The following is a 112,430-nucleotide window of genomic DNA, read 5'->3' on the forward strand; positions in this document are numbered from 1 at the left end:
GGATGAACATCTCGAACGGGTTTTGGGGGTCAGACATCGTCGGCCCCCCTGCCCTTCGTATGTTCAGCAAAGCGGATCATCGGTAGGGTGCATCCAGTTCCAGGTTGCGGGCGATCTCGGCTTCCCAGCGGGCGCCGTTATCCAGAAGCTTCTCCTTGTCGTAGAAGAGCTCTTCCCGCGTCTCGGTGGCGAACTCGAAGTTCGGGCCCTCGACGATGGCATCCACCGGGCAGGCTTCCTGGCAGAAACCGCAGTAGATGCACTTCGTCATGTCGATGTCGTAGCGCGTGGTCCGGCGCGAGCCGTCCTCGCGCGGTTCCGCGTCGATGGTGATGGCCTGAGCCGGGCAGATCGCCTCGCAGAGCTTGCAGGCAATGCAGCGCTCTTCCCCGTTGGGGTAGCGACGCAGCGCGTGCTCACCGCGGAAACGGGGCGACAGCGGCCCCTTTTCATGCGGGTAGTTCAGCGTGGCCTTGGGCTTCAGCAGGTATTTGAACCCCATCCTGAAGCCCTTCAGGATGTCCATCAGCAGGAAGTACTTGGCGGCGCGGGTGTAGTCGACGCTTGCCATATCAGCCTCCAATCATCCAGCGGGCGTAGGCGCCGCCGAAAAGCTCGAATTTCGCAAGGAATGCCACCAGCACGACCCAGAAGAGCGACAGCGGCAGGAAGACCTTCCAGCCGATACGCATCAGCTGGTCGTAGCGGTAGCGCGGCACCACGGACTTGGTCATGGCGAAGACGAAGAACACCAGGACACACTTGCCGAAGAACCACAGGAAGCCGTCGGGCAGGCCGGGGATGGGCGACAGCCAGCCGCCGAAGAACAACGTCGTGGTCAGGGCGCACATCAGCACGATGGCCACGTATTCACCGATCATGAACAGCAGGAACGGGGTCGAGCTGTATTCCACCTGGTAGCCGGCAACCAGTTCCGATTCCGCTTCGGGAAGGTCGAAGGGCGGGCGGTTGGTCTCGGCGTGGGCCGAGATCAGGAAGAGGAAGAGCATCGGGAAGTGCGGCAGCCAGTACCAGCTGAAGATGCCGTAGCCGGTATCCTGCGCCGCGACGATATCGCCGAAGTTCATCGAGCCGGTCGAAATCACGATGCCGATGATGATCAGGCCCAGCGACACCTCGTAGGAGATCATCTGCGCCGCAGACCGGAGCGAGCCCAGGAAGGGATACTTCGAGTTCGACGCCCAGCCCCCCATGATCACGCCGTAGACCTCAAGCGAGGAGACCGCGAAGACGTAGAGGATGGCGACGTTGATGTCCGAGAGGACCCAGCCGTCGTTGAAGGGGATCACCGCCCAGGCGATCATCGCCAGCACGAAGCTGAGGATCGGCGCCAGGAAGAAGACGAACTTGTCGGCGCCCGCGGGCACCACCACTTCCTTGGTGATGTATTTCGCGAAGTCCGCGAAACTCTGCAGCAGGCCGAAGACGCCCACCACGTTGGGGCCGCGACGCAGCTGCACGGCGGCCCAGATCTTGCGGTCTGCGTAAAGCAGGAAGGCGAGGCACACCAGAAGGGGCACCACGATCAGAAGGACCTGGCCGATTATCAGCAGCAGGACGCCTAGCGGGTTGGAGGTGAAAAACTCAGCCATATGTCCTCACACCGTGGGTATTCCGTTTTCGGCGCAATGCGCCGTGACGACTTCTGCGTCAATCGTCCGCTTGCCGTCCGGCAGGGCCGGCGAGACGGTATAAACCGCATCTGCCTCCCAGAGACCAGAGACCTGGGCGACATTTGTCCGCAGATGTCTTGCAAATCCGTAGCCGCGGATCAGCGCATATTGCGCCGCCGCACATTCCGCGTAGTCCGAGAGATCCTCGGGCCCGCGCGCGCCCCGCATGGAGACATGGAAATTCACCAGGTCACCATCCAGAAGACGCGTTTCGATCCCCTCATAGACCCGCCCGGCCGGGGCCAGCGCGGCACGGGTGGCGGGCTGCGCTGCGCAGTCCGTTCCCGTACCGGCGCAGGGGGTCCCGCAGCCGAGCAGCAGCGCCGAGGCGCCGGAGCCTATGATCAGGGCTAGCTTCATTCGGCCGCCATCGGCGCGGAAGCGCGCTCTGCGGCCAGTTTCGACAGTTCCGCCATGACCTCGGACGCACGTGCGATCGGGTTGGTCAGGTAGAAGTCGTTGATCGGCAGGCGGAAGCTGGCCTCACCCAGGCTCGCTGCGGGCAGCGGGGTCCAGGTGTTTTCCGGCACCTCGTCGATCTGGGCCAGGTGCGGCACATCGGCGATCAGCGCCTGGCGCAGCTGCGCGAGGCTGTCGAAGGGCAGCGTGGCACCCAGCTCGGCCGAGAGGGCGCGCAGGATGGCCCAGTTCTCTTTCGCCTCGCCGGGGGCGAAACCGGCGCGCAGCGCCAGCTGCGGACGGCCCTCGGTGTTGACGAAGAGACCGTTCTCTTCCGTGTAGGCAGCGCCCGGCAGGATCACGTCGGCGCGCATCGCGCCACGGTCGCCATGGCTGCCCTGGTAGATCACGAAGGGACCATCGCCGATCTCGACCTCGTCAGCGCCGAGGTTGAAGATCACGTCCGCATCGTCCAGCGCATCGAGGCCACGCTCGGTCACCGCGCCCACGTCCAGCGCGCCGACGCGCGAGGCGGCGGTGTGCAGGACCAGCATGCGACCGGAAAGGGACTGAGCGGCGGCCAGGACGGCAGCGCCGTCGGCCTCGTTCACGGCGCCCTGGCCAACGATCACGATGGCGTCCTCGCCGACCTTCAGATCGGCCAGCGCCGCGCGGCCGGTGCCGGCATGGGTGTGCTCATAGGTCAGATCGGCGGCAGCGCCGACCAGGGTGACATTGGCACCCTGCAGCCAGGCCTTGCGGATACGGGCATTCAGCACCGGCGCCTCGACGGCGGGGTTGGTGCCGATCAGCACGATCTCTTTCGCCGCGTCGATATCCTCGATCGCCACGTTGCCCACGTAGGCCGAGCGGTTGTCGGCGGGCAGCTTGGCACGGTCGGTACGGCATTCGACGACACCGCCCTGCCCTTCGACCAGCGCCTTCAGCGCATAGACGGCCTCGACCGGGGCCAGATCACCGACCAGGGCGGCCAGGTTCTTGGCCCCCTTCATCGCGGCGACGGTGGCCGACAGGGCCTCGGGCCAGGTGGCGGGCTTCAGCTTGCCATCCACGCGGATATAGGGGCGGTCCAGACGCTGACGGCGCAGACCATCCCAGATGAAGCGCGTCTTGTCCGAGATCCATTCCTCGTTCACGCCGTCATGGTTGCGCGGCAGCACGCGCATGACTTCGCGGCCCTTGGTGTCGACCCGGATGCTGGAGCCGAGCGCGTCCATCACGTCGATGGTCTCGGTCTTGGTCAGCTCCCAGGGGCGGGCGGTGAAGCTGTAGGGCTTCGAGACCAGGGCCCCGACCGGGCAGAGGTCGATGATGTTGCCCTGCAGGTTCGAGTTCAGCGTCTCGTTGAGATAGCTGGTGATCTCGGCATCCTCGCCGCGACCCGTCTGGCCCATCTGGGTGATGCCCGCCACCTCGGTGGTGAAGCGGACGCAACGGGTGCAGGAGATGCAGCGCGTCATGTGGGTCTCGACCAGCGGACCCAGGTCCAAGTCCTGGGTGGCCCGCTTGGGCTCGCGGTAGCGCGAGAAGTCGACACCATAGGCCATGGCCTGGTCCTGCAGGTCGCATTCGCCGCCCTGGTCGCAGATCGGGCAATCCAGCGGGTGGTTGATGAGCAGGAACTCCATCACCCCCTCGCGGGCCTTCTTGACCATGGGCGACTTGGTCTTGATCACCGGCGGCGCGCCTTCCGGCCCCGGACGCAGGTCCTTGACCTGCATCGCGCAGGAGGCGGCGGGCTTGGGCGGGCCGCCCACGACTTCCACCAGGCACATGCGGCAGTTGCCCGCGATGGACAGACGCTCGTGGTAGCAGAAACGCGGCACCTCGATGCCCGCCTGCTCGCAGGCCTGGATCAGGGTCAGGGCCGGCTCGACCTCGATCTCCTGGTCGTCGATGATGATCTTGCGAAGGTCAGACATGGGTGCTCACTTTTCTTTCAAGAGGGCGCCGATCGGGCTGTTCCGGGCGATCTCGGTGCGGCCGAGAGTACACAGATCCGCCGTCTTCTCGGGGTCCAGTCCTTTGGATTTCACGTAGGTTTCGCCAAGCGCGCGCATCCGCTCCTTTTCATCGGCGGAGTTCACGTAGGCGTCGATCTCTTCCTTGCTGTAGCCAAGGTCGCGGGCGCGGCCATTGAGCTTGTTCAGCAGCAGGAGACCTTTCAGGTTGCGGGGCGCGATGGAGGCGCATTGGTCACTGATCTCGATGGCCAGCGCGACCGAGAGCATCGGCCCGTCGATCTCTTCCACCTGGCTCAGCGGCGGGCGGGGATTGGTGCTGGCCAGGGAGGCCGTGGCAAGGGTCAGGGCCGAGGCGAGGGCCAGGGCGGCGAAACGAAGGGTGGAGAGACGCATGGCATGTCCTTTCTGCGCGGGTGTATCCCCTCGCAGAGCCACGCCAGAGCGCTTGCTATTCAATAGCAACGCCGCGCCACCGCGCCGGATGAGTGCCAGGCCGCTCATGCCGCCGCCCCGCCGCAGGCGTGTTTCTGCCAAAGCCCCTGCTCGCGCAGCCAGGCCCAGCCGAAGGCGTGATCCGAGGCGCCGTTCTCGCGCAGGTGCTCCAGCCGCTCCATCGCCTCGTCCAGGGTGGGCTGATGCCCCTCGGGCACCCACCACATGACGAAATGCATCTCGCCCAGGACCTCGAACCACTCGGCGCGGCGTTCGTAGAACTGCCGGTGCACGGTGTTCCAGACGAAGTGCTCGAGGCTGGGCAGGTCTTCCCAGACGGTGAGATTGGCGACGAAGCGGGGATCGTCCCCGATGGCGTTCTCGGTATTGCCGGTGCCGGGCTCGCCCGAGCCCTCCATCATCCAGACGAAGCCGGGCATGCGCTTGCCCAGACCGTTCACACGGTCGAGCGCGCCCATGAACTCGGCCACGCGCGGGTCATCCGTCTCGGCGACGAGACGGCCCACGTTGAGCTCCGCCAGGTGATATCCGGGCCGGTTCACCATCCGCGGCACACCCCGCTGAGGATCAGGTCGGAGCCCTGGAACTGCAGGGCTTCGTCGGGCGCATCGGGGCCGTTGATCCAGTCGATGCGCGACGAGCCGAAGTACTCGATGCAATGGTTGACGGCTTCATAGCGGCCCGCGTCACGGGCCCCCGCAAGGCTCTTGCCCGCATCCTTCACCGCGACGGTGAAATTGGCCGGGGCGTCCTTTTCGGCGGCCAGTCTCATGCGGAAGAGCTGGCCGTCGAAGACCGGGCGCTTGTTCTTGCTCAGCGCCTGGCTGCGGCTGCAGGCCGACAGCGCCAGGGCCGCGCAAAGCGCCAGGCCAAGAAGGCGAAGGGGGGTATGACGCGCGTCGGTCATGATCATTCCGCCGCCGTCAGGATGGTGGCCGAGCGGCCGGTCTTCTGGCGCTTGATGCGGTCCTCGATCTCGTCACGGAAGTGACGGATCAGGCCCTGGATCGGCCAGGCGGCCGCATCGCCCAGAGCGCAGATGGTGTGGCCTTCGACCTGCTTGGTCACGTCCAGCAGCATGTCGATTTCCTCGACCTCGGCCTGACCTGTGACGAGACGGTCCATGACGCGCATCATCCAGCCCGTGCCTTCGCGGCAGGGCGTGCACTGGCCGCAGCTCTCGTGCTTGAAGAACTTCGACAGGCGCCAGACGGCTTTCACGATGTCGACGGAGTTATCCATGACGATCATGCAGCCGGTGCCGAAGGAGCTCTGGTTCTGGCGCATCCAGTCGAAGTCGAAGATCGCGTCTTCCAGCTTCTCCTTGGGCAGCACCGGGCAGGAGGCACCGCCGGGGATGATGGCCTTCAGGTTGTCCCAGCCGCCGCGGATGCCGCCGCCGTGATGCTCGATGATCTCGCGCACCGACAGGGACATCTGCTCTTCAAAGACGCAGGGGTTGTTCACGTGGCCGGTCAGCGCCATCAGCTTGGTGCCGGCGTTGTTCGGACGCCCGAAAGAGCTGAACCACTCGGGGCCGCGGCGCAGGATGGTCGGCACGACGGCGATGGATTCGACGTTGTTCACCGTGGTCGGGCAGCCATAGAGACCGGCACCGGCGGGGAACGGAGGCTTCATCCGGGGCATGCCCTTCTTGCCTTCCAGGCTTTCGATCAGCGCCGTTTCCTCGCCGCAGATATAGGCCCCTGCCCCGTGGTGCAGGAAGACGTCGAAGGAATAGCCGGACTTGCAGGCGTCCTTGCCGATGAGACCCGCGTCATAGGCCTCGTCGATGGCGGCCTGCAGGGCCTCCTTCTCGCGGATGTATTCGCCGCGGATGTAGATGTAGGCCGCAACCGCGTTCATGGCGAAACCGGCGATCAGGGCACCTTCGATCAGCGTATGCGGATCGTGGCGCATGATCTCGCGGTCCTTGCAGGTCGCGGGTTCGGATTCGTCGGCGTTGATCACCAGGTAGGACGGGCGACCGTCGCTTTCCTTCGGCATGAAGGACCACTTGAGGCCGGTCGGGAAACCCGCACCGCCACGGCCGCGAAGGCCTGAGTCCTTCACCTGGTTGATGATCCAGTCGCGCCCGTTGGCAAGGATGCCTGCGGTGCCATCCCAATGGCCACGAGCCTGCGCGCCTTTCAGCGTGCGGTCGTTCATGCCGTAGAGATTGGTAAAGATGCGGTCCTGATCCTTGAGCATGTCTTACCCTTTGTCATTCCGGCGCGCGCGCCAGATCTGCGCCACCACCACCAGCGCCCAGACGAAGGCGGCAATGGCGGCAAAATCGAAGAGGAAAACAAAACGCTCCGGCAGGCCAAGCTGGCCGCCGACGAACTGCAGACCCATCCAGAGCAGCATGGTCACGGCGATCACGATCGCCACCATGCGCCCCTTGCGGGCCAGTTCCAGTTCCTTGGCTCTGTCTTCCACCATCTCCATTCCTCAATCCGCCGCTTCGGTTGCGGCGGTCAGGGCCTGCGCCTGGGCGATCCAGCCATCCCGGCCGATGCGCCCGCGGGCCCCTTTCACGTTCTCTTCGACCCAGGCCACATCGGCCTCGGTCCAGCTGGCGATCTGGGCAAAGCTCAGCACGCCTGCGTCATTCAGCGCCTGCGCCAGCTTGGGGCCGACGCCCTTCAGCTGCTGCAGGTCATCCTTCGTCACCGTCTCGGTCGCGGGGGCCTCGACCACCGGGGGTTCGACCTCGGCCAGCTCGGGCTTCGCAACCGACGCCGCCTTCGGGGCGACCTCGGGCGCCGGGATGGCGCCGGGCTGCATCTCGCCCGCGGGCGCGGCCACGGCCTCACGCGCTTCGGCGACGGAGGCCTGCACCGGCCCCTGCCCCGCCGAAGAGGCGCAGAGGAAACGGTTGAACCCCGTCAGCACCGCCGCGGCGGCAATCAGCGCCAGCAGCAGGGCCGGAAGCAGACCGAGGGGCTGGGAAAGAGACAGGAGCAGCACAAGCGCCAGGGCGGCGCCAAGCGCCATCCCCACCGTCCTGCACATGTCCTTGCTCATCCCGGTCATGCCCCTGGTCCCTTACTCGCCCTTGGCCAGCTTGCGCGCCTGGCCAACCCAGTCGTCGCGGCTGACACGGCCCTTGAAGCCGACCAGGTTCTGATCGGCCCAGGCCACCTGCGCGGCATCCCAGGCAGCAATCTGGTCGAAGTGGAAGATGCCGATCTCGTTCAGCACGCCTTCCAGCTTCGGACCGACGCCGGAGATCTTCTTCAGGTCATCTGCCTTGCCGTCACGGGCCGCATCCAGGGCCTCGGGCTTCGCACCCTCGCCGGCGGCCTCGACATCGGCGGCGGCCACGGCGGGCTCGGCGCTGGCGGGCTTGCCCTTGGCGGTCGCATTGGCTTCCTGCTTGGTCGCGCCGGCCTTCGAGACCGGCTTGTCGGCCGCGGGCTTGGGTTCTTTCTCGACCTTGGGCTTGCCGGCCGGGCCTTCGGGCTTCTGGTCACGCCAGGGCGTCAGCAGCGGCACTTCGGTGCCGTCGATGCGCTTGATGCCGTCGCCCACCTCGACCGCGCGGGCCACGGAGGCGTTGTATTGGGTACGGCCGCTTTCCCATTCGGTCAGCGCCACCAGCCCGGCTTCGGGCTCGGAGGAGAAACGGCCGTTCTGCGGACCCGGCACCGGCACTTCGCCGGCGGCCAGCTTGTCCAGCAGCTCTGCCAGCTTCTCGGCGGTCAGGTCCTCGTAGTAATCCTTGCCGATCTGGGCCATGGGCGCATTGGCGCAGGCGCCAAGGCACTCGACCTCTTCCCACGAGAACTTGCCATCGGCGGAAAGCTCATGCGGCTTGGCGTTGATCTTGTCCTTGCAGACCGAGATCAGGTCCTCGGAGCCGCAGATCATGCAGGTGGTGGTGCCGCAGATCTGGATATGGGCCACCGAGCCCGTGGGCTGCAGCTGGAACATGAAGTAGAAGGTCGCCACTTCGAGGACACGGATATCGGCCATGTCCAGCATCTTGGCGACATATTCGATGGCGGGCTTGCTCAGCCAGCCTTCCTGTTCCTGGGCACGCCACAGGAGCGGGATCACCGCCGAGGCCTGGCGGCCCTCGGGGTACTTGGAAATCTGGCCTTCGGCCCACTTCAGGTTCGCCTCGGTGAAGGCGAAGCTTTCGGGCTGGTCTTGGTGCAGGCGTCTCAGCATCGGCTCAGGTCCCGTCCTTTACTCTCTGTTCCGCGAGGTCGTCCCCGCTGCGGCCCCTCGGGCCATTCATCCGTGGCAGGGCGCATGCGTCCCGCCCGCCGCCTCAGGCGGCACATTCCCCCACCACGAGCTGCACCGCGCCGTCCGGCAGGGATACCGCATCGCCCGTGGCGATCTTGTATTGCGCCATCTCGATGGCCTGCTCGCGGGTCAGACCCGTCTGCAGCTCCACCGGCAGGTAATCGCGTTCGGTCCTCAGCACGCAGCCGACCGAGGCCACCGCGTCGTTGAAGCCCTCGGCCGCGCCGGCGGGCAGGTCTTCGGGCAGGCCCGCGGTGCAGGCGGCAAGCGCCAGGGCCGCGAGAGGTGCCGTCAGGCGAAGAAGCTGTGCGGTGACCATCAGAAGTACCCCCGTGCGATATCCATCAGCACGGCGGCCGCCGCCCCGATCACCGCGCCCACGACCAGACGCGAGCTGCCCCGCGCGCCGAGCACGGCCAACACGCCGCAAACGGCCCCCACGAGGAGCTGCCAGAGGGAAATGGTCACCGATCCCATCAGCGGTCGACCTCGCCGAAGACGATGTCCATGGTACCGATGATCGCCGCCACATCCGCCAGCTGGTGCCCCGAGGCCACGTGGTCCATCGCCTGCAGGTGCAGGAAGCCCGGCGCGCGCAGTTTGGCGCGGTAGGGCTTGTTGGAGCCATCGGCCACCAGGTAGACGCCGAATTCGCCCTTCGGCGCTTCGACGGCGGCATAGACCTCGCCCGCGGGGACGTGGAAGCCCTCGGTATAAAGCTTGAAGTGGTGGATGAGCGCCTCCATCGAGGTCTTCATCTCACCGCGCTTCGGCGGGGTCAGCTTGCCACGGGTCAGCACGTCGCCGGGCGTTTCGCGCAGCTTGACGATGGCCTGGCGCATGATCTTCACGCTCTCGCGCATCTCGGCCATGCGGCAGAGGTAGCGGTCGTAGCAATCGCCGTTCTTGCCGACGGGAATCTGGAAGTCGAACTCGTCGTAGCATTCGTAGGGCTGCGCGCGACGCAGGTCCCAGGGCAGGCCCGAGCCCCGCACCATGACGCCCGAGAAGCCCCATTGCTGGATTTCTTCCTCGGTCACCACGCCGATGTCGACGTTACGCTGCTTGAAGATCCGGTTCTCGGTCAGCAGGCTGTCGATGTCGTCGAGCTTGGCGGGGAATTCGATCGCCCATTCCTCGATATCGTCGATCAGCTGGTCGCTGAGATCCTGGTGCACACCGCCGGGACGGAAATAGGCGGCGTGGAAACGCGCGCCAGAGGCCCGTTCGTAGAAGATGCACAGGTCTTCACGCGGCTCGAAGCCCCAGAGCGGCGGCGTCAGCGCGCCCACGTCCATGGCCTGGGTGGTCACGTTCAGCAGGTGGTTCAGGATACGGCCGATCTCGCAGAAGAGCACGCGGATCAGCGAGGCCCGCCGCGGGATCTCGGTGCCGGTCAGCTTCTCGATGGCCAGGCACCAGGCATGTTCCTGGTTCATCGGCGCCACGTAATCCAGCCGGTCCATGTAGGGCAGGTTCTGGAGGTAAGTGCGGCTTTCCATCAGCTTCTCGGTGCCGCGGTGAAGCAGGCCGATGTGGGGATCGCAACGCTCGACGATCTCGCCGTCAAGCTCGAGCACGAGGCGCAGCACGCCGTGTGCCGCCGGGTGCTGCGGCCCGAAGTTGATGTTGAAGTTGCGGATCTGCTGTTCGCCCGTCTGGGCGTCGTCAAAACCTTTGGAGCCGTCCATCACTTCGCCTCCTCTTTCTTCTCGTCACCGGGAAGAATGTACTCGGCCCCCTCCCAGGGGGACATGAAATCGAACTGGCGGTATTCCTGGACCAGCTTGACCGGCTCGTAGACGACGCGCTTCTGCACTTCGTCGTAACGCACTTCGGTGTAGCCGGTGGTCGGGAAGTCCTTGCGCAGCGGGTGGCCGCGGAAACCGTAGTCGGTCAGGATGCGGCGCAGGTCCGGGTGGCCCGAGAAGACGATGCCGAACATGTCGAAGACTTCGCGCTCGAACCAGTTGGCCGAGGGGTGGACGCTGACGATCGAGGGGACCATCTCGTCCTCGCGCACGGCGACGCGCAGGCGAACGCGCTGGTTCGTGTACATCGACAGGAAGTGGTAGACCACGTCGAAGCGCTTGGCGCGCTCGGGGTAGTCCACCGCGGTGATGTCCACCAGCGACGAGAACTTGCACGAGTTGTCCGTGCGCAGGAACTCGACGAAGCCCACGATGTTCGAGGGCGTGACGTCGATGTTCAGCTCGCCGAAGGCGACCTCCCAGCCTGCCACGCAATCGGGACGCCGCACTTCGATGTGGGCACCCAGTTCCTTCAGAGCTTCGCTCATGATTTCCCCCTGCCCTTAGCGTACCAGAGTGCCGGTGCGGCGGATCTTCCGCGCCAGCTGAAGAATGCCGTAGACCAGCGCTTCTGCGGTCGGAGGGCAGCCGGGGACATAGATGTCCACGGGCACGATCCGGTCACAGCCGCGTACCACGGAATAAGAGTAGTGATAGTAGCCACCGCCATTGGCGCAGGAGCCCATCGAGATCACGTAGCGCGGCTCGGGCATCTGGTCATAGACCTTGCGCAGCGCGGGGGCCATCTTGTTGGTCAGCGTGCCGGCGACGATCATCACGTCGGACTGGCGCGGCGAGGCGCGCGGCGCGGTGCCGAAACGCTCAATGTCGTAGCGCGGCATCGAGGTGTGCATCATCTCGACGGCGCAGCACGCCAGACCGAAGGTCATCCAGTGCAGAGAGCCGGTCCGCGCCCAGGTGATCAGGTCCTCGGCCGAGGTCAGCAGGAAGCCCTTGTCCTGAAGTTCCCGGTTCAGCGCCTGGGTGGCGACTTCCTTGTCGGCACCAGCGGTGTTGGCAGAGGTCATCACTCCCATTCCAGGGCTCCCTTCTTCCATTCGTAGGCGAAGCCGATGGTCAGGACGAACAGGAAGACCATCATCGACCAGAACCCGACCATCGAGATGTCCTTGAAGGCCACGGCCCAGGGGAAGAGCATCGCGATTTCGAGGTCGAAGATGATGAACAGGATCGAGACCAGGTAGAACCGGACGTCGAATTTCATCCGCGCATCATCGAAGGCGTTGAACCCGCATTCGTAGGCGCTGACTTTTTCCGGATCGGGGTTACGGACAGCGATGATCAGGGCGGCGAGGATCAGGACCAGGCCAAGGACGATCGCGACCGCGAGAAAGATGAGGATGGGAAGATATTCCCGCAGCATCTCTTCCACGAATGGCTCCTTTCATGGGCGGCGGGGGTCCGCTCGGGGACCCTCAAGGCTAGGTCGGGTTTTACGCCCGCCCCCCGGCAGGGTCAACCGAAGGAGAGCGTTTTAGACGGTTAGCATGCGGGATGAAGAACCTTCGTAAACAATTGAATACCATGGATTTGATCTTGGCGCGCAGAGTTAACGCCGCATTGCCGCAATGGCGGGGAAACCCAACGGAATCACTCGGGTATACTTGACGGAATCAATCGGATTTCCCGACGGCACCGCCGGGAGCGGAAAAACTGACCCAAGGTCAATGACATGGCAGGCGCGAGCCGGGACAATGTTCTGCAACCGGGCGCAGAGAGCAGACCGTGTTCAGCCCTGCCAGCGCGGCTTGCGGCGCTCGAAGAAGGCGGCGATCCCCTCCTGCGCTTCCTCGCCCTCCCAGCAGGCGACAAGTTCCTCGATGCTATGATCAATTTCCTCGGCAGAGGGCGGATTGCCCAAGCGGCGGGCAAGCGCCTTGGCCCGCGCCACCGCCTGCGGGGCGGTTTCGAGGATCGGCGCGATGGCGGCCTTGACGGCCTGGTCCAGCGCTTCGGGCGTCACGACCTCGGCGAAGAGCTCCAGCCGAAGCGCCGCCTCGGCGTCGAAACGGGCCCCCTGGAAGAAGATGCGCCGCCCCCCGGCGGGGCCGGTGCGGGCCAGGACATAGGGGCCGATGGTGGCGGGGATCAGGCCCAGCCGGGTCTCGGTCAGCGCCAGTTGCACCCGGTCCGAGGCAATGGCCTGGTCGCAGCAGGCCACCAGCCCGACGCCGCCGCCGAAACAATTGCCGTGGATGCGCCCGATGAGCGGCTTGGGCAACGCGTCGAGCGCGCCCAGCATGTCCGCCAGCGCCCGCGCCTCGCGGCGGCGCGTCGCCGCGTCGGCCTGCATCTGGTCCTGCATCCAGCCCAGGTCGGCCCCGGCGCAGAAGCTGCGCCCCTCCCCCGCCAGCACCACCACCCGCACCGTATCATCCGCGCCCAGGTCCCGCGCGGCCCCGGTCAGCTCGGCGATCATCTGCGCCGACATGGCGTTGTGCTTCTCGCCCCGCGCGAGCCAGAGCCAGGCCACGCCGCGCCCTGTGCGCTCGATGCGGATCGTCTGATAGCTCATGACCTCATCTCCCTTGCCAGTGCCCCGGCCTCGGCCAGCACCTCCATGTCCAGCCCGGTCTCATGGCCCAGCCCTGCCAGATGCGCCGCCAGCGCCCCGGTGGCCACGTTGCCCGCCGCTCCCGGCGCATAGGGGCAGCCGCCGAGGCCGCCCACCGAAGCATCGAAGATCCGCAGACCATGGGACAGCGCGCGCTCGACATTGGCCAGCGCCCGGCCGCCGGTGTCGTGAAAATGGCCTGCCACATGTTCCACAGGGATCTCGTGCAGCACCGCGTCCAGCATCGCGCCGACCTCCTCGGGCTGCGCCCGCCCAAGGGTCTCGCCCAACGAGATCTCGGTGCAGCCCATGTCGAAGAGCTCGGCCGCGACGCGGGCCACGGCGGCGGGCGCGACCGGCCCGTCATAGGGGCAATGGGTCACGCAGGAGACATAGCCCCGCACCCCCAGCCCCGCCGTGCGGGCGGTCTCGACCACCGGGCGGAACCGCGCGAGGCTCTCGTCGATCGAGGCGTTGATATTGGCGCGGCTGAAGCCTTCCGAGGCGGCGCCGAAGACCGCCACCTCGTCGGCCCCTGCCACCAGCGCATCCTCGAGACCGCGCAGGTTAGGCGTCAGCGCGGTATAAAGGACCCCCGGCGCGCGGGTGATCCCGGCCAGCACCTGGGCCGAGCCCGCCATCTGGGGCACCCACTTCGGGCTGACAAAGCTGGCGCATTCGATCCGGCGGAACCCGGCGCGGGACAGGCAATCGACCAGCGCCACCTTCTCTGACACCGGAATCGCGCGCGCCTCGTTCTGCAGCCCGTCGCGCGGGCCGACCTCGACGATCTCCACTGTCTCGGCCATCTTCCCTCCTCCAAGGATCAGAGCCTGCCCGTTTTTCCGGCCCTCGCCAGCCTTCTAGCCGACGGGCCTTCTAGCCGACGGGCGGCGCCTCTGCGGGCTGCGCATAGAATTCCCGCGCGAAGACCCCGGTGCCCGGTTCGGGCAGGGCATCACGGAAACCGGGCCGCTCGGTGATCCGCTCGTACCAGGCGGCGGTCTCGGGGAAGCCTTCCAGATCGGTGTAATGCAGCGCCATCCAGATCGCCTGGCCGACGGCGATATCGGCCGCCGAGAAGCCCGAGGTCAGCAGGTAGTCGCGGTTTTCAAGCGGGGTGGAAAGGCGGCCCTCGATGGCGGCGAAGCACTTCTTCAGCCGGGCCACCTCGATCTTCATCACGGTGGGCGATCGCTGCCAGTCCTCGAAGAGCACGATATGCTGCTGGGTCAGCGCCGCGCAGTGCTGCGAGATGGTCTCGGCGAAATGCAGCCAGACCAGCCAGTCGGGCCGGTCCAGGTCCCCCGGCAGCCGCCCCAGGCCACGGGCCGGGAAGCGTTCGCAGAGGATCTCCATGATCGCGAGGCTCTCGAAGTAGGTCTCGCCTTCCAGCTCCAGCGCGGGCACGCGGCCCGCGGGCGAGGCGACAAGGTAGTCGGGCTGGCGCAGCGAGGCGTCGAAGGGGCGGATCGAGATATCGAAGGGCTCGCCCAGCTCGTTCAGAAGCCAGAGCACCCGCATCGAACGGGAGCCTGCGCAGTGGTGCAGGGTAATCATGACTGGCCCTCCTCTTCGGGGGTCAGGCGGATGAGAGCGGCCCCGGCGTCGACCTGGGCGCCCTCGGGCTGAAGGATTTCGGCGATGACACCGTCTCGCGGGGCGCTGAGCGCATGTTCCATCTTCATGGCCTCAAGGATAGCCAGTGGCTGCCCGGCTGCAACCCGGTCGCCCGCATTTGCCCGCAGCGCGCGCAAGAGCCCCGGCATCGGCGCCAGGATCACGTCGCCGCCCTGCGCCTCTGCGGCCTCGGCTCCGGGACGCAGGATTTCGATCCGACGGGGCGCGCCGCCGAAGAGCGTGACCTGATCGCCCTCGCGGTGCCAGGCGGGGGCGCGCTTGGCCCCGGTCCACCAGGCCCCGGCGCGCCAGTCCAGGGCGATGACCTCGCCGCCCACATGCGCCTCGTGGCGGCCATCGCCAAGGCAGAGGCGCACCTCGTGCTCCTCTCCCTCGACCGCCAGCCGCACCAGGTGGCAGAGCGGCGCCCAGAGCGTGAAGCCCCGCCGCGGCGCGGGAGGACCGGAGAGGTCGAGCGCCACCATGGCCGCCCAGGCAAGCGCGGCGGGCGCGAGCGCGGGCAGTTGGCAGAGCGCCTCGGCCCGGCGTTCGATCAGCCCGGTATCCAGCGCAGCCGCGCGCACCTGCGGATCAGAGCAGAGCGCCTGCAGGAAGCCCAGGTTCGTCACCGTCCCGGCCAGCTCCACGTCCCGCAGCCCCGCATGCAGCCGCTGGAAGGCGGCTTCGCGGCTGGGTCCATGGGCGATGAGTTTGGCAATCATCGGGTCGTAATGCGGAGAGATCTCGTCGCCCTCGCGGACGCCGGTATCCACCCGCAGCCCCTCGGGGAAGGCCAGCCGGGCCAGACGTCCGGTGGCGGGCAGGAAGCCTGCGGCGGGGTCCTCGGCATAGAGCCGGGCCTCGACCGCGTGACCATCCAGCTGGATCTGCTCCTGCTCCAGCGGCAACCCCGCCCCCGCCGCCACCAGGATCTGCCATTCCACCAGATCGATGCCGGTGACGGCCTCGGTCACCGGGTGCTCCACCTGCAGGCGGGTGTTCATCTCCATGAACCAGAAGCCGTCGGGGCGCAGCCCGTCAGAGCCATCGGCGATGAATTCCACCGTGCCCGCGCCGCGATAGCCGATGGCCTCGGCAGCGCGAACGGCGGCCTCGGTCATGGCGGCGCGGGTCTCGGGCGAGATCCCCGGCGCGGGGGCCTCTTCGATCACTTTCTGGTGACGGCGCTGCAAGGAGCAATCGCGCTCATAGAGATGCAGCGCGCGGCGGCCGTCGCCAAAGATCTGCACTTCGACATGGCGCGGATCGCGGATGTATTTCTCGACCAACATGTCGGGATTGCCGAAGGCGGCGCTGGCCTCGGCACGGGCAGAGGCCAGCGCCTGCGCGAACCCCTCGGGGCCATCGACCCGCCGCATGCCCTTGCCGCCGCCGCCCGCCACGGCCTTCAGCAGCACCGGATAGCCGATGCGCCGTGCCTCGGCGGCCAGATGCTCGGGCTCCTGGTTGGTGCCGTGATAGCCGGGCACCACCGGGACCCCTGCCTCTTCCATCAACGCCTTGGCCGCGCCCTTCAGGCCCATGGCGCGGATGGCCTCGGCCGAGGGGCCGATGAAGGTGATCCCCGCCGCCTCCAGCGCCTCGACGAAGGCGGGGTTCTCGGACAGGAAGCCGTAGCCCGGATGCACCGCCTCGGCGCCGGTGGCCTGCGCCGCCTCGACGATACGGTCGATGCGCAGGTAGCTCTCGGCAGGGGCCGCACCGCCGATGCAGACCGCCTCGTCCGCCAGGCGCACATGCAGCGCATCGGCATCGGCCTCGGAATGCACCGCAACCGAGGCGATGCCCAGCCGGCGCGCCGAGGCGATCACCCGGCAGGCGATCTCGCCCCGGTTGGCCACGAGGATCTTTGCAAAGAGCCGTTCCGCCATATGCTTTCTCCCTCAGTTGCGCTGCCAGCCACCGCCCAGAAGGGCAGCGGCCTCGGCGATCATGGTCTCGAGGATGGTGGCGGCGGGCCGGATCTGCCGCAGCAGGCCGATGGCCTCGCCGACGATGGGGCCCGCGATCTGCGCATCGCCCCTGGCGGCGGCGTCGAGCCATTCGGCGCGCGCCGTCTCGTCTGCGGCCAGGGCCTCCAGCCGCCCCTCGTAGCCATCCTGGAAATCGGTGCGCATGCCGCGCAGGTTCCACTGGTCGGGCCAATCGATGCCCCGCGCCACGTCCCAAAGCGACGAACGGCAGGTGGCGTCGCCCGAAGCCGCCATGGCCGCGCGGCGCTGGCCCTCGGGCACAAGGGCCTCTTCGGCGGCCCAGAAGGCCGTGCCGCAGAGCACCCCGTCGGCGCCCAGCATCAGCGATGCGGCAAGGCCCCTGCCGTCGGCGATGCCCCCGGCGGCCAGCAAAAGAACCTCGGGCGCCTCGCGGGCCAGCATGTCGGCCACCTCGGGCACCAAGGGCAGGGTCGCGCGGCTGGCGCCGTGGCCCCCGGCCTCGGTGCCCTGCGCCACCAGCGCGATGGCCCCCGCCTGCACCGCCGCCCGCGCCTGGGCCAGGTCCTGCACCTGTGCCATCACCGGCACGCCCGCCGCCTGGGCCATCCGGGCAAAGCGCCCGAGCTCTCCGAACGACAGGAAAAGCAGTGCCGGGTCCCGCGACAGGACCTCCTCCAGCAGGGCCTCACCCTGGGCACCGGCCTCCGCCAGTTTCCAGCTGATGAACCCCGTGCCGACCCGCGCATTGCCGGCCTGGGCCAGCTCATGGCGGAGCCAGTCGGGATCGCCATAGCCGCCACCGATCAGCCCCAGCCCGCCCGCACCCGAAACCGCCGCCGCAAGCCTGCCGCCCGCGACCCGCGCCATGGGCGCCGAGACCACCGGATGGGCGAGCCCCAGACGGTCTGTCAGCCGGGTGCGGATCATCGGGCCGCCCCGTGGATATGAGCGGGGATCGGAGCGTAAGTGGTGGCCCCTGCCCCGGAGCTACATGCGGAATACGCCAAAGCGGCTCTCCCCGATGGGTGCATTCATCGCCGCCGAGAGGCTCAGCGCCAGGACGTCGCGGCTCTTGCGCGGGTCGATCACCCCGTCATCCCAGAGCCGGGCCGAGGCATAGAGCGGATGGCTCTGGCGGGCGAATTGCTCCTGCATGGGGCGCTTGAAGTCGGCCTCCTCCTCGGCGGTCCAGTCGACGCCCTTGCGCTCGAGCGCCTGCCGGCGCACCTGCGCCAGCACCCTCGCCGCCTGATCGCCGCCCATGACGGCGATGCGTGAATTGGGCCAGGACCACATGAAGCGCGGCCCATAGGCGCGCCCCGCCATGCCGTAGTTCCCCGCCCCGTAGGAGCCGCCCACCACCATGGTCAGCTTCGGCACCGCCGTGCAGGAAACCGCCGTCACCAGCTTGGCACCGTGGCGGGCAATGCCCTCGGCCTCGTATTTGCGCCCCACCATGAAGCCGGTGATGTTCTGCAGGAACAGGAGCGGGATCTTACGCTGCGAGCAGAGCTCGACGAAATGCGCACCCTTCACGGCGCTCTCCGAGAAGAGCACGCCATTGTTGGCGATGATGCCGACGGGCCAGCCGTCGAGATGGGCGAAGCCACAGACAAGCGTCTCGCCGAAGCGCGGCTTGAACTCCTCGAAGCGGGAGCCATCGACCAGCCGGGCGATGACCTCGCGGATGTCATAGGGCTGCCGCGGGTCGGCGGGCACCACGCCCAGGAGCTCTTCGGGATCGAGCGCCGGGGCCTCGGGCGTCTGGCGCGCCACCTGCGGGCGGCTGCGGTTCAGAGCCGCCACCTGGGCACGGGCCAGCGCCAGCGCATGGGCGTCATCCTCGGCCAGCAGATCGGCCACGCCGGACAGCCGGGTATGAAGATCGCCACCGCCCAGGTCCTCGGCGGAGACCACCTCGCCCGTTGCGGCCTTCACCAGCGGCGGCCCGGCCAGGAAGATCGTCCCCTGGTCGCGCACGATGATCGTCACGTCCGACATGGCGGGCACATAGGCGCCGCCGGCGGTGCAGGAGCCCATGACCACGGCGATCTGCGCGATCCCCTTGGCCGACATCCGCGCCTGGTTGTAGAAGATCCGCCCGAAATGGTCTCGATCCGGGAAGACCTCGTCCTGGTTGGGAAGATTGGCCCCGCCGCTGTCGACCAGGTAGATGCAGGGCAGATGGTTCTCTTCCGCGATCTCCTGCGCCCGCAGGTGCTTCTTGACCGAGATTGGGTAGTAGGTTCCGCCCTTCACCGTCGCGTCGTTGCAAAGCACCATGACCTCCTGCCCCGCGACAAGGCCGACGCCCGCGATGATGCCGCCGCCCGGACAGGCACCATCGTAAAGCCCGTGCCCCGCCGTCGCCCCGACCTCCAGGAAGGCCGAGCCCGGATCGAGCAGCCCCGCCACCCGGTCCCGCGGCAACATCTTGCCACGCGCCACGTGGCGCTCGCGCGGGACCGCGCCGCCGCCCTCGGCCGCCGCCATGGCCGCCGCGCGGATCTCTTCCAGCGCGGCCTCCTGGGCCGCAAGATTGGCGCGAAACTCTTCCGAGCCGGTCAGGATCTGCGAGGCCAGCTTCATCTCCGCTCAGTCCTCCGACCAGGCCGTATCGAGATAGAGGGCCTGTTCCCCCGTCATCCGCATCAGGCAGGACAGCGCGGCCGGTCCGGCCCCGGTGCCGCCACCCCATTGGCTGGCCTCGAAGGCACAGGTTGCGTCGCGGAAGTCGATCCAGGCGCGCTGCATGTCACGCAGGGCGGTTTCCGTGCCGCCGGGCCCGCCGGCTGCATCGAAGTCCGCGGCGCGCGCGCGCATGTCGCCGTAGCGCGCGTTCAGGACCCCGTCCCAATACGCCCGCTCACGGTCGAGGCAGCCCCCCATGCCGACGGTCGAATAGCCCCCCTCGCTGGTCTCCATGCAGAGGTCGGCGGAGCGCCCGATGCAGCTGCGCGGGTCATCGCCCTCGTCCACCTGCGCCAGGCAGGCCTCGGTCGCCTCGTCCGAGTAGTTCAGCCCCTGTGCCATCGCGGGGCTGGCGGGCACGGCAAGCGCCGTCAGCAGGATCATCCATGTCTTCATCGTCTCTTTTCCATTTCCTTGCTCGGGACATCACGCTCCGGGTTCCGGAGGTGCCCCAACCCATCGCCGGGGCCTGCCTGATTGTTCCCTCCCGCAGTGCGCCGAGGCCGGGGGCGGATCGTCACGGCGCGACCACATCCAGAGAGGCCAATGGCGCCGCCATGGGTCATGCCATCGCCGCCATCAGCTCTCGCCCGATCAGCATGCGGCGGATCTCGGAGGTGCCGGCGCCGATCTCCATCAGCTTGGCATCGCGGAAGAGCCGCGCCACCGGCGCATCGGCCAGGAAACCCGCGCCGCCAAGCGCCTGCACCGCCTGATGCGCCACCACCATCGCCTCTTCGCTGGCATAAAGCACACAGCCCGCCGCATCGGCGCGGGTCACCGTGCCCCGGTCACAGGCGCGCGCCACCTCGTAGACATAGGCGCGGGCGGAGTTCAGCTTCACATACATGTCCGCCAGCTTGCCCTGCATCAGTTGGAAGTTCCCCACCGGCTGGCCGAACTGCCTGCGCTCGGAGACATAGGGCATGACCTCGTCGAGGCAGGCCGCCATGATCCCGGTGCCGATGCCCGAGAGCACCACGCGCTCGTAGTCGAGGCCCGACATCAGCACCGCCACGCCCCGTCCCTCTTCGCCCAGCACGTTCTCGAAGGGCACTTCCACGTCGTCGAAGATCAGCTCTGCGGTGTTGGAGCCCCGCATCCCCAGCTTGTCGAAATGCGGCGAGGTGCTGAAGCCCTTCATGCTCTTCTCGATCAGGAAGGCGGTGATCCCGCGCGAGCCCGCCTCGGGGTCGGTCTTGGCATAGACCACCAGCGTATCGGCATCCGGGCCATTGGTGATCCAGTACTTGTTGCCGTTCAGAACGTAGCCGTCGTTCTTCTTCTCGGCGCGCAGCTTCATCGAAACCACGTCGGAGCCCGCCCCCACCTCGGACATCGCCAGCGCGCCCACGTGCTCGCCCGACACCAGCCCCGGCAGGTACTTGCGCTTCTGCGCCTCGCTGCCATTGAGCCGGATCTGGTTCACGCAGAGATTGGAATGCGCCCCGTAGCTGAGAGAGACCGAGGCCGAGGCCCGCGCGATCTCTTCCACCGCGATCACATGGGCCAGGTAGCCAAGGCCCGTGCCGCCGTAATCCTCTTCCACGGTCAGGCCAAGAAGCCCCATCTCGCCCATCTCGCGCCAGAGCGCGGCGGGAAAGTCGTTGCTCTGGTCGATCTCTGCGGCCAGCGGCTTGATCCGCCCCTGCGCCCAGCCGTGAACGGCCACGCGCAGCGCGTTGATATCTTCGCCCAGGTCGATCTGCATCGATGCCGTGAACATCGGGCTCCTCCTTCCCATATGAACACTTGTTCACCAGTCTAGAAGCGCCCTCCCCGCCGCGTCAAGCGGCGCGGTTCGGCAGGCGAAAGCCCGCCCGTGGCCGGGCGCGGCCAGGGCGATATCTCAGGGATGAGATCGAAAGGGGGCAAGGGCCGCTGGCGTTCCTTCGGAGAACCCGGCTGCGGGATCAGACCTGGGACTGGTAGACCGCAGAGACCTCGGCTCGGATGATCCGCGCCAGCTGGGCGCAATCCTCAAGGCTGAAGGTCAGCGGCAACCGCATGTCCATCAGCCCCGCCAGCACCCGGTCGGTCTGCGGCATCGGCGGCGCATCGGCGTAGCGCCAGCTGTCGTAGCGCGAGGTGAAGCCCACGGGCTCGGCATCGCCGAACCACTTCAGCTCGACCCCGCGCGCGGCGCAGCGGGACAGCACCTCGCGCACCGCCGTCTCGGACCAGCCCGGCAGCAGGAACTGGATCGACGAGCCCACGTAGCTCTCGGCCTCGGGCCGCTCGACGATCTTCAGGCCGGGCGTGGCGCGCAGCCCCTCTTCGACCACCCGGTAGCGGGCGTTCCAGTTCTCGCACTGCCGGCGCAGCGTCTTCAGCTGCGGCCGCAGCACCGCCGCCCGCAGGTTGTCCATCCGCCCCGATACATTGGGCGTGTCGTATTTCACCCGCTCGAAGGCCTCCGGCCCCGGTGCCGCCAGGTGGCGGCCATACAGCATGTAGCTGCCCGACAGGATGATCGCCCGCGCCGCGACGTCTTCGTCGTCGGTGACCAGGAAACCGCCCTCGCCCGAGTTCATGTGCTTGTAGGTCTGCGTCGAGTAGCACCCCACGAGGCCCTGCCGCCCCGAGGCCTGTCCGTTCCAGGCCGCCCCCATGGTATGGGCGCAATCCTCGACCACCTTCACGCCGGCGGCGTCGCAGATCTGCATCAGCCGGTCCATGTCACAGAGATGACCGCGCATATGCGACAGCAGCAAGACCTTCGCCGCGCCGATCTTGGCCTCGAGATCGTCGAGGTCGATGACCAGATCCTCGGTCACCTCGACATAGACGGGCCGGCCCCCGACGGCGGCAATGGCGCCGGGCACGGGTGCCAGGGTGAAGGCATTGGTCAGCACCGGCTCACCGGCGGCGACACCGACCGCGCGCAGCGCAGTGGTGATGGCGATCCCACCCGAGCCCGTGGCCAGCGCAAAGCGGGCCCCCATCAGCTCGGCGAATTCCCTCTCGAGCAGCGCCACCTCGCTCTCTTCCCCCGGAGCGGTGTTGTAACGGTGCAGGCGGCCCGACCGCATGACGCGCACGGCGGCTTCGATCGCCTCATCGGGGATCGGCTCCTGCTGGGTGAAACTGCCGGTGAAACGCTCGCTCATGGGATGCCTTTCAGAGGTTCAGACCGGCGACCACGCCGGGCAAATCGTCGAAATGGGCCAGCAGCACCTCGGGCTCCAGCGCCGCCATCAGCGCGGCGGCGGGGCCGAACTCCACCAGGATGGAGGGCACGCCGGCGGCCCGCGCCGTCTCGCGGTCGGTGACGGTATCACCGACGAGGCAACAGCGCGCCGGATCGCCCCCCGCCCGCCGCGCGGCCTCGCGCAGGGGCTCGGGGTCGGGCTTGCGCACGGGCAGCGTATCGGCGCCGATCAGCGCGCCGAAGGCCTCGAGCACGCCGAGGTCGCGCAGCAGCTGCCGGGCCAGGGCCTCGGGCTTGTTGGTGCAAACCGCCACCGCGAAACCGTCCAGCTTCAGCCGCTCCACCGCCTCCATGGCACCGGGGAAGAAGTGGGTGTGGGTCGAGAGATCCTCGGCATAGGCCGCCAGCAAATGCAGATAGAGACGCGATATCTCGTCCTCGTCCGGGGCCATGCCCAGCTTGGAGAAGCCCTCCCGCAGCATGGCGCGGCCGCCGCGCAGGGCGGTGGCGGCATCCTCGGGACCCAGCAGATCGCCCAGGCCCTCGGCCCGGAAGCAGGCATTGGCGGCGGCCATCATGTCGCCACTGGTATCGGCCAGGGTTCCGTCCAGATCGAAGACCACCGCGCGCATTGCGTCCCTTCCGCTCCATCCCTTGCGCCGGGCCTCGCCCGGCCGGGTTCCGCCGCCTATGTTGCGAACCGAAACCCAAGTTGATCGCGCCCGGACCCGGCTGGCCTTGCGCCCTTTGGGTTCTCGGATAAAACGGGCGCCGAGAAAGAACAATGGCCGATGGCGGCGCGGACCCACCTGCGCGGAGCCTCGGCAACAGGCAAGCTGACCCGGTGAATGATCGGGCAAGGGGGCAAGATGAGCACGGCACTGGTGATCCTGGCCGCGGGCAAGGGGACGAGGATGAACTCGGACCTGCCCAAGGTCCTGCATGAAATCGCGGGCGCGCCGATGTTGGCCCATGCCATCACCTCAGGGCTGACGCTGGACCCGTCGCGGCTGGTCGTCGTCGCCGGCCATGGCGCCGAGGCGGTGACCAAGGCTGCCGAAGAGACCTGCCCGCTGGCGCAGATCGTGCTGCAGGAAGAGCAGAAGGGCACTGCCCATGCGGTCGAGCAGGCGCGCTCGGTGCTGGAGGGGTTCGACGGCGATGTCATCGTCCTCTACGGCGACACCCCCTTCATCCGCCCCGAGACACTGGAGGCCATGCGCGAGGCCCGCGCCCGCCACGACGTGGTGGTGCTGGGCTTCGAGGCTGCCGATCCGGCGCGCTACGGGCGTCTGGTCATGGACGGCGACCGGCTTGACCGCATCGTCGAATTCAAGGACGCCTCGGATGAAGAGCGATCCATAACCCTTTGCAACTCAGGCCTTCTCTGCGCCCCCGGCCCGATGCTCTTCGAGCTGCTGAGCGCGGTTGGCAACGACAATGCCGCCGGAGAATACTACCTGCCCGACGTGGTGGCCCTGGCCAATGCGCGGGGCCTCAGCTCGGGCGTCGTGACCTGCGACGAGGCCGAGACCCTGGGGGTGAACTCCCGCGCCGAACTGGCCCGCGCCGAGGCGCTCTTCCAGGCCCGCGCCCGCGCCGACGCGATGGAGAACGGCGTCACCCTGCTGGCCCCCGAGACGGTCTACTTCGCCTTCGACACCTTCATCGGCGGCGATACGGTGATCGAGCCCAACGTGGTCTTCGGCCCCGGCGTCACGGTCGAGAACGGCGCCCGCATCCGTGCCTTCAGCCACCTGGAGGGCTGCCATGTCAGCCGTGGCGGCGTCATCGGCCCCTACGCCCGCCTGCGCCCCGGCGCCGAGCTGGCCGAGGATGTGAAGATCGGCAATTTCGTCGAGGTGAAGGAAGCGCGGCTGGATCGCGGCGCCAAGGTCAACCACCTCTCCTACATCGGAGACGCGGTGATCGGCGAGGCGACGAACATCGGCGCCGGCACCATCACCTGCAACTACGATGGCGTCTTCAAGCACCAGACCCGTATCGGCGCGCGGGCCTTCATCGGCTCGAACACAATGCTGGTGGCGCCGGTCTCGGTGGGCGATGATGCGATGACGGGCTCGGGCTCGGTGATCACCTCGGACGTGGAACCGGGCGCGCTGGCCATCGGCCGCGCCAAGCAGGTTAACAAGCCGGGCTTTGCGCGCAAACTGTTCGAGATGCTGAAATCCAAGAAGGCCCGGCAGGCCAAAGAGGCGGAATAATGTGCGGAATTATCGGGTATCTGGGTAAACACGAGGCCGCGCCCTTCCTCGTCGAGGCGCTGAAGCGGCTGGAATATCGCGGCTACGACAGCGCCGGCATCGCCACGGTGAACGCCGGCAAGCTGGAACGCCGCCGCGCGGTCGGCAAGCTCGTCAACCTCTCGGACGCGCTGGTCCATGCGCCGCTGGCGGGCAAGTCGGGCATCGGCCACACCCGCTGGGCCACCCATGGCAGCCCGACCGAGGTCAACGCCCACCCCCATCGTCACGGCCAGGTCGCCGTGGTCCACAACGGCATCATCGAGAACTTCCGCGAGCTGCGCGCCGAGCTGGCCGAGGCGGGCCTGGTGCCCGAGACCGAGACGGATACCGAAACCGTCGCCATGCTGACCGCGCAATACCTTTCCCAGGGCCTCTCGCCCCGCGAGGCGGTGGCGCGCACCCTGCCCCGGCTGGAAGGCGCCTTCGCGCTGCTCTTCCTCTTCGACGGTGAAGAGGACCTGATGATCGCGGCCCGCAAGGGCTCTCCGCTGGCCGTGGGGCACGGGACGGGCGAGAACTTCGTGGGCTCGGACGCCATCGCGCTGGCACCGCTCACCGACCGGCTGACCTACCTCGAAGAGGGCGACTGGGCCGTCATCACCCGCGATCACGTCGAAATCCGCGATGCCGCCGGTACGCTGGTCAACCGCCCCGTAAAGCAGGTGCAGCTGGACAACGCCCGCGTCGACAAGGCGGGCTACAAGCACTTCATGGCCAAGGAGATCGCCGAGCAGCCGCAGGTGCTGGGCGATGCGCTGAACTTCTACCTCGACGCCGAGGGCAAGATCGCGCTGCCCGGCGCAGGCATCGACTTTGCCGGCATCGAGCGGCTGACCCTCGTCGCCTGCGGCACCGCCTACTACGCCTGCCTGACGGCGAAATACTGGTTCGAGCAGCTGGCCCGCATCCCTGTCGAGGTCGATGTGGCCTCGGAATTCCGCTACCGCGAGCCGCCCATCACCCAAGGCACCGCCGCGCTCTTCGTCAGCCAGTCGGGCGAGACCGCCGACACCCTGGCCGCGCTGCGCTACTGCGCGGGCAAGGCCGAGCGTATCCTGTCGGTGGTCAACGTGGCCGAAAGCTCGATCGCGCGGGAAAGCGACCTGGCGCTGCCGATCCTGGCCGGCACCGAGATCGGCGTGGCCTCGACCAAGGCCTTCTCGTGCCAGCTGACGGTGCTCTTGCTGCTGGCCCTGGAAGCGGCGCGGCAGAAGGGGCAGATCGGGGCCGAACGGCTTGCCGAGCTGACAACGGCGCTGCGCGGCCTGCCCGCCGTGATCAGCCGTGCGCTGGATGACGGCGCCCATGCCGAGGCGATCTCGCAGCAGCTGGCAGAGACCACCGACGTGCTCTTCCTGGGGCGCGGGCTGATGTATCCCCTGGCGCTGGAAGGCGCCCTGAAGATGAAGGAAATCAGCTATATCCACGCCGAAGCCTATGCATCCGGAGAGCTGAAACACGGGCCGATCGCGCTGATCGACAAACACGTGCCCGTGGTGGTCATGGCACCGCGTGACGGGCTCTTCGACAAGACCGTGTCGAACATGCAGGAGGTGCTGGCGCGGGGCGGCAAGGTGCTGCTGATCTCGGACAAGGCCGGGATCGAGGCGGCGCAGGACGGTATCTGGCAAAGCATCGAGCTGCCGCAGGTGGACCCGGTGCTTGCCCCGATCCTCTACGCGGTGCCGGCGCAGCTGATCGCCTATCACACCGCCGTCGCCAAGGGCACCGACGTGGACCAGCCGCGCAACCTGGCCAAGTCGGTGACGGTCGAATGACCGAAACCGCAGAGGTCCCGAAGACCCTCGACGCCGCGCTGGAGGTGCTGAACGCCCATGCCGAGCCCGAGAAGGCCGATGGCATGGCCGCCTATCACAAGGTCGAGCGTCCCTACCTGGGCGTCGCCAACCCGGTGCTCAACGACCTGGCGCAGGACTGGCGCCGGGCGCTGACGCTGGATGAACGCCTGCAGCTGGCCTCTGCCCTCTGGCAGAGCAATATCCACGAGGCGCGTGTGGTGGCGGCGAAGCTGCTGACCCAGGCAAGGATCAAGCCCTCCGACGCCGAGGCCTGGTGGCTGATCTGTTCCTGGGTGCCCGAGTTCGACGCCTGGGCGATTGCCGATCACGTCTGCATGGCGGGGCAGCGGCGGGTGATGGCGGATCTGTCGCGCCTCGACGAGATCGCCGCCTGGACCACCCACGAGCACCTCTGGACCAAGCGCGCGGCGCTGGTGATCACCCTTGGCCTGACCCGGCTGAACCATCCCGATGCGGCACAGCAGGCGGCGCGCGAAAGGGTGCTGGGATGGGCGGCAGATTACCTCTCGGATGAGCGCTGGTTCATCCAGAAGGCCGTGGCCTGGTGGCTGCGCGATCTCTCCAAGCATGACCCCGAGCGTGCGCGCGCCTTCCTCGCGGAACACGGGGAAAAGATGCGCAACTTCGCCCGCAAGGAAGCCGGTAAGTACCTGAAGTAGGGCTCAGCCGCCGTAGATCTCGATCTCGGGCAGCGCGGTCAGCGACAGCCCGAGGTTCAGCATCGCCTGCAGCGAGAGCCGCGCGCCCTGCCCTGCAACGCCCTCCATGGGGCGCAGCTCCAGCACGACCTCGCGGCCCGTGGCAGGCACCCGCACCCGACCGGGACGCACCGTGCCGACCAGCGGCGTCTTGACCCAGAGACCGGGCTCGGAGGCCGCGCCGAGCGAGGCCACCGAAACGCCCAGAAGCCCCGCGCCCCCCGTCATGCCACCCGAAGTCGCTTCCTGCGCGGTGCCCTGCGGCGCATCGGCCCCGTCGCGGGCGCGCGGGCGCAGCACCCAGGGCTCTCCGGTCGAGGAATAGGGCGCAGCGGTCTCGCCACTCTGCGGGCCAGCCCCGGAGGCCGCATCGGAGCGGCTGCCCTCCAGAGAGGCAAAGAGCGTGGAACCCTGGCAGCCGGCCAGGGCGGGAATCATCATCAGCGGAAGAAGAGCTTTCATCCGGGCAGCCTATCCCAGGTACGCGCCGGTGCAATCGCGGAAAGATCACTTGTCGGCAGGTCCCCGCGCGCCTAGTTTCCCAACATGACACAGCCTCTCGTCGATCCCTTCCAGCGCGCCATCACCTACCTGCGCGTCTCGGTCACCGACCGCTGCGATTTTCGCTGCGTCTATTGCATGGCCGAGAACATGACCTTCCTGCCCAAGAAGGAGCTTCTGACGCTGGAAGAGCTGGACCGCATGTGTTCGACCTTCGTGCGCCTCGGGGTGCGGAAGCTGCGCATCACCGGCGGCGAGCCGCTGGTGCGGCGCGATATCATGACCTTCTTCCGCTCGATGTCCCGGCACCTGGACAGCGGCGCGCTTGAGGAGCTGACGCTGACCACCAATGGCAGCCAGCTGGAACGCTTCGCCGCTGATCTCTACGCCGCCGGCGTGCGGCGGGTGAACGTGTCGCTCGACACCCTCGACGAAGAGAAATTCGCCCGCGTCACCCGCTGGGGGCGCCTGCCCCAGGTGCTGCGTGGCCTCGATGCGGCGCAGGCGGCGGGGCTGAAGGTGAAGCTGAACGCGGTGGCGTTGAAGGGGTTCAACGAGGACGAGGTCGAGACCCTGACCCGTTTCTGCGCGACGCGCGGCATGGACCTGACCTGGATCGAGGTCATGCCCATGGGCGACCTCGGCAACGAGGACCGGGTGGGCCAGTACTGGTCGATGAAGGACCTGCGCGCCCGCCTGTCGGAAAGCTATACCCTGACCGATCTGCCCGAGAGCACCGGCGGCCCGGCCCGCTACGTGCGGCTGGAAGAGACCGGCCAGAAGATCGGGTTCATCACCCCGCTCAGCCATAATTTCTGCGAAAGCTGCAACCGGGTGCGGATGACCTGCACCGGAGAGCTTTACATGTGCCTCGGACAAGAGGACATGATGGACCTACGCCCGGCCCTGCGCAATCATCCGGGCAATGACGCCCCGCTGGAACAGGCCATCCGCCAGGCCATCGGGCTGAAACCCGAGGGCCATGATTTCGACTATTCGCGCCAGCGTGCCGACGGGCAGGTCTCGCGCCACATGAGCCATACGGGCGGCTAGGCAAATGACAAATCGACGTGGCTCCACGCCCTTCTACAGGCTCTACTGCGGTCTGGCTGCTGCGGCGTCGCCACTGGCCTGGCGCCGTGTGCGCGCCAAGCTCCAGGCCGAGGGGATCGCGCCCGACCGCATGGCGGAACGCATGGGCCGGGCCACCCTGGCCCGCCCCGAGGGGCAGCTTTTCTGGTTCCATGCCGCAAGCGTCGGTGAAAGCGTCTCGGCGCTGGCCTTGATCGAGAAGGTGCTCGAGCTCAACCCCGGCGCTCATGCGCTGGTGACCACCGGCACCGCCGGCTCGGCCCAGGTGCTGGCAAAGCGCCTGCCCGAGCGCGCCCTTCATCAGTTCGCGCCGCTGGATACCGCCCGCGCCCTGCGGCGGTTCTTCCGCCACTGGCGCCCCGACGCGGGGATCTTCGTGGAAAGCGAGCTTTGGCCGCAGATGATCGTGCGCGCGCGCGCCACCGGCATGAGGCTGGCGCTGGTCAATGCGCGGCTGTCGAAGAGCTCTCTCAGGAACTGGCGGCGTTTCGGGACAACCTTCCGCTTCCTGCTCGACCAGTTCTGCCTGATCCGCACCCAGGACGAGGCGACGCTGGAGGCCCTGCTGGAGCTCGGCGCCGACCGCAGCCGCGTGGCGCGCGGGCCCAACCTGAAGTCGATGATCTCGCCGCCCCCGGCCCCCGCCCAGGTGCTGGCCGAGCTGGCCCCGCAGTTCAACAAGCTGTTCTGGGCCGCCGCCGCTACCCACCCGGGCGAAGAGGACGCTGTGATCGAGGCCCATCTCGCGGCCCGCGAGGCCCTGGGCCGGCCCGATCTGCAACTGCTGCTGATCCCGCGCCACCCGCATCGCGCCGCCGAGATCGCGGCGATGATCCGGGACCGTGGCCTCAGCGTCTCGCAGCGCTCGCGCGGGCAGGCACCGGGGGGCGATGTCTACCTGGCCGATACGCTGGGCGAGATGGGACTCTGGTACAGCCTGTCTCCGCTGGCCTTCCTGGGCGGTTCGCTGGTGCCGGTCGGCGGCCATACCCCCTATGAGCCCGCCTGTTTCGGCACCCCGATCCTGCATGGCCCGCATTACGAGAATTTCGCCGAGGTCTACGCCGCCTTCGACCAGAGCGGCGCCGCCCGCCAGATCGAGGATGCCGCCGAGCTGGGCCGCGAGGTCGCCAGGCTGCTGGCCGATGGCACCGAGCTTGCCCGAATGTCCGAAATCGCCCGCGGTCTGGCCGACGGACGCGGCGCGCGCATCACCCATGTGGCAGAAGAGCTTTTGCAGGCGCTCTCGTCCACCGCACCGGCCGCCGATGCCGGGCCCTTGCGGTAAACTGCGCCGGAGCCGCGCCAGATGGCAGCCGCCAAAGGAGAGGTTGAGATGAACCAACCCCGCATCGCCCAGATCGACGTCATCGCGCCGAACTTCAAGAAACGCATGTCCGGGGTGACCTCGACCGTCTACCGGCTGGTGCCGCTGCAGGCGCGCAGCATGGCCATTGCCTCTGCCGGACCCTCAGTGCCCGCAGAGGTGCCCTCGGTCTCGCTCTCCGCGCTGCTGAGCATGTCGCGCAAGGGCCCCTCCGGGGCGCGGGTCTGGCATGCGCGGCGCAACAACGAGATGTTGGTGGGCATCGCCCTGAAGCGCCTGCTGCGCAAGCGGCTGAAGCTGGTGTTCACCTCTGCCGCGCAGCGCCATCACAAGCCCGCCACCAAGTGGATGCTGCGCCAGATGGATGCCGTGGTGGCCACCTCGCAGCGCTCGCAGAGCTTCCTGGAGGTGCCCTCGATCGTGCAGCACCACGGCATCGACGCCGAGCTTTTCCACCCCGCCGAAAGCCCCGAGGCCAAGGCCGCCCTGCGCCGGAAGCTGGGGCTGCCCGAGACCCAGGTGCTGGTCGGCTGCTTCGGCCGTATCCGGCCGCAGAAGGGCAATGACATCTTCATCGAGGCCATGCTGCGCCTGCTGCCCGAGCGCCCCGGCGTGACGGCGGTGATGATGGGCGGGGTCACCGACCAGTTCCGCGACTTCCACGCGGGCCTCAAGCAGCGCGTCGCGGAAGCTGGCCTCGACAAGCAGGTGCTCTTCCTGCCCGAGGACCCGAACTGGGATATCTCGCCCTGGTTCCGCGCCCTCGATCTCTATGTCGCGCCGCAACGCTGGGAGGGCTTCGGCCTCACCCCGATGGAGGCCATGTCCTGTGGCGTGCCCGTGGTCGCCACCCGCGCCGGTGCCTTCGAGGACTTCATCCCCGATGGCAAGGCCGGGCTGATCGTCGACATCGAGGAGACCGAAGCGCTGACCCAGGCCACGGCCACGCTGCTGGATGACCCCGACAAGCGCGCCGCCTTCGCCCGCGACGCCCGCGCGCATGTGCTGCAGAGCTGCCGGATCGAGCAGGAGGCCGAGGCGCTGAACGCGCTCTACCGGCGCCTGCTGGACGCGGGCTGACGCTAGGGTATTCTCCTATCGGGAGGCCCCATGCTGAAACATTTCCACCATGTCGCGGTGATCTGCGGCGATTACGCCCGCTCGAAGGCCTTCTACACCGAGGTGCTGGGCCTGAAGATCATCGCCGAGAACCACCGCCCCGAGCGTGACAGCTGGAAGCTGGACCTCGCCCTGCCCGGCGGCGGCCAGATCGAGCTCTTCTCCTTCCCCGAGGCCCCGCCCCGCCCGACGCGCCCCGAAGCTCAGGGCCTGCGCCACCTCTGCTTCTCGGTCGGGGATCTCGACCGCGCGGTCGCGGAGCTCGAGGCCAAGGGCATCGCGGTCGAGCCGATCCGCGTCGATCCCCACACCGGGGCCCGCTTCACCTTCTTCGCCGACCCCGACGGGCTGCCGCTGGAGCTCTACGAGGACCGCCCGCCGCCCTCACCCGCCGGGAAGGACGAGGGGCGCCCGAAAGCCGGACGCCCCATATCATCACCAGGCTGAAAATACTCCCGCCGGAGGCCTCCCCGGCAGCAGCTCTTAGGCCGGCATGCGCTTCTCGACGATCTCGGCCCACCAGGAACAGCCCGCGGGGATCGCCTCGTCGTTGAAGTTGTACTCGGGGTTGTGGACATCGGCGCTGTCGCCGTTGCCGACCAGGATATAGGCACCGGGGCGCTCTTCCAGCATGTAGGCGAAATCTTCGCCGCCCATGGTGATCGCCGCCTCGACGCAATCGCCCGAGACCGACTTGGCCACTTCGGCGGCGAACTCGGTCTGCTCGGGGGTGTTGACCATGGCCGGGTAGCCCGGCAGCCATTCGATTTCGGCCTTGGCGCCGAAGGCCGCGGCGGCGGAGGGCACGATGGCCTTCAGGCGCTCTTCGGCCAGCGCACGGCTTTCCTTCGACATGGTGCGGATGGTGCCGCGCAGGGTGACATGGGCCGGGATCACGTTGAAGGCGGTCGAGGAGCTCTCGAAGCTGGTCACCGAGACCACCACCTGCTCGACCGGATCGGCGTTGCGGCTGGCGATGGACTGCAGCGCGGTGACCACCTGCGAGGCGGCGACGATCGGGTCGATGGTCTGCTGCGGCTTGGCGGCGTGACCGCCACGGCCGACGACCTTGATCTCGAACTGGTCGGTGGCGGCGAAGAAGGCGCCCGAGCGGATGCCGAAGCTGCCCACGGGCATGCCAGGCCAGTTGTGCATGCCATAGACTTCCTGGATGCCGAAGCGCTCCATCATGCCGTCGTCGCACATCTCCTTGCCGCCGCCGCCGCCTTCTTCGGCGGGCTGGAAGATGACCACGGCGGTGCCGTCGAAGTTGCGCGTCTCGGCCAGGTACTTGGCGGCGCCCAGAAGCATCGCCGTATGGCCGTCATGGCCGCAGGCATGCATGGCGCCCGGCGTCTTCGAGGCATAGTCGAGGCCCGTCGCCTCGAGGATCGGCAGCGCATCCATGTCGGCGCGTAGACCCAGCACCTTGCCCGAGGTATTGGTCTTGCCCTTGATCACGCCGACGACGCCGGTGCGGCCCAGGCCGGTGACGATCTCGTCGCAGCCAAACTCCTTCAGCTTCTCGGCCACCAGGGCAGAGGTCCGGTGGGTCTCGAAGAGGATCTCGGGGTTCTCGTGCAGATCGCGGCGCCAGGCGGTGATCTCTTCCTGCATCTCGGCAAGGCGGTTCTTGATAGGCATGGTGGCTCCTTGTTTGACGATCAGCGGGGCAGCGGCAGGCGGGCCTCGGCCAGCTCTGCGATCCAGCTTACCCCGTAGGGGATGACCGCGTCGTTGAATTCATACTCGGGGTGGTGCAACCCGGCGCTGTCGCCGTTGCCGACCAGGATATAGGCGCCGGGACGACGCCGCAGCATCTCGGCGAAATCATCCGCGCCCATGACGGGCGGAAAATCGGTGGTGGCTGAAGAGACCCTGTTGCCGGCCTCGGCCGCGTATTCGACGTTCTCGGCGTGGTTGATCAGCACCGGCGGCCCCGGCAGGAAGGTGATCTCTGCCGTGACGCCATAGGCGGCAGCGGTGGCCGTCGTGACCTCTTCGATGCGGGTGCGGACCTGGTTCTGCACCTCGTCGTCATGCACCCGGTAGGTGCCCTTCAGGGTCACCACCTCGGGGATCACGTTGTAGGTGTTGGTCTCGGTCTGGAATCCGCAGATCGAGACCACGGCATTCTGGGTCGGGTCCACGTTGCGGCTGACGATGCTTTGCAGCGCGGTGACCACCTGGGCGGCGGCAAGGGTGGTGTCGATGTTGAGATTGGGCATGGCCGCATGGCCGCCCCGCCCCGTCAGCACCACGTCGAAGCGTTCCGGGGCGGCGAACTGGGGACCGGCGCGCAGGGTGAAATCCCCCAGCGGCTTGCCGGGCCAATTGTGCATCCCGTAGACCTCGTCGATGCCGAAACGCTCGATCAGACCGTCCTCGATCATCGCCTTCGCCCCGCCGCCGCCCTCTTCGGCGGGCTGGAAGATGAAGACGACGGAGCCGGCGAAATTGCGGGTCTCGGCCAGGTATTGCGCCGCACCGAGCAGCATCGAGGTATGGCCGTCGTGGCCGCAGGCATGCATCTTGCCGGGTACGGTCGAGGCATGCTCCAGCCCCGTGGCCTCGAGAATCGGCAGGGCGTCCATGTCGGCGCGGAAGCCGACGGCCCCGCCCTCGGCCCGGCCCTTGACCACGGCGACGACGCCGGTCTGGCCGACGCCCTCGACCACCTCGTCACAGCCGAAAGCCCGCAGCTTTTCGGCCACGAAGGCGGCAGTCTCGTGCTCCTCGAAGCGCAGCTCGGGGTGGGCATGCAGATGTCGGCGCCAGGAGGCGACCTCGGGGGCCATTTCGGCGATACGGTTGCGCAGCGGCATGGTTCAGGCCTCCAGGTGGTCGAGCAGGCGGCGCATGTAGGCCTCGCCGTTCTCGAATTGCTCGAGGGTGATGAACTCGTCAGGCTGATGCGCCTGGGCGATATCGCCCGGCCCGCAGACCACCGCCGACAGCCCCTCGGCCTGGAAATAGCCCGCCTCGGTGCCATAGCTCACCACATGAGAGCCATTGTCGCCGGTCAGCTGCCGCGCCAGTTGCTCGGCCGCACCGTCCTTTTCGGGGGCCAGGCCCTTGGCGTCGAAGAGACGGGTCAGGGTGATCGAGGTCTCGGGACGGATCGCCTGCATCTCGGCCTCGACCCGGCGCACCTCTGCCTCGTAGGCCCTGGCGTAGCTCTCGGGGTCTTCGCCGGGCACGCAGCGGAAGGACATCAGGAAGTTGCAGGTCCTGGCGGTGATGTTATGCGCCGTCCCGCCCGAGATCATGCCCACATGGGCGTTGGTCCAGGGCGGATCGAAGAGCGCGTCCGAGCCCTGCGGCTCCTTCGCGGCATTGGCCGCGTTGACCGCATTGCCCCATTCCACCAGCTTGGCGGCCTCCATGATCGCCGAGACGCCCTTGTAGGCGATGGAGCTATGCACCTCGAAGCCGTTGACCTGGGTATCGAAGGCGATGCCTGCCTTGTGGCCAGAGACCACCTGCAGCATCGTCGGCTCTCCGATCAGGGCCACAGCGGGCTTCGGCACATGGGGCAGCGCATCGGCGAGCAGCGGGGCCGCGCCCAGCAGGCCGATCTCCTCGTCGTAGGTGAAGGCCAGGTGCAGCGGCTTCGAGAGCTTGCGGCGGCTGGCCTCGACCAGCGCCCAGACCGCCAGCGCGTCGAAGCCCTTCATGTCGGCGCAGCCACGGCCATAGAGCTTGCCGTCGCGCTCGGTCACCGTGAAGGGGTCCGAGGACCAGTCCTGGCCATCGATCGGCACCACGTCGGTATGGCCCGAGAGCACCACGCCCCCCTCTTCCTCCGGTCCGGTCCAGGCCCAGAGCCCCGCCTTCGGCTGATCGGGGTGGTGATGACGGTAGCAGGTCACGCCGTGGCTTTCGAGGTAGCCCTGCACCCAGTCGATCAGTGGCAGGTTGGTATCGCGGCTGACGGTGGGGAAGGAAACCAGCGTTTCCAGGATCTGGCGCGGAGAAAGGATCTCGGGGGCAGCAGACGAACGGGGCGTCATAGGGGGGTCTTTCCTGCCGCGCGAAGCGTCGCGCGGATCGAGTTGCAAGGGATGGGGCGGCGCGGCAGAGTCGCGCGCGCCCATGGGTCGCTTGATTGATCAGTAGCCGCTGTCGGTGGTCAGCACAAAGTGATCCTCGCCCACCTTCTCGTAGACCGAGGGCTCGGGCTGGTAGTCCAGGTCATGGATCGGCGAGGGGATCGGCTTGAAGTTCAGCTCGTGCTCGGACTTGCGCCGGGTCGGGTCGGCAATCGGCACGGCCTTCATCAGCGCCTTGGTATAGGGGTGCTGGGGGTTCTCGAAGACCGCCTGACGGCTGCCGATCTCGACGATACGGCCCAGGTACATGACGCCGACGCGGTGGCTGACGCGTTCGACGACGGCCATGTCGTGGCTGATGAAGAGGAACGACAGGCCCAGGTCGGCCTGCAGCTCCATCATCAGGTTCACCACCTGCGCCTGCACCGAGACATCCAGCGCCGACACGGCTTCATCCGCGACGATCAGCTTGGGGTTCAGCGCCAGGGCACGGGCGATGGCCACGCGCTGGCGCTGGCCGCCGGACAGCTCGTGCGGGTAGCGGCGCATGAAGCTGCGCGGCAGTTCGACCCGATCGAAGAGCATCTCGACACGCTCCTGCATCGCCCTGCCCTTCAGCGTGCCGAAGTTGCGCATCGGCTCGGCCACCTGGTCCGAAAGCTGCATCTGCGGGTTCAGCGAGGCGAAGGGATCCTGGAAGATCATCTGCATGTCGAGCCGCGCGCGGCGCAGGTCGCGGTCGTTCAGCGCCATGATGTCCTTGTTGTCCAGAAGGATCGCGCCCTCCTGCGGCTCGACCAGGCGCAGCACCGAGCGGCCCGTGGTCGACTTGCCGCAACCGGATTCGCCCACCAGGGACAGGGTCTGGCCCTTGAAGATGTCGAAGGAGACATCCTCGACCGCATGGACATTGGCCACGGTGCGGCGCATCACGCCGCCCTTCACCGGGAAGCGCGTGGTCAGGTTCTTGACCGAGAGCAGCACCTCGTCGGTGCCGGGGATCGGCTCGATCTTCTGGCCGTCGACCCCGAAGAGCTTCATCGGCTCGGGCAGCGGCTTGCCGGTCATCTCGCCCAGCTTGGGCACGGCCGCCAGCAGGGCCTTTGTGTAATCGTGTTGCGGGGCGGTGAAGATCTGCTCGACCGGGCCCTCTTCCACCTTGTTGCCGCGGAACATGACCACCACGCGGTCGGCCATCTGGGCGACCACGGCCATGTCGTGGGTGATGAACATCACCGCGGTGCCGGTCTCGCGCTTCAGACGGTCCATCAGGGCCAGGATCTCGGCCTGGATGGTCACGTCGAGCGCGGTGGTGGGTTCATCGGCGATCAGCAGGCGCGGCTCGCAGGCCAGGGCCATGGCGATCACGACGCGCTGGCGCATGCCGCCGGACAGCTCGTGCGGGTATTGCTTGATGCGGCGCTCGGGTTCGGGGATTCGCACTTCGCGCAGCAGCTCGACCGCGCGAGCCATGGCCTGCTTGCGGCTCATCCCCTTGTGCAGCACCAACCCTTCCGAGAGCTGGCGGCCGATGGTGAAGACCGGATTGAGCGCCGTCATCGGCTCCTGGAAGATCATTCCGATCTCGTTTCCGCGGATGGTGCGCATCAGCCCCTGCTCCGCCGTGGCGAGGTCCAGCTCTTTTCCGTCCTTTCGATCAAAAATTAGGCGGCCGCCGGCGATTTTTCCGCCGCCGAATTCCACCAGGCGCATCAGCGAGAGGGAAGAAACCGACTTGCCGGAGCCGGATTCGCCCACCACGCAGACCGTCTCGCCCGGGTTGATCTGGAACGAGACATCCTCGACCCCGATGACCGGACCGTCCTTAGTCTCGAAGGAAACACGCAGATTCTCGATGCGTGCAATGGGTGCGGCGGAACCGTCGGTATCAAGCATGGGAAGCCCTGTGAGAGGAGTGACCCCGGAACGCTACAGAGCGACGGCGAAGCTTGTCAAACCGCGTCTCGACCTCCCCCTGCGTCAGCTGCCTTCCCCTACGGCCACCATGTGGAGAGGGTTGCTTTTTGATCGAATCCGATTTTCGATACCCTCATCCTCGGGTGGGTGCTCAGCGCCCGGCAGCTTTTCGAGCCGCCGGGCGCTCTGAGTATCCCTCGGGTCAACGATCGGATCTGCAAGATCCGGCACTGTTCAACTGGGAGATACCAATGAACCTCAGATCAGCTCTGCTGGGTGCAGCCGCCTTTGCGGCCTTGGCACCGGCAGCCATGGCCGAGCGCGGCAGCGACGGCCATGTCAACATCATCTATTGGCAGGCGCCCTCGATCCTGAACCCGTACCTCTCGGGCGGCACCAAGGACATCGAATCGTCCTCGATGATCATCGAACCCCTCGGTCGCTTCGACCAGGACGGCGCGTTGGTGCCCTTCCTGGCCTCCGAGATCCCCACCGTCGAGAACGGCGGCGTCTCCGAAGACCTGACCACCATCACCTGGACCCTCAAGGAAGGTCTGCTGTGGTCGGACGGCACCCCGCTGACCTCCGAGGACGTGGTCTTCACCGCCGAGTACTGCATGCATCCCGAAGGCGGCTGTGCGCAGCTGTCGAAGTTCGATGCGGTGGAAAGCGTGGAAGCCATTGACGACCTGACCATCCAGGTCAACTTCAAGGCCCCGCAGCCGAACCCCTACCTGCCCTTCATGGGTGGCCAGTCGCCGATCCTGCAGAAGGCGCAGTTCGCCGAGTGCCTCGGCGCCGCGGCCTCGACCTGCACCGAGCAGAACTTCAACCCGATCGGCACCGGCCCCTTCGTGGTCGACGAATTCAAGCCGAACGACGTGATCTCCATGTCGGCCAACCCCAACTATCGGGACCCTGCGAAGCCCGCCTTCGCCACCGTCACCTTCAAGGGCGGCGGCGACGCGGCCTCTGCCGGCCGTGCCGTGCTGGAAACCGGCGAGTTCGATTACGCCTGGAACCTGCAGCTGGCCCCCGAAGTCATCGAAGAGATGGAAAAGGGCGGCAAGGGTCAGACCGTTGCAGCCTTCGGCACCCTGGTCGAGCGTCTGGAAATGAACCTGACCGATCCGTCCTCGGATCTGCCGGCCGACATCCGCGCCACCCGCGAAGCGCCGCACCCCATCCTGTCGGATGTTCGCGTCCGCAAGGCCCTGTCCATGGCCATCGACCGCGAGCTGCTGGTTGAAATCGGCTACGGCCAGGCGGGTCGCCCGACCTGTAACCTGGTGCCGGCGCCCGCGCGCTACGCATCGCCCAACACCGATTGCATCGGCCAGGACCTGGAAGGTGCCATGGCGCTGCTGGAAGAAGCCGGCTGGACCGACACCGATGGTGACGGCATCCGCGACAAGGACGGCATGAAGCTGTCCCTGCTCTACCAGACCTCGACCAACGCCGTGCGTCAGAACTTCCAGGATGCCATCAAGGCATGGTGGGGCATGATCGGTGTCGAAACCGAGCTGCGCAACATCTCCGGCTCGGTGTTCTTCGGCGGTGACGCGGGTTCGCCCGACACCTTCCAGAAGTTCTACGCGGACGTCGAAATGTACGCCAACAACTTCGATGGCACCGACCCGCAGGCCTACCTGTCCATGTACCGCTGCGGCAACGAGCCGAAGCCGTCCAGCCAGTGGCAGGGTGAGAACATCAACCGCTTCTGCGATCCGGAATATGACGCCCTGCTCGACGAGCTGGCCAAGACCGGTGAGCTGGAGAAGCGCGGTGAGATCGCCATCCGCCTGAACGAGATGCTGACCAAGGACACCTACACCATCGTTCCCCTCGTGGACCGTGGCCGTGTCTCGGCACACTCCAACACCCTCGGCGGCGTTGTCCTGAACACCTGGGACTCCGAGCTGTGGAACGTGGCCGACTGGTACCGTATCGAGGAGTAATCCTTACAGGGGGGCTCCGGCATCTGCCGGGGCCCCCTCCCCCCGCGCCTGACCGCGCCGGTCCCGAACCAGCCAGACCACCGGGGTAGGACCGCCGGATGATCTTGCACCGGGACGGCAGGGAAAGCGCCTCAGACGCTCGGACCCTCCATGCTGACTTTTACCCTTCGACGATTGCTGATCGCGATCCCGACCCTGCTTGCCAGTGCAATCGTGATCTTCGCGCTGCTGCAGCTCGCCCCCGGTGACCCGATGGCCAACGTGCCACTGACGGTTCCGCCCGAGGTGAAGCAGAAGATGCGCGAGGCCCTGGGCCTTGGCGAGCCCGTCCACATCCAGTTCTGGAAATGGCTGGTCCAGTTCTTCTGGATCGAACCTCAGGTCCTGATCGACAATATCTTCGGCACCTCCTTCGCGGAAGGAAAGCTGCGCGTGCTCTCCTGGCAGACCCGGTCGCCGGTGATGGACATCGTGATGCAGCGGATGCCGCAGACCCTGTGGGTCGTGGGCACCTCCTACCTGGTGGGCATCATCATCGCCCTGCCGATCGGCATCTACTCGGCCTACCGGCAGTATTCGGTCTTCGACCAGGCCGGTACCTTCATCTCGATGGTCGGCTACTCGGTCCCCACCTTCTTCACCGGCGTGCTGCTGATCGTGATCTTCTCGGTCAACATGCCGCGCGAGAGCTTCTTCTGGTTCCCCTCGATCTACGACACCACCCACCAGGTCGACAGTTGGTCCGCCTTCGGCTTCCAGGTGCGGCAGATGTTCCTGCCGGTGATGGTGCTGGCGCTCTACAACGCCGCCCAGATCTCGCGCTTCATGCGGGCCTCGATGCTGGACAACCTGAATCAGGATTACGTCCGCACCGCCCGCGCCAAGGGCCTGGGCGAGAGCATCGTGGTCATGGTCCATGTGCTCAGGAACTCGCTGATCCCCGTCGTCACCGTGATCGCGCTCGGCGTGCCGCAGGTCTTCGGCGGTGCCATCATCACCGAGCAGGTCTTCAAGGTGAACGGCCTTGGCCACCTGCTGATCGGCGCCATCGAGGCCAACGACCTGCCCATGGTGCAGACGCTGACCTTCATCTTTGCCGTGCTCATCGTGCTCTTCAACCTGATTGCCGACGTGCTCTACGGCATCCTCGACCCGCGGATTCGCTATGACTGATGACCTGAACGAAACCGTCCCCGCAACCGGAGGCGCCACCCAGGCCGGAGGCGTCCTCGCGGCGCCCCTGCCCTCGACGCCGCCGCGCAGCCAGTGGCACGAAGTCTGGACCCAGTTCCGCCAGCACAAAGGCGCCATGATGGGAGGCATCGTCTTCCTGGTGATCGTGCTGGGCGTGGTGCTGGGCCCCTGGCTCTGGCCGCTCGACCCTGCCGGCATCGACTTCCGGGCCCGCAACGACGGCCCCTCGCTGGCCCATCCCTTCGGCACCGACCAGCTGGGTCGGGACATGCTGGCGCGGATGATCGACGGCGGGCGGGTCTCGCTGTCGGTGGGCATCACCGCGATGCTGCTGGCGCTGGTGCTCGGAACCCTGGTCGGCGTGCTGGCAGGCTACTTCAAGCGGCTGGACAATGCGCTGATGCGCCTGACCGACCTCTTCCTGGCCCTGCCCCTGCTGCCGCTGCTGCTGGTCATGGTGCTGCTCTTCCGCGAGCCGCTGGCCAAGGCCTTCGGCATCGAGACCGGGATCTTCATCCTGATGGTCACCGCCATCGGCATCACCTCGTGGATGCCGACGGCGCGGATCGTGCGCGGCGACGTGCTGGCCCTGAAGGAGCGCGAGTTCGTCCTGGCCGCTCGCTCCATCGGCACCACCAACACGCTGATGATCGCCCGGCACATCCTGCCCAACGTGATCTCGCCTATCGTGGTCTCGGCCACCCTCGGCATCGCCAATGCGATCATCACCGAGTCGGCGCTGTCCTTCCTGGGCCTGGGCTTCCCGCCGGACTTCCCCACCTGGGGCCGGCTGCTCTTCGACGCGGTGGACTACATGCAGCAGAACCCCGAGCGCGTGGTCATGCCCGGTATCGCCATCTCGCTGACCGTGCTCTCGGTCAACTACCTGGGCGACGGCCTGCGCGATGCGCTCGACCCGCGCATCCGCGGCCGCTGAGCCCGGCTCCTGACGCAAAGCAGAACGCCCCGGCCTCACCGCCGGGGCGTCTTGCTTTCAGCCCTTGCGCTGCGGCCGCTTCGCTATCGTCCCCTGGGCGGCGGCGACGATCTTCTCCTCGCCGTCCTTCACCGCGAAGATATCGCAACGACAGACCGCCTGTGTCGCGCCATGGGACATCACCTGCCCCCGCGCCACCAGCCGCTCGCCGATCCCGGGGCGCAGGAAGTTGATCTTCCACTCCAGCGTCAGCACATCCTGCAGCACCGAGCCCCCGGCAAAGGTCAGCGCCATGTCCGCCAGGGTCGAGGTCACGCCCCCATGCACGAAGCCATTGTGCTGCTTGTGACGCTCCTCGATCTCGAGCACCAGTTCGCAGAAGCCAGCCTCGAACCGGGCGATCTCGACGCCCACGAGCTTCGAGAATGGCTGCCCATCCAGGATGGACTGCCCGAAGGGTTTCAGATCCATGTCGTTCCTCCCAGTGATCCTTGCCCCACCCTGCCCCTGCGCGCGCCCCTGTCCACCGGAACGCCACGTCCCGAAGCCTGCGCATCTTGCGGGTCGTGGGAGCCTCCGGCGGCAGTATTTTGGGCCATCGGATGGATGCAGCGTGCCCTTGTCCCATCCGATGGCTGAAAATACTGCGGGGGGAGCGCGGCACGCGCGGGGGGCAGCGCCCCCCTCCCCCCTCTACGTCCCAGCAAAAAGGGCGGCGCCCAAGCACCGCCCTTTCCAATCGTCCAGTCCCGCGAAGATCAGATCTTGGCCAGGAGATCCCCGATGCTCTGCTTGGCATCGCCGTAGTACATGCGGGTGTTGTCCTTGTAGAACAGCGGGTTCTCGATACCCGAGTAGCCCGTGCCCTGGCCGCGCTTCGACACGAAGACCTGCTTGGCTTTCCAGACCTCCAGCACCGGCATGCCGGCGATCGGAGAGTTCGGGTCTTCCTGCGCCGCCGGGTTCACGATGTCGTTCGAGCCGATGACGATCACGACGTCCGTTTCCGGGAAGTCGTCGTTGATCTCGTCCATCTCGAGCACGATGTCGTAGGGCACCTTGGCCTCGGCCAGCAGCACGTTCATGTGACCCGGCAGGCGGCCCGCGACGGGGTGGATGGCGAAACGCACTTCCTTGCCCTTCTCGCGCAGCTTGCGGGTCAGCTCGGCCACGTTCTGCTGGGCCTGCGCCACGGCCATGCCGTAGCCCGGCACGATGACGACGCTGTCCGCGTCCTCGAGCGCCTGGGCCACGCCGTCGACGTCGATGGGCTTCTGCTCGCCCTCGACTTCCATCGCCGGGCCCGTGGTGCCGCCGAAGCCGCCCAGGATCACCGAGACGAAGGAACGGTTCATCGCCTTGCACATGATGTAGCTGAGGATCGCCCCCGAGGAGCCGACCAGGGCACCTACGACGATCAGCAGATCGTTCGACAGCGAGAAGCCGATGGCCGCAGCTGCCCAGCCCGAATAGGAGTTCAGCATCGAGACCACCACGGGCATGTCGGCGCCGCCGATGCCCATGATCAGGTGGTAGCCGATGAAGAGCGCCGCCAGCGTCATCAGCAGCAGCGGGAAGGTGCCGCCGGTGCTCATGTACCACACCAGGCAGATGACCGAGATCCCCGCCGCGGTGATGTTCAGCACATGGCCGCCGGGCAGTTTCTCTGCCTTCGAGGTCAGCTTGCCGGCGAGCTTGCCGTAGGCCACCACCGAGCCGGTGAAGGTCACCGCACCGATGAAGACGCCGAGGAACAGCTCGACCGAGAGGATGCCCAGCTCGACCGCGTCCTTGTGCGCCACGAGGTCGGCGAAGACGCCCTTGGGTTCGGCACCGCCCGCCAGCACCGCCATGGTGATATGGGCGTTGTAGCCGACGAAGACCGCCGCCAGGCCGACGAGGCTGTGCATGGCTGCCACCAGCTGCGGCATCTCGGTCATCTCGACCTTCTTGGCCACGTACCAGCCGATGATGCCGCCGCCCGCGATCAGGATCGCCGACAGAAGCCAGAAGCCCGAACCAGGCCCGATGAGCGTGGCAAGGACCGCGAGGCCCATGCCGACAATGCCGTACCAGACCGCCCGCTTGGCGCTTTCCTGACCGGAAAGCCCGCCGAGCGAGAGGATGAAGAGAACAGCCGCGACCACATAGGCCGCCGTGGTAAATCCGAAGTCCATCTCTGCGCTCTCCTTAGGATTTCTGGAACATGGCGAGCATGCGCCGGGTCACGAGGAAGCCGCCGAAGATGTTGATCCCGGCCATGAAGACCGAAAGCGCGGCGAGCAGGATCACCAAGAAGGAGCCCGAGCCGATCTGCATCAGGGCGCCGAGGATGATGATCGACGAGATTGCATTGGTCACCGCCATCAGCGGCGTGTGCAGCGAATGCGCCACGCCCCAGATCACCTGGAAGCCGACGAAGACCGACAGGACGAAGACGATGAAGTGCTGCATGAAGCTCGAGGGCGCGATCAGGCCCACGCCGAGGATCAGCGCGGCCATCACGGCCAGCAGGGTCACCTGGTTGCGGGTCTGCTTCTTGAAGGCGGCCACTTCCTGGGCGCGCTTCTCTTCCGGCGTCAGCTCGGGCGCCTTCGGCTTGGGCTTCTGCGCCGCGATGGCCTGGACCTTCAGCGGCGGCGGCGGGAAGGTGATCTCACCGGCACGGGTCACCGTGGCCGAGCGGATCACGTCGTCTTCCATGTCGTGGTTGACCACGCCGTCCTTCTCGGGCGTCAGATCCGCCATCAGGTGACGGATGTTGGTCGCATAGAGCGAGGAGGCCTGGGTGGCCATGCGCGAGGGGAAGTCGGTGTAGCCGACGATGGTCACGCCATTCTCGGTCACGACCTTTTCATCCGCCACGGTGCCCTCGGCGTTGCCGCCCTTCTCTGCCGCCAGGTCGACGATGACCGAACCCGGCTTCATCGAGGCGATCATGTCTTTCAGCCAGAGCTTCGGGGCCTCGCGGTTGGGGATCAGCGCCGTGGTGATGACGATGTCGATATCCGGGGCGATCTCGCGGAACTTGGCCAGTTGCGCCTCGCGGAACTCGGGGCTGGAGACAGCCGCATAGCCGCCGGTAGCGGCGCCGTCCTGCTGCTCTTCCTCGAAGTCCAGGTAGACGAACTCGGCGCCCATGCTCTCGACCTGCTCGGCCACTTCGGGGCGCACGTCGAAGGCATAGGTGATGGCGCCCAGCGAGGTCGAGGTGCCGATGGCGGCAAGACCCGCGACGCCGGCACCGATGACCAGCACCTTGGCCGGGGGCACCTTGCCCGCGGCGGTGATCTGGCCGGTGAAGAAGCGGCCGAAGTTGTTGCCCGCCTCGATCACGGCGCGGTAGCCGGCGATATTGGCCATCGAGGACAGCGCGTCCATCTTCTGGGCGCGGGAAATACGCGGCACCATCTCCATGGCGACGGCGGTGGCACCCTGGCCCTTGATACGGTCGAGCAGCTCGGCGTTGCCGCCCGGATTGAGGAAGGAGATCAGCGTCTGGCCGTCACGCAGCAGGGCCACCTCCTCCTCGGAAGGCTGGCGCACCTTGGCCACGATATCGGCGGCCTCGTAGAGCTCTTCCGCGGTCTCCAGCACGGTGACGCCCGCAGCCGTATAGGCCGCGTCGATGAAGCCGGCCTTCAGGCCCGCGCCGCTCTGGATCAGGCATTCATGCCCCAGTTTCTGCAATTGCTGGGCCGAGTCCGGGGTCATTGCGACCCGCGCCTCTCCCTCGAACACTTCGCTCGGCGTTCCGATCTTCACCTGTGTCGTCCCCCTTCTGAGCACGGCGTGGAAGGTCTTTTTCCGGAATTTTCCGGCGTCGACCTGATGTTAGCGCGCAACATTGTTGCGCAATGACTGGGCAGGGTTTGCCCGTAATATCGGGTCCTGTCAAACAGTCCCTCCGGCGGGGGAGCCTAAGGCATTTGCCGCCGTCGGCAAGGTCGTCCTCTGCATCGCTGCCATGCAACCGGCCAACAGCCCCTGCCCGACCGCCCGCCTCGCTGCTTGATCCCCGCGCGGACGCGGCCTAGGGTTAATCCGATATGCGGAACACTATTCCGCAAATGGGAGGATAACATGGATCTGCATGGCAAACACGCCCTGGTTACGGGGGGCGGTACGGGGATCGGTCTGGCCATCGCCCGCGCTCTTGCCGAGAAGGGGGCCGAGGTGACGATCACCGGGCGCCGGCTCGAGGTGCTCGCGGAGGTCGCGGGACCGGGGCTCCACCCGGCGGTGATGGATGTGACCAGCGAGAGCCAGGTGCGCTCGGTCACCGCCGAGGCCGTGGCCGCGCGGGGCCCGGTGCAGATCTGCGTCGCCAATGCGGGCATCGCGGAGGGGCGCAAGCTGCACAAGACCTCTGCCGAGTTCTGGCGCAAGATCATGGCCACCAACCTCGACGGATGTTTCTACACGGTACGCGAGAGCCTCAACTCGATGCTGGAGACCGACTGGGGGCGGGTCATCGCGATTTCCTCCATCGCAGGATTGCGCGGGGCGGCAGGGGCCGGAGCCTACGCGGCCTCGAAACACGGGGTGATCGGGATGATGCGCAGCTTCTCTGAGGATTTCATGGGTCAGCCCTATACGTTCAACTCGATCTGTCCGGGCTACGTCGACACCCCCATCGTCAGCCGCAACACCGAGGCGATCAAGGAGCGCACCGGGGTCAGCGCTGAAGAGGCGCAGGCGATGATGGTGAAGCTGAACCGGCACAAGCGGCTGATCACGCCCGAAGAGGTTGCCGCGGCGGCGCTGTGGCTCTGCGATCCGCTGAGCAGCAGCACCAATGGCACCGAAGTGCGGATCGCCGGCGGACAGCTTTGAGGCAGGTGGCGGCGGGGTGAACCCCGCCTCCCCTCTACATTCCGTGCGAAGGTCAGGTCAGGCGCTGCGCAGCACTGGGAAGGCGTTGCGGCCAGAGGCCCAGGCCCGTGCCGCCTGGCCCAGCCCCTCGAAGAGCGGGCGCGAGACGGGATCATTGGCGGCGTTGTATTCCGGGTGCCATTGCACCGCCAGCGTGAAGCCCGAAGCGCCGTCGACATAGGCCGCCTCGGGCGTGCCGTCGGGCGCATGGCCGTCGATGACGAAGCGCTTGCCGGGGGTCACCACCCCCTGCCCGTGCAGGGTGTTGGTCATCACCTCGGACGCGCCCATGATGCGATGGAACACCCCGTCCTCGGTGAAGGTCACCTTGTGGCGCAGGGCGAATTTCTCTTCCAGCGTACCGTCCGGGGGCATGCGGTGGTTCATCCGCCCCGGCAGATCGCGGATCTCGGGGTGCAGGGTCGAGCCCATGGCCACCGCGACCTCCTGGAAGCCACGGCAGATGCCCAGGAAGGGCTGGCCGCGCTCGACGCAGGCCCGGACAAGCGGCAGGGTGATCGCATCGCGGGCACGGTCGAAGGCGCCGTGCGCCTCGCTCTCTTCCTCGCCGTATTCGGACGGGTGGACGTTGGGCCGCCCGCCGGTCAGCACGAAGCCGTCATAGCTTTCCAGCAGTTCCTCGACCGAAACCAGCCGGGGGTCCGAAGGGATCAGCGCCGGCATGCAATCGCTGACCTCGGACACCGCCTCGCAGTTCATCACGCCCCCCGCATGGGTGCGGTAGGAGCCGTCGATGACGTGTAGGTTGGTAATGATGCCGATACGGGGTCTGGTCATGTCACGCCTCTTGGTACGCAGGCCAATCTACTACCGCACCTTCCCGAAGAAAACGGAAATTCCTGTGCGGAGGCGCACCCCCGGCCTTCAGCGCTTCGGAAAGCGGCAGAAGAGAGGGCCGACCGGGTAGACCGGACCAACGGCAAGAGAGGCCGACCGGGCGCCGGATCAGTCCGCCGTGGCGCTGGCCGGTGCCGTGGCAGCCGTCCCTGCGGGCGGTGTCTCGCCGTCGGTGCCCTGCAGCATGATGGCAAAGAGCATGCCAAGCCCGAAGGCCACGGCCAGGGCGATGCCCCAGACGGCCGGGCGGTGGCGGCGCTTTTCGCGGGTCAGGTTGGTATCGGGTGCGGACATGGGGGCCTCCGTCGCTTCTTTGGGTCTTCTGGCTCAACGCGACGCCAGCGCCGCGCGTTCCACGTCCGGCCCTTGCAATCCGCGCGCCGGGGGGCAACATCGCAGGCAACCACTGATGCGAAAGGAAGAGCCCCATGAAGGACGCCGCCCCCGGAACCACCGGCGAGACCATCTACCTTGCCGACTACACGCCCTTCGGCTGGACCGTCGAGGATGTCCACCTGACCTTCCGCCTGGCCCCCGAGAGCACGCGGGTGATCTCGAAGATCCGCTTCGTGCCCAACCCCGAGGCCAGCCAGGAGCGTTTCTTCCTGCACGGCGAAGAGCTGACCTTGGTCAGCGCGAAGATCGACGGCCAGAGCGTCTCGCCCGAGATCACCGAGCAGGGCCTGACCTGCGCCGTGCCCAAAGGCGCCTTCACCTGGGAAGCCGAGGTCGAGATCGCGCCGGCGAAGAACTTTGCGCTGGAAGGGCTCTACATGTCGAACGGCATGTATTGCACCCAGTGCGAGGCCGAGGGCTTCCGCAAGATCACCTATTACCCCGACCGCCCCGACGTGATGTCGGTCTTCACCGTCCGCATCGAGGGCGACGAGCCGGTGAAGCTGTCGAACGGCAACCCCGTGGCCTCGGGCGAAGGCTTCGCCGAATGGCATGACCCCTGGCCCAAGCCCGCCTATCTCTTCGCCCTGGTGGCCGGAGAGCTGGTGGCCCACCCCGACCGCTTCACCACCCGCTCGGGCAAGGATGTCGAGCTGAACATCTACGTCCGCCCCGGCGACGAGGACAAATGCGCCTTCGGCATGGAGGCGCTGAAGAAGTCGATGAAGTGGGATGAAGACGTCTATGGCCGCGAATACGACCTGGATATCTTCAACATCGTCGCCGTCGATGACTTCAACATGGGCGCGATGGAGAACAAGGGGCTGAACATCTTCAACTCCTCCTGCGTGCTGGCCTCGCCCGAAACCAGCACGGACGCCAACTTCGAGCGCATCGAGGCGATCATCGCGCATGAGTACTTCCACAACTGGACCGGCAACCGCATCACCTGCCGCGACTGGTTCCAGCTCTGCCTGAAGGAGGGTCTGACGGTCTTCCGCGACGCCTCCTTCACCGCTGACATGCGCTCCGAGCCGGTGAAGCGGATCTCGGACGTGATCGACCTGCGCGCGCGCCAGTTCCGCGAGGACAACGGCCCCCTGGCGCACCCGGTCCGCCCCGAGAGCTTCCAGGAGATCAACAACTTCTACACCGCCACCGTCTACGAGAAGGGCGCCGAGGTGATCGGCATGCTGAAGCGGCTTGTCGGGGACGAGGCCTATGCCAAGGCGCTGGATCTCTACTTCGACCGTCACGACGGCGATGCGGCCACCATCGAGGACTGGCTGAAGGTCTTCGAGGACGCCACGGGCCGCGACCTGACCCAGTTCAAGCGCTGGTACTCCCAGGCCGGCACCCCGCGCCTGCGGGTGAGCGAGTCCTGGGACGATGGCACCTTCACCCTGACCTTCCGCCAGGAAACGCCCCCCACCCCCGGCCAGCCCACCAAGCTGCCGCAGGTGCTGCCCATTGCCGTGGGTCTCATCGGCCCCAATGGCGACGAGGTGCAGGAAACCACCCTGCTGGAGATGACCGAGGCCGAACAGAGCTTCTCCTTCTCGGGTCTCGGCGCGCGCCCCGTGCCGTCGATCCTGCGCGGCTTCTCGGCGCCGGTGGTGCTGCAGCACGAGACCGACACCGAGACGCGGGCCTTCCTGCTGGCCCATGACACCGATCCCTACAATCGTTGGGAAGCGGGCCGCAGCCTGGCCAAGCAGGCGCTGCTCAGGATGATCACCGAGGGCGCCGAGCCCGATCCGGCCTACCTGGGCGCGCTGCAGACCGTGATCACCGACGAGACCCTGGACCCGGCCTTCCGCGCCCTCACCCTGGCCCTGCCCTCCGAGGACGACCTGGCCCAGACCCTGCACGAGGGCGGCACCACCCCCGATCCGCAGCTGATCTGGGAAAAGCGCGAGGAGATGCGCGAGGCCATGGCGCGCTGGATGCCCGACCAGTTGGCGACGCTCTACCGTGTCCACCAGGTGCCCGGCGAATATCGTCCCGACGCAGAGCCCGCGGCGGCCCGTGCCCTGGCCAATACCGCGCTCGGCCTGCTGACCCGCCTCGACGGCGGCGAGGCGGCGCGCGCGCAATACGCCAGCGCCGACAACATGACGCAGCAGCTGGCCGCGCTCACCGCGCTGCTTTCCATCGGCGCGGCCGAGACCGAGCTTGCCGCCTTCTACGAGCAGTGGAAGGAGGACCGCCTGGTGATCGACAAGTGGTTCTCGATGCAGGTGGCCTTCGCCCGCCCCGAAGAGACCGCCGACGTGGCCGCCGCGCTGGTTGCGCATCCCGATTTCGACATGAAGAACCCCAACCGCTTCCGGGCGGTCTTCGGGGCGCTGTCGATGAGCCAGGCGGGCTTCCACGCGCCCTCGGGCAAGGGCTATGCGCTGCTGGCCGACTGGCTGATCAAGCTCGATGCGCTGAACCCGCAGACCACCGCCCGCATGTGCGCCGCCTTCCAGACCTGGAAGCGCTTCGACGCCGGTCGCCAGGCGCTGATCAAGGCGGAACTGGAGCGGATCGCGGCGCGCGAGGGCCTCAGCCGGGATGTTTCCGAAATGGTGACCCGTATCCTGAACCACTGATAAAGGCCTGAATATGCAAAGCTTTCCCGGCGTCAGAGCGGCGCCGGGAAACAACGCCAAGAGTTTCTGGCGAATGTTAACGAAGTGACGACGGTTTAACGTCATATCTCCCTTGAGGTGCCACGTTTCGGCCCAAATGCCCCAGCAGAAGATGGGGCAGCAAGTAGCGGAGATAGACATGCGCGGTCTGAGCCAGATACCCGGATTCCGAAGCCTGTTCGGCCCTGCGGCCCCCCATCCGGGCGCCACGGCCGACGAGGGGCTGATCGGCTCTGTGACCGGGCTGCCCGATGGCGGGCGACAGATCCGCATCCGCTCCGCCGCCCAGGCCCGTGCCGAGCTGAAGCGCCCCGACGACGGCCCGACCGAGCAGCGCCGCCTGCTGCCGATCCGCCACGCCACCCGCGAACAGGGCACCTTCCGCGCCTATTTCCAGAAGGGCCGCACCCTGGTCCGCCAGGATCGCTGGGACCTGCTGGCCCGGCTGATCCGTGAAACCGACCGCCTGCGCGAGACCTCTCCGGCGGGCGTCCGCATGGCAGAGGTGCTGGCGGCGGGCGCACGCTCGGACATGGTCTCTTCCGCGCGCAAGGCGATCCACTGCGGGGCAGAGCCCTCGGGCGCCTGGCTGACCGATCTCGACGCGGCCGCTGCCGAAGGCGGCTGGCCCGAGGCGGTGACCGTGGCGCGGCTGCACATGGACCTGGCCTGGCTCTACCACGGCGATCTGCCGCCGGTGGCGCAGCCCAGGACCCCGCATCCCGAATTCATCCGCCACTTTGAACGCGCGGCGCAGCTGCTGGACGGCTACAGCCCCATCGAAGAGGCCAGCCCGATGCTGGCCGAGGCACGCATCGCGCTGCTGGCCAATGACCCCGCCGCGCCCGCGCGGATGCGCGACGATTTCGAGGACCTGATCGACCTCGACCCTGCCAACCCCGGCCCGCTGCGCAACTTCGGCCTCTACATGCTGCCGCGCTGGTTCGGCAGCGATGCCGAGGCGATCGGCGATGCCGCCGCCCAGACCGCGGACCGGCTGGCCGATATCTGGGGCGACGGCGCCTATAGCTGGATCTGGCTCGACGCCCTCTCGACCGAGGCCGAGACCGCCGCCCATTGCGATGCCGCCCGCTTCCGCCGGGGGCTCTTCGACATCCTCGAGCGCCGCCCCGGACAGGAGGTGGCGAACCTGTTGGCCGGGTTCTGCGCCCTGGCCATGGCGCCGGGCCGCGCGCCCGCCCGCCTTACGCCCGAGGCGCGCGCGACGCGAGAACTGCTCCATGCCGCCGCCGGGCCGATCATCGAGCACCACATGACCGAGATCCGCCCCGAGATCTGGCTGCGCGGCGCCCGCCCCGCCCTCGCCCTGCCAGAAGAACAGGTAAGCCCCGCCGATCTCGCCGCCGACGCCGCGCAGATCGCCGCCATCGTCAAGGCACGGCGCTCGGGCGCGCTGCGTCACTGACGAGAGACGAAAGCGCCGGGGCTCCAGAGCGCCGGCAGTCTCGCGGTCCGGTGCCCCGGATCGGCACCTCTGCGCCGGGCGCTGCGGCCCCGACCGCATGGGTCGGACGCCCCTGCCACCGCGCCTCCGGGACGGGCCTCGCCCCGGCGCCTGCCCCAACCCCCGTACCACGCGGGCCCGCATCGCCCGAAGCGATGCCACCGCACCGGGCTCGGCTTTCTGAAAGCTCCGGCGCAAAGCGGCGCAGAGGCCCCTTGCCCCCCTTCGCGCCCTGTCCTAGAACCCGTGATCAAGCCAATCCCGGAAAGGACGGACCATGCTGGACCTCACCTACGAGACCCCGAAGCCCAAGGTCATTGCGGGCGCGCAACATGACTGGGAGCTGGTCATCGGCATGGAGGTCCATGCCCAGGTCGCATCCAACGCGAAGCTCTTCTCCGGCGGTTCGACCAAATTCGGCGCCGAGCCCAACTCGAACGTCGCCTTCGTCGACGCGGCCATGCCCGGCATGCTGCCCGTCATCAACGAGTATTGCGTGGCGCAGGCGGTGCGCACCGGGCTGGGCCTGAAGGCGCAGATCAACCTCTTCTCGGCCTTCGACCGCAAGAACTACTTCTATCCCGACCTGCCGCAGGGCTACCAGATTTCCCAGCTCTACCACCCCATCGTGGGCGAGGGCGAAATCCTTGTCGACATGGGCCCCGGCGTCGCGCGCCTGGTGCGGGTCGAGCGCATCCACCTGGAACAGGACGCGGGCAAGTCGATCCACGACATGGACCCGAACATGTCCTTCGTCGACCTGAACCGGACCGGCGTCGCGCTGATGGAGATCGTCTCGCGCCCCGACATCCGTGGCCCCGAAGAGGCTGCCGCCTATGTCACCAAGCTGCGCCAGATCCTGCGCTACCTGGGCACCTGCGACGGCAACATGCAGAACGGCAACCTGCGCGCCGACGTCAACGTCTCGGTCTGCCGTCCGGGCCAGTACGAGAAGTACATGGAAACGCAGGATTTCAGCCACCTGGGCACGCGCTGCGAGATCAAGAACATGAACTCGATGCGCTTCATCCAGCAGGCCATCGACTACGAGGCGAAGCGCCAGATCCAGATCCTGGAATCCGGCGGCACCATCGACCAGGAGACCCGTCTCTACGATCCCGACAAGGGCGAGACGCGCTCGATGCGGTCGAAGGAAGAGGCACACGACTACCGCTATTTCCCCGACCCCGACCTGCTGCCGCTGGAAATCGAACAGGCCTGGGTCGACGATATCGCGGCCTCCCTGCCCGAGCTGCCGGACGAGAAGAAGGCCCGCTTCGTCAAGGACTTCGGCCTGTCGGAGTACGACGCCTCGGTGCTGACCGCAGAGGTGGTGAACGCCGCCTTCTTCGAAGAGGTCGTGTCGCGCTGCGAGGATGGCAAGCTGGCCGCCAACTGGGTCATCAACGAGCTCTTCGGTCGCCTGAAGAAGGACGACCTGGACATCACCGACAGCCCCGTAAGCCCCGAGCAGCTTGCCGAGATCATCACCCTGATCAAGAAGGGCGACATCTCTGGCAAGATCGCCAAGGACGTCTTCGAGATCACCTTCACCGAGGGCGGCAGCCCGGCGGCGATCGTCGAAGAGAAGGGCCTGAAGCAGGTCACCGACACCGGCGCCATCGAGGCGGCGGTCGACGAGGTGATCGCGGCGAACCCGCAGCAGGTGGAAAAGGCCAAGCAGAACCCGAAACTGGCAGGCTGGTTCGTCGGACAGGTCATGAAGGCCACCGGCGGCAAGGCCAACCCCAAGGCGGTGAACGAGCTGGTGGCGGCGAAGCTGGGGCTCTGAGGGGCGCGGCGGGATAGATCCCGCCCTAGGGCCGCTGCGCCGGTCCGATCCGAGATTTGAAAAGGGCGGGGTCAGACCCCGCCCTTTGTCTTTGCAGCCCCGCGCGCGCTGCCTGACGGCCCCGCTGCGGGAGGCGCAATTTCTTGACAGGGCCCCCTCACGGTGTTGCGCTTGCCCGCGTGAACGCATGGAGGGAAGTCATGGCACCGCATTACACGGCCCCCCTCGGGGGCGCAGTCACCCAGGCCTTCGACATCTGGTCGCATTGGTTCGAGAACGTCGGACAGATGGGCCTGATCAACGTCAATCTGGGACGCACCGCGAAACCAGAGCTCGAGAAGCGCATCCTGCAGGAGGTGGGCAGCTACGGGCGGCAGATCGGGCGGATCTCGGAGGCGCTGGAGGTGCTGATTGATCAGGCCGACCTTGACCGCACCAAGCTGAGCGATGCGCAGATCGCGGCCCTGCACGACTTCCGCGAGATGGTGCAGGCGGTGGAGCGCTGCAAGAACGCCTAGCCCGCACCAGCCAGGGCGCAGAGAGCGAGGGCCGTGACCTGCGGCCCCCTGCTCATCCCAGATACCCGTCCATTCAGCCTGAGCTGACGTGCCCCCCCGGCGCTTACTTGAAGCTGCGGCTGTCCTTGATTTGGTCCCACGCCCAGACGACCTGTTGCAGCTGGTCCTCCTGGCTGCGGTCGCCGCCGTTGATATCCGGGTGCAGCACCTTGATCAGCGCCTTGTAGGCCTTGCGGATCTCGGCCTTGGACCAGGTGTCCTTGGCCTCGAGGATCTCGATGGCCTTGCGCTCGGTCGGCGGCAGGCGACGGGTGGCACCGCCGGGATTGGCGTTGCGGCCGGGGTTCTGCGTCGCATTGGCCCCCAGCACCTGATGCGGGTCCTCGATGCCCAGACGGGCCCAGGCGCGCGCCTCGGGGTCGCCAAGGGGCTTGGTCTTGCGCTCCCAGACCTTGTCGTCGGACATCTGGGCGTTCATCTCGGCCTCGGTCTTGCCGTCGAAGAAGCTCCACTTCTGGTTGTACTCGCGGATGTGTTCCTTGCAGAACCAGAAATAATCGTCCAGCACGTCCGGAGCTTTCGGGGCGCGGTACTTGCCGGGTTCTTGGCAGCCCTCGTGCTCGCAGACGCGGGTCGAGGTTTCCGATGCCCCGGACATGCCGCGACGTCCTCTGTTCTGCTTCTTCTTGGCAGAAGAGATGGACATGTCGAAACCGAAGGGATCAGATTTGGGCATGGGGGCGGCCTCCTTGGTCGTGGGGCATTTCCGAGTCAGGCGCTGAAGTCTAGACTAAGTGGCGGCAGATTGAAGAGGCGACAGGAGAAAAAATGTCCCGAACGGCAGAGATCCGCGAGCGGCTGCAGGCCGCTTTCGCACCCGAAGCGCTGGAAGTGATCGACGACAGCGAAAGACACCGTGGCCATGCGGGTTTCCAGGAGGGCGGCGAAAGCCACTTCATCGTCCGCATGCAGGCCTCGTCCCAGGCCGGTCAGAGCCGGGTGGCACGCCACCGCGCGGTGCATGACGCCCTTGGCCCCCTGATGGGCCAGATCCACGCGCTGTCGCTGGAGCTCAGCTGAGCCTAGTCGCGCTTCTCTTCCGAGGCCTCGGTCGAGGTCTCGGCAGAGGTCTCCGCGGTTTCGGAGGGGGCCTCTTCCGCGGCCCCTTTCAGCGCCTCGTGCTGGAACAGCGGCTCTTCGCGGTTTTTCTCGGCGCGCGAGGTGCGAGCCATGATCACATCCATCAGCCTGCCCGCGCCGGATCCCAGGCGCTTTGCCAGTCCCGGCTTCGCCGGCGCATAGCCAGAGGAGCTGCGGGCGGGGGCCTCGAGCAGCGGGGTCACCTCCTCCTCGGGGGCGTTTTCCGGATCGCGGCGGAAGATCAGCAGGTTGTGATAGGTGGTCGACCGGCGGCGCGCGGTTTCGGGCAGCATCTCGGCGCGGCAGTATTCCCAGCCCGAGGCGGCCATGTGGTTGATCACGTCTTCGATGGTGCGGGCGAACTTCGCCTCCGCGCCCTTCACGCCCCGCTGGCGCCCTGCCCGGTCCGGTGCCGGTACGACCCTGTATTCCCAGTTCATTTCCGCAGTCCCATCGGTTTGCCCACCCAATCGGGTATCGGCTCCTTCTGGTGCTCCGCCAGGGCCGCGTCAAGCTTGGCCTTCACCGCCTCCGGGTAAGAGGCCACCTTCGGCCCCGTCTGATCCACATGCAGGCTGATCCCCTCGCCGGTGGCGGCCACCCAGCCGTCCTCGTGGATCAGCTCCTGCGCATAATGGAAGGCCTTGGGCCCCACCTCCAGCAGCCGCATCGAGGCGCGCAGCTTTGCGCCCTCATGCACCTCCTGCAGGTAGCGGATGCGGAACTCGGCCGTATAGGTCGTGTTGCCGGTGTCGCGCAGGTAGGCCTCGCCCATCCCCATGTCCTCGCAGAAGGGATCCGAGCCGAGGTCGAAGAGCACCCCGTAATAGGCCATGTTGAGATGGCCGTTGTAGTCGATCCACTCGGGTCGGACGATCATTTCGGGGCTGAGATAGGGCATGCGGTCTCCTCTGGTCGTTGGGAAAGGTAGCAGAGGGGGGAGTAAGGGCAAGGTCAGAGGCGGGAGAGGATGTAGGTGCGGAGTTCGGTGGCTTTGTCGTGGTAGAAGGGGGTGTCTTCGGGGGTGTAGACTTCGAGGGCGGCGTCGACGTGGGAGAGAGCGGTACGGAGGTGCGCGGCGGAGGTTTCGCCTTCGGTTTTCTCTGAGAGGGTGAGTTCTGCAAGCGCCATATTCTCCTGCGTCTGCGCCCATAGAAATGGCACCGTCTCACGGGTCCGGGCCTCCAGCGCTGCGCGATAGGCGGCGATAGCCTCTTCCAGACGCGCCGTGCCGCTTTCGCGCGCACCGAGGTTCCGGAGCGCAACGCCCAGATTGTTCTGCGTCGCGGCCCAATCGAGCGGCACCGTCTCGCGGGTCCGGACCTCCAGCGCCGCGCGATAGGCCACGACCGCCTCTTCCAGACGCGCCGTGCCGCTTTCGCGCGCGCCGAGGGTCCAGAGCGCAGCGCCCAGATTGTTCTGCGTCGCGGCCCAATCGAGCGGCACCGTCTCGCGCGGCAGTACCTCCAGCGCCGCGCGATAGGCCGCGACTGCCTCTTCCAAACGCGTCGTGCCGCTTTCGCGCGCGCCGAGATCCCGGAGCGCGGTGCCCAGATTGTTCTGAGTCCCTGCCCAATCGAGCGGCACCGTCTCGCGCGGCAGTACCTCCAGCGCCGCGCGACAGGCTGCGACTGCCTCTTCCAGACGCGCCGTGCCGCTTTGGCGCGCGCCGAGACCCCGGAGCGCGGTGCCCAGATTGTTCTGCGCATTGGCCCAATCGAGCGGCACCGTCTCGCGGGTCCGGATCTCCAGCGCCGCGCGATAGGCGGCGACCGCCTCTTCCATACGCGCCGTGCCGCTTTCGCGCGCGCCGAGATCCGAGAGCGCATTGCCGAAGTCGTTTTGAGCGGTGGCTTGCTTCGCCGGGGTGTCAGCCAACTGGAGGCAGGCCTCGGCGAGGGCGATGGAGACTTCGAGGTCGAAGTTCAGGCCAAGGTCGCGGCCACGTTCGTACCACGTCCTTCTGACGCTGCGCAAAGCCTCGAACCGGGCGCTGCTTTCGGGCACCTCGATCTCCAACTTCTCCAGCTCGCAGTTCACCGCATCCTCGACGGAGCGGGCCAGCACGGCCTGGGCGATGCCCTTGTCCAGCAGGGCGACCAGCGCGGCCTTTTCCTCGGCTAACTTCTCGCGCCGGGCTTCGCGGGCGCGGCGGAGGACGGCCATGCCCTCTTCCAGCTTGTCCTCGTCGTTCAGCCGGTCGACCTCGGCCATGATCTGGGCGATCTCGGCGTCCAGATTGGCGCCGGGGGAGCGTTGCGAGGCGACTTCGAGGGCGCGTTCGAGACCGCGACAGGCCGAGATGAAGTCCTCTGCGCCGCCCGCGTAGCGACGGGCGAGACCAAGGACGAGCTCGTGGGATAGCGCCAGTTCCGCAGCCTTGTCGGCGGTCTGGGCCACAAGCTTCTCGATCCGGTCGTTGAGGGCCTGAAAGTGCTGCAGCACCGCATCCTGAAACGCCGCCTCCATCAGCTTCGCCTGCTCGGGGTCCTGCAGCAGGAGCCGCATGATTGGCAGCATCACGCGTGTGAAGTCCGATTGCAGCAGGCCCGGTTGCAGCGCCGGGTCGGCGCCGGGCTGGTTCAGCTTGGCCAGCATCGCCGCGATGACGGCGCGCGGCTCGCGGTTGGCCTCCATGATGTCCTTGGCGCTCGGCAGGCCCTTGTCGATCATCTGCGGGATGAGCGCCCGATGCGCTTCCGGCAGGTGCTGGTCAGCCAGGGCGTCGGTCAGACGAGAGGCGATCTCGTCGCGCAGGGGCTTCGCTGCGGCGGGCAGACGCCGGGACAACTCACGCGCGGAGAGGCCCGCCGTGATGACCGCGCCGGTCCCCGCCACCAGCCCGGTTGCAGTGGACAGGCCTGCGGCGCAGACCAGCAGGTTCGCTCCGTGCAGCACTTTTTCGGTATATGGCATCCCGTCCCCCTGATCCCCTTCCGCGTCAGGCTAGGCGGCGGCTCGCGCTCGGGCAAGGTCCCTGCCCGACCCTTTGCGCCATCCGGGACCGGATGCGCGCTATTCCGGCAGCACCCTCAGCTCCGCCTCGGCCAGTGTCGGCCCCTGCGGCTGGGTCAGGACGCCGCCCAGGGGCTCTAGCGTCACGGCGATCGTGGCTCCGGGGGCCAGGGCCGCGACGGGGGCTGGCAGGTCGAGGCGCTGCTCGGTCTCGCCCTCGGGCCAGAGCAGCAGCGGGATCACCGCGTCACCGGCCAGCAGCCAAAGCTGGTGGCCAGCCCCCTGGGGCGCGGACGGGCCGTCGCGGGTCAGGATGAGGCGGGCGGTGTCGGGGTTGAAACGGATCAGGTAGCCGGTCTCACCCGCCGGACCGGCGGCCTCGAGCCGGGCCTCGTAGCCGGGCGAGAGCGGCGTCTCCATCAGCCCGTATTCCCAGGCCAGGAAGGCCAGGGCAACGGCGGTGGCGGTGCCGATGACCAGCTCTCCGATGCCCAGGGACGCGATAAAGCCGCGCAGCCCGCGCGGCGCGATATCATCGGCGCGGAGCCGGTCCAGCAGGGCACGGCGCAGGCGGTCCGAGGCCGGCAGTTCCTCCAGCGCCTCGGCCATGGCGGCGGGATCGCCTGCCCAGTCCTCGACCAGCTGCGCCAGGGCGGGGGCCTCGGCGAGACGGGTCAGGAAGGCCGCGCGATCCTCGGGCGAGAGCAGATCGAGCAGGTATTCGGCGGCGCCTATCTGCTCTGCCTGGCTCAACTCGAGGGTCTCGGGCATGTCGGGCCTCGGGCTCATCGCGTCAGGCACTCCTTCAGCTTCAGCAGGCTGCGGCGCAGCCAGGTCCGCATGGTGTTCAGCGGCACCTCGTATTTCTCGGCAAGCTCCTGGTATGAATAGCCCATCAGGTAGGCGCCCTTGACCGCCTCGGCGCGGTCGACCTCCAGCTCTTCAAGGCAGGCCAGCAGGCGGGCGCGCTCTCCCGAGGCGATGGCCTCGGCCTCGGGACCGGGCTGCGGAGAGGGTAGCTCCTCGGCCTCGGAAAGATCGGTGCCGCGTACCTTGCGGGCGCGCAGTCGGTCGATGGCGGTATTGCGGGAAACGGTGATCAGCCAGGTCATCGGCGAGAAGCCGGTGGCGCGATAGCGCTCGGCATTGCGCCAGATCTTGACGAAGGTGTCCTGCAGCGCCTCTTCGGCCTCGGCCCGGCTGCCCAGGATACGCAGCCCCACGCCGAAGAGCTTGGCCGAGGTCAGCTGGTAAAGGCGCTGGAACGCGGCGCGATCGCCCGCGGCCACCTGCGCGATCAGATCCTCGATTTCCTCAAGCGTCGCCATGGCGCCCCTTCACGTCCCGCGTCATTTTCGGCCCGCTCCCGGAGATCTTCGACGCCGCTTCTTCCTGCCCCGCCGGGGCAGTCGTTTTTGCCCTTTCCCTCGCCGTGCGCTTCGATATGGTGCATCGGAACGCCGCAGCTTGCTGCGGTTGCGAATAGACAGGAAGGACGTACCGACCATGGCCGAGGGATCGCTCGATAGCAACGCCAAACCGACCGAGGAAATCTCCGTACGCGAGACCTTCGGCATCGACACGGACATGGTGGTCAAGGGCTTCGAGGAACGTTCGGACCGCGTGCCCGAGGTGGACAGCACCTACCGTTTCGACCCCGATACCACGCTGGCGATCCTGGCAGGCTTCAGCCACAACCGCCGGGTCATGGTGCAGGGCTACCACGGCACGGGCAAGTCGACCCATATCGAACAGGTCGCGGCGCGGCTGAACTGGCCGACCGTGCGCGTCAACCTGGACAGCCACATCAGCCGGATCGACCTGATCGGCAAGGATGCGATCAAGCTGAAGGACGGCAAGCAGGTCACCGAGTTCCACGAGGGCATCCTGCCCTGGGCCCTGCGCAACCCCGCCGCCATCGTCTTCGACGAATATGACGCCGGTCGCGCCGACGTGATGTTCGTCATCCAGCGTGTGCTGGAGACCGACGGCAAGCTGACCCTGCTCGACCAGAACGAGGTCATCACGCCGAACAAGTTCTTCCGCATCTTCGCCACCTCGAACACGGTGGGCCTGGGCGACACGACCGGCCTCTACCACGGCACCCAGCAGATCAACCAGGCACAGATGGACCGCTGGTCCCTCGTCGCCACGCTGAACTACCTCAGCCATGACGCGGAAGCCGCGATCGTGCTGTCGAAGGCGCCGCATTACAACACCGAGAAGGGCCGCCGGACCATCAGCCAGATGGTGACCCTGGCCGGCCTCACCCGCACCGCCTTCATGAACGGCGACCTCTCGACGGTGATGTCGCCGCGGACGCTGATCAACTGGGCCCAGAACGCCGAGATCTTCCGCAACACCGGCTATGCCTTCCGCCTGACCTTCCTCAACAAGTGCGACGAGCTCGAGCGCCAGACCGTGGCCGAGTTCTACCAGCGCTGTTTCGACGAGGAACTGCCGGAAAGCGCCGCCTCCGCCGCGAGCTGACCCATGCATCTCGGCCTGATCGGTGGCATCGGCGTGGCGGCAAGCCTGGTCTACTACCAGCGCCTCGCCGCCCGTGTCACCGAACGGGGCGGGACGCTGCGGATGACCCTGGTCCATGCGGATATCCAGGAGCTCATCGCCAACAACCTCGCCTGGAACACCCAGGCCCAGGCTGAAAGCTACGCCCGCCATATCGAGACGCTGCGCGCCGCCGGTTGCGACTGCGCGGTCATCACCTCGATCGGCGGGCATTTCTGTTTCCCCGAGACCGAGGCCCTGTCCTCCCTCCCCCTCGTCAGCGCCATCGCCCCGCTGGATCAGCATTTCGCCCGCCAGGGTCTGAAGCGCGTCGGTCTTCTGGGCACCGCCAACGTGATGCGCACCCGCCTCTTCGGCCAGATGAAGCAAACCGAGGCCGTGGCCCCCGACGGCGATCTGGACGCCATCGGCAAGCTCTACCAGGACATCGCGGTGACCGGGTTCTGCACCGGGGACCAGCGGGCCGCGTTCTTCGAGCTGGGCCGCAGGATGGTCGAGGACCAGGGCGCCGAGGCGGTGATCCTGGCCGGCACCGACCTCAACCTCGCCTTCGACCGCGATGCGGGCTACCCGGTGGTCGATGCGCTGGATATCCACGTGGATCTGCTGGCGGATCTGGCGACGGGCCGCGCCAGCCTCTGAGCCGGTCGATCCGCGCCTCAACCTTTTCTGAAAGCCTTTCTGCCTAACCTCCAGGTGACGTTTCATCCGGGAGGGGTGACAGATGTCTGCAAGAACCGGCCTCATGATGACCCTGCTGGCGCTCACCTGTGCACCGGGCAGCCCCGGCGCGGCCCCGGTCTCGGCCGATCCGGCCCGGCTTTTCGCCCGCTGCGCCGGGCGGCTGATGGCCGAGGTCGAGCATCACTGGCTGCTGTCGACCGATCCCGCCCGCGCCGAAGCGGCCCTGCAGGACATGAAGGACCTGCTCGCCGCGCTCCCCAGGGCCGAGACCCGCCGCCTCCTGACCCTGCGCACCGAGGCTCGGGCCGCGCAACGCGCCCTGCTGGACACCGCCCGCTTCTCAGGCAATGCCGAGAAGGCCGCCCGCGCCGGTCTGATGGCAGAGACATTGCTGGGCCAATGTCGCGCCCTGCTTCTGCGCTAGGGGCCCCGCGGCAAGTCTCGGATGCCTCCGGCGGCAGTATTTATGGCCGTCGGATGAAGGCAGGGCCTCTTCTTCCTATCCGATGGCCAAAAATACTGCGGGGGAATCCGCATGGCGGATGGGGGCAGAGCCCCCTCTCCGTGCTTCGACAAGCCGCGCTGCGCTTCCCGCTTGCGAGCGCCCCGGCCAAGTGCTTTATCTTCCCCATGAGCAAGTCCAGCGACAATCCCGCCGATCCGTTCAAGAAGGCCCTGGCCGAGGCCACCAAGGTCATGGCCGACGACTCGGACCTGAACGTGCAATACAGCGTCGACCCCTCGGGCAAGAGCGGCGACCAGATGCGCCTGCCGCAGATCTCGCGCCGTCTCAGCAAGGACGAGGTCCTGCTGGCGCGCGGCACCGCCGATGCGCTGGCCCTGCACCACCGCTATCACGACGCCTCGACCTACGGGAAATACCAGCCCGAGGGCCAGATGGCGCGCGAGCTCTTCGAGGCCATGGAGACCGCCCGCTGCGAGGCCATGGGCGCCCGCGACATGCCGGGCACCGCGGGCAATATCGACCACAAGATCGGCGCCGAGGCGCGCCGCATGGGCTATGACGGCATCAAGGACCGGGCCTCTGCCCCGCTGCCCGCCGCCGCGGGCTACCTGATCCGTCACCTGGCCACCGGCCGCGACATGCCCGCCGGGGCCGAGAATGTCATGGAGCTCTGGCGCGATTTCATGGAAGAGCGCGCCGGCGACACGCTGGAAAACCTCGGCGACAAGCTCTCGGACCCCCAGGCCTTCGCCCGTTTCGCCCGCCGCATGATCGAGGACCTGGGCTATGGCGATCAGCTGGGCGATGACCCGGATGCCGAGGATGACGAGGCCCAGGACGACGCCGAGGAGGCCCAGGAGGACGAGCAGGACCCCGACTCGACCGGCGAGGACGACAGTGAAGAGCAGCCCGAGGCCTCTCCCGAGCAGAGCCAGGAAGACCAGCAGGACAGCTCCGAGGCCGAGGTCAGCGCTGACGAGATGGCCGACCAGGAGGCCGGCGAAGAGGCCGAGATGCCCGAGGGCGAGGCCCCGCAGGAGCCCCCCGCCCCCGCGCCGGTCAGCGACGCCGATCCGAATTACGTCATCTATTCCGACGCCTACGACGAGGAGATCTCGGCCGAGGACCTCGCCGATCCGGCCGAGCTGGAGCGCCTGCGCGCCTATCTCGATCAGCAGCTCGACCCGCTGAAGGGCGCCGTCGGACGGCTGGCCAACAAGCTGCAGCGCCGCCTGCAGGCCCAGCAGAACCGCTCCTGGGAATTCGACAAGGAAGAGGGCGTGCTGGATGCGGGCCGCCTGGCCCGCGTCGTGGCCAACCCGACCACGCCGCTGTCCTTCAAGGTCGAGAAAGACATGGAGTTCCGCGACACCGTGGTGACCCTGCTGATCGACAACTCCGGCTCGATGCGTGGCCGTCCCATCTCGATCGCGGCGATCTGCGCCGACGTGCTGGCCCGCACGTTGGAACGCTGCTCGGTCAAGGTCGAGATCCTGGGCTTCACCACCCGCGCCTGGAAGGGCGGGCAATCGCGCGAGAAGTGGCTGGCCGATGGCCGCCCGCAGCAGCCGGGCCGCCTGAACGACCTGCGCCATATCATCTACAAGCAGGCCGATGCCCCCTGGCGCCGCTCGCGCGACAACCTCGGCCTGATGATGAAGGAAGGCCTGCTGAAGGAAAACATCGACGGCGAGGCCCTGGAGTGGGCGCACCGCCGCATGGTGGGCCGCCGCGAGGCGCGCCGCATCCTGATGGTGATCTCCGACGGCGCGCCCGTCGACGATTCGACGCTCTCGGTGAACCCCGCCAACTTCCTGGAAAAGCACCTGCGCGACGTGATCGCCATGATCGAGAAGCGCAAGGCGGTCGAGCTGATTGCCATCGGCATCGGCCACGATGTGACCCGCTACTACCAGCGCGCCGTCACCATCACCGATGTCGACCAGCTGGCCGGTGCGATGACCGAGCAACTGGCCTCGCTCTTCGACAACGACCCGCGGGCCCGCGCCCGCATGGTCGGGATCAAGCGCGCGGGCTGACACGGGGCCCGACCGACACGACACGGCAAAGCCGGGGCCAGGGCCCCGGCTTTCTTCTTCGCCGCCCGCATCCTCTCGGACCGTGCCAATTTGAGCACTTCCGGCCCGGTTGAGTGCTGAGCGAAGTGCTCATCACCAGGCTGGAAATACTCCGGGGGGAGCCGCAGGCGGGGGGCAGAGCCCCCCTCTCTCTCTCGACATCCCTCGCAGGGGCCGCTCCTTCGCAGACCCATACGGTTTCTTAACCAGGCCAGGGCCAAGCTCCCCGCAGGCCCGCCCGGAGGAGTTGCCGATGTCCCGATCCACTGCCTTGCAATCCAGCCTGCCGCAGCCAGACACGCCGTCGGAAAGCAACTTCGCCGCCGCGCGCCAGTTCGTCGCCCATGGTCGGCGCAAGCAGGCCGAGGAGGGCCGCGAGAGCATCTCGGGACCCGGCTCCGGTCTGGAGGCGGCGCAGCCAACCATGAAGCTGCTGGACCGTGTGCTGGAAGAGCGCCAGATCCGCTCGATCCTGGACCTGGGATGCGGCGATTGGAACTGGATGCGCCACATGGGGCTGGCGGAGCGAAAGATCTCCTATCGCGGCTGGGATGCCGACCCGGACCTGATCGCAAGCCTGACCCGCGCCTACGGAGAGGGCGCCCGCATCCGCTTCGAGATGCGCGACCTGACGAGCGAGCTCTTGCCGCCCCATGACCTGGTGATCATCCGCGACGTGCTGTTCCATCTGCCCCACGAGATGGCGCAGCGGGTGATCACCCGCATCCGCAATGCCAGCCGCTACATGATCGCCACCAGCTTCTTCTGCCAGGGGCAGAACCCTTCCTGGGGCGATTGCGCCCCGGTCGAGATCGAGGGCTGGGGTTTCTATACCATCGACCTCTGCGCCCCGCCCTTCTCGCTCACCCCCTTCCTCGCCGAGGCGCTGAGAGAGCCGCTCTGCACGATCCGCGGCAAGCCCCGCTACGTCTGCCTGTTCGATTTCGGCTCGAAACCCTGAGCCGGGGGGATTAGGTTGCGCCCTGATCGGCCCTCCGACCCGACCTGGGTCGCGGCAAGAAAGGGGACAGCCATGTACCAGACCTTCGAGACGCCTTCGAGCCCGGACCAGGGCCCGCCCCGCCTTGCCGCCCTGCGCGAGACCCTCGCGGACCTCGGCGTCGATGCCTTCCTGGTGCCCCGCGCCGATGCCCACCAGGGCGAATATGTTGCCCCGCGCGACGACCGCCTGGCCTGGCTGACCGGTTTCACCGGCTCTGCCGGGCAATGCCTGGTCACGGCCTCCCGCGCGGCCGTCTTCGCCGATGGCCGCTACACGGTGCAGGTCCGCGAACAGGTGGCCCCGGCCTTCGAGAAGATCGACTGGCCCGCCACCATGCCCGCCACCTGGTTGCGGGACGCCCTGCCCGAGGGCGGTGTCCTGGCCTATGACCCCTGGCTGCATGCCAAGGGCGAGATCGAGCGACTGGAAGCGGGCCTTGCAGGGTCGGGCATCACGCTCCGCCCGCTCGAGGCCAACCCGATCGACGCGATCTGGCCCGATCAGCCCGCCCCGCCCCAGGCCCCCATCGTGCCGCAACCGCTGGAGTTCGCCGGAGAGCCGCACGCGCAGAAATGCGCCCGCCTCGGCGCCGCCCTCGCCGCCGCCGGAGAGGCCGCCGCGGTGCTGACCCTGCCCGATTCCATCGCCTGGCTCTTGAACATCCGCGGCAGCGACATCCCCCGCAACCCGGTCCCCCATGCCTTCGCCGTGCTCTTCGCCCACGGCCAGGTGGCGCTCTTTGCCGATGACGCGAAATGCGACGACGTGCTGCTGGATCACCTGGGCCCCACGGTGAACATCGAGAGCCCCGAAGCCTTCGGCCCGACGCTTGAAGTGATCGCCAGAGAGGCCAAGGGCCCGATCCGGCTGGATCGCGGCACCTGTCCGCTCTGGGTCGCGGCGCGTCTTGCAGAGGCACGAATCTCCTGGGGAGAGGACCCCTGCATCCTGCCCAAGGCCTGCAAGAACCCCGCCGAGCTGCAAGGCATGCGCGACGCCCATATCCGCGACGCCGTGGCCATGTGCCGCTTCCTGGCCTGGTTCGATGCCGCCAACCAGCAGAGCCTGAGCGAGATCGACCTGGTCACCCGGCTCGAGATCATGCGCCGCGAGACCAACCAGCTGATGGAGATCTCCTTCGACACCATTGCCGGGGCCGGCCCCCATGGCGCCCTGCCCCACTACCGGGTCAGCACCGACAGCAACGCCCGGCTCGAGGACGGCCAGCTGGTGGTGCTCGACAGCGGCGGCCAGTACCTGGACGGCACCACCGATATCACCCGCACCCTTCTGGTCGGCACCGATTCAGGGCCCGAAGAGAAGGCCGCCTTCACCCGCGTACTGCAGGGCATGATCGCCATTTCGCGCCTGCGCTTCCCGCAGGGGCTGTCCGGTCAGCACCTGGATGCCCTGGCACGCTACCCGCTGTGGCTGGCCGGGCAGGATTACGACCACGGCACCGGCCATGGGGTCGGCGCCTATCTCTGCGTCCACGAGGGTCCGCAGCGCCTGAGCCGGGTCTCGGACATCGCCCTGCGTCCCGGCATGATCCTGTCGAACGAGCCCGGCTACTACCGCGAGGGCGCCTTCGGCATCCGGATCGAGAACCTCATCGTGGTCGAACCCGCCGCCGAGCTGGCCGGGGCCGACGCCCGCAGCATGCTGTCTTTCGAGACCCTCACCTGGGTGCCGATCGAGCGGCGCTTGATCGACGCGGCGGCTCTTTCGGCCGCCGAGATCGCCTGGGTGAATGATTACCATGCCGAGGTGCGCGCCCGAATTCGTCCATTACTGGACGAACCGACCGCTTTGTGGTTGGATCAGGCAACTGAGCCTCTCTGAGAGCCCGGTCCGCCCGGCTGCGCGACATGCGCATGTTACATGGGCGCGGCAGGGAGAGGTGGCCTGAACGGGGGAAACGACATGACAGAGATGAGCATCCGTGCTGCGGCAGGGATATGGACAGTGCGCGCCGGTGGCGCAGTTCTGGTGGAAAGCCGCAATGCGCTGGTTCTGAGCGAGGCGGGCCACACCGACGTGATCTATTTCCCGCGTGAAGATATCGCCATGGCCTTCCTCGACCGCACGGATCACGCCACCTCCTGCCCGAAGAAGGGCGAGGCGAACTATTTCTCCATCGTGACCAAGAGCCAGACCCTGCAGAACGCGGCCTGGAGCTATGAGGCCCCCCTGCCCGGTGCGGAACCCATTGCCGGCCACATCGCCTTCTATGCCACGGACTTCGTGACCATCGAGCAGATCTGAGCCCAATATCGGGGGCGCGTGCCGGGGCGCGCCTGCCGAAACGCTGGGCGGGGGCTCTGCCCCCCTTGAGCCCTGCCGGGCTCAATTCCCCCCGGAGTACTTTCAGCCTGGTGATGCGCGGGACGCGGGTGCGCCCTGCTTCGACTGGCCGCGCCCTGGGGGCCGGTGTTGCCGGGCCTGTGGGTCTGGCGCAACTGCTGTTGCCGGGCGCCGGGGCGCAGCCCCCGCCTTCGGAGGGGCTCGATGCCCCTTTGAAGGCGCCCCCGCTTTCAGCCGTGCTCTTCGCTGGCCGTGGCGGCCAGGGCGCGGTTGTAGATCCGCAGCGCATCCACGTGGAAGAGCGCGCCCAGAAGCTCGGGCGGACGGGTGGCATCGGTCAGGGCGACCACCGGCAGGAAGGGCTCGAGGCTGCGCTCGAAATCGGGGAAGGCATCTTCCAGCGTCGCCGAGGCATCGAGGTAGAGACCCTGTTCGATCAGCTCCCAGCAGCGGTCCTCGGGGGCGGCCGTCTCGGCCTCCGTCGGGCGCATCACCTCACGAACGCGGAACATCCCCAGCAGGTATTGCTGCGGTCCCGCCGCCAGCCGTGTGCCGCGCCGCTCGAGCTGGGTCAGGAAGAACGAGCGATTGACCAGCCGCGACCCGATGGCCGTCGAGATCGACACCGTCACCATGACGCCGAGCGCCGTGGTCCAGTCGCCGGTCAGCTCGAAGACGATCAGCGTGGTCGAGATCGGCGCGCCGAGCACCGCCGCCGCCACCCCGCCCATGCCCGCCAGGGCATAGAGCTGCGGGCTGCCCGACTGCTCGGGGAAGACGCTGGTGGCGACGATGCCGAAGGCCAGCCCGGTCAGCGCGCCCATCATCATCGACGGAGAGAAGACCCCGCCCCCCATGCGCCCGCCCACGGTCACCGCCGTGGCGGTGGCCTTGAGCACCGCGAAGATGACCGCCTCGCGCAGCAGCAGCCCACCCGAGAGCGCCTTCAGCGTGGTCTCGTAGCCGACACCGATGATATGCGGGAACCAGATTGCAAGGCCGCCCAGCAGGCCGCCGGCCACCATGGGGCGCAGCACCTGGGGGATGGCGAAACGCCGTTGCCAGCGGGTGGCCAGGGTCTCGGACAGGAAGATGCCGCGCATGAAGGCACCGGCCACCACGCCGCAGAGCGCGCCCAGAAGCAGGAAGGCCGGAAGCTCTTCGTAGAAGACCAGGATCGAGCCCTCGGGCAGCAGGTACTCGGCGCCATCGCCGAATTGCAGCCGGCTGATCACCGCGCCGGCCACGGCGGCGATGGTGATCGGGGCAAAGGCATGCAGGGCGAAGTGGCGCAGCACCACCTCCATGGCGAAGAGCGCGCCGGCGATCGGCGCGTTGAACGAGGCCGAGACCGCTGCCGCCACCGCGCAGCCCAGCAGGTCGCGCCCGGTGATACCATCGGCGCGCATGCGCTTCAGCACCCAGCTCGACAGCACCGCCGCCAGGTGGACCACCGGCCCCTCGCGCCCCGAAGAGCCGCCGGTGCCCAGGGTGATCAGCGAGGCCGCCGCCGAGGCAAGACCCGCGCGCCCCTCGACCCGGCCCTCGTGCAGCGCCGCGCCCTCGATCACGTCGGAGACCGAGCGCACCCGACCGTCGGGGGTGAAATACTTCAGGATGATGCCGACGATCAGGCCACCTACCACGGGCACCAGCAGAACCAGGTACCAGGGCAGCCCGCCCGCGAAGGAGTGCAGGCTGTAGACGTCCTCTGCCCCGTAGGCCAGCTTCTGCAGCAGGGCGATGCCGTGCCGGAAGGCCGAGGCCGCCGCGCCGCCCGCGATACCGATGCCGAGGGCGATCAGCCAGAAGAGGACCTGGTTCGGCCCCTTCCTTCGCATGGCGGACAGGGCCCGCACCGCCCCGCCGGCAAGCGCGCTCAGCCCCCGCGGGGGCGCATCTGGCTGAGGGCTCATCTCGGGTCTGCCTCCTACGCCGTCCCGGCCTTTCGAGCCGGTGTTGCAAGCCTTCTAGGACAAAGCGCAGGGCAAAAAAAGCCCTGCCATGTCGATGGTTTGGCGGATCGTGCCGCCCTGGGCCGCGGGCTACGACCATCTGGCCGGTTGCGAGGCAAAGGCAGATCGGCTGAGATCGGGCAAGGCAATCCGGCATATTACCGATGGAGGAACGCCCGTGGCGTATTCCTGGAGACCGCAGGACGCCGGCACCGAGGCCCATGGGGCGACAGACACCCCAGGCACTGCGGACAGGCTACATGACGATGTGATCGGCCGGCTTTACGATGTCGCCCTTGATCCCCTGCGGCTGGCAGACCTGCTGGATGACTGGGAGCATCTGAACCGCCCCCTGCGCCGGGCTCTCGACCGGGCCATGGCCGGCGGAGAAGACGCCTCTGGCCATCCCGACGGCGATTTCGGCTCGCTCCCCGACAGTCCCCGCGACGCGGAGACCCTAGCCAGCCCGGACGCCACCTTGCGGCAGGAGATGCGGCGCGGCGGGGCGCTTGATTTCACCGATCATTTCCAGCGCGTGACGCGGCTGCTCGAGCAGACCAGCGCCGCCCATGTGCTGCGCCCCGAAGAGACCGAGTTGCGCCGTTTCGCCCGCACCGCCGCCTTCGCCGTGGGGTCCGATCTGCGGCTCTCGGCGGCCAACGAGGCCGCCCGCCACGGGCTGGGGGTGAAGCGCGGCGACCCGCTGGACAGCCTCCCGCTGGAGGTGCCGCACCTTGAAGCCCTGCGCGGCCGCCTGCGCCGCATGTTGAGCGCCGCCGCCGATCCGGTACCGGAACGCGCCCGCCGTCCCGCCGCCCGCCCCGGCGGCGAAGCGGTGCTGCGGCTGCGGCTTGCGGGCAGCGGGCAGCTCTTCCTGGCGCAGCTGGCGCTCAACCGGCCCGGCGGCGGCCGGTCGCCCTTCGTTCTGGTGGTCACCTCGCAGCTGCGCTGGCCCGAGGCGCTGACAGAGACCCTGCGCGATGCCTACAAGCTGACCCGCGCCGAGGCGCAGATCCTGCGCAGCCTCTCCGAGGCCCGCCCGCTGCGCGACATCGCCGAAGAACGCGGCCGTTCGGTCGAGACCGTGCGCGCCCAGATCAAGGCAATCCTGGCCAAGACAGAGACGCGCTCGCAGGGCGAATTGCTGCGCCTCGCGCTTTCGGTGAGCGAGCTGGTGCCCGCGCTTCCCGGCCCAGTCGGTGGCCCTATCGGCGCTCGTCCGGCGGGCGGGGACACCCCCAGGGGCCTTGTCGTGGCGGCGGCACCCGCGCCTGCCAATCCCGCACGCAGGTCCGGAAACGCCGCCCCGATCGGGGCAACGCGTCCGCGTATGCCGTCGCAGGGCAAGCCCCTTCGGGCGCCGCATGGTCAGCCCGGCACCCCGCTGACGGGCCGCGAGGCCACGCCGATGGTCACCATCGGGCCGCTGGCCAATGACCCCGCCCCGGCGGTGCCGACCCCTTCCGGCGGGGGCGGCTCGGGGATGGTGCGCTTCAGCCATGCCGGCGGGCTCCTGCCCCTGCGCCCCTACCGCAGCCTCAGCCGTCCCGGCGGGCGGCGCATGGAATACCTGGTGCTGGGCGATTCGCAGGGGCGCGCGATGCTCTGGACCCACGGCACCTATGGCCAGTGCCGCTGGCCCGCCGCGCTGGAGGCCCAGGTGGAGGCCCAAGGCCTCTGCCTCCTGGTGCCGATCCGCGCGGGTTTCGGCGGCTCGGACCCTGCCCCGGCGGGATGCGACCGCGCAAGGCTCGCCGCCGAGGACATGCTGGCCCTGCTGGAGCATCACCACGCCCGCCAGGTGCCGGTGCTGGCATTCGGGGACGATCTGCACAGCGCCTGCCTGCTGGCCGCCACGGCGCCCGAACGCGACTCTGCTCTGATCGGGGTCTCGTCCAGCCTGCCCATCTACCGGGCCGAGGATTACGACAGCATGGGCCGCTGGCACCGTTTCCTGCTGGGCGGGGCGCGCTACACGCCCGAGCTTTTCCCCTTCATGATGGACACCGTCAGCGCCATGGCCAAACGCATGGGCGGGCTGGAGTTCCTCGCCACGCTCTTTGCACAATCCGCCGCCGACAGCGCCACGATTGCCCAGCCAGAGTGCCGCGCCGCGCTGCTCAGCGGCACCGAGATCGCGCTGGATGGCAGCGGGCACTTCCTGCCCGCCCTCGCCGGAGAGATCGCCGCCTCGGCCCGCGGCGACTGGCGCGCCGACCTGGAGGCGCTGAAAGGCAAGCTGCCGATCCATGTCATGCAGGGTGGCCAGAGCCTGCGCCAGCCCGCCAGCCTGCGCGCCGCCGCGCGCCGGACCTTCCCCTGGATCGCCTTCCGCGAAATCGCCGAAGGCGGAGAGCTGCTGCATCTGCAGGCGGGCGCGGAGCTGTTGGAGCTGGCCTCGGGCTTCTGCCTAAAGCGATAACATTTCCTTGATCATGCAGACTTTCCCCCACTTGGGGTATGCCGCCCATCATCGCGCGTGGGATACTGACAATCGTAAGAGGTGATTAAGTGTGTGCCCCTGTGTCCCCGGCGCAGAGACCGCGTCCGGGCGGCACAGGATGGCTTTCTCGCCCTGCAAAGGCCCCGGAAAGCTGTTCCCCGCCCGGCCCGCACCGGCAGCACTTCCGGGGCCCCGTAGGGCCCGCGACAACAGGGTCTCACCCCGCCTGCCTCTGTCACTGCTTTTCAGGAATGCCCCTGACGCGCGGCCTCAGCCCGCGTCGATCAGCTTGCGCGCGGCGGCTCGCGCCTCTTCGGTGATCGCATCGCCCGAGATCATACGGGCCAGCTCGTCCACCCGCGCCTCTGGCGAGAGCGCCAGCACGGTCGACAGCGTGGCCTCGCCCTCGACCCGCTTGGCGACCTGCCAGTGGTGCGAGGCACGGGCCGCAACCTGCGGCGAATGGGTGACGACGAGCACCTGACCACCCTCGGCCAGCCGTGCCAGGCGTCGACCGACCGCGTCGGCGGTGGCCCCGCCGACACCGCGGTCGATCTCGTCGAAGATCATGGTGACCTGGCTGTCATCCCCCGCCAGGCAGACCTTGAGCGCCAGCAGGAAGCGCGAAAGCTCCCCGCCCGAGGCGATCTTGGCCAGCGGGCCGGAGGGTGCACCGGGGTTGGTCGCCACAGTGAAGGAAACCTCGTCGCGGCCCTCGGGGCCGGGCTCTGCGGGGCTGACCTCGGTGACGAAACGGGCGCGCTCCATCTTCAGCGGCGCAAGCTCGGCCTCCACCGCGCTGTCGAGCCGGGCGGCCGCGGCGCGGCGTGTCTCGGACAGCCTGGCGGCAAGGCCCGCGTAGACCTCATCGGCCTCGCGCAGGGCGGCTTCCAGCCGGGCGATCTCTCCGGCGCCACCGTCGATGGCCTCCAGCCGGCCGCGCAGATCGCTGGCCAGCTCGGCCAGCGCATCGGGGGCCACATCATGCTTGCGCGCAAGGGCGCGGATGGCGAAGAGACGCTCTTCGGTGGCCTCGAGCTCCAACGGATCGAAATCGAGCGCCTCGAGGCAGCGCACCACCCCGTCTGCGGCCTCGTCGAGCTCGGCCAGCGCACGGGAGAGCGCGGCAATGGGCGCATCCAGATGGCCCTCCAGCGCCTCAGAGGCCTTCTCGAGCCAACGCATGGCGTCGCACATCGGGCCTTCGGCGCCCTCGTTGCCAAGCGCCTGATGAGCGCGCGAGACATCCTCTCGCAGCCGCTCGGCGCCCTGCATCAGACGGCGACGGCTGTCCAGATCGGCCTCTTCGCCGGGCTGCGGGTCAAGCTTGTCCAGCTCTTCCACGGAATGGCGCAGGTATTCTTCTTCCTTGGCGGCGGCGGCCAGCGCGGCGCGGGCGGCGTCCAGCTTCTTCTCGGCACCGGAGCGCGCGCGCCAGGCCTCGCGCAGCTCGGCCTTGAGGCCAGAGACGCCGGCGAACTCATCGAGGATGGCCCGGTGGCCACGCGGGTTCAGCAGGCCCCGGTCATCATGCTGGCCATGCAGCTCGACCAGGGTTTCCGACAGCGACCGCAACACCTGCCCCGAGGCGCGACGATCGTTGATCCAGGCGGTCTTGCGCCCGTCGCGCGAGTTGATGCGGCGCAGCAGAAGCTCGTCGCCCACGGGCAGGCCCGCCTCTTCCAGCACCCGATGCGCCGGATGGCCCTCGGGCAGTTCGAAGATCGCCGTGACCTCGCCCTGCTCGGCACCTTCGCGCACCAGGTCGGCACGGCCGCGCCAGCCCAGCACGAAGCCCAGGGAATCAAGCAGGATCGACTTGCCGGCGCCGGTCTCGCCGGTCAGCACGTTCAGGCCCGGCTGGAAGTCGAGCTCCAGCCGGTCGATGATCAGCATGTCACGAATGTCCAGACCGCGCAGCATGGCCCGCCCTCAGGCCCCGGCCTCTCCCCCGGAGCGCGAGGCGCCGGGGAAGGCGGTATGCGGGACGGCGATCAAAGCCAGTCACCCTTGATGGTCTGGCGATAGAGGCTGGCTAGCCAGCCATCGCCGCGCGCACGGGGTTCGAGCCCACGCTTGGTCAGCAGCTGGTAGCTGTCCTCGTACCACTCGGTCGAGCGGAAGTTGTGCCCCAGGATCGCAGCGGCGGTCTGCGCCTCGTCGGTCAGGCCGAGCGACAGGTAGGCCTCGACCAGCCGGTGCAGCGCTTCGGGCGTATGCGAGGTGGTCTGGAATTCCTCGACCACGGTGCGGAAACGGTTGATGGCGGCACTGAAGTGATCGCGCTTCAGGTAGTAGCGCCCGACCTCCATCTCCTTGGCGGCGAGGTGGTCGAAGGCCAGGTCGAACTTCAGGATCGCCGACTTGGCGTATTCCGACGAGGGGTAGCGCTCGATCACCTGGCGCAGGGCCTGCAGGGCCTCGAAGGTCAGGCCCTGGTCACGGCCGATCTCGTCGATCTGGTCATAATAGGACAGCGCCAGCAGGTACTGGGCGTAGGCGGCATCTTCCGTGGTCGGATAGAAGTCGATGTAGCGCTGCGCGGCGGCGCGGCTTTCATCGTAGTTGCGGGCCGAATGCTGGGCGAAGGCCTGCATGATCAGCGCCCGCTGGGCCCATTCGGAATAGGGATAAAGGCGCTCGATCTCGGCGAAATACTCCGCCGCATCCTCGAAGTTGCGCTCTTCCATCTCGTATTCGCCGCGACCGAAGATCTGCTCGGCGGTATAGGATTCCATGCCAACGCGGCGGTCATCGAGACCCGGACCGGCACCACATGCCGCGAGAGACAGCGCCAGCAGGGCGCCCCCTGCCAGCCTCATTCGAAAAGCGCCGCTCTTCATGCCTGCATCACCCCTTCAGCGTCATAGTCATGGGCAGCGCAGGGCGCCGCCGCCCCATGGTCCTAGCACAGAAAATTCCGCTGCAAAACGCCTTTACGCCCCTTGGCGGGGCAAAGCCGCCTGCCAGCGCGCGGAAGTAGAAACGCCGCCCCCGAAGAGCGGCGTCAGGTTGCCGGGAGACGATCCCGCAAGCCCCTGTCTTCACGCGACGGCAGGGATCTCGGCCGGGGTGACACCGACGCCCGGAAGGCGTGCCGCCGTGGCCTCGTCGCAAGACACGATGCGGTAGTTGCGGCGATCCGAGAAGAGCGCGCGCAGCAGGGTGTTGGTCAGCGAGTGACCGGCCCGGATGCCCTCGTAGCGGGCCAGGAGAGGCGCGCCGGCCAGGGCCAGGTCGCCCAGGGCGTCCAGCATCTTGTGCCGCACCGGCTCGTCCTCGTAGCGCAGACCCGAGGGAGAGAGCACCTCGGCGCCGTCGACGACGACGGCATTGTCATAGGTACCGCCCAGGGCCAGGCCATTGGCCTGCATCGCCTCGACATCGGCCTGGCGGCAGAAGGTGCGGCTGTCCGAGAGCTCGCGCACGAAGGCGCCGTTCTTGATCACCAGCTCACGGTCCTGGCGGCCGATGGCGGCGTCGGGAAAGTCGATGTGGAAGGCAATCTCGAGCTGGTCTGCGGGCAGCAGCCGGGCCACGGCCTCGCCGTTCTTCACCTCGACCGGGCGCAGCACCTGGATGGCACGGCTGGGGGCCGATTGCGCACGCAGGCCACGGGCCAGGATACCGCGCACGAAGGGCGCAGCCGAACCGTCGAGGATCGGCACTTCCGGCCCGTCGATCTCGACCAGCGCATTGGAGATGCCACAGCCGGCGATCGCCGCCATGACATGCTCGACGGTCGAGACGGAAGCGCCGGAGGTATTGACGAGGCGGGTGCAGAGGGCCGTGCGTTCAACGGCATTCCAGCGCGCAGGCAGAAGACCCTCCTCCTCGGAGAGGTCGGTTCTGCGGAACCAGATCCCGAAACCGGCCTTGGCCGGGTGGATCGTCAGAGTCGCAGGTTTGCCGGAATGCAAACCCTCGCCGGAAAAGCTTACCGGAGCCTTCATAGTCTGTTGCACGTTATTACCCCAGGTGTCCCAACGGCCTGTCCCGACCGTTAACGTCTCATTAGGTAAGGGGTGGGCAAAAAGGCCTCAACTCACTCTTTGCAACGGATTGAAACATCCGCTGTAACAAGGCGCGGAATCCTGCTTTCAGCGAAACATTGTTTCAGGGAACCCTTTAAAACAAGGGAAAAGGCCGCCCGAGGGCGGCCTTAACCAAAAGATCAAATGTTGAGCTGGGCGGTAAATGTGACCGCCAGTTCCGGCAAAGAGCCCCGGATCAATTCGCCTGGCGACGCAGGAAGGCCGGAATCTCGATCCGCTCCTGGTCGGGATCGGGCTCTGCGGCAGCCCGGCGCGGTGCGGCCTGGGGCTCGACCCGTGCCTGCGGCTGCGGTGCCGGGGCAGCGCGGTGCTGCGCTTGCTGCGGCGCGTGGGCCGCGCCCTCGGGCTGGCCGGTCATCCGGTTGATCAGCGAGTTGATGCGCGAACGCTTCTCGGCGGGCACCTCGGCGGCCGGAGCCTGCTGCGGCGTCGCCGCGCGCAGCGGAGCCGGTTGCTGCGGCTGACGCGGAGCGCCACCGTCGCGCGGCTGCTTGGCCACGGCGGCCTGCAGGCGGGCCATGGTCTCGGGCGAGGGCTGACCGGCGCGGCGCGGGGCCGGAGCGATGAAGCTCTCACGCTGGTCGTGCTCTTCCTCGGCATGGGCCATGGGTGCAGCCTCTGCCCGTGCGGGCTGGTAGGCCGGCGGCGGCAGATCGTCCTGCGCCTCGTACTGGGCACGCTGCTCGGGACGGGCGTTATAGGCCGGCTGCTGGTAGCTTTCAGCGGCAGGCTGCCGCTGCGGCGCGGGCGCGGGCTGGTCCAGATCGTCGAAGAGGGTCGGCGCGTTGTCCAGGTCCTCTTCCATCGGGGCATAGCCATGCTGACGCGCGGCGGGCTGCTGCTGGTAGCTCGGCTGCGGTGCCGGTTGCTGCGGCGCCGGTGCGGGCTGCTGCTGCGCGACAGGCGCGGGAGCGGCCTCTTCCTCGGCGCGCACGGCGGGCTTCAGCGGCTCGGCCATGCGGCGACGGGGCACCGGGATTTCCTGGTGGCTCTCGGCCGCGTCGATACCGGTGGCGACCACGGAGACGCGCATCGCGCCTTCCATGCTCTCGTCCAGGGTCGAGCCGACGATGATGTTGGCGTCCGGGTCCACTTCCTCGCGGATGCGGTTGGCGGCTTCGTCCAGCTCGAAGAGGGTCAGATCGTGACCGCCGGTGATGTTGATCAGCACGCCACGGGCGCCCTTGAGGCTGATTTCATCCAGCAGCGGGTTGGCGATGGCCTTCTCGGCGGCCTGCAGGGCGCGGGTCTCGCCCTCGGCTTCGCCGGTGCCCATCATTGCCTTGCCCATCTCGTCCATCACGGCGCGGACGTCGGCGAAGTCGAGATTGATCAGGCCGGGGCGGACCATCAGGTCGGTCACGCCCTTGACGCCCTGGTACAGCACGTCATCGGCCATCGAGAAGGCCTCGGTGAAGGTCGTCTTCTCGTTCGCCAGGCGGAACAGGTTCTGGTTCGGGATGATGATCAGCGTGTCCACGACCTTCTGGAGCTGCTCGACCCCATCCTCGGCCTGGCGCATCCGCTTCACGCCCTCGAACTGGAAGGGCTTGGTCACGACGCCAACGGTCAGAACGCCCAGCTCGCGGGCGGCCTGAGCGATGATCGGAGCCGCGCCGGTGCCGGTGCCGCCCCCCATGCCCGCGGTGATGAAGCACATGTGTGCCCCCGCGAGATAATCCACGATCTGCTCGATGCTCTCTTCGGCGGCGGCGGCACCCACGGTGGCTTTCGCCCCGGCGCCAAGACCTTCCGTCACCTTCACACCGAGCTGAACGCGGGCCTGCGCCCGGCTCTGCTGGAGCGCCTGGGCGTCGGTGTTCGCAACGACGAAATCGACCCCCTCAAGCTCCTTGTCGATCATGTTGTTGACGGCATTACCGCCGGCCCCGCCCACACCGAACACGGTGATGCGCGGCTTCAACTCTTCTCCCATGCCGGGAACGCTGAGGTTCAGTGTCATCGAATTTTCCGCCTGCTTGGCCCCTTTGCGGGGTTTTTTCTGCCTATCACGTCAAACTTTAACGCTTTCCCGCGACCTCGTCACCCCAAAATAAGCGAAAAACACCAAATCTGGCGCGTTTTCAGGGGCCGTTCGCGGTATCTTGCCGAAGGCACTTTATATTGCGTTTACCAGTTGTCACGGAACCAGCGTACGGCGCGTTTCAGCGAGCGTGCGGGGAACTGGTCGAGCGGCAGGTCGAAGTCCCACCACTCGTCCTGCGGGTGTGCCGCAAAGAGGCACATGCCGACCGCCGAGGCAAAGCCCGGTCCCGTCGCCGCCTGCGGCAGGCCATGCACGCGCAGCGGGCGTCCAAGGCGCACCTGCTGACCCAGGATCTTCGAGGCCAGCGCCCCCAGTCCGGGGATCTGGCTGGCGCCGCCGGTGAGCACGATCTGCTGGTTGGGCAGCGACTCGAAGCCCGCCGCATCGAGGCAGAGACGCACCTCTTCCAGGATCTCCTCGACCCGAGGACGCATGATGCCGATCAGCTCGGCGCGGGTGCAAGAGCGGCGGTCGTGCTCGTAATCGCCGGTCTCGCCGCCGATCTCGATGCGCTCGCGGTCATCCATGCCGGTGGCGTGGACGCCGCCGTAGAAGGTCTTCAGACGCTCGGCATTGGCGAAGGGGATCTGCAGCGCCATCGAGATATCGCCGGTGACGTGATCGCCCCCCATGCGGACCGCATCGGCGTAGATCATGTGCTTCTTCATGAAGATCGACAGAGAGGTACTGCCGCCGCCCATGTCGATACAGGCCGCGCCCAGTTCCTGCTCGTCCTCGACGAGGCTGGAGATGCCCGAGACATAGGGAGAGGAGGCAATGCCCGCCAGTTCCAGGTCGCAGCGCTTGACGCAATGGGCCAGGTTCTGCACCGCCGCCGCATCGACGGTCAGCATGTGCATGTCGGTGGCCAGCGACTGGCCGATCTGGCCGCGCGGGTCCGAAAGGCCCGAACGATGGTCCAGCGCGAAGTTGACCGGCTGGGCGTGCAGCACCTCGCGGCCCTCGCCGTAGTCGGGCAGGTCACAGGCGGCCAGCACGCGGCTGACATCCTGTTCGGTGACCAGGTCGCCTTCCACCTGAACTTCGCCCGCCAGCCCGTAGCTGCGCGGCCCCGCCCCCGAGAAACAGGCGATCACATGATCAACCCGGACCTTGGCCATCTTCTGCGCCGCCTGCAGCGCGGTGCGGATGGCGCGTTCGGTTTCGGACATGGCGTCGATCTCGCCGAAGCGGACACCGCGCGACCGGGTGGTGGCCGCACCGATGACCCGGAAGCCCGCCTGCCCCGCCAGAGAGCCCACGCCATCGCCCGGCAGGGCACCCCGGCCGGCATTGTCGAAGCGCAGGATAAGGCAGGCGATCTTCGAGGTACCCACGTCGAGCACCGCCACGACACCGCGCTGCATCGCTGCCTTGCGCATGTTGCGCATCGCCCTCTGGGATTCGTAAAGCTCCGTCATCATCTGCCGTCCGCTGCCTCTTGCCTGTCGGCTGTCTCGCCGGTTCTCGTTGCTCGTCTCGTTTTCAGGGGGCCGGCGCGCCCGGCCCCGTATCCCTATTTGCTGGCGTCGATCACCAGCGAGCGAATGCGCCGCCAGTCCTTCACCGCACCCTCGCTCAGCCGCAGGGTCGGCCGGTCGGCCAGCCGCATGTCGACTGCCAGCACGTCGCGCGACATCAGCTCCTGCGCCTCGTCGAGGGCCAGCACGCGCTCCAGCGCCTGCACCGGCTTCTCTTCGGGCAGCAGGATGCGCTGATCTCGATCCAGCACCACGTCCCAGCGACGCTCTCCGATCCGCTCGAGCCCGCGCAGCCGCGCCGCGATCGGCTCTGCGGCGGCGATGAGCGCCAGGGCCTCGGGGATCGCCGCGGGCTCTCCGGCACCTGCCAGCAGCGGCAGATCCGGACGCTCGGAGCGCCTGTGCAGGGCGCCGGTCACGGCCCCTGTCGGATCGACCAGGTCATAGCCATCGACACCGCGCCAGATCGCCACCGGCACGCGCTCGACCACCGAGATCCGCAGCACTCCGCCATCGCGCAGCTGAAGCGCCGCCTCGGCCACCGAGGGCAGGCTCTCGACCGTGTCCTTCAGACCGGGCAGGTCGATGTGGAAGGACGAGCGCGGCAGATCCAGCTCGGCGATCTCGCGGATATCCTCTTCGGTGCCCGGCGAGGCGTTCGAGACCTCCATGCCGTAGACCATGAACTGGTCCAGGGTCTCGATATCGTTCTTCCAGCCGTGGATCATCGCGATCACGTTGTCGCGGCGCATCTCGTCGGCCATGTAAAGATGAACCGAGCCGAAGCAGACCACCGCCGGGATGACGATGCGCATGGCCAGGCGGTAGCCGGGGGTCAGCAGGAAGCGCTGCAGCCGGTAGGACCAGCGCGAGGGCGCCGGATCGGGCCGGGCGGCACGGGGGCGGGCAGGTCTCAGCGCTCGCATGAGGCATCCTCCACCATCCAGCGGCAGAGCTGACCAAAGCTCATCCCCTCGGCGGCGGCCTGTTCGGGCACCAGCGAGGTGGGGGTCATGCCGGGCTGGGTGTTGGTCTCGAGCAGCACGAGCCCCGCGAGGCCCTTGCTGTCGTCCCAGCGGAAATCGGTACGCGAGACACCCCGGCAGCCCAGGACCTCATGGGCCTTCAGCGCATAGGCGCGGCAGGCCTCTGTGATCTCGGCGGGCAGCTCTGCAGGGCAGACGTGATGCGACCCGCCGGGCGTGTATTTCGCCGCGTAGTCGTACCAGCCCTCGGTCACGATCTCGGTCACGCAAAGCGCCCGGTCGCCCAGCACCGAGACGGTCAGCTCGCGCCCCGGCACATAGGCCTCGACCATCAGGGTCTGCGGCATCTCGGGGGCCAGCGCGGGCGGGCGGTTGGCGCCCTCCTGCACGATATAGATACCCACCGAAGAGCCTTCGTTGTAGGGTTTGACCACGTAAGGAGGCGCCATGACATGGGCGGCCTCGACCTCGGCGCGTTCGGCCAGCAGGCTATCCACCACCGGCAGGCCCGCGTTGCGATAGGCGGCCTTGGTGCGCTCCTTGTCCATGGCCAGCGCCGAGGACAGGACGCCCGAATGAGTATAGGGCAGCCGCAGCCACTCCAGCAGACCCTGCACGCAGCCGTCCTCACCCCATCGACCATGGAGCGCGTTGAAAACAACATCAGGAGAGATCTCGCCAAGGCGCGCAGGAAGGTCGTCGCCCGCATCCACGGTCACGACCTGGAAACCCTCTTCCCGCAAAGCAGCTGCGCATTCACGCCCCGATGACAACGACACCTCGCGCTCAGCCGAGGGTCCGCCCATCAGAAGTGCCACTTTCGGGTTTGCCCTGCTCGACGCACCCATAAGCCTCAATGTCCCGGACCTTTGCGGTCCTTGTTGCCGGGAATCTTCCCCGGACGCCTTGGCGCACCCATGGTCCGCCTCTGGCAAAATGCCCGCCTTTCGGCGTGATTATCTGGTTTTTTCCGCGGGGTCCTGGGCGGCCTGTTCACTGTCCAAACCGGACAGCGGATCACCCACCCGCATGATTTCCCAATGTAACTCTATTCCCCGGTTTTTAAAAACCCTTTTTCGGACTTCCTCGCCCAGATCCTCCAGGTCGCGGGCCGTGGCCGCCCCGGTATTGATCATGAAGTTGGAATGCTTCTCGCTCATCTGCGCGCCACCGATGGAGAAACCGCGCAGCCCCGCCTCGTCGATCAGCTTCCAGGCCTTCAAGTCATGCACGTCATCCGCGCGCCCGGTGGAAGAGAAGCCCGCCGGGTTGCGGAAGGTCGAGCCGGCCGAGCGGTCCTTGACCGGCTGGCTGGCATCGCGCTGATCAAGCTGGGCCTGCATGCGGTCATTGAGCGCCTCCGGCTCTCCGGCCGGGCCCTCGAGCACCGCATGGGTCAGCACCCAGCCCTCGGGCAGGGCGGAATGGCGGTAAGCGAATTCCAGATCCTCGGGGCTTAGAACCACGGCGCGGCCTTCGCGGGTCACCGCATGGGCCTCAACCAGGACATCGGCCAGGTAGCTTCCATAGCAGCCGGCGTTCATCCGCACCGCCCCACCGATGGAGCCCGGAATGGTGCGCAGGAAGGTCAGGTCGACGCCGGCATCGGCGGCCTTGCGCGCCACGTGGCTGTCGGGACAGGCCGCCCCCGCGGTCACCCGGTTGCCCTCGATCTGCATGGAGTTGAACCCGCGGCCCAGCCGGATCACCACACCCCGGATACCGCCGTCGCGCACGATGAGGTTGGAGCCCACGCCCATGACGAAGACCGGCACCTCTGCGTCGAGCTCGGCCAGGAAATGCTGCAGGTCCTCAAGATCGGCAGGCTGGAAGAGATATTCCGCCGGGCCACCCACGCGCAGCCACGTCAGCCGCGACAGGTCCCGTCCGGGGGTCAGCGCGCCCCTGATCTCGATCTCCTGCGGTTGGGCCATGGGGCGTTCCTGCTCTCAGCTTGCCTTGTTCTGCAGGGGAGCGCGGCGGGCCGGCAAGGGCAGCACCCCTCCCCTGCCCCCGCAGATAGCAACCGCCGCGCGGGGTCACAAGCTGTCAGGGCCAAGCGCGCGGAAAGTGGCGGGTCAGCCGAAGCGCGAGCGCAGCCAGCGGGTGAGGTAGATCAGCGGCCAGCGCAGGATGGACATGCCGCCGAGCAGCACGATCAGACCCGCCCAGGGGCCATGCTGCATGGTGACGTAGCCCAGGATCGGGATGCCGCAGGCGATCAGCACATAGGCGCGCGACCAATGCTGGTCCCTCGAGGGAATCATCGCAAGGATGTTCGCCGCGATACCCCAGAGGGCCGCAAGAAGGATGGATTCGCTCATCGTGCCGCCTCCTCTTTCGGGGCTCTCCTGATCGGCGACTCTCCGCCGCCCGGACCCCAATATTTTTTTATCATCTGTTGCCTGTTTGCAAGACACTACCCGCAAGAGCCTGTCCCGACAACAAAGTTCTGGTCAGATCACGAATGAATTATCGGCAAGGCGCCGCCCCTCGTGGGGCGGGCCCGGCAGAGACGCCGCTATCGGGTCGCCTGGGGCCCTATTGCTTCGACAGCCGTTCGGGCAGCCGGTTCGCCCAGGCCGAGATCGTGCCCGCGCCAAGGCAGACCACCATGTCGCCGGGCTGCGCCTGTTCGCGCACCAGGCGCTCCAGCTCGTCCTCGGAAGAGACCGCGCGGGCATGTCGGTGGCCGTGGCGGATCATTCCGGCGACCAGGTCGTCTCGGGTGGCGCCGGGGATCGGCTCTTCGCCCGCGCCGTAGACCTCGGCGATGGCGACCACGTCGGCCTCGTTGAAGCAGGCGCAGAAATCCTCGAAGAGCGTATGCAGGCGCGAATAGCGATGCGGCTGATGCACGGCAATGACCCGGCCCTCGGTCGCCTGGCGGGCAGCCTTGAGCACCGCGGCGATCTCGACCGGGTGGTGGCCGTAATCGTCGATGATGGCGACGCCGTTGACCTCGCCCACGCGGGTGAAGCGCCGGTTGACCCCACCGAAGGCGGCAAGCGCGGTGCGGATCTCGTCCGACTTCATGCCCAGGTGACGGGCCACGGCAACCGCAGAAAGCGCATTGCTGACGTTGTGGTCGCCCGGCATCGGCAGGGTGCAGCCCTCGATGACGCGATCCTCGGCCTGTAGCGCCACGTCGAAATGCGCCACGCCGGCCTTGTAGCTGAGGTTAATCGCCCGCACGTCCGCCTGGGCGTTGAACCCATAGGTCACGACACGGCGGTCGCTGATCTTGCCCACGAGGTTCTGCACCTCGGGATGATCGGTGCAGCAGACCGCGATGCCGTAAAAGGGAATGTTCGAGACGAAGTCCAGGAAGCCCTTCCTGAGCGTGTCGAAATCGCCCCAGTGGTCCATGTGCTCGGGGTCGATATTGGTGACGATGGCGATGGTGGCGGGCAGGCGGTTGAAGGTGCCGTCGCTTTCATCCGCCTCGACCACCATCCATTCGCCCAGACCCACGCGCGCGTTGGAGCCATAGGCATGGATGATCCCGCCATTGATCACGGTGGGGTCGAACTTGCCGGCGTCCAGCAGGGTGGCAACCATGGTCGTCGTCGTGGTCTTGCCGTGCGTGCCGGCCACGGCGATGTTGGACTTGAGCCGCATCAGCTCGGCCAGCATCTCGGCCCGGCGGACGACCGGCAGGCCCTTCAGGCGCGCCTCGTCCAGCTCGGGGTTGCCGGGCTTGATGGCGGAAGAGATCACCACCACCTCGGCGCTTTCCAGGTTCTCGGCCCGCTGGCCCTCGAATATATGCGCGCCCAGCTTCTCCAGCCGGTCGGTGATCTTCGAGCGCTTCAGATCGCTGCCCTGCACCACGTAGCCGTGGTTCAGCAGAACCTCGGCGATGCCCGACATGCCGATCCCGCCGATACCGACGAAATGGATGGGACCGACGTCTCCGGGCAGCTTGGTGGCAGCGTTCACGGTATTACTCCTGATCTTTCTTCGATTTGGCAGCCAGGTCCTCGACCATGTCGGCAAGGGTCGTGGCGGCCTCGGGCTTGCCGAGCGCAAGCGCGGCGCGGGCCATTTGCTCTGCCCCTTCGGGATGGTCAAGCACAAGCTGGATGTTCTCGGCCAGGGTTTCCGGCGTGAACTGGCTCTCCGGCATCATGATCGCGGCACCGGCCTCGACCAGACCACGGGCATTGGCGGTCTGCTCGTCGCGGATGGCGGCGGCCAGGGGCACCAGGATCGAGGGCCGCCCGATGACCGAGAGATCGGCGATGGTCGAGGCGCCGGCGCGGGTGATGATAAGCTGCGCCTCGGACATGCGGCGCGGCACGTCCTGGAAGAAGGGCTCGACCTCGGCGTCGATGCCCTGCTCGGCGTAGAAGGAGGCGACGCGGTCGTGGTCCTCGGGACGGGCCTGCTGGGCGATGCGGATGCGCGCCCTCGTGGCCTCGGGCAGCAGGGCGATGGCCTGGGGCACGATGTCCGACAGGATGCGCGCGCCCTGGCTGCCGCCCATGACCAGCACCGACATCGGGTAATCGCCCGGTGCGATATAGCCTGCTCCGGCGCGGTCGCGCACGGCGGCGCGGACGGGATTGCCCACGTGGGTGCCCTCGACGCCGGAGGGCAGCTCGGTGGGCCAGGTGCCGCAGGCGATGCCATCGACACGGCGCGCGAAAGCCTGGTTCACGCGGCCCAGCACGCCGTTCTGCTCATGGATCATGCGCGGCTTCTTCAGCAGCAGCGCCGCCGCCATGGCCGGGATTGCCGGGTAGCCACCGAAGCCCACCACCGCCGCGGGGCGGTCGCGCCACATGCGGAAGCTCGCCCCCACCACGCCGGCCGCGATCTTCAGCGGCACCAGCACACGGGCCAGCACGCCGCCACGGGCGAAGGTTGCCGAAGAGAGCACCTCGATCTCGACCTCGCGGGGGAAGCCGCCCGCGTAGCGCGCGCCGCGCGCATCGGTGGCCAGCTTCACGCGCCAGCCACGAGAGAGCATCTCTTCGGCCAGGGATTGAGCGGGGAACATGTGGCCACCGGTGCCGCCGGCAGCGATGACAAGGAGAGGAGCGTCGAAGTTCATGCGTCTTTCTATCGTCCGCGCCCCGCCAGCAGATCGGCGATCTGGTTCTGGGGCCGGGTTCGGGTGAAGGCCAGCAGCATCCCCAGGGCCACGCCCCCCGCGATCAGCGAGGAGCCCCCGTAGGAGACGAAGGGCAGCGTCATGCCCTTGGCGGGCAGCAGGCGCACGGCGACGCCCATGTTGATCATCGCCTGAACGCCGAACATGGCCGCGAGGCCGGTGCCGGCGAGGCGGATGAAGGGATCGCGCTCTCGCATCAGCCGGGTGAAGCTGCGCAGCACCACGGTGGCATAGAGTGCGATGATGATCGCCACCAGCACGAGGCCGTATTCCTCGGCCGCGACGGCGATGATGAAATCGGTATGGGCGTCGGGCAGCGACATCTTCACCCGGCCCTCGCCGACGCCGACGCCGAAGAAGCCACCCTCGCGGATCGCATTGGCAGCGAAGCCCAGTTGGGTCGTCGGGTCCACGTCCTGGGCCAGGAAGCCGTCGATGCGGCGGGCGAAGTGGTCGGAGTGCTCGTAGGCCAGGGTGCCGCCCAGCACCACCAGCGCCGCCACCGAGACGAGGATCAGCATCGGCGCGCCGGCGACGAAATAGACCACGCCCCAACCGAACAGCACCAGGCTGGCCTGGCCGAAGTCCGGTTGCAGCACCAGCATGATGACGATGGTGCACATGATGATGAAGGAATAGAGCTTGCCCGGCGGCCCGTTGATCTCTTGCGCGGCGGCCATCATCCAGGCGGCGACCACGACGAAGCAGGGCTTGATGAATTCCGAAGGCTGAAGGCTGCCGAAGCCAAGGGAGTACCAGCGCACGGCCCCCTTGCCGAAGTCGGTGCCGAAGACCGGCAGCGCCGCCAGAGCCACGAAGGCCAGCGCAAAGCCGATGGTGGCCATGCGGCGCACCATCTCGGGACGCATCATCGAGGCGCTGATCATCACCATCAGCGCCGCGCCACCGAAGGTGGCCTGCTTCCAGACGTAGTGGAAAGGCGCCTCGCCATTGCGCTCGGCCAGGGGCGGCGAGGCCGCGAAGCCCAGCAGAAGCCCGATGCCAAAGAGCCCGAGGATACAGGCGAGCGTCAACTTGTCGACGGTCCGCCACCACTTGGGAATTACAGGTTCGCCGTCCCTCAACGGGATGGCACCATATACCATCTCGGTCATGATGTCCGCTCGATGCCCGGAATTTCCCGGTGCGCTATTGCCTCAACGGGTCCCTTTTGTGGAACCTCTGGTAGAAAGTCTAACCTCTTTCCCGTGATGTGACCAGCGCGAATGCGGGCCCGCCACGGGATCTTTCAACCCTGACGTGTCCCGGCGCACGCCCCCGTCCGCCCTCTCAGGGACGGATCGGCAGAGCCCACGGCAGAGCGGCAGGGAGCCAGATGATAGGGCGCGCAACGCGGCCGGCCACAAGAATTTCCAGGCGGGGGACGCAGCTCGCCCCCTGCCCCTCGCCCGGCGCGTCGGGCGGAGGCGGCCGCTCAGCGGTTCAGCACATCCGCCCACTCGGGGTGTCGGCGGAACTGCGCCGCCGCGAAGGGGCAGAGCGGCACGATCTTCTTGCCCGCGGCCCGTGCGTCCTCGACCGCGCGGCTCACCAGTGCCAGGCCGATGCCTCGGCCCCGGAAGACATCGGGCACCCCGGTATGGTCGATGATCATCAGGCTGTGCCCGGCGCTGGAGAAGGTCATCTCGGCCAGGTTGTCGCCCTCGCGGTAGAAATAGCGCCCGCCGCTTTCGCCCTCTTCAAGGCTGATCTCCAAGTCGCTCATCTGGGGGTCCTTTCCCTGGCACAGCTTCCCTCCGACTTGCGCACTGGCGCGCTTTCGCGCAAGGGGAGGCCATGGAATTCGACACGATCATCCTTGGCGCCGGGGCCGCCGGCCTGATGTGCGCCGCCCATTGCGGCGGCCGCGTGCTGCTGGTGGATCACGCCAAGCGGGCCGGAGAGAAGATCCGCATCTCAGGCGGCGGGCGCTGCAACTTCACCAATACCGGCACCGGGCCGGGCAACTTCCTGTCGCAGAACCCGCATTTCGCCAAGTCAGCCCTGGCGCGCTACACGCCCTGGGATTTCGTCTCGCTGGTCAGCGAGCATGGCATCGCCTGGCACGAGAAGACCCTGGGCCAGCTCTTCTGCGACGACAGCGCGAAGCAGATCGTCGCCATGCTGACCGGGCTCTGCGACAGCGCAGGCGTCAAGCTGGCGCTCGAGACCTCGGTCGAGGCGGTCCGCCATGGGCCCGAGGGCTACAGGGTCTCGCTGTCTGAACGCGGGGCTGCGCGCCAGGTCACGGCGCGGCGGCTGGTGGTGGCGACGGGGGGCAAGTCGATCCCCAAGATGGGCGCCACAGGGCTGGCCTATGACATCGCCCGCCAGTTCGGGCTGGGCTTGACCGAGACCCGCCCCGGCCTCGTGCCCTTCACCTTCCCCGAAGGGCGCTTCTCGGCGCTCTCGGGCCTGTCGCTGCCCTCTCGGGTGACGGCCGCGCGCAGCTTCGACGAGGCGCTGCTCTTCACCCACCGTGGGCTCTCGGGACCCGCGGTGCTGCAGGCCTCCTCATACTGGCGCGAGGGAGAAGCGATCTCGGTCAACCTCTTCCCCGGTGCCGATCCCTTCGCACGCCTCAGGCAAGCGCGCAGCGAGGCCGGGCGACGCAGCCTGACCCGCAGCCTCGACGCGCTGATGCCGGCGCGGCTGGCGGATTTCCTGGCTTCCGAATGGGGGCTGTCGGGCAATCTCGCCGATCAGTCCGACAAGGCGCTCGGCGCGCTCTGCGAGCGCCTGACCGGCTGGCAGCTGGTGCCCTCGGGCAGCGAGGGCTACCGCACGGCGGAGGTCACCCTCGGCGGGGTCGACACGGAGGGGCTCGACAGCCGCACGATGGAGGCAAAGGCGCAGAGCGGTCTGCATTTCATCGGTGAATGCGTCGATGTGACGGGCTGGCTGGGCGGCTACAACTTCCAGTGGGCCTGGGCCAGCGCCATGGCCTGCGCCGAGGCCCTCAGGGCCGGCTGAGGAAGCGGCGGCGGCGGGGTAAGCCCCGCCCTACCGCCAAAGGTGGCTTGGCACCCACCCTAGGCCTCGGGCAGGCCTCGGAAAGCTGCGTAGGGGGAAGGATATCCCACCTTACCCCTGCGCCTGGCCACCCAACACCGCCTCGACCTGGGCCGCGAAATCCTCTCCGCGCCGCTCGAAGCTGTCGTATTGGTCGAAACTGGCCGCAGCCGGAGCCAGCAGCACGGTTTCGCCCGGCTCGGCCTCGGCAGCCGCCCGCGCCACGGCGGTCGCCATGTCGGTACAGACCTCGGTCTCGACCCCGGTCAGCTGCATGGCGAAATCGGCGGCCTCGCGGCCGATGACATAGGCCTTCATCACCTCGCCGGTATCGCCGAGCAGCGGCCCCAGCCCGCCTTCCTTCTGCAGCCCGCCGCAGATCCAGCGGATGCGCTTGAAGGCCCGCAGCGCCTGCTTGGCGCTGTCGACATTGGTGGCCTTGCTGTCGTTCACGAAGGTCACCCCCCCCGCCTCGGCGATCCGCTGAGAGCGATGCGGCAGCCCCCCGAAGCTGTGGAAGGCCGCCTCGATCACACGCGGCGCAAGTCCGATGGTGCGCACCACCGCGTAGGCGGCGCAGGCGTTCTGGTGGTTATGGGCGCCGGGCAGCCCCTTCACCTCGCGCAGGTCGATCGAACTGACCTGCCGCCCCTTGCGGTATTCCGACAGGAACCCCTTGCGGGCATAGACCAGCCAGCCCGGCCCGGTCAGCTTGCGGGCAGAGGAGACCCGGATCACCCGGTCATCCTCGGGCGCGACCGAAAGCTGTCCGGCCAGGAACAGGCCCTCGGGCTCGTCCACGCCGATCACGGCACGATCCGGCCCGCCCTCGGCGAAGAGCCGGCGCTTGGCGGCGAAATAGCCCCCCAGCCCGGCGTGCCGGTCCAGGTGATCGGGCGAGAGATTGGTGAAGACCGCCACGTCCGGCGTCAGGGAACGCGCCAGGTCGGTCTGGTAGGATGACAGTTCCAGCACCACCACGCCACCATCGGCGGGCGGGTCGATGTCCAGCACGCCGCGCCCGATATTGCCCGCCAGCTGCACGTCACGGCCCACGTGCTCCAGCACATGGGCGATCAGCGCCGAGGTCGTGGACTTGCCGTTCGAGCCGGTGACGGCCACCACCTTGGGCGGCGTGTCGAGCTCGGCCCAGTCGCCCTGCCCGAAGGAGCGGAAGAAGAGGCCGATGTCATTGTCCACCGGCACGCCCGCCTCGAGCGCGGCGGCGATGGCGGGATGGGGGGCGGGGTAGAGATGCGGGATACCCGGAGAGGTGACCAGGCAGGCCACGCCCTCGAAGGCTTCGGGCCGGGACAGCTTGCGCAGCTCGATCCCCTCGGCCTCCGCGATTTCGGCGGCACGGGGACCATCATCCCAGGCCACCACCTCGGCCCCGCCCTCGCGCAGGGCGCGCACCGTGGCAAGGCCGGAGCGGCCAAGACCCAGAACCGCCACCGTCTGGCCTTCGAAACCCTGAACAGGAATCATCTGCTACTCCCTTGATCTGCGAATGAAGAGTGATGCCGCCCCGCGCCGGGATGCAAGGGGGGCGCCCGTACCGGGCGCGGCCTCCGGCGGCAGTATTTTCAGCCATCGGATGGGAAGACCTCTTTCCCCTATCCGATGGCTGAAAATACTGCGGGGGGAGTCAGCCTGCTGACGGGGGGCAGAGCCCCCCTGCCCCCCAATGGCCCCTCAGCGCAGTTTCAGCGTGGCGAGGCCGACCATGGCGAGGATCAGCGAGATGATCCAGAAGCGGATCACGATGGTCGGCTCGGCCCAGCCCTTCTTCTCGTAGTGGTGATGGATCGGGGCCATCAGGAAGACCCGCTTGCCGGTGCGCTTGAAGTAGAGCACCTGGATGATCACCGAGAGCGCCTCGACCACGAAGAGGCCGCCGACGATGCCCAGCACGATCTCGTGCTTGGTGGCCACCGCGATGGCGCCGAGCGAGCCGCCAAGGGCGAGCGAACCGGTGTCGCCCATGAAGACCGCCGCCGGCGGAGCGTTGTACCACAGGAAGCCCAGGCCGCCGCCGATCAGGCCCGCGACGAAGATCACGATCTCGCCGGTGCCGGGGACGTAGTGCAGGCCGAGGTATTCGGTGAAGGTGGTGTTGCCGACGAAATAGGCGATGATGCCAAGCGCGCCCGAGGCGATCATCACCGGCATGATCGCCAGTCCGTCCAGCCCGTCGGTCAGGTTCACCGCATTGGCGGAGCCCACGATGACGAACATGGCGAAGGGCACGAAGAACACCCCGAGGTTCAGCAGCACATCCTTGAAGACCGGCAGCGCCAGCGCGTATTGCAGCTCTTCGGGGTGGAACCAGCTGGCCCAGAGTGAGGCCACCAGCGCGATGAGGAAGCCCAGCAGAAGCCGCATCTTGGCCGAGACCCCCTTGGTGTTCTGCTTCGACACCTTGGCATAGTCATCGGCGAAGCCGATCAGCCCGAAGGACAGGGTGACGAAGAGCACCAGCCAGACATAGGCATTGTCCCAGCGGGCCCAGAGCAGGGTCGAGGTGGTCAGCGCGCCGACGATGAGGAGCCCCCCCATGGTGGGCGTGCCGGCCTTGGCCAGGTGGGTCTCGGGGCCGTCATCGCGGATCGGCTGCCCCTTGCCCTGGCTGCGCCGCAGCACGTTGATCAGCCGCGGTCCGAAGAAGAAGCCGAAGAGCAGCGCCGTCAGGAAGGCTCCGCCCGCGCGGAAGGTGATATAGCGGAAGAGGTTGAACAGGTCTCCGCCATCCGAAAGGGCGGTCAGCCAGTAAAGCATCGAAGTGAGGTCCTTTCCGGGGGGCCGTCAGCGGCCGGATCATGTGGCCGTCAGTCGTCGGCGGGATGGCTCAGTTTGCGCAGGGCGTCAACCACGGTGGACACCTTCGAGCCCTTGGAGCCCTTGACCAGCACGACATCGCCGGCGTCCACCAGCCGCAGCGCCTGTTCGGCCAGCGGTCGGGCGGTCTTGCAGAAGCGGCCGCGGGCATGATCGGGCAGCGCATCGTAGAAGGGCTGCATCCGCTCGCCCACGCAATGCACCAGGTCGATCTGCTTGAGCGCCGGGTGCGAGGCCAGGCCAGCGTGCAGCTCCAGCTCGGTCTCGCCCAACTCCAGCATCTCGCCCAGCACGGCGATGCGGCGGCCATGGGCGTGGCGGCCTAGGTTGTCGCGCGGCCGGGCGGCGGCCAGCACGTCGAGCGCTGCGCCCATGGAAGCCGGGTTGGCATTGAAGGCATCGTCGATGAGCTCGAAGGAAAGCGCCCGCTCCAGCGGGTCCAGCACCCGTTGCTGGCGCAGCCCGCGTCCCGCAGGCGGCACCCAGCGACCCAGGGCCGCCAGCGCCAGGGCGCGATCCAGTCCCAGCACATGTGCCGTGGCCAGCACCGCCAGCGCATTGAGCGCGAAATGCCGCCCCGCCGCCTGTACCTTCCAGGTCATGGGTGTGCGCCAGGCGCGGGCCTCGCAGACCAGGCAATCCTCGGCCAGGGTGACCTTCAGCAGGCGGTGGTGGCAATGGCGACTCTCGCCGAAGCGCAGGACCTTCGCACCGGCCCTACGGGCCGCCTCGACCAGGATCGGGGTGGTGGGCAGATCGCCGTTGATCACCGCCACGCCGCCGGGCTCCAGCCCTTCGCAGATCGAGCCCTTCTCGCGGGCGATGCCCTCGAGGTTCTCGAAGGCTTCGAGGTGGGCGGCAACAACGGTGGTGATGATCGCCACGTCGGGCCGCGCCAGCCGGGTCAGCGGCGCGATCTCTCCGGGGTGGTTCATGCCGATCTCGATCACCGCAAGTTCGGTGTCGCGCGGCATCCGCGCCAGGGTCAGCGGCACGCCCCAGTGGTTGTTGTAACTGGCCTCGGCGGCATGGGTCTTCTTCTGCCCCGAGAAGACATCGCGCAGCATTTCCTTGGTCGAGGTCTTGCCCGCCGAGCCCGTCACCGCCACCACCCGACCCGAGATCCGGGCACGGGCGGCACGGGCCAGGCCCTCGAGACCTTCCAGCACATCGCCGACGATCAGCAGCGGCGCATCCGGGGCCACGCCCTCGGGCACATGGGTCACCAGCGCCGCGGCGGCGCCCTTCTCCAGGGCCTGGGCCACGAATTCATGGCCATCGCGCGCGGCCTTCAGCGCCACGAAGAGATCGCCTGCAACCAGGGTGCGGGTGTCGATCGAAACGCCCTCTGCCTGCCAGTCTCCGCGCGCCTCGCCGCCGGTGGCGGCAGCGGCCTCTGCCGCGGTCCAGAGCACGCTCATGCGAGCCTCCCGTCCAGCGCCGCCACGGCGACCGAGGCCTGTTCGACATCGTCGAAGGGATAGACCACGTCGCCGACGGTCTGGCCGGTCTCATGGCCCTTGCCGGCGATGAGCAGCGCGTCGCCGGGGCCGAGCGCATCGACGGCGCGCAGGATCGCCTCGGCACGGTCGCCCACCTCGAGCGCGCCGGGGCAGCCCATCAGGATCGCCTGCCGGATCGAGGCCGGATCTTCCGAGCGCGGGTTGTCGTCGGTGACGATGACCAGATCGGCATTCTCCGCCGCCGCCTGCCCCATCAGGGGCCGCTTGGTGCGGTCACGGTCGCCGCCGGCGCCCACGACGCAGACGATACGGCCCATCACATGCGGGCGCAGCGCCTTCAGTGCGGTGGCCACCGCATCGGGGGTATGGGCGTAGTCGACGTAGATGCCCGCGCCATTGTCGCGGGTGGCGGCCAGCTGCATGCGGCCGCGCACGCCCGAGAGCTGGGGCAGCACCGAGAAGACCTCTTCCGGGGCCTCTCCGGTCAGCAGGGCAAGGCCCGCCGCCAGCAGGACGTTCTCGCCCTGGAAACCGCCAATGAGGTCGAGACCGACCTGGTACTCGATACCGTTGAAGGCCACGCGCAGCACCTGGCCGCCGGGGGTGAAGCGGCGTCCGATCAGCCGCATCTCGGCCTCGGGTGCCTCGCCCACGGTCAGCACGTCGAGGCCGCGCTCTTCGGCCTGCAGGGCCATGTCGGCACCGCGCGCGCCGTCGAGGTTGATCACCGCGTGGCCCTCGGGCGAGAGCACGCGGGTGAAGAGGCTGGCCTTGGCGTCGAAATACTCGGCGAAGGAGGCGTGGTAGTCGAGGTGATCCTGGGTAAGGTTGGTAAACCCGCCCGCCTGCAGCACCACCCCGTCAAGCCGCCGCTGCGACAGGCCATGAGAGCTGGCCTCCATCGCGCAATGGGTGATCCCATGGGCGGCCGCCTCGGACAGGACGCGGTGCAGGGTGATCGGCTCGGGCGTGGTATGGGCCAGCGGCATGGTGAAATCGCCCTCGACCCCGGTGGTGCCGAGATTGATGGCCGAATGGCCAAGCCCCTGCCAGATCTGGCGCAGGAAGGTGGCGACCGAGGTCTTGCCGTTGGTGCCGGTGACGGCGGCCATGATGCGGGGCTGGGCCCCGAACCAGAGCGCGGCGGCACAGGCCAGGGCCTGGCGCGGGTCCTCGGCGACGACCAGGGCCACATCGGCCCCGGCCAGGGCCTCGGCGGCAATCCGCGCGCCCTCGGCATCGGTCAGCACGGCGATGGCGCCCATGCGCAGGGCGGCGGGGATGAATTCGGCGCCGTGGATTCGGGTACCGGGCATGGCGGCAAAGAGATAACCCGTGCGCACCTCGCGGCTGTCGACGGCCAGGCCGGTGATCCGGGCTTCGGCACCGCCTCGGGCGGTCAGCCCCAGCTCGGTCAGGCTCTTGCCGGGTATCGTGCCCCCTGCGCCCATGCCGGTCTTTTCTGCCATCCGCCTTCGCCTTTCCGGGCAACTGCCCCTGCCCCCCGCCGGGCTGGCGGTTGGGTCGACCCTGTCACCGGCCGCTCCGGCGCTCAGTTCGATGTCAGGGTTATATCAGCCGTCCGGTCGGGTTCAATCAGCGGCCGCAGCCCAAGCAGCGGTCCGATGCGCCGGATCGCCTCGGCGGCGACCGGCACGGCGGTCCAGCCTGCGGTGCGGCGGTCCTCGCCGTAGATGTAGGTCTCGGCCTCGTCGAGCATCAGCACCAGGGTGTATTTCGGATCGGAGGCGGGGAAGATCGACGCGAAGGTCGAGATCGTCCGGTCCTCGTAGTAGCCGCCCGTGGGCTTTACCTTGTTGGCCGTGCCGGTCTTGCCGGCGACCTCGTAGCCCTCCACTTCGCCGAAGGAGGCCGTGCCCTCGGTGACCACCTCGCGCAGCATCTGCTGCACCTCGCGGGCGGTGGTCTCGGACATCACGCGGCTGCCCTCGGGCGCGCCGTGGCGCTTCAGCAGCGTCGGCTTCAGGAGCCGCCCGCCATTGCCGATCGCCGCATAGGCTGCCGCGACATTCATCAGCGAGACCGACATGCCGTGGCCATAGGAGACGGTCATGGTGGTCAGCTCGGACCAGTTGGACTGGACATCGGGGCGCGCGGCGCCGGCCTCGGGCAGTTCCAGCGGAGAGGACTCCATCATGCCCAGGCGGCGCAGGAAGGCCTGGTGGCGCTCGATGCCGATCTGCTGCGCCAGCCGCGCGGTGCCGATGTTCGAGCTCTCGACCAGGATCTTGCGCACGTCGGCTTCCTTGCCGAGGTAGTGGTCATCGCGGATGCGGAAGCGGCCCCATTGGATCGGGCCGCGAATGTCGATCATCGTGTCGGGCTTGGCGATCCCCTCTTCCAGAACCTCGGCGATGGTGAAGGCCTTGAAGACCGAGCCCAGCTCGTAGACGCCCTGTACCGCGCGGTTGAAGAGCGGGCTGTCGTCGGGGTGGCCCGAGGTCGGGGCATGGGGGCGGTCGTTGGGGTCGAAGTCGGGCAGGCTGACCAGCGCCAGCACCTCGCCCGTGTCCACGTCCATCAGCACCGCAGCGGCGCCCTTGGCCTTCATCAGCTTCATGCCGCCCGAGAGCACCTGCTCGAGCGCCGCCTGCACGGTCAGATCGACCGAGAGCTGCAGCGGCACGTCGGCCCGGCTGGGATCAGAGAGCTGCTGGTCGAACTCATGCTCCAGCCCGCCGACGCCACGGATCTCGGCCGACTGGGTGCCCTCGCGGTCAAAACCGGCGCCCCCCAGGAGGTGGGCGGCCACGGGACCATTGGGATAGAGCCGCATCTCGCGGCGGGCAAAGAGCAGGCCCGGCTCGCCGATGTCATGCACCAGCTGCCGCTGTTCGGGCGACAGGGTGCGGCGCAGCCAGTAGAACTTGCCGTTGCCGGTGAAGCGCCGCTTCAGCGTCTCTTCGTCCATCTCGGGGAAGATGCGGGCCAGCTCGCGCGCCGCGCGCTCGGGCTGGATCATCTGATGGGGATGGGCGTAGAGCGCCGAGGTCTCCATGTTGGTGGCCAGCAGGCGACCTTCACGGTCGGTGATATCGGCGCGGGTCGCGGCCACCACCGGCGTGGCGGAAGCGGCACGCGGCTCGGCGGCATCCGAGGCCGCCATGACCCCCATGCGCAGCCCGATCACCGAGAAGGCGCAGAAGAAGGCAATGCCCAGCACCGACAGGCGGGTCTGGGCACGGGCACGGGCCTGGTCGCGCATCACCTCGTGACGCATGCGGATGTTCTCGCGCTCGATCACGTCGGGGTTCTCGCCCCTGGCGCGGGCGTCGAGGATACGGGCCAGCGGGCGCAGCGGGGTCCGGGTCATTCTCCTGCCCCCGCCTGGTCCGCGGCCGGTCCCAGAGAGGAGACATCCACGGGATTGTTGAAGACCACCTCGGGCGCCGCTATCGGCGGGAAGCGAACCTGGGAGATCTTGCCGAACTGCTGCGGGTCGAGCGGTTGCAGCTGCAGGTCGGGAAAGTTGATCTCGGCCAGGTCCCGCAGGCGGTCGGGGCGGTTCAGATAGGCCCATTCGGCGCGCAGCATGGAAAGCCGGGTGCGCGCCTCGGCGATGTCGCCCTGCAGCTCTTCCGAGCGGGAGATTGCGGATTGGGTCTCGTAGTTTTCGCGGTAGGCCCAGAAGGCCAGACCGATCACGCAGAGAGCGGAGGCCAGATAGAGAAAGGTTCTCATCGTCTTTTTCCCCTGTTCTTTCCGGCGGCCTGCGCGCCCGGCATGCCCAGGGCGGCGCGGTCGATGTCTTCGGCGGGCTTGGCGGTGCGAATGCCGACGCGCAGGCGGGCCGAGCGAGACCGGGGGTTCTCTTCAAGCTCCTGGTCGTCGGGACCGATGCCCTTCTTGGTGTTCTGGGTGAAGGCGGCCTCCTCGGCCTCCTGCACCGGCGCGTAGCGGTTGACGTTGCCCGAATGGCCGGTGCGCAGCTGGAAGAAGCGCTTGACCATGCGGTCCTCGATAGAATGGAAGCTGACCACCGCCAGCTGCCCGCCGGGCTTCAGCGCCCGTTCGGCGGCCATCAGGCCCTCGGCCAGGGCACCATATTCATCGTTCACCGCGATACGCAGCGCCTGGAAGGTCCGCGTCGCGGGGTGGCTCTGCCCCGGCTTGCCCCGGCCAAGCGCGCGCTCGACCAGGTCGGCCAGCTGCAGCGTGGTCTCGAAGGGCGCGTCGGCGCGGGCACGGGTGATGAACTTGGCGATGCGGCGCGAGGCGCGCTCTTCGCCGTAGAGATAGATGATGTCGGCCAGTTCGGCCTCTTCCAGGTCGTTGACCAGGTCGGCGGCCGAGGGCCCCTCCTGGCTCATCCGCATGTCGAGCGGGCCGTCCTTCATGAAGGAAAAGCCCCGTTCGGCAAGGTCGAGCTGCATGGAAGAGACGCCAAGGTCCAGCACCACGCCGTCCAGCCCCTCGGGGGCGTGTTCGGCGGCGACCTCGTCGAGATTGGCGAAATTGTTCTGCACCACCTGCAGCCGGTCGCCGTAGCCGCCGGCCCAGCCTGCGGCCATCTCGAGAGCCATCGGGTCGCGGTCGATGCCGATCACCCGGTCGGCACCCGCTTCAAGCAGGCCGCGCGCATAGCCGCCGGCACCGAAGGTGCCGTCGATCCAGGTGCCGGACACGGGAGAGACCGCCTTCAGCAGCGGCCGCAGCAGGACGGGGACATGCGGTGCCCCGGCGCCCGAGGTGGAGGGACCGCCAGCCATGGCCTAGCCCCCTTCCACGGCAGCGGCACTGCGCCGCTTGCGGATCTTGTCGAAGACGGCCTGGGTGTTGACCCGGCCATTGCGGATCTGCAACGAGCCCTCCTCGGTCAGCGCTTCCGCCTTCGCGGCGCGGCTGGCCTGGAACTTCTCGGGCTTCCAGATCTCGAAGGTCTTGCCACGCCCGACGAAGGTCAGCGGCTCTCCCGGCGCGACGCCGATCTTGTTGCGCAGCACCGCCGGAAGGACGATGCGGCCGGAGTCGTCGATGGAGAAATCCTGCGCCTGGGTCTGGTACCAGTCGATGAAGGCGTCGGTCTCGGGGTCGCCCTGCTCCATCTCGTCGATGAGCTCGTCGATCTCGGCCATGGCCTCGACCGTGTAGCATTCGACGCAATCTGCAAGGTGGTCGCCGTAGACCGCGATCATCTGGACGTTGCGGCCGGTGTCCCAATCGGGATCCTGGGATTCAAGCACGGACCGGAAGCGGGCGGGAATCGAGACCCGCGCCTTGGAGTCGAGCTTCAACTCCTCTTCACCTCTGAACCGCCGTGCTCGCAAAACTCTGCCGGCCCTCTTTAACCCAGGATTGAAAACTTGCGCCTATTGCGCGACCCTGAAACGGAAAGCGGCGGATAGGACTGCTGCCACTGCCCTATCCGCCGTCCCTCGTCCCGTTTCCGGGTTGTCCGACTGCGCGCGGCCACCTGGGGGGATGTCTGCTCGCCCCGCACGCCGGATCTCAGTATTCTGATGAAGGGGGCTGCCTGTATTACTAACTGCCTAGAGCTTCGGGATCTTGCGTCCCTTGGTGCCCCGTTTCATCTGCAATCATGAATGGCATGGGACCGCATGGTTATCAATAGGTTTCTGTGGGATTGGACGGAAAATCTTGTGATTCAGATGGTCTAAACACAAGACCTTGAGGAGTCGAGAGCGAAAATCCCGGCTCAATTTGCGCCCCTCAGCCTTCAACATACCAGATATTGCGGTTCAAACCCTGACAGGCAGGGCCTCCCATCCGATCCCACGAGAATCCAGAATTTTCCCGTCACACCGGCTGAAGGCGCGCTCGACCGGCGCCAGAGAGGCGATCACGGCCCCTCCCGGCGGCGCGAGCGACAGTGATTCGTGCTTGCCTGCCCTCTTCCAGGGCAGCCAGACCGGCCAGATCCCGCCCGCCGAGGGCCGGACAGCAAAAGGGGCCCGCGTGGGCCCCTCTCGTCTCTCTCTATAAATGCAGTCTCTATATATACAGTCCGCCAGGGCGCCCGCCCGAGACGGCCTGCAGAGAGGCTCAGACCAGCCCGGCCTCGATCAGCCGGTCCGCCAGGTCATGATAGGCCCGGGCCTGCACGCCGCCTTCCAGGGCCACCGGGCGACCGCTGTCGCCCGCCAGACGGGTCTCGAGATCCAGCGGCAGGCTGCCCAGCAGGGGCACGCCCAGCTTCTGCGCCTCGGCGGCCACGCCGCCATGGCCGAAGGGATGGGCCTCGTGGCCACATTCGGGACAGATGAAAGAAGACATGTTCTCGATCATGCCGAAGAGCGGCACCTTCAGGGTCTGGAACATGTCGATGGCCTTGCGGGCATCCAGCAGCGCCACGTCCTGCGGCGTCGAGACCACGATGGCACCATCGAGCGAGGACCTTTGGCCCAGGGTCAGCTGCACATCGCCGGTACCGGGGGGAAGGTCGATCAGCAGCACGTCGAGCTCGCCCCATTGCACCTGGGTCAGCAGCTGCTGCATCGCCCCCATGAGCATCGGGCCACGCCAGACCACGGCCTTGCCCTCGTCCAGCATGTTGCCGATGGACATCATCGTGACGCCATGGGCGTGCAGCGCCTCGATGTGCTCGCCGTCGGGCGAGGCGGGGCGCTTGTCGCAGCCCATCATGCGGGGCTGGGAGGGTCCGTAGATATCGGCGTCGAGCAGACCCACCTTCTTGCCCTTGGCAGCCAGCGCCACGGCGAGGTTGGACGAGACGGTCGACTTGCCGACACCCCCCTTGCCCGAACCTATGGCGATGATGTGCTTCACCCCCTCGGGGCGCATGGCCGTGGTGGTGGGCTTGGGGTGACCGCCCATCTTCAGGCTGGGCGGAGCGCTCTGCGGCGGGGGCGGCGGCGCTGCGCGCTCTTCATGGGCGGTCAGCGCCGCGGCAACGCGGGTGACTCCGGGCAGCGCGGCGACGAGCTCTTCCGAGGCGGCGCGGATCGCCTCCATCTTGCGGGCGGTGGCGGGATCGGGCGCCTCGATCACGTAGCGCACCTGGCCCGCGTCGATGGTTAGGGCGCGGATCATGTCGCGGCTGACGAGATTGCCGCCGTCGGGCAGGGTCAGCCTTTGCAGCTCTCCCAGGATCTGGTCACGAGTGACGGGCACGGTTGTCTCCTTCAGGTCCTTTCCGCCCCGCGCGACGGGCGCGGGCGGCTTCGGGCCTAAGGTGCGCATTTTGACGGCAGGGACAAGGGCCGCCCCGGCGCAACCCCGCACAATCGGACCTCCCCCCCCATTCCACGCGGGCCGCCCCCATGGCGATCACGCTGGCGCGGCGCGAATGCTGCATCGCAGCAAAATTTGACCTCTCAAGGCCTTCAGCCCCCCTGTTTGCGCCGTACCCCCGAGGCGGCCCGGGGCTGATCGGTTCTGTAAGTGCTCAAATGATAATCGTGACCCTACGTCACAAGGGGGTTCTTGTTTATAAGGGGTTTGTTCACATTCTGCCCGGATTCTGTGCAGAGCGCCCCCCGCGCTATTAGGTCAACGCCTCTTATGCACTTGCTGCATAGCGGCGTTGTAGAACCGGCGATTGTGCATTCGCAGCAAATGGGGGAAAAGAGGATCAACAGCGGCGGCAATGAATGCTCGCAAGTTAGCGCCAACGCGGCGCAGAGCTTCGGAGCCCCGCAATAGACACGAACGTCTACCGAGACCGTTACGTAAGGATGAGTTGAAATGGCATACGCAAACTACACCCAGGCCGCTCCGGCCGCTCAAGGTTTCTCCGGCATCATCGGTGGCATCGCCAACCGTTACACCCGGTATGCAAAGTATCGCCGCTGCATCAACGAGCTGTCCGCGCTCAGCAACCGTGAGCTGAAGGACCTCGGCCTGCATCGGTCCATGATCAAGTCGGTCGCCTACGAGGAAGCCTACGGCGCCTCGGCGTAACGACACCTGGGATCAGTCGGCCCTCTCCTCCTCCCTGGGCCCACTGAGACTGGCGACGGTGCCTCTCCTCCTCCCTGGCACCGTCGCACCTAACATCGGAGCACATGCTCCAACAGTTCGCCGCCCTCTCCTCCTCCCTGGGCGGTGATGTCAGGACCGGCGGGAGCTCTCCTCCTCCCTGCTCCCGCCGGACACTGACCAAGAATACGGTCGCTCTCTCCTCCTCCCTGAGCGCCCGTTGTATCCCGGAGATGCCTCTCCTCCTCCCTGGCATCTCCGGACATCATTCCGGGGTCGTTCCACAGGTCCGAGCCCAACAGTTTCGCCGCTCTCTCCTCCTCCCTGAGCGGTGATGCCAAGACCGGCGGGAGCTCTCCTCCTCCCTGCTCCCGCCGGACGCTTGGCCCAGATACGCCGGTCCTCTCCTCCTCCCTGGACCCGCGTTAGATGACGGCGGCGCTCTCTCCTCCTCCCTGAGCGCCGCCGTTTTCATTTTCAAAAACATGTGCTTGGGAAGAAGTGGGCTCCGCGCCCTCGGCCGCGCTGCGCGCGCCCTCACCCCCGGAGTACTTTCAGCCTGGTGATGATGCAGGGGTGACGGTGCCCGGCACGGCGCCCTCCCTATGCAACAGGAGCGTGCCACGCCCTTCATGGAAAAGGCGGGCGCCCTTCCGCCCTGCCCCATGCGCATCACCAGGCTGAAAATACTCCGGGGGTGAATTGAGCCCGCGAGGGCTCAAGAGGGGGCAGAGCCCCCTACCCGCACCTTCGCCGCATCAAGAGAGTGACGAAATTGAACCGTGCCGCCGCGTCTCGCGTCTTGGGCACGGCCCCCTGCCCGGCTTCAGAAGGGCACGTCGTCCGGGTTGGTGACGAATTTCGCCACCACCTTCTTCACCCCGGCCTTGTCGAAGGAGATCTCGAGCTTGTCACCCTCGACGCCGACGATCTCGCCGTAGCCGAATTTCTGGTGGAAGACGCGCTCACCCACCGTGTGGGACGAGGTCGCCGTCATGTCGATGACCGAGCCGCGGGTTTCGCGGGGCTGGCTGACGGGGCGGTCGCTGGCGCGAGCCTGCATGCGCTTCCAGCCGGGGGAATTGTAGACATTGGCCTCGGTCATGCGCTTTTCCATGCCCGATTGCACCGAGCCGCCCGAGGCCGCGCCAAAGCCGCCGCCGTAAAGGCCCGGCGGCGTCAGCACCTCGACATCCTCTTCCGAGAGCTCGTCGATGAAGCGCGAGGGCAGCTGGCTTTGCCATTGCCCGAAGACCCGGCGATTGCCCGCGAAGGAGATCGTGCAGATTTCCTCGGCGCGGGTGATGCCCACGTAGGCCAGGCGACGCTCTTCCTCGAGTCCCTTCAGGCCCGATTCGTCCATCGAGCGCTGCGAGGGGAAGAGCCCGTCTTCCCAGCCCGGCAGGAAGACCACCGGGAATTCCAGCCCCTTGGCCGCATGCAGGGTCATGATCGAGACCTTGGCCTCGGCATCATCGCTCTCGTTGTCCATGATCAGGCTGACATGTTCGAGGAAACCCTGCAGATTCTCGAAGTTCTCCAGCGCCTTGACCAGTTCCTTGAGGTTCTCGAGCCGCCCCGGCGAATCCGGGTTCTTGTCGTTCTGCCACATCTCGGTGTAGCCGGATTCGTCTAGGATCTGCTCGGCCAGTTCGATATGGCCGAAGGGGGCCAGCGGGCGGTCCTCGTCCAGGATCACGTCGTCCTCGTCCGCCAGGGCCGCGGCGGAGTAATGCAGCCGCGCGACCTCGTGCCAGCGATCGATCTGGTCGACGAAGAGCGACAGCTGCGCCGCCCCCTTGCCGGTAAGCCCCTGATCCTGCAACAGGATACGCGCCCCATCCAGCAGCGAAGTGCCATTGGCCCGCGCCGTCATCTGGATCTTCTGCTGCGCCTTGTCGCCCAGCCCCCGTTTCGGCTGGTTGACGATACGCTCGAAGGCCAGATCGTCAGCGGGCGAGGTCACCAGGCGGAAATAGGCCATGGCATCGCGGATCTCGAGCCGTTCGTAGAATCGCGGGCCGCCGATGACGCGGTAGGGCAGGCCGATGGTCAGGAAGCGGTCCTCGAAGGCGCGCATCTGGTGCGAGGCGCGGACGAGAATCGCCATATCGTCGGGCGAATAGGGTCGCAATCCGCGCGTGCCCTTCTCCAGCGCCTCGATCTCGTCACCGATCCAGCGCGCTTCCTCGTCGCCGTCCCAATGGCCGATCAGGCGCAGCTTCTCGCCGTCGGGCTTGTCGGTCCAGAGCGTCTTGCCGAGGCGATTCTCGTTGCCCGAGATCACCGAGGAGGCCGCCGCCAGGATATGCGGCGTCGAGCGGTAGTTCTGTTCCAGCCGCACCGTCTTGGCGCCGGGAAAGTCCTTTTCAAAGCGCAGGATATTGCCCACCTCGGCACCCCGCCAGCCGTAGATCGACTGGTCGTCATCGCCGACGCAGCAGATGTTCTTGTGGCCACCCGCCAGCAGCCGCAGCCACATGTACTGGGCCACGTTGGTATCCTGGTACTCGTCCACGAGGATGTACTTGAACCAGCGCTGGTACTGCTCCAGCACGTCCGGATGGGCCTGGAAGATGGTCACCATGTGAAGGATGAGGTCACCAAAGTCGACGGCATTCAGTTCCATGAGGCGCTGCTGATACTGCTCGTAGAGCTCCGTTCCCATGCTATTGAAAGCAGAAGCTTCGGAAGCGGGCACCTTTCCTGGCGTCCAACAACGGTTTTTCCAATGATCGATGAGACCCGCCAGCTGCCGCGCTGGCCAGCGCTTCTCATCTATGTTGGCGGCAGCGATCACTTGTTTGAGCAAGCGAATCTGGTCGTCGGTGTCTAGAATGGTGAAATTGGATTTTAGGTGCGGTCCATCCTGCGAGGTTGAGCGCGCGCGCTCTACATTCACTCCCAGATCTTCCAGGATAGCATTCGGATGTGACTTCAACTCCCGAGCACTGATCTCTTTCAAGGTTACGAGCTCTGCATGGCGACGCAACAGCTTCACGCAGATAGAGTGGAACGTTCCCATCCATGGAATCGGGGCCTTGATGTCGAAAGGCGTGACTGCAAGACGGTCCTTCATTTCCTTGGCAGCCTTGTTGGTAAAAGTAACTGCCAATATTTCGTTTGGGCGAGCACGACCAGTCGAGATGAGATGTGCTACCCGGGCCATCAGGGCCTTGGTCTTGCCCGTCCCCGCCCCCGCCAGCATCAGCACGGGGCCGTCTAGGGCCTCCACCGCCTCGCGCTGCGCGGGGTTCAGATCGTCCAGGTAGGTCGTCGGGCGCGACGCCTGCATGGCACGCTGCGACAGCGGCGTGCGGGCGGGCTTGCTGGCCGCCTCGAAGGCGTCATCTTCGGAAAAACTGCTCATGCCCCCAAGAATAGCGAAATCGCGCGGCGAGGGAAAGAGACGTTCCCATTCCGTTCCGCCCATTGGCAAGGCAGCGCGACCCTTTGTGCAATCAAGCTATTCGCTGAGCGGGATAATTGTTCATGCAAATTATATTCGCGGTTGCGCTGCGTTGCGGCATCGCGTTTCCTGTTAACCAGGGCGGAGAGACCGTCGACCAATAGCCTGCATCACGGGGAGCAGACATGGCCGAATTCCAGAAGATTCTCATAGCAAACCGGGGCGAGATCGCCATCCGGATCATGCGCGCGGCAAACGAGATGGGCAAAAAGACAGTTGCCGTCTATGCCGAGGAGGACAAGCTGGGGCTGCATCGCTTCAAGGCTGATGAGGCCTATCGCATCGGCGAGGGGCTGGGTCCCGTCGCGGCCTATCTCTCGATCGAGGAGATCATCCGGGTGGCCAAGTCCTCGGGCGCGGATGCGATCCATCCGGGCTATGGCCTGCTGTCCGAAAATCCCGAGTTCGTCGATGCCTGCGACGCGGCGGGCATCACCTTCATCGGCCCCAAGGCCGCGACCATGCGGGCGCTTGGCGACAAGGCCAGCGCGCGGAAGGTCGCCATCGAGGCCGGCGTGCCCGTCATTCCCGCGACCGAGGTGCTGGGCGATGACTTCGACACGATCAAGGCCGAGGCGGCCGAGATCGGCTATCCGCTGATGCTTAAGGCCTCCTGGGGCGGCGGCGGGCGCGGCATGCGCCCGATCGAGGGCCCGGACGAGCTGAAGGAAAAGGTGCTGGAGGGCCGCCGCGAGGCCGAGGCCGCCTTCGGCAACGGCGAGGGCTACCTCGAGAAGATGATCACCCGCGCCCGCCACGTCGAGGTGCAGATCCTGGGCGACAAGCAGGGCAACATCTACCACCTGTATGAGCGTGACTGCTCGGTCCAGCGGCGCAACCAGAAGGTGGTCGAACGCGCCCCTGCCCCCTATCTCTCGGAAGCACAGCGCGAGGAGATCTGCGAGCTGGGCCGCAAGATCTGCCAGCATGTGAACTACGAATGCGCGGGCACGGTCGAATTCCTGATGGATATGGAGACCGGCAGTTTCTACTTCATTGAGGTGAACCCCCGCGTGCAGGTCGAGCACACCGTGACCGAAGAGGTCACCGGCATCGACATCGTACAGGCGCAGATCATGATCGCCGAGGGCAAGAGCCTGTCGGAGGCCACCGGCAAGGCCAGCCAGTACGACGTGCGCCTGACCGGCCATGCGCTGCAGACCCGGATCACCACCGAGGACCCGCAGAACAATTTCATCCCCGACTATGGCCGTATCTCGGCCTACCGGACCGCCACCGGCATGGGCATCCGCCTGGACGGCGGCACGGCCTACGCGGGCGGGGTGATCACCCGTTACTACGACTCGCTGCTGGTCAAGGTCACCGCCAAGGCGCAGACGCCCGAAAAGGCCATCGCCCGCATGGACCGCGCCCTGCGCGAGTTTCGTATCCGTGGCGTCTCGACCAATATCGCCTTCGTGCAGAACCTGCTGAAGCACCCGACCTTCCTGTCGAACCAGTATTCCACCAAGTTCATCGACACGACGCCCGAGCTCTTCGACTTCCGCACCCCCGCCGACCGCGGCACCAAGGTGCTGACCTATATCGCTGACGTGACGGTGAACGGTCACCCCGAGACCAAGGGCCGCGCCGGTCTGCCGGAAGGCTTCAAGCTGCCCAATCCGCCCGCCCATGGTCCCGAGGTGCCCCCCGGCACCAAGACCCTGCTGGACGAGAAGGGCCCCAAGGCCGTCGCCGACTGGATGCTGGCGCAGAAGCCGCTGCTGATCACCGACACGACGATGCGGGATGGCCACCAGTCGCTGCTGGCGACGCGGATGCGGTCGATCGACATGATCAAGGCGGCGCCCTCCTATGCGGCCAACCTCTCGCAGCTCTTCTCGCTTGAATGCTGGGGCGGGGCGACCTTCGACGTGGCCTTCCGCTTCCTGCAAGAGGACCCCTGGAAGCGCCTGCGCGATATCCGCGCCGCCTGCCCCAACATCCTGACCCAGATGCTGCTGCGCGGCTCCAACGGGGTGGGCTACACCAACTACCCCGACAACGTGGTGGAAAGCTTCGTCAAGCAGGCCGCCACCGCCGGCATGGATGTCTTCCGCGTCTTCGACAGCCTGAACTGGGTCGAGAACATGCGCGTCGCCATGGATGCGGTGGTCGAGACCGGCAAGATCTGCGAAGGCACGGTCTGCTACACCGGCGATATCCTCAACCCCGACCGCGCCAAGTACGATCTGAAGTACTACGTCGCCATGGCCAAGGAGCTCGAGGCCGCAGGCGCGCACATCCTTGGCCTGAAGGACATGGCGGGCCTCTTGAAGCCCTCCGCCGCGCGGGTGCTTATCAAGGCGCTGAAGGAAGAGGTCGGCATCCCGATCCACTTCCACACCCATGACACCTCGGGCATCGCCGGCGCCACGATCCTGGCCGCCGCCGAGATGGGTGTCGATGCGGCCGATGCGGCGATGGACAGCTTCTCGGGCAATACCTCGCAGCCGACCCTCGGCTCCATCGTCGAGGCCCTGGCCCATACCGACCGCGACACCGGCCTCGATATCGAGGAAATCCGCCGCATGTCCGACTACTGGGAGGCCGTGCGCAGCCAGTACGTGGCCTTCGAGAGCGGCATGCAGGCGCCGGCCTCCGAGGTCTACCTGCACGAGATGCCCGGCGGCCAGTTCACCAACCTCAAGGCGCAGGCGCGCTCCATGGGGCTGGAGGAACGCTGGCACGAGGTCGCCCATACCTATGCACAGGTGAACCAGATGTTCGGCGATATCGTGAAGGTGACGCCCAGCTCTAAAGTCGTCGGCGACATGGCCCTGATGATGGTCTCACAGGGGCTGAGCCGCGAAGAGGTCGAGGACCCCGAGCGCGACATCTCCTTCCCCGACAGCGTGATCGACATGATGCGCGGCAACCTGGGCCAGCCTCCGGGCGGCTTCCCGGCCCCGCTGGTCAAGAAGATCCTCAAGGGTGAGGCCCCCAATACCGAACGCCCCGGCAAGCACCTGCCCCCCGTGGACTTCGACGCCGTCCGCACCGAGATCTCGCAGAAGCTGGGCGGGGCCGAGGTGGATGACGAGGATCTGAACTCCTACCTGATGTATCCCAAGGTCTTCCTGGACTACGCCACCCGCCACGAGGCCTATGGCCCTGTGCGCACCCTGCCCACGAAGACCTTCTTCTACGGCATGGAACAGGGAGAGGAGATCTCGGCCGAGATCGACCCTGGCAAGACGCTCGAGATCCGCCTGCAGGCGGTCGGGGAAACCCATGAGGACGGCGAGGCGCGGGTCTTCTTCGAACTGAACGGCCAGCCCCGCGTCATCCGCGTGCCGGACCGCTCGGTCACCGGCGGTGCGGCGGCAAGGGTGAAGGCCGATCCGACCAATCCGGCCCATGTGGCCGCGCCGATGCCGGGCGTTGTGGCCTCCATCGGGGTCAGCGCCGGGCAGGAGGTCAAGCAGGGCGACCTGATCCTGACCATCGAGGCGATGAAGATGGAGACCGGCCTGCATGCGGACCGGGACGGGGTGATCAAGGCGGTGCATGTGACCGCCGCCGCCCAGATCGACGCCAAGGACCTGCTGGTCGAATACGAAGAGTGAAACAGGATGGGGGCTCTGCCCCCGTCCGCCAGGGCGGCGTTTCCCGCAGCCCGCTCAGAGGCGTCTTCAGCCGCTGGAGGGGGTAACAGGCCCCATATCCATCCGACGGCCGAAAATACTGCGGGGGAGCGCCGAAGGCGCGGGGGCAGAGCCCCCTGCCCCGTCGGTCTGCCTGCGATGGACGGTGCGGCAAGATATCTGCCGCGCCCCCTGCATCCGTCAAAGGCCGTCAGTCGGCCTTGCGCGCCTCGGCGGCTTTCTTCATCCGCGCCAGAAGCTCTTCCTTCGACGCCCGACCTGCCTGCTGCGCATTGCGCTCGCCGCCCTTGGGCTTGTGCTTGGGCACACCCTTGTGCGCTTTCGGCGCACCCATCTTCGAATAATCCATCGTCGTCTCCTGTGGCTCCTGGCCCTCATCCGCGGATCAAGACGCCGCAGGTTGCTGCTGTTACTCCGTGGCGGGTTTGCCGTCCAGCCCGGCGATCTGTCCGCGCAGCTTGCGCAGCACCTCCAGCGTGGTGTGATAATCCTCTTCGCTGAGCCCGGTGTCCTTTGCGATGCAGCCCGGCACCTCGGCCGCGGCCTCGGCTCGGGCCCGGCCCGCTTCGGTCAGGGCGATCACCACCCGGCGCTCGTCCTCCTCGGAACGGGTGCGCGTCAGCAGCCCCGCCCCCTGCATCCGTTTCAGCAGCGGTGAAAGCGTGTTGCTCTCCATGCCCAGCAGGGCACCCAGCTCTCCGACCCCCTGGGGCTGTCCCTCGCCCTCGGGGCCGCGCAGCGTCAGCAGCACCAGGAACTGCGGATAGGTCAGCCCGATGCGCTCGAGATAGGGCGCATAGAGGCGGATGAAGCCATGGCTGGCCGCGTAGAGATTGAAACAGATCAGCGCCTCGGTCGGCGGCAAGATCCTCTGGGTGGTCTCGGACATCGGGCATCCCTTCCTCGGATGGGTGACGCAAATTAAATCGCGCGCGATCTTATCGCAAGACTTGAAACCTGGGCGACCTGCGGCCATGTATATCGCACACGATAGAATCGCACTCGATACACAGGAGCTTCCCATGTCCATCACCCCGCTCTACACCACCAAGGCAACCGCAGAGGGAGGCCGCGAAGGCCGCGCCGCCACCGCCGATGGCGCACTTGAGGTCGCGCTGGTGACGCCGAAGGAACTCGGCGGCGCCGGCGGCGCCGGCACCAACCCCGAGCAGCTTTTCGCCGCGGGCTACGCCGCCTGCTTCCTCTCGGCCCTGAAGGCCGTGGCCCGGATGCAGAAGAAGACCGTCCCCGAGGATGCCAAGGCCAACGCCGAGGTCGGCATCGGCAAGCGTGAGGATGGCGGCTTCGGCCTGACCGTCGCGCTCAGCATCGAGTTGCCCGGCCTGCCCGACGATGAGGCCGACGCGCTGATCGCCGCCGCCCACGAGGTCTGCCCCTACAGCCACGCCACCCGCGGCAATATCGACGTCAGCCTTTCCCGCGCCTGATCTCTGCACCGGGGCCGCGCAGCCGGTCCCGGTGTTCCGAACCGCGGTGACAGCCGCGCCCCGCCTTCGGCAGCGAAGAACTGAGCGGCCTCCCCGGACAGTGCGGCCAGGATTGATCCGTCGTTAACTTGTGTTAACGCTTGTTGACGCAAGGGGAACCTACACGGCCGGGGGGCGGGTGATGCGCGGGAAGCTGACAGTCATAGTTCTGATCATGGCCGGGCTTGGGGCCCTTTTCAGCGGTGCCGACACCAGCCCTGCGCAGCTTGCGCAGCGGGGCACCACGACGCCCGGCCTTGTCGATCCGGACAAGGTGGCGCGCGTCGCCCCTCAGTCCGCCGGGCTTTCGGCGACCGCCAGGGGCCAGCTCCACGTGGTGACGGCAAGCAGGCTCAACCTGCGCTCGGGTCCCTCGACCTCCTATCCGGTCATGATGGTTCTTCCCCAGGGGACCAATGTCTCTGTGCTGGAGCAACGGCAGGGCTGGGCCCGGCTTGGCACACAGTCAGGCTCGGCCTGGGCATCGGCGCGCTATCTCTCGCCAGTCACGGCCGCCGCACCGGGCGACCCGCTGAAGATTGCGCCCAAGCCGAAACCCAAGCGACAGGTCGCCGCCCCGAGCACAGCCGAGATCACCAGGGCCCGCAGCGATATCATCCGCCAGAGCATTGCCTCCTACCCGGGCTCCTGCCCCTGCCCCTACAATATCGACCGCGGCGGCCGCCGCTGCGGCGGGCGATCCGCATGGTCGCGGCCCGGAGGCTATGCGCCGATCTGCTATGACAGCGATATCAGCCAGGCCCGGCTGGCAAGTTACTTTGCCCGCAAGCGTGGCGCGGTGGACTGACTTCGCGTCGGGTGAAAATTCCTCCGGTCGGCCGAAATTTCCTCTTGCAGCCGCCGGGGCTTCTTTATACATCGTGCCTCACCAAAACGGTGCGGGCGTAGCTCAGGGGTAGAGCATTACCTTGCCAAGGTAAGGGTCGGGCGTTCGAATCGCCTCGCCCGCTCCAATTTGGTCCTTCTCAGGCAGCGATGCCTGAAGGGTATACCTCGGACGAAAGTCCATCGCCAAGGAAGCGGGCGTAGCTCAGGGGTAGAGCATTACCTTGCCAAGGTAAGGGTCGGGCGTTCGAATCGCCTCGCCCGCTCCAACTTCTCTCACCGAGACAACCAGTACAACGACGTCAGCCAGGCTGACGCCGCTGGTGTTCCGCATGTCGGAAGCGCATTCCTCGTGACGCAGCGACAAAGGTGACACCTCGCATCGCGCATGCCACTTCTTCCCCAAGGACATGTCACGGGAGGAAACCATGAGCCTGCCCCAAGCGCTCTCTCACCTGCGTCTGCCGCTGATCGGCAGCCCGCTTTTCATCATCTCGAACCCCGATCTGGTCATCGCCCAGTGCAAGGCGGGAATCGTCGGCTCCTTCCCGGCGCTCAATGCGCGCGAGAAGGCCGGAGACCCGATCGAGCTGGAACGCTGGCTGGTGCGGATCAACGAAGAGCTCGACCGCCACAACCAGGCCAACCCCGACAGCCCCGCCGCGCCCTATGCGGTGAACCAGATCGTGCACAAGTCGAACGTGCGGCTGGAACGCGACGTGGAGATCTGCGTCAAGCACAAGGTACCGGTCTGGATCACCTCCCTGGGGGCCCGCCCCGAGGTCAACGAGGCCGCCCATTCCGCCGGTGGCATCGTGCTGCATGACGTGATCAACGACCGTTTCGCCCGCAAGGCCATCGAGAAGGGCGCAGACGGTCTGATTGCCGTCGCAGCCGGGGCCGGCGGCCATGCCGGGGCGCTGTCGCCCTTCGCGCTGATCCAGGAGATCCGCGCCTGGTTCGACGGCCCGCTCTTCCTTTCGGGTGCCATCGCCAAGGGCGACAGCCTGCTGGCCGCGCTGGCCATGGGGGCCGACGGCGGCTATGCGGGCTCGGCCTTCATCGCCACCGAAGAGGCCAATGCCCAGGCCGCATACAAGCAGATGATCGCCGATTGCGGCGCCTCCGATATCGTCTACTCGAACCTCTTCACCGGGGTCTGGGGCAACTACCTGAAACCCTCGGTCGCCGCGGCCGGTCTCGACCCCGAGGCGCTGGAGATCTCCGATCCCTCGAAGATGGATTTCGGCGGGGCCAAGCCCAAGAGTTGGAAGGAAATCTGGGGCTCGGGCCAGGGCATCGGTGCCGTGGACGAGATTCTGCCCGCAGCCAAGCTCGTCGACCGCATCGAGGCCGAGTTCAAGGCCGCGCAAACGCGCCTTGCAGCGCAGTTGGGTTGGTCCTAGGGGCCCGTCCCGTCCCCGCTGCCGGCCGGGAACGCGCCGAAACGCTCAGGGATTAGCCGCTGCCCGAAATCGCTCCAGGCGATTCGGGGCAGCCGCGAGAGCCCGTCACCGGCGATTTATTGATGAATTGGCCCGCTCAATTTAATTTGAGCGGGCCTTTTCTCATTACTGGATGAGTGCTTTCACAATATGAGGGCTTGCTTCTATAAAGTTGTACGCGGAAAGCAGGTTCCAGTGCCGATCAAGGGCCAAATGACTGTAGGGTCAGGAAACTTTCCTGCGGGGCAATACCGCTCCGGGCTTTTCGCCAATACAATTTGTCTGCGACGGCGAGGAGACGTGGCTCTGATTCTTCTCCCGCCGTATAGGGACACGACTTTGAGGGACTGATGGCAGATTGGAACGGGGAGATCGCCTCTCGCGAAGAGCTGCGGGAACGCAAACGGCGCGCGGCGCTGCGCGTGGCTTCCCGGCTTTTTAACGAAAAAGGGTATCACGCGACATCTCTGGACGAGATCGCCGACCGGATCGGCGTCACCAAGACCGCGCTTTACTACTACTTCCGCAACAAGGAAGAGCTTCTCTACGAATGTATCGAGCTCAGCCTGAAAGCCGGGGAGCGCGCCCGCGAACGCGCGCATGAGGGCGAGAGCGCCCTGGACCGCTTCAAGACGTTCTATTTCACCTTCCTGCGCGAGGTGATGGCCGATGGCGGGACCTACACCACCCGGATGAACGTGCGTGCCCTGCCCGCCCCGATGCGGGACACGATCACCGAGCGGCTCGCGGCGCTGAGCAACCACATCGCCGAGCTGCTGGATGCCGCCGTGGCCGAGGGCAGCATGCGCCCCCTCGACAGCAAGTCGACGGCGATCTTCCTGACCTCTGCGGTCAACTGGATGGTGGCCTACCCGCAGGAGTACCTGACGGGCCAGGTGGACAACAGCAGCGAGGCCGAGGCCTTCCTGGAACAGCTGGTCTACGGCCTGGCCACGCGCTGAACGCGCGCGCCCCGTTCAGTTGGTGATCAGCGAATAGGAGCTGGCGACCGTGCCCCGGTTCTCGACCTCGACGGTGAAGAACTCGGACCGCGCCGGACGCCAGCCGCAATAGGCGATGG

The 112,430-nt window shown here is 67.3% G+C and carries 102 protein-coding genes and 2 tRNA genes (2 of these 104 cut by a window edge); 33 read left to right on the forward strand and 71 right to left on the reverse strand.

The annotated features are described in order from the left end of the window. From CRO50_RS13890 to CRO50_RS14020, 28 genes are all read right to left on the reverse strand, one after another. Positions 1-37 carry the 5' portion of a carboxymuconolactone decarboxylase family protein gene (locus tag CRO50_RS13890; protein WP_097146518.1) on the reverse strand. 371 nt of this gene lie to the left of the window's left edge, so the window shows 37 of its 408 coding nt (coding positions 1-37); its start codon is at positions 35-37; its stop codon lies off the left edge, out of view. A gap of 39 nt (positions 38-76) precedes the next feature. Then, positions 77-571, reverse strand: coding sequence for an NADH-quinone oxidoreductase subunit NuoI (nuoI, locus tag CRO50_RS13895; RefSeq protein ID WP_010141395.1), 495 nt, complete (start codon positions 569-571; stop codon positions 77-79). 1 nt (position 572) lies between these two features. Beyond that, positions 573-1,613, reverse strand: coding sequence for an NADH-quinone oxidoreductase subunit NuoH (gene nuoH, locus CRO50_RS13900; protein ID WP_097146519.1), 1,041 nt, complete (start codon positions 1,611-1,613; stop codon positions 573-575). Between the two features lie 6 nt (positions 1,614-1,619). Then, positions 1,620-2,054, reverse strand: coding sequence for a hypothetical protein (locus CRO50_RS13905; RefSeq protein WP_097146520.1), 435 nt, complete (start codon positions 2,052-2,054; stop codon positions 1,620-1,622). Then, a complete protein-coding gene (gene nuoG / locus CRO50_RS13910) occupies positions 2,051-4,036 on the reverse strand; it encodes an NADH-quinone oxidoreductase subunit NuoG (RefSeq protein WP_097146521.1) in 1,986 nt (661 codons plus the stop codon). The genes CRO50_RS13905 and nuoG overlap by 4 nt, the downstream gene beginning before the upstream one ends. A 6-nt stretch (positions 4,037-4,042) precedes the next feature. Beyond that, complete coding sequence (locus tag CRO50_RS13915) at positions 4,043-4,471, reverse strand: DUF5333 domain-containing protein (RefSeq protein WP_097146522.1); 429 nt, start codon at positions 4,469-4,471, stop codon at positions 4,043-4,045. Between the two features lie 104 nt (positions 4,472-4,575). Next, entirely contained in the window at positions 4,576-5,076 is a 501-nt protein-coding gene (locus tag CRO50_RS13920; protein WP_097146523.1) for a DUF3291 domain-containing protein, read from the reverse strand. Beyond that, positions 5,070-5,438 (reverse strand): hypothetical protein, encoded by a 369-nt coding sequence (locus CRO50_RS13925; RefSeq protein ID WP_143516925.1) that lies wholly within the window; start codon positions 5,436-5,438, stop codon positions 5,070-5,072. Before CRO50_RS13925 ends, CRO50_RS13920 begins: the two co-directional genes overlap by 7 nt. A gap of 2 nt (positions 5,439-5,440) precedes the next feature. Next, positions 5,441-6,742: an NADH-quinone oxidoreductase subunit NuoF gene (gene nuoF, locus CRO50_RS13930; RefSeq protein ID WP_097146525.1), complete on the reverse strand. Its 1,302-nt coding sequence runs from the start codon at positions 6,740-6,742 to the stop codon at positions 5,441-5,443. Between the two features lie 3 nt (positions 6,743-6,745). Next, a complete protein-coding gene (locus CRO50_RS13935; RefSeq protein ID WP_097146526.1) occupies positions 6,746-6,982 on the reverse strand; it encodes a DUF5337 domain-containing protein in 237 nt (78 codons plus the stop codon). Between the two features lie 3 nt (positions 6,983-6,985). Next, on the reverse strand, positions 6,986-7,570 hold the full coding sequence (locus CRO50_RS20190) for a helix-hairpin-helix domain-containing protein (protein WP_179747290.1): 585 nt from the start codon (positions 7,568-7,570) through the stop codon (positions 6,986-6,988). Positions 7,571-7,582: 12 nt separating this feature from the next. Next, positions 7,583-8,710, reverse strand: a complete 1,128-nt coding sequence (locus CRO50_RS13945; protein ID WP_097146528.1) for an NADH-quinone oxidoreductase subunit E — start codon at positions 8,708-8,710, stop codon at positions 7,583-7,585. A gap of 103 nt (positions 8,711-8,813) precedes the next feature. Further along, complete coding sequence (locus CRO50_RS13950) at positions 8,814-9,110, reverse strand: hypothetical protein (RefSeq protein WP_097146529.1); 297 nt, start codon at positions 9,108-9,110, stop codon at positions 8,814-8,816. Further along, positions 9,110-9,268: a hypothetical protein gene (locus tag CRO50_RS20195; protein WP_157791713.1), complete on the reverse strand. Its 159-nt coding sequence runs from the start codon at positions 9,266-9,268 to the stop codon at positions 9,110-9,112. The genes CRO50_RS13950 and CRO50_RS20195 overlap by 1 nt, the downstream gene beginning before the upstream one ends. Next, positions 9,268-10,482, reverse strand: a complete 1,215-nt coding sequence (locus tag CRO50_RS13955; protein WP_097146530.1) for an NADH-quinone oxidoreductase subunit D — start codon at positions 10,480-10,482, stop codon at positions 9,268-9,270. Before CRO50_RS13955 ends, CRO50_RS20195 begins: the two co-directional genes overlap by 1 nt. After that, entirely contained in the window at positions 10,482-11,090 is a 609-nt protein-coding gene (locus CRO50_RS13960) for an NADH-quinone oxidoreductase subunit C (protein WP_097146531.1), read from the reverse strand. The genes CRO50_RS13955 and CRO50_RS13960 overlap by 1 nt, the downstream gene beginning before the upstream one ends. A 15-nt stretch (positions 11,091-11,105) precedes the next feature. Beyond that, on the reverse strand, positions 11,106-11,630 hold the full coding sequence (locus CRO50_RS13965; RefSeq protein ID WP_029375571.1) for a NuoB/complex I 20 kDa subunit family protein: 525 nt from the start codon (positions 11,628-11,630) through the stop codon (positions 11,106-11,108). After that, entirely contained in the window at positions 11,630-11,995 is a 366-nt protein-coding gene (locus CRO50_RS13970; RefSeq protein ID WP_097146532.1) for an NADH-quinone oxidoreductase subunit A, read from the reverse strand. The genes CRO50_RS13965 and CRO50_RS13970 overlap by 1 nt, the downstream gene beginning before the upstream one ends. A gap of 357 nt (positions 11,996-12,352) precedes the next feature. Continuing rightward, positions 12,353-13,138: a crotonase/enoyl-CoA hydratase family protein gene (locus tag CRO50_RS13975; protein ID WP_097146533.1), complete on the reverse strand. Its 786-nt coding sequence runs from the start codon at positions 13,136-13,138 to the stop codon at positions 12,353-12,355. Continuing rightward, on the reverse strand, positions 13,135-13,986 hold the full coding sequence (locus CRO50_RS13980) for a hydroxymethylglutaryl-CoA lyase (protein WP_097146534.1): 852 nt from the start codon (positions 13,984-13,986) through the stop codon (positions 13,135-13,137). Before CRO50_RS13980 ends, CRO50_RS13975 begins: the two co-directional genes overlap by 4 nt. A gap of 70 nt (positions 13,987-14,056) precedes the next feature. Beyond that, positions 14,057-14,737, reverse strand: coding sequence for a glutathione S-transferase family protein (locus tag CRO50_RS13985; protein ID WP_097146535.1), 681 nt, complete (start codon positions 14,735-14,737; stop codon positions 14,057-14,059). Beyond that, positions 14,734-16,689 (reverse strand): ATP-binding protein, encoded by a 1,956-nt coding sequence (locus CRO50_RS13990; protein ID WP_097146536.1) that lies wholly within the window; start codon positions 16,687-16,689, stop codon positions 14,734-14,736. Before CRO50_RS13990 ends, CRO50_RS13985 begins: the two co-directional genes overlap by 4 nt. A 12-nt stretch (positions 16,690-16,701) precedes the next feature. Next, positions 16,702-17,679 (reverse strand): NAD(P)H-dependent flavin oxidoreductase, encoded by a 978-nt coding sequence (locus CRO50_RS13995; RefSeq protein ID WP_097146537.1) that lies wholly within the window; start codon positions 17,677-17,679, stop codon positions 16,702-16,704. Between the two features lie 60 nt (positions 17,680-17,739). Next, complete coding sequence (locus CRO50_RS14000) at positions 17,740-19,341, reverse strand: carboxyl transferase domain-containing protein (protein ID WP_097146538.1); 1,602 nt, start codon at positions 19,339-19,341, stop codon at positions 17,740-17,742. Between the two features lie 6 nt (positions 19,342-19,347). Further along, positions 19,348-19,839 (reverse strand): lysozyme inhibitor LprI family protein, encoded by a 492-nt coding sequence (locus tag CRO50_RS14005; protein WP_232617712.1) that lies wholly within the window; start codon positions 19,837-19,839, stop codon positions 19,348-19,350. Between the two features lie 166 nt (positions 19,840-20,005). After that, positions 20,006-21,169 carry an isovaleryl-CoA dehydrogenase gene (locus tag CRO50_RS14010; protein WP_097146539.1) on the reverse strand — a complete coding sequence of 388 codons (1,164 nt, stop codon included), beginning with the start codon at positions 21,167-21,169 and terminating at the stop codon, positions 20,006-20,008. Positions 21,170-21,356: 187 nt separating this feature from the next. Then, positions 21,357-22,553, reverse strand: coding sequence for a DegT/DnrJ/EryC1/StrS family aminotransferase (locus tag CRO50_RS14015; protein WP_097146540.1), 1,197 nt, complete (start codon positions 22,551-22,553; stop codon positions 21,357-21,359). A 10-nt stretch (positions 22,554-22,563) separates the two neighbouring features. After that, positions 22,564-23,226, reverse strand: a complete 663-nt coding sequence (locus CRO50_RS14020) for an HAD-IA family hydrolase (RefSeq protein ID WP_097146541.1) — start codon at positions 23,224-23,226, stop codon at positions 22,564-22,566. A gap of 237 nt (positions 23,227-23,463) precedes the next feature. On the opposite strand from CRO50_RS14020, the gene glmU reads away from it, so the two are divergent. The 3 genes from glmU to CRO50_RS14035 are packed head-to-tail and all read left to right on the forward strand — an operon-like array spanning position 23,464 to position 27,340. Beyond that, positions 23,464-24,819, forward strand: a complete 1,356-nt coding sequence (gene glmU / locus CRO50_RS14025) for a bifunctional UDP-N-acetylglucosamine diphosphorylase/glucosamine-1-phosphate N-acetyltransferase GlmU (protein WP_097146685.1) — start codon at positions 23,464-23,466, stop codon at positions 24,817-24,819. Next, the gene (gene glmS / locus CRO50_RS14030; protein WP_097146542.1) at positions 24,819-26,639 is read left to right on the forward strand and encodes a glutamine--fructose-6-phosphate transaminase (isomerizing); all 1,821 of its coding nucleotides are present in this window, start codon (positions 24,819-24,821) and stop codon (positions 26,637-26,639) included. The genes glmU and glmS overlap by 1 nt, the downstream gene beginning before the upstream one ends. Next, entirely contained in the window at positions 26,636-27,340 is a 705-nt protein-coding gene (locus CRO50_RS14035) for a DNA alkylation repair protein (protein ID WP_097146543.1), read from the forward strand. The genes glmS and CRO50_RS14035 overlap by 4 nt, the downstream gene beginning before the upstream one ends. 3 nt (positions 27,341-27,343) lie before the next feature. Here the strand turns inward: CRO50_RS14035 and CRO50_RS14040 are convergent, their stop codons facing one another. Beyond that, positions 27,344-27,841, reverse strand: a complete 498-nt coding sequence (locus CRO50_RS14040) for a hypothetical protein (RefSeq protein ID WP_143516926.1) — start codon at positions 27,839-27,841, stop codon at positions 27,344-27,346. A gap of 84 nt (positions 27,842-27,925) precedes the next feature. Between CRO50_RS14040 and moaA the strand changes: the two genes are divergently transcribed. Genes moaA through gloA2 form a run of 4 tightly spaced genes read left to right on the forward strand, consistent with a single transcriptional unit; the run spans position 27,926 to position 31,865 of the window. Next, a complete protein-coding gene (gene moaA, locus CRO50_RS14045; protein WP_097146545.1) occupies positions 27,926-28,933 on the forward strand; it encodes a GTP 3',8-cyclase MoaA in 1,008 nt (335 codons plus the stop codon). 4 nt (positions 28,934-28,937) lie between these two features. Beyond that, positions 28,938-30,260, forward strand: a complete 1,323-nt coding sequence (locus tag CRO50_RS14050) for a 3-deoxy-D-manno-octulosonic acid transferase (protein WP_097146546.1) — start codon at positions 28,938-28,940, stop codon at positions 30,258-30,260. A gap of 48 nt (positions 30,261-30,308) precedes the next feature. Then, positions 30,309-31,379 (forward strand): glycosyltransferase family 4 protein, encoded by a 1,071-nt coding sequence (locus CRO50_RS14055; RefSeq protein WP_097146547.1) that lies wholly within the window; start codon positions 30,309-30,311, stop codon positions 31,377-31,379. A gap of 30 nt (positions 31,380-31,409) precedes the next feature. Beyond that, positions 31,410-31,865, forward strand: a complete 456-nt coding sequence (gloA2, locus tag CRO50_RS14060) for an SMU1112c/YaeR family gloxylase I-like metalloprotein (RefSeq protein ID WP_097146548.1) — start codon at positions 31,410-31,412, stop codon at positions 31,863-31,865. Between the two features lie 36 nt (positions 31,866-31,901). Here the strand turns inward: gloA2 and CRO50_RS14065 are convergent, their stop codons facing one another. From CRO50_RS14065 to CRO50_RS14080, 4 genes are all read right to left on the reverse strand, one after another. Then, a complete protein-coding gene (locus CRO50_RS14065) occupies positions 31,902-33,062 on the reverse strand; it encodes a M20 aminoacylase family protein (protein ID WP_097146549.1) in 1,161 nt (386 codons plus the stop codon). A gap of 20 nt (positions 33,063-33,082) precedes the next feature. Continuing rightward, positions 33,083-34,243, reverse strand: a complete 1,161-nt coding sequence (locus CRO50_RS14070) for a M20 aminoacylase family protein (RefSeq protein ID WP_097146550.1) — start codon at positions 34,241-34,243, stop codon at positions 33,083-33,085. Between the two features lie 3 nt (positions 34,244-34,246). Beyond that, the gene (gene argE, locus CRO50_RS14075; RefSeq protein ID WP_097146551.1) at positions 34,247-35,431 is read right to left on the reverse strand and encodes an acetylornithine deacetylase; all 1,185 of its coding nucleotides are present in this window, start codon (positions 35,429-35,431) and stop codon (positions 34,247-34,249) included. 99 nt (positions 35,432-35,530) lie between these two features. Next, entirely contained in the window at positions 35,531-37,366 is a 1,836-nt protein-coding gene (locus CRO50_RS14080) for an ABC transporter ATP-binding protein (RefSeq protein ID WP_097146552.1), read from the reverse strand. 272 nt (positions 37,367-37,638) lie between these two features. Here CRO50_RS14080 and CRO50_RS14085 point away from each other — a divergent pair, with 272 nt between their 5' ends. From CRO50_RS14085 to CRO50_RS14095, 3 genes are all read left to right on the forward strand, one after another. Next, positions 37,639-39,345 (forward strand): peptide ABC transporter substrate-binding protein, encoded by a 1,707-nt coding sequence (locus CRO50_RS14085; RefSeq protein ID WP_097146553.1) that lies wholly within the window; start codon positions 37,639-37,641, stop codon positions 39,343-39,345. A gap of 150 nt (positions 39,346-39,495) precedes the next feature. Further along, entirely contained in the window at positions 39,496-40,518 is a 1,023-nt protein-coding gene (locus tag CRO50_RS14090; protein WP_097146554.1) for an ABC transporter permease, read from the forward strand. Further along, positions 40,511-41,476, forward strand: coding sequence for an ABC transporter permease (locus tag CRO50_RS14095; protein WP_232617711.1), 966 nt, complete (start codon positions 40,511-40,513; stop codon positions 41,474-41,476). The genes CRO50_RS14090 and CRO50_RS14095 overlap by 8 nt, the downstream gene beginning before the upstream one ends. A 57-nt stretch (positions 41,477-41,533) precedes the next feature. Here CRO50_RS14095 and CRO50_RS14100 read toward each other — a convergent pair whose 3' ends face one another. The 3 genes from CRO50_RS14100 to CRO50_RS14110 all read right to left on the reverse strand — a co-directional run bounded on the left by CRO50_RS14100 (position 41,534) and on the right by CRO50_RS14110 (position 45,241). Then, positions 41,534-41,947: a PaaI family thioesterase gene (locus tag CRO50_RS14100; protein WP_097146555.1), complete on the reverse strand. Its 414-nt coding sequence runs from the start codon at positions 41,945-41,947 to the stop codon at positions 41,534-41,536. Between the two features lie 287 nt (positions 41,948-42,234). Next, on the reverse strand, positions 42,235-43,653 hold the full coding sequence (locus tag CRO50_RS14105) for an NAD(P)(+) transhydrogenase (Re/Si-specific) subunit beta (protein ID WP_097146556.1): 1,419 nt from the start codon (positions 43,651-43,653) through the stop codon (positions 42,235-42,237). 13 nt (positions 43,654-43,666) lie between these two features. After that, positions 43,667-45,241 carry a Re/Si-specific NAD(P)(+) transhydrogenase subunit alpha gene (locus CRO50_RS14110; protein ID WP_097146557.1) on the reverse strand — a complete coding sequence of 525 codons (1,575 nt, stop codon included), beginning with the start codon at positions 45,239-45,241 and terminating at the stop codon, positions 43,667-43,669. 318 nt (positions 45,242-45,559) lie between these two features. On the opposite strand from CRO50_RS14110, the gene CRO50_RS14115 reads away from it, so the two are divergent. Beyond that, positions 45,560-46,312, forward strand: a complete 753-nt coding sequence (locus CRO50_RS14115; protein WP_097146558.1) for an SDR family NAD(P)-dependent oxidoreductase — start codon at positions 45,560-45,562, stop codon at positions 46,310-46,312. 57 nt (positions 46,313-46,369) lie between these two features. On the opposite strand, the gene CRO50_RS14120 is transcribed toward CRO50_RS14115, so the two are convergent. Both CRO50_RS14120 and CRO50_RS14125 read right to left on the reverse strand, forming a co-directional pair. Next, positions 46,370-47,149 carry a gamma-glutamyl-gamma-aminobutyrate hydrolase family protein gene (locus CRO50_RS14120; protein ID WP_097146559.1) on the reverse strand — a complete coding sequence of 260 codons (780 nt, stop codon included), beginning with the start codon at positions 47,147-47,149 and terminating at the stop codon, positions 46,370-46,372. Positions 47,150-47,317: 168 nt separating this feature from the next. Beyond that, entirely contained in the window at positions 47,318-47,503 is a 186-nt protein-coding gene (locus CRO50_RS14125; RefSeq protein WP_097146560.1) for a hypothetical protein, read from the reverse strand. A 134-nt stretch (positions 47,504-47,637) separates the two neighbouring features. Here CRO50_RS14125 and pepN point away from each other — a divergent pair, with 134 nt between their 5' ends. From pepN to CRO50_RS14145, 4 genes are all read left to right on the forward strand, one after another. Then, positions 47,638-50,202 (forward strand): aminopeptidase N, encoded by a 2,565-nt coding sequence (gene pepN, locus CRO50_RS14130; RefSeq protein WP_097146561.1) that lies wholly within the window; start codon positions 47,638-47,640, stop codon positions 50,200-50,202. A gap of 178 nt (positions 50,203-50,380) precedes the next feature. Next, positions 50,381-51,667: a hypothetical protein gene (locus CRO50_RS14135; RefSeq protein WP_097146562.1), complete on the forward strand. Its 1,287-nt coding sequence runs from the start codon at positions 50,381-50,383 to the stop codon at positions 51,665-51,667. A 316-nt stretch (positions 51,668-51,983) separates the two neighbouring features. Continuing rightward, positions 51,984-53,498 (forward strand): Asp-tRNA(Asn)/Glu-tRNA(Gln) amidotransferase subunit GatB, encoded by a 1,515-nt coding sequence (gatB, locus tag CRO50_RS14140; RefSeq protein WP_097146563.1) that lies wholly within the window; start codon positions 51,984-51,986, stop codon positions 53,496-53,498. A gap of 200 nt (positions 53,499-53,698) precedes the next feature. Next, positions 53,699-54,016, forward strand: coding sequence for a hypothetical protein (locus CRO50_RS14145; protein WP_097146564.1), 318 nt, complete (start codon positions 53,699-53,701; stop codon positions 54,014-54,016). 103 nt (positions 54,017-54,119) lie between these two features. On the opposite strand, the gene CRO50_RS14150 is transcribed toward CRO50_RS14145, so the two are convergent. Then, positions 54,120-54,752 (reverse strand): J domain-containing protein, encoded by a 633-nt coding sequence (locus CRO50_RS14150; protein WP_097146565.1) that lies wholly within the window; start codon positions 54,750-54,752, stop codon positions 54,120-54,122. Between the two features lie 92 nt (positions 54,753-54,844). On the opposite strand from CRO50_RS14150, the gene CRO50_RS14155 reads away from it, so the two are divergent. Next, entirely contained in the window at positions 54,845-55,096 is a 252-nt protein-coding gene (locus CRO50_RS14155) for a BolA family protein (protein ID WP_097146566.1), read from the forward strand. A 2-nt stretch (positions 55,097-55,098) separates the two neighbouring features. Here the strand turns inward: CRO50_RS14155 and CRO50_RS14160 are convergent, their stop codons facing one another. The 5 genes from CRO50_RS14160 to CRO50_RS14180 form a co-directional block, all read right to left on the reverse strand. Further along, positions 55,099-55,596, reverse strand: a complete 498-nt coding sequence (locus CRO50_RS14160; RefSeq protein WP_143516927.1) for a DUF4177 domain-containing protein — start codon at positions 55,594-55,596, stop codon at positions 55,099-55,101. After that, the gene (locus CRO50_RS14165; RefSeq protein WP_097146568.1) at positions 55,593-56,057 is read right to left on the reverse strand and encodes a thioesterase family protein; all 465 of its coding nucleotides are present in this window, start codon (positions 56,055-56,057) and stop codon (positions 55,593-55,595) included. Before CRO50_RS14165 ends, CRO50_RS14160 begins: the two co-directional genes overlap by 4 nt. 53 nt (positions 56,058-56,110) lie before the next feature. Further along, entirely contained in the window at positions 56,111-58,072 is a 1,962-nt protein-coding gene (locus CRO50_RS20305; protein WP_198431780.1) for a tetratricopeptide repeat protein, read from the reverse strand. A gap of 99 nt (positions 58,073-58,171) precedes the next feature. After that, positions 58,172-58,900 carry an anti-sigma factor domain-containing protein gene (locus CRO50_RS14175; protein ID WP_143516928.1) on the reverse strand — a complete coding sequence of 243 codons (729 nt, stop codon included), beginning with the start codon at positions 58,898-58,900 and terminating at the stop codon, positions 58,172-58,174. Continuing rightward, positions 58,897-59,439 carry a sigma-70 family RNA polymerase sigma factor gene (locus CRO50_RS14180; protein WP_097146570.1) on the reverse strand — a complete coding sequence of 181 codons (543 nt, stop codon included), beginning with the start codon at positions 59,437-59,439 and terminating at the stop codon, positions 58,897-58,899. Before CRO50_RS14180 ends, CRO50_RS14175 begins: the two co-directional genes overlap by 4 nt. A gap of 178 nt (positions 59,440-59,617) precedes the next feature. On the opposite strand from CRO50_RS14180, the gene cobS reads away from it, so the two are divergent. From cobS to CRO50_RS14215, 7 genes are all read left to right on the forward strand, one after another. Next, a complete protein-coding gene (gene cobS / locus CRO50_RS14185) occupies positions 59,618-60,601 on the forward strand; it encodes a cobaltochelatase subunit CobS (protein WP_097146571.1) in 984 nt (327 codons plus the stop codon). Positions 60,602-60,604: 3 nt separating this feature from the next. Next, positions 60,605-61,282, forward strand: a complete 678-nt coding sequence (locus CRO50_RS14190) for an aspartate/glutamate racemase family protein (protein ID WP_097146572.1) — start codon at positions 60,605-60,607, stop codon at positions 61,280-61,282. An 82-nt stretch (positions 61,283-61,364) separates the two neighbouring features. Beyond that, complete coding sequence (locus CRO50_RS14195) at positions 61,365-61,748, forward strand: hypothetical protein (RefSeq protein ID WP_143516929.1); 384 nt, start codon at positions 61,365-61,367, stop codon at positions 61,746-61,748. Between the two features lie 206 nt (positions 61,749-61,954). Then, entirely contained in the window at positions 61,955-63,829 is a 1,875-nt protein-coding gene (cobT, locus tag CRO50_RS14200) for a cobaltochelatase subunit CobT (protein WP_097146574.1), read from the forward strand. A 292-nt stretch (positions 63,830-64,121) separates the two neighbouring features. Continuing rightward, on the forward strand, positions 64,122-64,829 hold the full coding sequence (locus CRO50_RS14205) for a class I SAM-dependent methyltransferase (protein ID WP_143516930.1): 708 nt from the start codon (positions 64,122-64,124) through the stop codon (positions 64,827-64,829). Positions 64,830-64,901: 72 nt separating this feature from the next. Next, complete coding sequence (locus CRO50_RS14210; protein WP_097146576.1) at positions 64,902-66,713, forward strand: aminopeptidase P family protein; 1,812 nt, start codon at positions 64,902-64,904, stop codon at positions 66,711-66,713. An 81-nt stretch (positions 66,714-66,794) separates the two neighbouring features. Then, the gene (locus CRO50_RS14215) at positions 66,795-67,136 is read left to right on the forward strand and encodes a DUF427 domain-containing protein (protein WP_097146577.1); all 342 of its coding nucleotides are present in this window, start codon (positions 66,795-66,797) and stop codon (positions 67,134-67,136) included. A gap of 269 nt (positions 67,137-67,405) precedes the next feature. Here CRO50_RS14215 and CRO50_RS14220 read toward each other — a convergent pair whose 3' ends face one another. Further along, positions 67,406-69,091 carry a chloride channel protein gene (locus CRO50_RS14220; protein ID WP_097146578.1) on the reverse strand — a complete coding sequence of 562 codons (1,686 nt, stop codon included), beginning with the start codon at positions 69,089-69,091 and terminating at the stop codon, positions 67,406-67,408. Positions 69,092-69,179: 88 nt separating this feature from the next. On the opposite strand from CRO50_RS14220, the gene CRO50_RS14225 reads away from it, so the two are divergent. After that, complete coding sequence (locus CRO50_RS14225; RefSeq protein ID WP_143516931.1) at positions 69,180-71,552, forward strand: helix-turn-helix transcriptional regulator; 2,373 nt, start codon at positions 69,180-69,182, stop codon at positions 71,550-71,552. A gap of 291 nt (positions 71,553-71,843) precedes the next feature. On the opposite strand, the gene recN is transcribed toward CRO50_RS14225, so the two are convergent. From recN to CRO50_RS14290, 13 genes are all read right to left on the reverse strand, one after another. Continuing rightward, positions 71,844-73,496, reverse strand: a complete 1,653-nt coding sequence (gene recN, locus CRO50_RS14230) for a DNA repair protein RecN (RefSeq protein ID WP_097146580.1) — start codon at positions 73,494-73,496, stop codon at positions 71,844-71,846. A gap of 71 nt (positions 73,497-73,567) precedes the next feature. Then, complete coding sequence (locus CRO50_RS14235; RefSeq protein WP_232617710.1) at positions 73,568-74,395, reverse strand: outer membrane protein assembly factor BamD; 828 nt, start codon at positions 74,393-74,395, stop codon at positions 73,568-73,570. A gap of 222 nt (positions 74,396-74,617) precedes the next feature. Further along, positions 74,618-75,538 carry a UDP-3-O-acyl-N-acetylglucosamine deacetylase gene (lpxC, locus tag CRO50_RS14240; RefSeq protein WP_179747291.1) on the reverse strand — a complete coding sequence of 307 codons (921 nt, stop codon included), beginning with the start codon at positions 75,536-75,538 and terminating at the stop codon, positions 74,618-74,620. Positions 75,539-75,803: 265 nt separating this feature from the next. Then, on the reverse strand, positions 75,804-77,591 hold the full coding sequence (ftsZ, locus tag CRO50_RS14245; protein ID WP_097146583.1) for a cell division protein FtsZ: 1,788 nt from the start codon (positions 77,589-77,591) through the stop codon (positions 75,804-75,806). A gap of 167 nt (positions 77,592-77,758) precedes the next feature. After that, on the reverse strand, positions 77,759-79,096 hold the full coding sequence (gene ftsA, locus CRO50_RS14250; RefSeq protein ID WP_097146688.1) for a cell division protein FtsA: 1,338 nt from the start codon (positions 79,094-79,096) through the stop codon (positions 77,759-77,761). 95 nt (positions 79,097-79,191) lie between these two features. Next, positions 79,192-80,082 (reverse strand): cell division protein FtsQ/DivIB, encoded by an 891-nt coding sequence (locus CRO50_RS14255; RefSeq protein ID WP_097146584.1) that lies wholly within the window; start codon positions 80,080-80,082, stop codon positions 79,192-79,194. After that, a complete protein-coding gene (locus CRO50_RS14260) occupies positions 80,070-80,990 on the reverse strand; it encodes a D-alanine--D-alanine ligase (protein WP_179747292.1) in 921 nt (306 codons plus the stop codon). Before CRO50_RS14260 ends, CRO50_RS14255 begins: the two co-directional genes overlap by 13 nt. Positions 80,991-81,098: 108 nt before the next feature. Beyond that, a complete protein-coding gene (murB, locus tag CRO50_RS14265) occupies positions 81,099-82,076 on the reverse strand; it encodes a UDP-N-acetylmuramate dehydrogenase (protein ID WP_097146586.1) in 978 nt (325 codons plus the stop codon). A gap of 144 nt (positions 82,077-82,220) precedes the next feature. Next, a complete protein-coding gene (locus CRO50_RS14270; protein ID WP_097146587.1) occupies positions 82,221-82,466 on the reverse strand; it encodes a DUF2484 family protein in 246 nt (81 codons plus the stop codon). 217 nt (positions 82,467-82,683) lie between these two features. Further along, complete coding sequence (gene murC, locus CRO50_RS14275; protein WP_097146588.1) at positions 82,684-84,084, reverse strand: UDP-N-acetylmuramate--L-alanine ligase; 1,401 nt, start codon at positions 84,082-84,084, stop codon at positions 82,684-82,686. Between the two features lie 4 nt (positions 84,085-84,088). Beyond that, positions 84,089-85,201 carry an undecaprenyldiphospho-muramoylpentapeptide beta-N-acetylglucosaminyltransferase gene (murG, locus tag CRO50_RS14280; protein WP_097146589.1) on the reverse strand — a complete coding sequence of 371 codons (1,113 nt, stop codon included), beginning with the start codon at positions 85,199-85,201 and terminating at the stop codon, positions 84,089-84,091. 8 nt (positions 85,202-85,209) lie between these two features. Further along, positions 85,210-86,376: a peptidoglycan glycosyltransferase FtsW gene (locus CRO50_RS14285; protein WP_097146590.1), complete on the reverse strand. Its 1,167-nt coding sequence runs from the start codon at positions 86,374-86,376 to the stop codon at positions 85,210-85,212. 320 nt (positions 86,377-86,696) lie between these two features. Then, positions 86,697-86,987 carry a GNAT family N-acetyltransferase gene (locus tag CRO50_RS14290; protein ID WP_097146591.1) on the reverse strand — a complete coding sequence of 97 codons (291 nt, stop codon included), beginning with the start codon at positions 86,985-86,987 and terminating at the stop codon, positions 86,697-86,699. Positions 86,988-87,058: 71 nt separating this feature from the next. On the opposite strand from CRO50_RS14290, the gene CRO50_RS14295 reads away from it, so the two are divergent. Beyond that, on the forward strand, positions 87,059-88,234 hold the full coding sequence (locus CRO50_RS14295; RefSeq protein WP_097146592.1) for a BaiN/RdsA family NAD(P)/FAD-dependent oxidoreductase: 1,176 nt from the start codon (positions 87,059-87,061) through the stop codon (positions 88,232-88,234). 111 nt (positions 88,235-88,345) lie between these two features. Here CRO50_RS14295 and murD read toward each other — a convergent pair whose 3' ends face one another. The 9 genes from murD to CRO50_RS14340 form a co-directional block, all read right to left on the reverse strand. After that, positions 88,346-89,761, reverse strand: coding sequence for a UDP-N-acetylmuramoyl-L-alanine--D-glutamate ligase (gene murD / locus CRO50_RS14300; RefSeq protein WP_097146593.1), 1,416 nt, complete (start codon positions 89,759-89,761; stop codon positions 88,346-88,348). Between the two features lie 207 nt (positions 89,762-89,968). Next, positions 89,969-91,051 (reverse strand): phospho-N-acetylmuramoyl-pentapeptide-transferase, encoded by a 1,083-nt coding sequence (gene mraY, locus CRO50_RS14305; RefSeq protein WP_097146594.1) that lies wholly within the window; start codon positions 91,049-91,051, stop codon positions 89,969-89,971. Between the two features lie 50 nt (positions 91,052-91,101). Then, entirely contained in the window at positions 91,102-92,532 is a 1,431-nt protein-coding gene (locus tag CRO50_RS14310; protein WP_097146595.1) for a UDP-N-acetylmuramoyl-tripeptide--D-alanyl-D-alanine ligase, read from the reverse strand. Next, positions 92,529-94,043 (reverse strand): UDP-N-acetylmuramoyl-L-alanyl-D-glutamate--2,6-diaminopimelate ligase, encoded by a 1,515-nt coding sequence (locus CRO50_RS14315; protein WP_097146596.1) that lies wholly within the window; start codon positions 94,041-94,043, stop codon positions 92,529-92,531. The genes CRO50_RS14310 and CRO50_RS14315 overlap by 4 nt, the downstream gene beginning before the upstream one ends. A gap of 83 nt (positions 94,044-94,126) precedes the next feature. Beyond that, on the reverse strand, positions 94,127-95,908 hold the full coding sequence (locus tag CRO50_RS14320; protein WP_097146597.1) for a peptidoglycan D,D-transpeptidase FtsI family protein: 1,782 nt from the start codon (positions 95,906-95,908) through the stop codon (positions 94,127-94,129). Further along, positions 95,905-96,276, reverse strand: coding sequence for a cell division protein FtsL (ftsL, locus tag CRO50_RS14325; protein ID WP_097146598.1), 372 nt, complete (start codon positions 96,274-96,276; stop codon positions 95,905-95,907). The genes CRO50_RS14320 and ftsL overlap by 4 nt, the downstream gene beginning before the upstream one ends. Continuing rightward, positions 96,273-97,304, reverse strand: a complete 1,032-nt coding sequence (gene rsmH, locus CRO50_RS14330; protein ID WP_097146599.1) for a 16S rRNA (cytosine(1402)-N(4))-methyltransferase RsmH — start codon at positions 97,302-97,304, stop codon at positions 96,273-96,275. The genes ftsL and rsmH overlap by 4 nt, the downstream gene beginning before the upstream one ends. Before the next feature lie 3 nt (positions 97,305-97,307). Then, positions 97,308-97,829, reverse strand: coding sequence for a division/cell wall cluster transcriptional repressor MraZ (locus CRO50_RS14335; RefSeq protein WP_097146600.1), 522 nt, complete (start codon positions 97,827-97,829; stop codon positions 97,308-97,310). Between the two features lie 769 nt (positions 97,830-98,598). After that, on the reverse strand, positions 98,599-99,687 hold the full coding sequence (locus tag CRO50_RS14340; RefSeq protein WP_097146601.1) for an Mrp/NBP35 family ATP-binding protein: 1,089 nt from the start codon (positions 99,685-99,687) through the stop codon (positions 98,599-98,601). A 573-nt stretch (positions 99,688-100,260) separates the two neighbouring features. Between CRO50_RS14340 and CRO50_RS14345 the strand changes: the two genes are divergently transcribed. Next, positions 100,261-100,476, forward strand: coding sequence for a DUF1127 domain-containing protein (locus tag CRO50_RS14345; RefSeq protein ID WP_097146602.1), 216 nt, complete (start codon positions 100,261-100,263; stop codon positions 100,474-100,476). An 844-nt stretch (positions 100,477-101,320) separates the two neighbouring features. Here CRO50_RS14345 and CRO50_RS14350 read toward each other — a convergent pair. Continuing rightward, complete coding sequence (locus tag CRO50_RS14350) at positions 101,321-103,864, reverse strand: ATP-dependent helicase (protein WP_099459233.1); 2,544 nt, start codon at positions 103,862-103,864, stop codon at positions 101,321-101,323. Positions 103,865-104,088: 224 nt separating this feature from the next. Here CRO50_RS14350 and CRO50_RS14355 point away from each other — a divergent pair, with 224 nt between their 5' ends. Next, positions 104,089-107,532, forward strand: coding sequence for a pyruvate carboxylase (locus CRO50_RS14355; RefSeq protein ID WP_097146603.1), 3,444 nt, complete (start codon positions 104,089-104,091; stop codon positions 107,530-107,532). A gap of 229 nt (positions 107,533-107,761) precedes the next feature. Here the strand turns inward: CRO50_RS14355 and CRO50_RS20200 are convergent, their stop codons facing one another. Together CRO50_RS20200 and CRO50_RS14360 are read right to left on the reverse strand one after the other, a co-directional pair. Continuing rightward, entirely contained in the window at positions 107,762-107,920 is a 159-nt protein-coding gene (locus tag CRO50_RS20200) for a hypothetical protein (protein ID WP_179747293.1), read from the reverse strand. A gap of 60 nt (positions 107,921-107,980) precedes the next feature. Then, positions 107,981-108,460: a MarR family winged helix-turn-helix transcriptional regulator gene (locus CRO50_RS14360; RefSeq protein ID WP_097146604.1), complete on the reverse strand. Its 480-nt coding sequence runs from the start codon at positions 108,458-108,460 to the stop codon at positions 107,981-107,983. Between the two features lie 133 nt (positions 108,461-108,593). On the opposite strand from CRO50_RS14360, the gene CRO50_RS14365 reads away from it, so the two are divergent. The 6 genes from CRO50_RS14365 (at position 108,594) to CRO50_RS14390 (ending at position 112,311) form a co-directional block, all read left to right on the forward strand. After that, positions 108,594-109,019 (forward strand): organic hydroperoxide resistance protein, encoded by a 426-nt coding sequence (locus tag CRO50_RS14365; protein ID WP_097146605.1) that lies wholly within the window; start codon positions 108,594-108,596, stop codon positions 109,017-109,019. Between the two features lie 181 nt (positions 109,020-109,200). Further along, on the forward strand, positions 109,201-109,866 hold the full coding sequence (locus CRO50_RS14370; protein WP_097146606.1) for an SH3 domain-containing protein: 666 nt from the start codon (positions 109,201-109,203) through the stop codon (positions 109,864-109,866). A 91-nt stretch (positions 109,867-109,957) separates the two neighbouring features. Then, positions 109,958-110,032 (forward strand) — tRNA-Gly (locus CRO50_RS14375). 66 nt (positions 110,033-110,098) lie between these two features. Next, positions 110,099-110,173: transfer RNA gene (locus CRO50_RS14380), tRNA-Gly, on the forward strand. Positions 110,174-110,332: 159 nt separating this feature from the next. After that, positions 110,333-111,310 carry an NAD(P)H-dependent flavin oxidoreductase gene (locus tag CRO50_RS14385; protein ID WP_097146607.1) on the forward strand — a complete coding sequence of 326 codons (978 nt, stop codon included), beginning with the start codon at positions 110,333-110,335 and terminating at the stop codon, positions 111,308-111,310. A 389-nt stretch (positions 111,311-111,699) separates the two neighbouring features. Further along, positions 111,700-112,311 (forward strand): TetR/AcrR family transcriptional regulator, encoded by a 612-nt coding sequence (locus CRO50_RS14390; RefSeq protein ID WP_097146608.1) that lies wholly within the window; start codon positions 111,700-111,702, stop codon positions 112,309-112,311. A gap of 15 nt (positions 112,312-112,326) precedes the next feature. Here CRO50_RS14390 and CRO50_RS14395 read toward each other — a convergent pair whose 3' ends face one another. Further along, on the reverse strand, positions 112,327-112,430 hold the 3' portion of the coding sequence (locus tag CRO50_RS14395) for a hypothetical protein (protein WP_097146609.1). 583 nt of this gene lie beyond the right edge of the window; the window shows 104 of its 687 coding nt (coding positions 584-687); its start codon lies off the right edge, out of view; its stop codon occupies positions 112,327-112,329.

The organism is Pseudooceanicola antarcticus (assembly GCF_900215355.1).
In the GTDB taxonomy this organism is placed as follows: domain Bacteria; phylum Pseudomonadota; class Alphaproteobacteria; order Rhodobacterales; family Rhodobacteraceae; genus Pseudooceanicola; species Pseudooceanicola antarcticus.

What these genes read in the sequence shown, in the direction of transcription:
- nuoI (WP_010141395.1), bottom strand. Translation starts at nt 571, where the DNA reads ATGGCAAGCGTCGACTACACCCGCGCCGCCAAGTACTTCCTGCTGATG.
- nuoH (WP_097146519.1), bottom strand. Translation starts at nt 1,613, where the DNA reads ATGGCTGAGTTTTTCACCTCCAACCCGCTAGGCGTCCTGCTGCTGATA.
- CRO50_RS13905 (WP_097146520.1), bottom strand. Translation starts at nt 2,054, where the DNA reads ATGAAGCTAGCCCTGATCATAGGCTCCGGCGCCTCGGCGCTGCTGCTC.
- nuoG (WP_097146521.1), bottom strand. Translation starts at nt 4,036, where the DNA reads ATGTCTGACCTTCGCAAGATCATCATCGACGACCAGGAGATCGAGGTC.
- CRO50_RS13915 (WP_097146522.1), bottom strand. Translation starts at nt 4,471, where the DNA reads ATGCGTCTCTCCACCCTTCGTTTCGCCGCCCTGGCCCTCGCCTCGGCC.
- CRO50_RS13920 (WP_097146523.1), bottom strand. Translation starts at nt 5,076, where the DNA reads ATGGTGAACCGGCCCGGATATCACCTGGCGGAGCTCAACGTGGGCCGT.
- CRO50_RS13925 (WP_143516925.1), bottom strand. Translation starts at nt 5,438, where the DNA reads ATGACCGACGCGCGTCATACCCCCCTTCGCCTTCTTGGCCTGGCGCTT.
- nuoF (WP_097146525.1), bottom strand. Translation starts at nt 6,742, where the DNA reads ATGCTCAAGGATCAGGACCGCATCTTTACCAATCTCTACGGCATGAAC.
- CRO50_RS13935 (WP_097146526.1), bottom strand. Translation starts at nt 6,982, where the DNA reads ATGGAGATGGTGGAAGACAGAGCCAAGGAACTGGAACTGGCCCGCAAG.
- CRO50_RS20190 (WP_179747290.1), bottom strand. Translation starts at nt 7,570, where the DNA reads ATGACCGGGATGAGCAAGGACATGTGCAGGACGGTGGGGATGGCGCTT.
- CRO50_RS13945 (WP_097146528.1), bottom strand. Translation starts at nt 8,710, where the DNA reads ATGCTGAGACGCCTGCACCAAGACCAGCCCGAAAGCTTCGCCTTCACC.
- CRO50_RS13950 (WP_097146529.1), bottom strand. Translation starts at nt 9,110, where the DNA reads ATGGTCACCGCACAGCTTCTTCGCCTGACGGCACCTCTCGCGGCCCTG.
- CRO50_RS20195 (WP_157791713.1), bottom strand. Translation starts at nt 9,268, where the DNA reads ATGGGATCGGTGACCATTTCCCTCTGGCAGCTCCTCGTGGGGGCCGTT.
- CRO50_RS13955 (WP_097146530.1), bottom strand. Translation starts at nt 10,482, where the DNA reads ATGGACGGCTCCAAAGGTTTTGACGACGCCCAGACGGGCGAACAGCAG.
- CRO50_RS13960 (WP_097146531.1), bottom strand. Translation starts at nt 11,090, where the DNA reads ATGAGCGAAGCTCTGAAGGAACTGGGTGCCCACATCGAAGTGCGGCGT.
- CRO50_RS13965 (WP_029375571.1), bottom strand. Translation starts at nt 11,630, where the DNA reads ATGACCTCTGCCAACACCGCTGGTGCCGACAAGGAAGTCGCCACCCAG.
- CRO50_RS13975 (WP_097146533.1), bottom strand. Translation starts at nt 13,138, where the DNA reads ATGAGCTATCAGACGATCCGCATCGAGCGCACAGGGCGCGGCGTGGCC.
- CRO50_RS13980 (WP_097146534.1), bottom strand. Translation starts at nt 13,986, where the DNA reads ATGGCCGAGACAGTGGAGATCGTCGAGGTCGGCCCGCGCGACGGGCTG.
- CRO50_RS13985 (WP_097146535.1), bottom strand. Translation starts at nt 14,737, where the DNA reads ATGATTACCCTGCACCACTGCGCAGGCTCCCGTTCGATGCGGGTGCTC.
- CRO50_RS13990 (WP_097146536.1), bottom strand. Translation starts at nt 16,689, where the DNA reads ATGGCGGAACGGCTCTTTGCAAAGATCCTCGTGGCCAACCGGGGCGAG.
- CRO50_RS13995 (WP_097146537.1), bottom strand. Translation starts at nt 17,679, where the DNA reads ATGATCCGCACCCGGCTGACAGACCGTCTGGGGCTCGCCCATCCGGTG.
- CRO50_RS14000 (WP_097146538.1), bottom strand. Translation starts at nt 19,341, where the DNA reads ATGAAGCTGGCCTCGCAGATCCTGACCGGCTCGGAAGAGTTTCGCGCC.
- CRO50_RS14005 (WP_232617712.1), bottom strand. Translation starts at nt 19,839, where the DNA reads ATGAAGACATGGATGATCCTGCTGACGGCGCTTGCCGTGCCCGCCAGC.
- CRO50_RS14010 (WP_097146539.1), bottom strand. Translation starts at nt 21,169, where the DNA reads ATGTTCACGGCATCGATGCAGATCGACCTGGGCGAAGATATCAACGCG.
- CRO50_RS14015 (WP_097146540.1), bottom strand. Translation starts at nt 22,553, where the DNA reads ATGAGCGAGCGTTTCACCGGCAGTTTCACCCAGCAGGAGCCGATCCCC.
- CRO50_RS14020 (WP_097146541.1), bottom strand. Translation starts at nt 23,226, where the DNA reads ATGCGCGCGGTGGTCTTCGATCTGGACGGAACCCTGGCCGATACCAGT.
- glmU (WP_097146685.1), top strand. Translation starts at nt 23,464, where the DNA reads ATGAGCACGGCACTGGTGATCCTGGCCGCGGGCAAGGGGACGAGGATG.
- glmS (WP_097146542.1), top strand. Translation starts at nt 24,819, where the DNA reads ATGTGCGGAATTATCGGGTATCTGGGTAAACACGAGGCCGCGCCCTTC.
- CRO50_RS14035 (WP_097146543.1), top strand. Translation starts at nt 26,636, where the DNA reads ATGACCGAAACCGCAGAGGTCCCGAAGACCCTCGACGCCGCGCTGGAG.
- CRO50_RS14040 (WP_143516926.1), bottom strand. Translation starts at nt 27,841, where the DNA reads ATGAAAGCTCTTCTTCCGCTGATGATGATTCCCGCCCTGGCCGGCTGC.
- moaA (WP_097146545.1), top strand. Translation starts at nt 27,926, where the DNA reads ATGACACAGCCTCTCGTCGATCCCTTCCAGCGCGCCATCACCTACCTG.
- CRO50_RS14050 (WP_097146546.1), top strand. Translation starts at nt 28,938, where the DNA reads ATGACAAATCGACGTGGCTCCACGCCCTTCTACAGGCTCTACTGCGGT.
- CRO50_RS14055 (WP_097146547.1), top strand. Translation starts at nt 30,309, where the DNA reads ATGAACCAACCCCGCATCGCCCAGATCGACGTCATCGCGCCGAACTTC.
- gloA2 (WP_097146548.1), top strand. Translation starts at nt 31,410, where the DNA reads ATGCTGAAACATTTCCACCATGTCGCGGTGATCTGCGGCGATTACGCC.
- CRO50_RS14065 (WP_097146549.1), bottom strand. Translation starts at nt 33,062, where the DNA reads ATGCCTATCAAGAACCGCCTTGCCGAGATGCAGGAAGAGATCACCGCC.
- CRO50_RS14070 (WP_097146550.1), bottom strand. Translation starts at nt 34,243, where the DNA reads ATGCCGCTGCGCAACCGTATCGCCGAAATGGCCCCCGAGGTCGCCTCC.
- argE (WP_097146551.1), bottom strand. Translation starts at nt 35,431, where the DNA reads ATGACGCCCCGTTCGTCTGCTGCCCCCGAGATCCTTTCTCCGCGCCAG.
- CRO50_RS14080 (WP_097146552.1), bottom strand. Translation starts at nt 37,366, where the DNA reads ATGCTTGATACCGACGGTTCCGCCGCACCCATTGCACGCATCGAGAAT.
- CRO50_RS14085 (WP_097146553.1), top strand. Translation starts at nt 37,639, where the DNA reads ATGAACCTCAGATCAGCTCTGCTGGGTGCAGCCGCCTTTGCGGCCTTG.
- CRO50_RS14090 (WP_097146554.1), top strand. Translation starts at nt 39,496, where the DNA reads ATGCTGACTTTTACCCTTCGACGATTGCTGATCGCGATCCCGACCCTG.
- CRO50_RS14095 (WP_232617711.1), top strand. Translation starts at nt 40,511, where the DNA reads ATGACTGATGACCTGAACGAAACCGTCCCCGCAACCGGAGGCGCCACC.
- CRO50_RS14100 (WP_097146555.1), bottom strand. Translation starts at nt 41,947, where the DNA reads ATGGATCTGAAACCCTTCGGGCAGTCCATCCTGGATGGGCAGCCATTC.
- CRO50_RS14105 (WP_097146556.1), bottom strand. Translation starts at nt 43,653, where the DNA reads ATGGACTTCGGATTTACCACGGCGGCCTATGTGGTCGCGGCTGTTCTC.
- CRO50_RS14115 (WP_097146558.1), top strand. Translation starts at nt 45,560, where the DNA reads ATGGATCTGCATGGCAAACACGCCCTGGTTACGGGGGGCGGTACGGGG.
- CRO50_RS14120 (WP_097146559.1), bottom strand. Translation starts at nt 47,149, where the DNA reads ATGACCAGACCCCGTATCGGCATCATTACCAACCTACACGTCATCGAC.
- CRO50_RS14125 (WP_097146560.1), bottom strand. Translation starts at nt 47,503, where the DNA reads ATGTCCGCACCCGATACCAACCTGACCCGCGAAAAGCGCCGCCACCGC.
- pepN (WP_097146561.1), top strand. Translation starts at nt 47,638, where the DNA reads ATGAAGGACGCCGCCCCCGGAACCACCGGCGAGACCATCTACCTTGCC.
- CRO50_RS14135 (WP_097146562.1), top strand. Translation starts at nt 50,381, where the DNA reads ATGCGCGGTCTGAGCCAGATACCCGGATTCCGAAGCCTGTTCGGCCCT.
- gatB (WP_097146563.1), top strand. Translation starts at nt 51,984, where the DNA reads ATGCTGGACCTCACCTACGAGACCCCGAAGCCCAAGGTCATTGCGGGC.
- CRO50_RS14145 (WP_097146564.1), top strand. Translation starts at nt 53,699, where the DNA reads ATGGCACCGCATTACACGGCCCCCCTCGGGGGCGCAGTCACCCAGGCC.
- CRO50_RS14150 (WP_097146565.1), bottom strand. Translation starts at nt 54,752, where the DNA reads ATGCCCAAATCTGATCCCTTCGGTTTCGACATGTCCATCTCTTCTGCC.
- CRO50_RS14155 (WP_097146566.1), top strand. Translation starts at nt 54,845, where the DNA reads ATGTCCCGAACGGCAGAGATCCGCGAGCGGCTGCAGGCCGCTTTCGCA.
- CRO50_RS14160 (WP_143516927.1), bottom strand. Translation starts at nt 55,596, where the DNA reads ATGAACTGGGAATACAGGGTCGTACCGGCACCGGACCGGGCAGGGCGC.
- CRO50_RS14165 (WP_097146568.1), bottom strand. Translation starts at nt 56,057, where the DNA reads ATGCCCTATCTCAGCCCCGAAATGATCGTCCGACCCGAGTGGATCGAC.
- CRO50_RS20305 (WP_198431780.1), bottom strand. Translation starts at nt 58,072, where the DNA reads ATGCCATATACCGAAAAAGTGCTGCACGGAGCGAACCTGCTGGTCTGC.
- CRO50_RS14175 (WP_143516928.1), bottom strand. Translation starts at nt 58,900, where the DNA reads ATGAGCCCGAGGCCCGACATGCCCGAGACCCTCGAGTTGAGCCAGGCA.
- CRO50_RS14180 (WP_097146570.1), bottom strand. Translation starts at nt 59,439, where the DNA reads ATGGCGACGCTTGAGGAAATCGAGGATCTGATCGCGCAGGTGGCCGCG.
- cobS (WP_097146571.1), top strand. Translation starts at nt 59,618, where the DNA reads ATGGCCGAGGGATCGCTCGATAGCAACGCCAAACCGACCGAGGAAATC.
- CRO50_RS14190 (WP_097146572.1), top strand. Translation starts at nt 60,605, where the DNA reads ATGCATCTCGGCCTGATCGGTGGCATCGGCGTGGCGGCAAGCCTGGTC.
- CRO50_RS14195 (WP_143516929.1), top strand. Translation starts at nt 61,365, where the DNA reads ATGTCTGCAAGAACCGGCCTCATGATGACCCTGCTGGCGCTCACCTGT.
- cobT (WP_097146574.1), top strand. Translation starts at nt 61,955, where the DNA reads ATGAGCAAGTCCAGCGACAATCCCGCCGATCCGTTCAAGAAGGCCCTG.
- CRO50_RS14205 (WP_143516930.1), top strand. Translation starts at nt 64,122, where the DNA reads ATGTCCCGATCCACTGCCTTGCAATCCAGCCTGCCGCAGCCAGACACG.
- CRO50_RS14210 (WP_097146576.1), top strand. Translation starts at nt 64,902, where the DNA reads ATGTACCAGACCTTCGAGACGCCTTCGAGCCCGGACCAGGGCCCGCCC.
- CRO50_RS14215 (WP_097146577.1), top strand. Translation starts at nt 66,795, where the DNA reads ATGACAGAGATGAGCATCCGTGCTGCGGCAGGGATATGGACAGTGCGC.
- CRO50_RS14220 (WP_097146578.1), bottom strand. Translation starts at nt 69,091, where the DNA reads ATGAGCCCTCAGCCAGATGCGCCCCCGCGGGGGCTGAGCGCGCTTGCC.
- CRO50_RS14225 (WP_143516931.1), top strand. Translation starts at nt 69,180, where the DNA reads ATGTCGATGGTTTGGCGGATCGTGCCGCCCTGGGCCGCGGGCTACGAC.
- recN (WP_097146580.1), bottom strand. Translation starts at nt 73,496, where the DNA reads ATGCTGCGCGGTCTGGACATTCGTGACATGCTGATCATCGACCGGCTG.
- CRO50_RS14235 (WP_232617710.1), bottom strand. Translation starts at nt 74,395, where the DNA reads ATGAGGCTGGCAGGGGGCGCCCTGCTGGCGCTGTCTCTCGCGGCATGT.
- ftsZ (WP_097146583.1), bottom strand. Translation starts at nt 77,591, where the DNA reads ATGACACTGAACCTCAGCGTTCCCGGCATGGGAGAAGAGTTGAAGCCG.
- ftsA (WP_097146688.1), bottom strand. Translation starts at nt 79,096, where the DNA reads ATGACGGAGCTTTACGAATCCCAGAGGGCGATGCGCAACATGCGCAAG.
- CRO50_RS14255 (WP_097146584.1), bottom strand. Translation starts at nt 80,082, where the DNA reads ATGCGAGCGCTGAGACCTGCCCGCCCCCGTGCCGCCCGGCCCGATCCG.
- CRO50_RS14260 (WP_179747292.1), bottom strand. Translation starts at nt 80,990, where the DNA reads ATGGGTGCGTCGAGCAGGGCAAACCCGAAAGTGGCACTTCTGATGGGC.
- murB (WP_097146586.1), bottom strand. Translation starts at nt 82,076, where the DNA reads ATGGCCCAACCGCAGGAGATCGAGATCAGGGGCGCGCTGACCCCCGGA.
- CRO50_RS14270 (WP_097146587.1), bottom strand. Translation starts at nt 82,466, where the DNA reads ATGAGCGAATCCATCCTTCTTGCGGCCCTCTGGGGTATCGCGGCGAAC.
- murG (WP_097146589.1), bottom strand. Translation starts at nt 85,201, where the DNA reads ATGAACTTCGACGCTCCTCTCCTTGTCATCGCTGCCGGCGGCACCGGT.
- CRO50_RS14285 (WP_097146590.1), bottom strand. Translation starts at nt 86,376, where the DNA reads ATGACCGAGATGGTATATGGTGCCATCCCGTTGAGGGACGGCGAACCT.
- CRO50_RS14290 (WP_097146591.1), bottom strand. Translation starts at nt 86,987, where the DNA reads ATGAGCGACTTGGAGATCAGCCTTGAAGAGGGCGAAAGCGGCGGGCGC.
- CRO50_RS14295 (WP_097146592.1), top strand. Translation starts at nt 87,059, where the DNA reads ATGGAATTCGACACGATCATCCTTGGCGCCGGGGCCGCCGGCCTGATG.
- murD (WP_097146593.1), bottom strand. Translation starts at nt 89,761, where the DNA reads ATGATTCCTGTTCAGGGTTTCGAAGGCCAGACGGTGGCGGTTCTGGGT.
- mraY (WP_097146594.1), bottom strand. Translation starts at nt 91,051, where the DNA reads ATGCTTTACTGGCTGACCGCCCTTTCGGATGGCGGAGACCTGTTCAAC.
- CRO50_RS14310 (WP_097146595.1), bottom strand. Translation starts at nt 92,532, where the DNA reads ATGAGCGTGCTCTGGACCGCGGCAGAGGCCGCTGCCGCCACCGGCGGC.
- CRO50_RS14315 (WP_097146596.1), bottom strand. Translation starts at nt 94,043, where the DNA reads ATGGCAGAAAAGACCGGCATGGGCGCAGGGGGCACGATACCCGGCAAG.
- CRO50_RS14320 (WP_097146597.1), bottom strand. Translation starts at nt 95,908, where the DNA reads ATGACCCGGACCCCGCTGCGCCCGCTGGCCCGTATCCTCGACGCCCGC.
- ftsL (WP_097146598.1), bottom strand. Translation starts at nt 96,276, where the DNA reads ATGAGAACCTTTCTCTATCTGGCCTCCGCTCTCTGCGTGATCGGTCTG.
- rsmH (WP_097146599.1), bottom strand. Translation starts at nt 97,304, where the DNA reads ATGGCTGGCGGTCCCTCCACCTCGGGCGCCGGGGCACCGCATGTCCCC.
- CRO50_RS14345 (WP_097146602.1), top strand. Translation starts at nt 100,261, where the DNA reads ATGGCATACGCAAACTACACCCAGGCCGCTCCGGCCGCTCAAGGTTTC.
- CRO50_RS14350 (WP_099459233.1), bottom strand. Translation starts at nt 103,864, where the DNA reads ATGAGCAGTTTTTCCGAAGATGACGCCTTCGAGGCGGCCAGCAAGCCC.
- CRO50_RS14355 (WP_097146603.1), top strand. Translation starts at nt 104,089, where the DNA reads ATGGCCGAATTCCAGAAGATTCTCATAGCAAACCGGGGCGAGATCGCC.
- CRO50_RS20200 (WP_179747293.1), bottom strand. Translation starts at nt 107,920, where the DNA reads ATGGATTATTCGAAGATGGGTGCGCCGAAAGCGCACAAGGGTGTGCCC.
- CRO50_RS14360 (WP_097146604.1), bottom strand. Translation starts at nt 108,460, where the DNA reads ATGTCCGAGACCACCCAGAGGATCTTGCCGCCGACCGAGGCGCTGATC.
- CRO50_RS14365 (WP_097146605.1), top strand. Translation starts at nt 108,594, where the DNA reads ATGTCCATCACCCCGCTCTACACCACCAAGGCAACCGCAGAGGGAGGC.
- CRO50_RS14370 (WP_097146606.1), top strand. Translation starts at nt 109,201, where the DNA reads ATGCGCGGGAAGCTGACAGTCATAGTTCTGATCATGGCCGGGCTTGGG.
- CRO50_RS14385 (WP_097146607.1), top strand. Translation starts at nt 110,333, where the DNA reads ATGAGCCTGCCCCAAGCGCTCTCTCACCTGCGTCTGCCGCTGATCGGC.
- CRO50_RS14390 (WP_097146608.1), top strand. Translation starts at nt 111,700, where the DNA reads ATGGCAGATTGGAACGGGGAGATCGCCTCTCGCGAAGAGCTGCGGGAA.